The sequence below is a fragment of the Alteromonas gracilis genome (assembly GCF_043642145.1).
Taxonomy (GTDB): domain Bacteria; phylum Pseudomonadota; class Gammaproteobacteria; order Enterobacterales; family Alteromonadaceae; genus Alteromonas; species Alteromonas gracilis_B.
This window is the reverse complement of sequence record NZ_JBHZRZ010000002.1, coordinates 576,714-663,549: the sequence shown is the minus strand read 5'-3', so window position 1 is coordinate 663,549 and position 86,836 is coordinate 576,714. Positions and strand designations below refer to the sequence as shown.

78 protein-coding genes (1 of these 78 running past the window's edge) are annotated in these 86,836 nt (G+C 44.6%); 38 read left to right on the top strand and 40 right to left on the bottom strand.

Annotated features, from left to right (window positions below):
• Positions 1-195: 195 nt before the first annotated feature.
• The gene (locus ACHUFN_RS06975; RefSeq protein WP_394221594.1) at positions 196-1,392 is read right to left on the bottom strand and encodes an Nramp family divalent metal transporter; all 1,197 of its coding nucleotides are present in this window, start codon (positions 1,390-1,392) and stop codon (positions 196-198) included.
• A 251-nt stretch (positions 1,393-1,643) separates the two neighbouring features.
• Here ACHUFN_RS06975 and ACHUFN_RS06970 point away from each other — a divergent pair, with 251 nt between their 5' ends.
• Positions 1,644-2,333, top strand: a complete 690-nt coding sequence (locus ACHUFN_RS06970; RefSeq protein WP_394221593.1) for a UPF0149 family protein — start codon at positions 1,644-1,646, stop codon at positions 2,331-2,333.
• Positions 2,334-2,472: 139 nt separating this feature from the next.
• Here ACHUFN_RS06970 and ACHUFN_RS06965 read toward each other — a convergent pair whose 3' ends face one another.
• From ACHUFN_RS06965 to ACHUFN_RS06955, 3 genes are all read right to left on the bottom strand, one after another.
• Complete coding sequence (locus tag ACHUFN_RS06965; protein WP_394221592.1) at positions 2,473-2,664, bottom strand: hypothetical protein; 192 nt, start codon at positions 2,662-2,664, stop codon at positions 2,473-2,475.
• Between the two features lie 177 nt (positions 2,665-2,841).
• Complete coding sequence (gene hemJ / locus ACHUFN_RS06960; RefSeq protein ID WP_394221590.1) at positions 2,842-3,270, bottom strand: protoporphyrinogen oxidase HemJ; 429 nt, start codon at positions 3,268-3,270, stop codon at positions 2,842-2,844.
• A gap of 1 nt (position 3,271) precedes the next feature.
• Positions 3,272-4,948: a chloride channel protein gene (locus ACHUFN_RS06955; protein WP_394221589.1), complete on the bottom strand. Its 1,677-nt coding sequence runs from the start codon at positions 4,946-4,948 to the stop codon at positions 3,272-3,274.
• A 106-nt stretch (positions 4,949-5,054) separates the two neighbouring features.
• Here ACHUFN_RS06955 and ACHUFN_RS06950 point away from each other — a divergent pair, with 106 nt between their 5' ends.
• A complete protein-coding gene (locus ACHUFN_RS06950; protein WP_394221588.1) occupies positions 5,055-5,762 on the top strand; it encodes a DUF6776 family protein in 708 nt (235 codons plus the stop codon).
• 55 nt (positions 5,763-5,817) lie between these two features.
• On the opposite strand, the gene ACHUFN_RS06945 is transcribed toward ACHUFN_RS06950, so the two are convergent.
• Positions 5,818-7,053 (bottom strand): putative manganese transporter, encoded by a 1,236-nt coding sequence (locus ACHUFN_RS06945; RefSeq protein WP_394221587.1) that lies wholly within the window; start codon positions 7,051-7,053, stop codon positions 5,818-5,820.
• A gap of 79 nt (positions 7,054-7,132) precedes the next feature.
• Positions 7,133-7,582 (bottom strand): azurin, encoded by a 450-nt coding sequence (gene azu / locus ACHUFN_RS06940; RefSeq protein ID WP_394221586.1) that lies wholly within the window; start codon positions 7,580-7,582, stop codon positions 7,133-7,135.
• 50 nt (positions 7,583-7,632) lie between these two features.
• On the opposite strand from azu, the gene ACHUFN_RS06935 reads away from it, so the two are divergent.
• From ACHUFN_RS06935 to ACHUFN_RS06890, 10 genes are all read left to right on the top strand, one after another.
• Positions 7,633-8,115: a hypothetical protein gene (locus ACHUFN_RS06935; RefSeq protein ID WP_394221585.1), complete on the top strand. Its 483-nt coding sequence runs from the start codon at positions 7,633-7,635 to the stop codon at positions 8,113-8,115.
• An 88-nt stretch (positions 8,116-8,203) separates the two neighbouring features.
• On the top strand, positions 8,204-9,577 hold the full coding sequence (locus tag ACHUFN_RS06930) for a class II fumarate hydratase (RefSeq protein WP_394221584.1): 1,374 nt from the start codon (positions 8,204-8,206) through the stop codon (positions 9,575-9,577).
• Between the two features lie 305 nt (positions 9,578-9,882).
• A complete protein-coding gene (gene minC / locus ACHUFN_RS06925) occupies positions 9,883-10,656 on the top strand; it encodes a septum site-determining protein MinC (protein ID WP_394221583.1) in 774 nt (257 codons plus the stop codon).
• 30 nt (positions 10,657-10,686) lie between these two features.
• Positions 10,687-11,496, top strand: a complete 810-nt coding sequence (gene minD, locus ACHUFN_RS06920) for a septum site-determining protein MinD (RefSeq protein ID WP_394221582.1) — start codon at positions 10,687-10,689, stop codon at positions 11,494-11,496.
• Positions 11,496-11,750 carry a cell division topological specificity factor MinE gene (gene minE / locus ACHUFN_RS06915; protein ID WP_390377234.1) on the top strand — a complete coding sequence of 85 codons (255 nt, stop codon included), beginning with the start codon at positions 11,496-11,498 and terminating at the stop codon, positions 11,748-11,750. Before minD ends, minE begins: the two co-directional genes overlap by 1 nt.
• Before the next feature lie 186 nt (positions 11,751-11,936).
• Positions 11,937-13,421: a sensor histidine kinase gene (locus ACHUFN_RS06910; RefSeq protein WP_394221581.1), complete on the top strand. Its 1,485-nt coding sequence runs from the start codon at positions 11,937-11,939 to the stop codon at positions 13,419-13,421.
• Positions 13,406-14,884, top strand: coding sequence for a sigma-54-dependent transcriptional regulator (locus tag ACHUFN_RS06905; protein ID WP_394221580.1), 1,479 nt, complete (start codon positions 13,406-13,408; stop codon positions 14,882-14,884). Before ACHUFN_RS06910 ends, ACHUFN_RS06905 begins: the two co-directional genes overlap by 16 nt.
• 155 nt (positions 14,885-15,039) lie before the next feature.
• Positions 15,040-16,320, top strand: coding sequence for an oligosaccharide flippase family protein (locus ACHUFN_RS06900; protein ID WP_394221579.1), 1,281 nt, complete (start codon positions 15,040-15,042; stop codon positions 16,318-16,320).
• 10 nt (positions 16,321-16,330) lie between these two features.
• Complete coding sequence (locus tag ACHUFN_RS06895; protein ID WP_394221578.1) at positions 16,331-17,350, top strand: glycosyltransferase family 2 protein; 1,020 nt, start codon at positions 16,331-16,333, stop codon at positions 17,348-17,350.
• A complete protein-coding gene (locus tag ACHUFN_RS06890; protein WP_394221577.1) occupies positions 17,347-17,766 on the top strand; it encodes a hypothetical protein in 420 nt (139 codons plus the stop codon). Before ACHUFN_RS06895 ends, ACHUFN_RS06890 begins: the two co-directional genes overlap by 4 nt.
• 111 nt (positions 17,767-17,877) lie before the next feature.
• On the opposite strand, the gene ACHUFN_RS06885 is transcribed toward ACHUFN_RS06890, so the two are convergent.
• The 3 genes from ACHUFN_RS06885 to ACHUFN_RS06875 all read right to left on the bottom strand — a co-directional run bounded on the left by ACHUFN_RS06885 (position 17,878) and on the right by ACHUFN_RS06875 (position 20,886).
• Entirely contained in the window at positions 17,878-18,678 is an 801-nt protein-coding gene (locus ACHUFN_RS06885) for a LysR family transcriptional regulator (protein ID WP_394221575.1), read from the bottom strand.
• Positions 18,679-18,842: 164 nt separating this feature from the next.
• Positions 18,843-19,244, bottom strand: coding sequence for a hypothetical protein (locus ACHUFN_RS06880; RefSeq protein ID WP_394221574.1), 402 nt, complete (start codon positions 19,242-19,244; stop codon positions 18,843-18,845).
• A 10-nt stretch (positions 19,245-19,254) separates the two neighbouring features.
• Complete coding sequence (locus tag ACHUFN_RS06875; protein ID WP_394221572.1) at positions 19,255-20,886, bottom strand: LruC domain-containing protein; 1,632 nt, start codon at positions 20,884-20,886, stop codon at positions 19,255-19,257.
• A gap of 298 nt (positions 20,887-21,184) precedes the next feature.
• On the opposite strand from ACHUFN_RS06875, the gene ACHUFN_RS06870 reads away from it, so the two are divergent.
• From ACHUFN_RS06870 to ACHUFN_RS06825, 10 genes are all read left to right on the top strand, one after another.
• Entirely contained in the window at positions 21,185-21,946 is a 762-nt protein-coding gene (locus ACHUFN_RS06870) for a hypothetical protein (protein ID WP_394221571.1), read from the top strand.
• 142 nt (positions 21,947-22,088) lie between these two features.
• Complete coding sequence (locus ACHUFN_RS06865; RefSeq protein ID WP_394221570.1) at positions 22,089-22,871, top strand: WecB/TagA/CpsF family glycosyltransferase; 783 nt, start codon at positions 22,089-22,091, stop codon at positions 22,869-22,871.
• Positions 22,871-23,512, top strand: a complete 642-nt coding sequence (locus ACHUFN_RS06860; RefSeq protein WP_394221569.1) for a sugar transferase — start codon at positions 22,871-22,873, stop codon at positions 23,510-23,512. The genes ACHUFN_RS06865 and ACHUFN_RS06860 overlap by 1 nt, the downstream gene beginning before the upstream one ends.
• A 358-nt stretch (positions 23,513-23,870) precedes the next feature.
• Positions 23,871-25,133: a polysaccharide biosynthesis/export family protein gene (locus tag ACHUFN_RS06855; RefSeq protein ID WP_394221568.1), complete on the top strand. Its 1,263-nt coding sequence runs from the start codon at positions 23,871-23,873 to the stop codon at positions 25,131-25,133.
• A 9-nt stretch (positions 25,134-25,142) separates the two neighbouring features.
• On the top strand, positions 25,143-26,534 hold the full coding sequence (locus ACHUFN_RS06850; protein WP_394221567.1) for a GumC family protein: 1,392 nt from the start codon (positions 25,143-25,145) through the stop codon (positions 26,532-26,534).
• Positions 26,489-27,751 carry an O-antigen ligase family protein gene (locus ACHUFN_RS06845; RefSeq protein WP_394221566.1) on the top strand — a complete coding sequence of 421 codons (1,263 nt, stop codon included), beginning with the start codon at positions 26,489-26,491 and terminating at the stop codon, positions 27,749-27,751. Before ACHUFN_RS06850 ends, ACHUFN_RS06845 begins: the two co-directional genes overlap by 46 nt.
• A gap of 211 nt (positions 27,752-27,962) precedes the next feature.
• Positions 27,963-29,063 (top strand): polysaccharide pyruvyl transferase family protein, encoded by a 1,101-nt coding sequence (locus ACHUFN_RS06840; RefSeq protein WP_394221565.1) that lies wholly within the window; start codon positions 27,963-27,965, stop codon positions 29,061-29,063.
• Positions 29,060-30,019: a glycosyltransferase family 2 protein gene (locus ACHUFN_RS06835; RefSeq protein WP_394221564.1), complete on the top strand. Its 960-nt coding sequence runs from the start codon at positions 29,060-29,062 to the stop codon at positions 30,017-30,019. Before ACHUFN_RS06840 ends, ACHUFN_RS06835 begins: the two co-directional genes overlap by 4 nt.
• On the top strand, positions 30,016-30,852 hold the full coding sequence (locus ACHUFN_RS06830; RefSeq protein WP_394221563.1) for a glycosyltransferase family 2 protein: 837 nt from the start codon (positions 30,016-30,018) through the stop codon (positions 30,850-30,852). The genes ACHUFN_RS06835 and ACHUFN_RS06830 overlap by 4 nt, the downstream gene beginning before the upstream one ends.
• A gap of 26 nt (positions 30,853-30,878) precedes the next feature.
• Positions 30,879-31,817 carry a GGDEF domain-containing response regulator gene (locus ACHUFN_RS06825; RefSeq protein ID WP_394221562.1) on the top strand — a complete coding sequence of 313 codons (939 nt, stop codon included), beginning with the start codon at positions 30,879-30,881 and terminating at the stop codon, positions 31,815-31,817.
• A 46-nt stretch (positions 31,818-31,863) separates the two neighbouring features.
• Here ACHUFN_RS06825 and ACHUFN_RS06820 read toward each other — a convergent pair whose 3' ends face one another.
• On the bottom strand, positions 31,864-32,691 hold the full coding sequence (locus ACHUFN_RS06820) for a polyphosphate kinase 2 family protein (protein WP_394221561.1): 828 nt from the start codon (positions 32,689-32,691) through the stop codon (positions 31,864-31,866).
• A 125-nt stretch (positions 32,692-32,816) separates the two neighbouring features.
• Between ACHUFN_RS06820 and ACHUFN_RS06815 the strand changes: the two genes are divergently transcribed.
• The 4 genes from ACHUFN_RS06815 to ACHUFN_RS06800 all read left to right on the top strand — a co-directional run bounded on the left by ACHUFN_RS06815 (position 32,817) and on the right by ACHUFN_RS06800 (position 36,781).
• On the top strand, positions 32,817-33,596 hold the full coding sequence (locus ACHUFN_RS06815) for a hypothetical protein (RefSeq protein WP_394221560.1): 780 nt from the start codon (positions 32,817-32,819) through the stop codon (positions 33,594-33,596).
• Between the two features lie 59 nt (positions 33,597-33,655).
• Positions 33,656-35,533 carry a methyl-accepting chemotaxis protein gene (locus tag ACHUFN_RS06810; protein WP_394221559.1) on the top strand — a complete coding sequence of 626 codons (1,878 nt, stop codon included), beginning with the start codon at positions 33,656-33,658 and terminating at the stop codon, positions 35,531-35,533.
• Between the two features lie 128 nt (positions 35,534-35,661).
• Positions 35,662-36,006, top strand: coding sequence for an iron-sulfur cluster insertion protein ErpA (erpA, locus tag ACHUFN_RS06805; protein WP_014950570.1), 345 nt, complete (start codon positions 35,662-35,664; stop codon positions 36,004-36,006).
• Between the two features lie 202 nt (positions 36,007-36,208).
• Positions 36,209-36,781, top strand: a complete 573-nt coding sequence (locus tag ACHUFN_RS06800) for a glutathione S-transferase family protein (RefSeq protein WP_394221558.1) — start codon at positions 36,209-36,211, stop codon at positions 36,779-36,781.
• Between the two features lie 54 nt (positions 36,782-36,835).
• Here the strand turns inward: ACHUFN_RS06800 and ACHUFN_RS06795 are convergent, their stop codons facing one another.
• The gene (locus tag ACHUFN_RS06795) at positions 36,836-37,828 is read right to left on the bottom strand and encodes a D-2-hydroxyacid dehydrogenase (RefSeq protein ID WP_394221557.1); all 993 of its coding nucleotides are present in this window, start codon (positions 37,826-37,828) and stop codon (positions 36,836-36,838) included.
• Positions 37,829-37,983: 155 nt separating this feature from the next.
• On the opposite strand from ACHUFN_RS06795, the gene ACHUFN_RS06790 reads away from it, so the two are divergent.
• The 3 genes from ACHUFN_RS06790 to ACHUFN_RS06780 all read left to right on the top strand — a co-directional run bounded on the left by ACHUFN_RS06790 (position 37,984) and on the right by ACHUFN_RS06780 (position 42,291).
• Positions 37,984-39,801 carry a trans-sulfuration enzyme family protein gene (locus tag ACHUFN_RS06790; RefSeq protein ID WP_394221556.1) on the top strand — a complete coding sequence of 606 codons (1,818 nt, stop codon included), beginning with the start codon at positions 37,984-37,986 and terminating at the stop codon, positions 39,799-39,801.
• Positions 39,802-40,002: 201 nt separating this feature from the next.
• Positions 40,003-40,449, top strand: coding sequence for an SRPBCC family protein (locus ACHUFN_RS06785; RefSeq protein ID WP_394221555.1), 447 nt, complete (start codon positions 40,003-40,005; stop codon positions 40,447-40,449).
• Positions 40,450-40,752: 303 nt separating this feature from the next.
• Positions 40,753-42,291, top strand: a complete 1,539-nt coding sequence (locus ACHUFN_RS06780) for a substrate-binding domain-containing protein (protein WP_394221554.1) — start codon at positions 40,753-40,755, stop codon at positions 42,289-42,291.
• A 106-nt stretch (positions 42,292-42,397) separates the two neighbouring features.
• Here ACHUFN_RS06780 and ACHUFN_RS06775 read toward each other — a convergent pair whose 3' ends face one another.
• The 3 genes from ACHUFN_RS06775 to ACHUFN_RS06765 all read right to left on the bottom strand — a co-directional run bounded on the left by ACHUFN_RS06775 (position 42,398) and on the right by ACHUFN_RS06765 (position 46,235).
• Entirely contained in the window at positions 42,398-43,519 is a 1,122-nt protein-coding gene (locus ACHUFN_RS06775; protein WP_394221553.1) for an alkene reductase, read from the bottom strand.
• 180 nt (positions 43,520-43,699) lie between these two features.
• Positions 43,700-44,902, bottom strand: a complete 1,203-nt coding sequence (locus ACHUFN_RS06770) for an anhydro-N-acetylmuramic acid kinase (RefSeq protein WP_394221552.1) — start codon at positions 44,900-44,902, stop codon at positions 43,700-43,702.
• A 7-nt stretch (positions 44,903-44,909) separates the two neighbouring features.
• Positions 44,910-46,235: an OapA family protein gene (locus ACHUFN_RS06765; protein WP_394221551.1), complete on the bottom strand. Its 1,326-nt coding sequence runs from the start codon at positions 46,233-46,235 to the stop codon at positions 44,910-44,912.
• Positions 46,236-46,536: 301 nt separating this feature from the next.
• Between ACHUFN_RS06765 and tyrS the strand changes: the two genes are divergently transcribed.
• The gene (gene tyrS / locus ACHUFN_RS06760; protein ID WP_394221549.1) at positions 46,537-47,736 is read left to right on the top strand and encodes a tyrosine--tRNA ligase; all 1,200 of its coding nucleotides are present in this window, start codon (positions 46,537-46,539) and stop codon (positions 47,734-47,736) included.
• A 123-nt stretch (positions 47,737-47,859) separates the two neighbouring features.
• Here tyrS and ACHUFN_RS06755 read toward each other — a convergent pair whose 3' ends face one another.
• The 12 genes from ACHUFN_RS06755 to gltB all read right to left on the bottom strand — a co-directional run bounded on the left by ACHUFN_RS06755 (position 47,860) and on the right by gltB (position 61,479).
• Positions 47,860-48,213, bottom strand: coding sequence for a DUF1428 domain-containing protein (locus ACHUFN_RS06755; protein WP_394221548.1), 354 nt, complete (start codon positions 48,211-48,213; stop codon positions 47,860-47,862).
• Positions 48,214-48,318: 105 nt separating this feature from the next.
• Positions 48,319-49,674 (bottom strand): NAD(P)/FAD-dependent oxidoreductase, encoded by a 1,356-nt coding sequence (locus ACHUFN_RS06750; protein ID WP_394221547.1) that lies wholly within the window; start codon positions 49,672-49,674, stop codon positions 48,319-48,321.
• Between the two features lie 30 nt (positions 49,675-49,704).
• Positions 49,705-50,301, bottom strand: coding sequence for a GNAT family N-acetyltransferase (locus ACHUFN_RS06745; RefSeq protein WP_394221546.1), 597 nt, complete (start codon positions 50,299-50,301; stop codon positions 49,705-49,707).
• Complete coding sequence (locus tag ACHUFN_RS06740; protein ID WP_394221544.1) at positions 50,298-50,699, bottom strand: DUF2721 domain-containing protein; 402 nt, start codon at positions 50,697-50,699, stop codon at positions 50,298-50,300. The genes ACHUFN_RS06745 and ACHUFN_RS06740 overlap by 4 nt, the downstream gene beginning before the upstream one ends.
• 115 nt (positions 50,700-50,814) lie before the next feature.
• A complete protein-coding gene (locus ACHUFN_RS06735; protein ID WP_394221543.1) occupies positions 50,815-51,219 on the bottom strand; it encodes a rhodanese-like domain-containing protein in 405 nt (134 codons plus the stop codon).
• A gap of 136 nt (positions 51,220-51,355) precedes the next feature.
• Entirely contained in the window at positions 51,356-52,285 is a 930-nt protein-coding gene (locus ACHUFN_RS06730) for a helical backbone metal receptor (RefSeq protein WP_394221542.1), read from the bottom strand.
• A gap of 65 nt (positions 52,286-52,350) precedes the next feature.
• Positions 52,351-53,295 carry a cobalamin biosynthesis protein CobD/CbiB gene (locus ACHUFN_RS06725; RefSeq protein ID WP_394221540.1) on the bottom strand — a complete coding sequence of 315 codons (945 nt, stop codon included), beginning with the start codon at positions 53,293-53,295 and terminating at the stop codon, positions 52,351-52,353.
• Position 53,296: 1 nt separating this feature from the next.
• The gene (locus ACHUFN_RS06720) at positions 53,297-53,998 is read right to left on the bottom strand and encodes a 5'-methylthioadenosine/adenosylhomocysteine nucleosidase (RefSeq protein WP_394221539.1); all 702 of its coding nucleotides are present in this window, start codon (positions 53,996-53,998) and stop codon (positions 53,297-53,299) included.
• 167 nt (positions 53,999-54,165) lie between these two features.
• Positions 54,166-54,753 (bottom strand): DUF2726 domain-containing protein, encoded by a 588-nt coding sequence (locus ACHUFN_RS06715; protein ID WP_394221538.1) that lies wholly within the window; start codon positions 54,751-54,753, stop codon positions 54,166-54,168.
• Between the two features lie 199 nt (positions 54,754-54,952).
• Entirely contained in the window at positions 54,953-55,390 is a 438-nt protein-coding gene (locus ACHUFN_RS06710; RefSeq protein ID WP_394221537.1) for a hypothetical protein, read from the bottom strand.
• A 193-nt stretch (positions 55,391-55,583) separates the two neighbouring features.
• Positions 55,584-56,999 carry an FAD-dependent oxidoreductase gene (locus ACHUFN_RS06705; protein WP_394221536.1) on the bottom strand — a complete coding sequence of 472 codons (1,416 nt, stop codon included), beginning with the start codon at positions 56,997-56,999 and terminating at the stop codon, positions 55,584-55,586.
• A gap of 13 nt (positions 57,000-57,012) precedes the next feature.
• Positions 57,013-61,479 (bottom strand): glutamate synthase large subunit, encoded by a 4,467-nt coding sequence (gene gltB / locus ACHUFN_RS06700; RefSeq protein WP_394221535.1) that lies wholly within the window; start codon positions 61,477-61,479, stop codon positions 57,013-57,015.
• Between the two features lie 661 nt (positions 61,480-62,140).
• On the opposite strand from gltB, the gene ACHUFN_RS06695 reads away from it, so the two are divergent.
• The 6 genes from ACHUFN_RS06695 to ACHUFN_RS06670 all read left to right on the top strand — a co-directional run bounded on the left by ACHUFN_RS06695 (position 62,141) and on the right by ACHUFN_RS06670 (position 69,146).
• On the top strand, positions 62,141-62,437 hold the full coding sequence (locus tag ACHUFN_RS06695) for a hypothetical protein (protein WP_394221534.1): 297 nt from the start codon (positions 62,141-62,143) through the stop codon (positions 62,435-62,437).
• Positions 62,434-62,649, top strand: coding sequence for an SH3 domain-containing protein (locus ACHUFN_RS06690; protein WP_394221533.1), 216 nt, complete (start codon positions 62,434-62,436; stop codon positions 62,647-62,649). Before ACHUFN_RS06695 ends, ACHUFN_RS06690 begins: the two co-directional genes overlap by 4 nt.
• A 98-nt stretch (positions 62,650-62,747) precedes the next feature.
• A complete protein-coding gene (arcB, locus tag ACHUFN_RS06685; RefSeq protein WP_394221532.1) occupies positions 62,748-65,102 on the top strand; it encodes an aerobic respiration two-component sensor histidine kinase ArcB in 2,355 nt (784 codons plus the stop codon).
• Positions 65,103-65,223: 121 nt separating this feature from the next.
• The gene (locus ACHUFN_RS06680) at positions 65,224-65,775 is read left to right on the top strand and encodes a PH domain-containing protein (protein WP_394221604.1); all 552 of its coding nucleotides are present in this window, start codon (positions 65,224-65,226) and stop codon (positions 65,773-65,775) included.
• A complete protein-coding gene (locus ACHUFN_RS06675) occupies positions 65,775-67,481 on the top strand; it encodes a PH domain-containing protein (protein ID WP_394221531.1) in 1,707 nt (568 codons plus the stop codon). Before ACHUFN_RS06680 ends, ACHUFN_RS06675 begins: the two co-directional genes overlap by 1 nt.
• Positions 67,482-67,568: 87 nt before the next feature.
• Positions 67,569-69,146, top strand: a complete 1,578-nt coding sequence (locus tag ACHUFN_RS06670; protein ID WP_394221530.1) for a sodium:solute symporter family transporter — start codon at positions 67,569-67,571, stop codon at positions 69,144-69,146.
• Positions 69,147-69,156: 10 nt separating this feature from the next.
• Here the strand turns inward: ACHUFN_RS06670 and ACHUFN_RS06665 are convergent, their stop codons facing one another.
• From ACHUFN_RS06665 to ACHUFN_RS06640, 6 genes are all read right to left on the bottom strand, one after another.
• Positions 69,157-70,413, bottom strand: coding sequence for a diguanylate cyclase (locus ACHUFN_RS06665; protein WP_394221529.1), 1,257 nt, complete (start codon positions 70,411-70,413; stop codon positions 69,157-69,159).
• A 133-nt stretch (positions 70,414-70,546) separates the two neighbouring features.
• Positions 70,547-71,728 carry a 2-methylaconitate cis-trans isomerase PrpF gene (gene prpF / locus ACHUFN_RS06660; RefSeq protein WP_394221528.1) on the bottom strand — a complete coding sequence of 394 codons (1,182 nt, stop codon included), beginning with the start codon at positions 71,726-71,728 and terminating at the stop codon, positions 70,547-70,549.
• A gap of 10 nt (positions 71,729-71,738) precedes the next feature.
• On the bottom strand, positions 71,739-74,330 hold the full coding sequence (gene acnD / locus ACHUFN_RS06655) for a Fe/S-dependent 2-methylisocitrate dehydratase AcnD (RefSeq protein ID WP_394221527.1): 2,592 nt from the start codon (positions 74,328-74,330) through the stop codon (positions 71,739-71,741).
• 17 nt (positions 74,331-74,347) lie between these two features.
• On the bottom strand, positions 74,348-75,472 hold the full coding sequence (gene prpC, locus ACHUFN_RS06650; protein ID WP_394221526.1) for a bifunctional 2-methylcitrate synthase/citrate synthase: 1,125 nt from the start codon (positions 75,470-75,472) through the stop codon (positions 74,348-74,350).
• A gap of 283 nt (positions 75,473-75,755) precedes the next feature.
• Complete coding sequence (gene prpB, locus ACHUFN_RS06645) at positions 75,756-76,631, bottom strand: methylisocitrate lyase (protein WP_394221525.1); 876 nt, start codon at positions 76,629-76,631, stop codon at positions 75,756-75,758.
• Between the two features lie 65 nt (positions 76,632-76,696).
• Positions 76,697-77,359, bottom strand: coding sequence for a GntR family transcriptional regulator (locus ACHUFN_RS06640; RefSeq protein ID WP_014950532.1), 663 nt, complete (start codon positions 77,357-77,359; stop codon positions 76,697-76,699).
• Between the two features lie 747 nt (positions 77,360-78,106).
• Here ACHUFN_RS06640 and ACHUFN_RS06635 point away from each other — a divergent pair.
• Positions 78,107-80,371, top strand: coding sequence for a TonB-dependent receptor (locus ACHUFN_RS06635; protein ID WP_394221524.1), 2,265 nt, complete (start codon positions 78,107-78,109; stop codon positions 80,369-80,371).
• 294 nt (positions 80,372-80,665) lie between these two features.
• Positions 80,666-80,998 (top strand): hypothetical protein, encoded by a 333-nt coding sequence (locus tag ACHUFN_RS06630; protein WP_394221523.1) that lies wholly within the window; start codon positions 80,666-80,668, stop codon positions 80,996-80,998.
• Between the two features lie 6 nt (positions 80,999-81,004).
• On the opposite strand, the gene ACHUFN_RS06625 is transcribed toward ACHUFN_RS06630, so the two are convergent.
• From ACHUFN_RS06625 to ACHUFN_RS06590, 8 genes are all read right to left on the bottom strand, one after another.
• Positions 81,005-81,625, bottom strand: coding sequence for a response regulator transcription factor (locus ACHUFN_RS06625; protein ID WP_394221522.1), 621 nt, complete (start codon positions 81,623-81,625; stop codon positions 81,005-81,007).
• The gene (locus ACHUFN_RS06620; protein WP_394221521.1) at positions 81,622-82,800 is read right to left on the bottom strand and encodes a sensor histidine kinase; all 1,179 of its coding nucleotides are present in this window, start codon (positions 82,798-82,800) and stop codon (positions 81,622-81,624) included. The genes ACHUFN_RS06625 and ACHUFN_RS06620 overlap by 4 nt, the downstream gene beginning before the upstream one ends.
• A 16-nt stretch (positions 82,801-82,816) precedes the next feature.
• Positions 82,817-83,146: a DMT family transporter gene (locus tag ACHUFN_RS06615; RefSeq protein WP_394221520.1), complete on the bottom strand. Its 330-nt coding sequence runs from the start codon at positions 83,144-83,146 to the stop codon at positions 82,817-82,819.
• A gap of 18 nt (positions 83,147-83,164) precedes the next feature.
• Positions 83,165-83,761: a DUF7010 family protein gene (locus tag ACHUFN_RS06610; RefSeq protein ID WP_394221518.1), complete on the bottom strand. Its 597-nt coding sequence runs from the start codon at positions 83,759-83,761 to the stop codon at positions 83,165-83,167.
• Positions 83,762-83,954: 193 nt separating this feature from the next.
• Complete coding sequence (locus tag ACHUFN_RS06605; protein WP_394221517.1) at positions 83,955-85,307, bottom strand: MFS transporter; 1,353 nt, start codon at positions 85,305-85,307, stop codon at positions 83,955-83,957.
• Positions 85,308-85,347: 40 nt separating this feature from the next.
• Positions 85,348-85,923 carry a BON domain-containing protein gene (locus ACHUFN_RS06600; protein ID WP_394221516.1) on the bottom strand — a complete coding sequence of 192 codons (576 nt, stop codon included), beginning with the start codon at positions 85,921-85,923 and terminating at the stop codon, positions 85,348-85,350.
• A 23-nt stretch (positions 85,924-85,946) separates the two neighbouring features.
• Complete coding sequence (locus tag ACHUFN_RS06595) at positions 85,947-86,543, bottom strand: phosphoheptose isomerase (RefSeq protein ID WP_394221515.1); 597 nt, start codon at positions 86,541-86,543, stop codon at positions 85,947-85,949.
• Between the two features lie 183 nt (positions 86,544-86,726).
• Positions 86,727-86,836, bottom strand: partial view of a glycosyltransferase family 4 protein gene (locus ACHUFN_RS06590; protein ID WP_394221514.1) — the final stretch only. It continues 970 nt past the right edge of the window; 110 of the gene's 1,080 nt are visible here — the last part of the coding sequence; its start codon lies off the right edge, out of view; it ends in the stop codon at positions 86,727-86,729.

Genomic DNA, 86,836 nt, shown 5'->3' with positions numbered 1-86,836 from the left:
ACTCAAATGGTACAGCTCCATTACCGACAAGGCCTGGGCTGGAATCGTATGAAATTAAATTCGTGGGGATCCCTCAGGGTCAGAGTACTTTTTTACATGCATGTTGCCTGCTATGTAGATGCAATACCACTGCATCAGCAGGTTTACGCAGCTCCAAGTCGACGCCTTTTACACTGACCCCAATTTTTGGGTGTTTTAGCTAAACACGCCGATAAGTTTATACAAACCTAGTGTTATCACTGTACCTACTACTAGAAAGCCAGCTAGGTTACTTTTCCATGTATTTCTAAATTCACCTAGCGCGGTACTTTTATTCATGACTACCAGTAGAAAAACCGCAATGATAGGCAACAGTAAGGCGTTAGTGGCTTGAGCAAATAAGATGGCTGGTAGGGGCTTAAAACCAAGTGCCGCAACACTTACGCCCACAACTATTATGATTAACCAAACAGCTTTAAAGCCTTTACTTTGCAAATCATCAGACAACCCGAGTGCGCCAGTTACCGCGTAAGCTGCTGCCAGTGGAGCTGTAATGGCGCTAGTTAAACCGGCGGCAAACAGTCCAAGCGCAAAGAACCATTGTGCTTTGTCACCTAAAACGGGTTTTAGCTGTTCCCCCATGTTCGTTGCGTCCATGGTGGCTGCTTGATTGAAAAATGCCATCATGGCCGTTGCCATAACAATTAGCGTGATTAGGCCACCCATACTAATAGCCTTAGCTGATTGGTTTCGACAGGCTACAACGGCTTCATGTTTGTTTTGGCCTTGTGTTGATTTTGCTGCCAGACTGGCGTGAAGAAATAAGTTGTAAGGCACTATTGTTGTACCTATTAAGGCAAGCACAGTTGTTATTGCATCAGCGTCTAGTCGCGGTGATACAAACTGGCTTAACATGGCTGCAATATCTGGCTTGGCTACCAATAGCGTAACCAAAAACACTCCGGCCATGATAAAAACAAGGTAAACAAGCACTGTTTCTATCCACTTGTAGCTGCCTGACCAAAGTAAAGCTATCGCAATGGCGCCCAGTATGGCAGCCCAAGGGCCTATACCAATACTGATGAATGCATCTAAACCAATGGCAGCACCCGTTAAGTTTCCTGACTCGTAAGCTGCGTTACCTATACCTATGGCAGAAACGATAAGTACAATAAAAAGGTTTTTGAGCCACGGTTTGTAGGCCATATTCTTCATTGCACTGGCTAAGCCTTGGCCACTTGCTACACCAAGGCGAGCAGCCATGTCTTGCAATACTATGGTGGCTAAAACAGAGAAAAGCAGAGCCCATACTAGGTGAAAGCCAAAGTTTGCTCCCGCCAGGCTTGCTGTGGTTACTGTTCCAGGGCCTATGAAAGCGGCCGCGATGATATATCCTGATTTATCTTTTGCCATTGCAACGACTCTTAGTTAAGTTTTGCTATCATGACAATAGGTAGGCGAGCACGCAACAGTACCGCTAAACCAATACAGTAACAGATTGGTTTTAAACCTATTGTCGCGTACCCAATGCGAAGAGCGCAGTTTTCTGGTCGGCTTAAATTTAGCGATTAAGCCAAATATAAGGTGAAAAATCGCACCCACAGCAAAGAGGCCGCGCAGACTACCGTTTCATGTAAAAGAACGCAAATTAAAATAGGAAAGTTATGGTGCAAGACGGGTTTCCAATAAACAAAATTAGCGACATTATTTCGCATCCCAGTTTTAGCAATGTGCTCCCCAATGCATTTCACGTTGATGGAATGATTTTCGCCGTGGCGTCTGCCCCAGAAATCCCAATGCCAGAGCAATGGATGCCTTGGCTCATTCAGTCTAGCGATAGCCATTTGGTAGACAAAGACGTTGATAACCTCGCTGATACGTTGATGAACGGCTTACGCGCGCATTTGGATTTCATGCGCCAAGAAATCTCACCACTACCTAGCAACTTAACAGAGGCCGTGGAAGAACAGGGTATTGCGAAGCCATCAAAAGAACTGGAAAGTTGGCTAAATGGGCTTTTACAAGTGCATAAACAGTTAGAGCCAGTATGGCAGAATGCATGGCATCACTTAGAGAAAAAAAATGAGCGGCAGCAGAGCGCAACTTCCTTAAACCAGCAGCAAGCAGAGCCCGCGGAAGCAAGATTATCTCGATGTTTAAAACTGTTTTCGACGCTAGCAAATGTCGACCTTGCGCTGGCGTATCGAAATGAATCTCAAGCAGCGCAGCTTAAAAGCAACATGAAAATGTTAGTCAAACAGTTGCCATCGGTGTTGGCAGACTATACCAAATTATCTGGAGAGCTAGCGGGCGCATTACCTAACCAGTTTGAAACCTTTAACAAAGAGATCTAACAAAAAGAGATCTAACAAAAAGCGAGTATGTGCATTGCTTAACTTGATTTTATTCCAGCTTGGAAGCTGAACTTCTTACAACCGGCAAAGCAAGCCTGCCAACATTCAAAACGTGGTTAGAACACTCCTTAGAATGTATTTAGCGCTGCCTTTGCTGCTGGTGGCGTTGACTCAACGTATGTTTTAGCGAGGTTGTATAGCTATCTAGCTCAAGTTTTGCTTTTTCATACTGCTCGTTCAAAAGCCTAGATGCAGGCTCTCGCATAAGCGCTTTAAAGGCGATGTCGGTCTGCTTTAATAAGTGTTTAAGGTGCTGATTACTGTCATCCATGTAAGTATTCCGGTAAAAAACGATTTATCTATTCCGAGAAACAGCCACAACTCGGCGTAAATGCGTAATGTGCGTACTTCGTAAGTACCCTCACACTACGCAACAGTACGAACTCCATGAGTACTGTAAATTGCTAGGTTACTACGTGTGCCCTTATAAATAAGATTAATCTTAATATTACAAGGGTTTCACTACAGCAAGACATACAATAGCAAGAATAACAAACACTGGAGCTTCATTTAATATGCGATAGAAGCGCGAAGAGTGTCTATTTTCATCCCGTGCAAATTGCTTCATTAACTTAAACAAATAGAAGTGGTAGCCGTAAACAGCAAGTAGAAGCAACAGTTTTATGTGTAACCACCCTGACATTTTAAACCACGTTCCACCGTAACTGACAATGAGTGCAACGCCGAATGCTAGAGTTAATAAGGCGAATGGAGTAACGAAGAACCATAGGCGTCGTTCCATAACTTTGAACTCATCTTTTACAACTTGAGAATTAGTCGTGGCGTGATAAACAAAAAGTCGTGGTAAATAAAAAAGTCCTGCCATCCAGGCTAGCATAAAAAAGATGTGCAGTGCTTTAAACCATAAAATGTACATACTAGTAGTGTGCCTTTTGTAAGAAACTTTGCAATATATTCCAAGTTACTACGCCAATAATGTCGTTTAGCTCTTGGTCGTAAATGTATACCGCGCCTGAGCGCGAATTCTTTAAATGTTCATAAACTTCGTGCAGGGTAGACTGCGCGTTAATGCCTTCCATTTCATAGTAATTTAATGCAGAAGCATCGTGTTCCAAACTGACATTGTATTGGACCAGCTTATACTGCACATCTATTTCAAATTTTGATTTCTGTATAACAATTTTTGTCGGATTACTTTCTAAGTAATTTACAAGGGCTTGCTCAGGCGCATCATAGAACAACTTATAGTCTGTATTCATTGCGGCTAGTACGCCTGTTTTTTCTAAGGCTTCGCGTATAGAAGAAATCGCATAAGGAAGGTTTTGATAGTCTAATTGCCGGATAAATATGGAACGGTTTCCAAAAAACTGTGTTGAAGTAACGTATGCGGGCACAATGACCAACATAGCTGGAAGAATAATTTGAGGGCTGTAAGACAGCTCCATCACGGCAGAAAGTGCAGCAAGGGGCGCATGAAGTACCGCAGTTAACATTCCAGCAATACCAAGTAACGCAAAGCTATTGGTAAAATCTGGTACATCAATAAAGTACGACAGGGGAAGCAGTAACACCGCTCCGGCTAGCATGCCAATGACCATCACTGGGCCTATGATTCCCCCAGGTATACCAAGCCCGATAGCAAATACCGCTAGTATCACTTTAAACACCAAGGTCGATACTAAAAGCAAAGCCCCAGGTGAGCTATCGAACAAATGTCCAACGTCAATAAAGCTTGCACCGAGCGCTTCAGGAATAAACATACCAATAGTACCGGTAATCAGCGCAGCAAGAACTAAGCGCCACACCATCGAAACGGGCCTAAACCACGTCATAACACGCATTAGCTGACTGTTAAACAATACGGCCAACATGCCCAGAAGTATTCCAAGTAGCACTAAGTAGAAATACATCCACTGGCTAAACGCATTAAACGATAAAAATGAAAGTTCATTTACTTCGCCAAAAACAATACGAGTAAGGACAGAGCCACACGCGGCAGCCAGCATTATGGGTACAAAGATATGGATTTTGTATTCCCGTAACACAACTTCCATTACAAAAATGACGGCGGCAAAGGGCGTGTTAAAAGACGCTGATATTCCAGCCGCGATACCACAGCCAGCAAGGATACGAATGCTATTGTAAGGCAAGCGAAGCCATTGTCCTAAGAAGCTGCTACCCGATGCACCTAAGTGTACAGATGGGCCTTCCCGGCCCACCACAAAGCCGCCAGCAAGGGCAAGCATGCCGCCAAAAAACTGATTAATGGTGGTTCTAAAGGGAATGTGACCGTAATAGTACTTTACCCGGTGAATAACAAAGGGAATACCAAGACGGTAATGTTTAAAACCCGTAAGAAAAGCAATGAACAATGTTAACCCTACGCTGATAAGTGGCATGACAAGCCAGACTAACCAGTCGTAAGTAAGTAGGGACTGAAGTGACGAAACGCCTGTTTCTTGCAACCATTCAACGCAAAGCCGAAACAGAATAATAATTAGCGCAGCGCAGGTTCCCCCTACAATGCCCAGCATGCACAACTGAATGGATGTGCGTGGGTGAGCTACTTCCTCTCTTAAAGCCTGCAAGCGCATGTTGTGGTACAGTAGGTTAACGTATTTAGAAGCTTACCATAAACACCTAAAATTCATAATGTTTAGAGCGCCTTAGCACTCGGTGTTTTTTGTTGATGTAGAGATTATGACCACAGACCAATTAAAAAAAGTATTAGGTGATTATAAATGGACACTGCTGGTGGCAATTATCATGTTCGTTATGGTTGGGTTTGGCTATAAATTAGCGCGCATGATAGACGAAGGTGACAGTAAAAAAGTTCAGGCCCAACAAGAAACCATCGCCATTTTATCTGAAGAGAACCATGCACTCACTACCAAGGTAAATCAGCTTGAGGTGGCGATGGAGCTTGCCACGCGTGAGAAAGAAAACATCACCAAAGCATTAAGCGAGCAGACAAAAGAGCTTGAAGCGCAGCAAGAGTTGCTAAGCTTTTACGAGCGTGTGGTGGCGCCTGAGAAAACTGATGACGGTTTTGCCATTGAAGGTGTTGAAGTATTTGAACTAAGCGACAACACCTACCAACTCAGGCTTGTGTTACTTCAGTCTAAACAGCAAAAAGCGGTTATTAACGGCAACTTAGATATTGCTGTTGTAGGCAAGCGAAATGGCGAGCCTGTTGTGTTGAAATCTGGGGAGTCGAGCGTGCTAGAGGAAGATGTGAAATTTCGTTTTCGCTTTTTCCAAGCAGTCAATGTTACGCTAACAATCGAAAAGGACATTGAAGTAGAGTCTATTCAATTTTCTACAACGGTTTATCAATACAAAACCCGAAAAGGTAACTATGACGTGAGTGTGCCGTGGAGTGAAGCGCTGTCTACAGAAATGGAGTAAGCGCTGAAAGCATCACTCGAGTACACGATACGTGCATTCAGTTTTACACGCGGAACTATTCAAATAAATACCAGTAGCCGTATCCAATAATAAAGGCTGGAATGGCAGAGTAAACGGTGGCGATAATTGCAGCTTTCGGAGAAAGCGCGATAGCCGGAAAAAGTGCATCGCCATCATTGCTAATAGCATTGCCTAACTGGGCTGAAAAAGGCACCGCGCCGTTTAAATACAACGTGGTTATTAATATTTGCGGGCCGCACCCTGGTAAAAAACCAATAATGATCGCTAGAGCGACTAATCCCGGACCAACTGATTGAAGCGCTGAGGTAATGTCTAGCCCGAACCATACCACCGAAAGTTCAAAGACCAGAAATGCGAGTACAACCCAGGTTAAAACAAATTGTGTGTCTAATGCCGCTTTTTCCTGCCATTTAGGCGGTGGTGGAATGAAATCCTCTTTTGTAATGGATGCGTAGCCATTACCTGAGCCGCACAAAGACCACAAAACAAGACTTGAAATACATAACACGGCACCAATTAGCGTTAGTGTGCTCTCCTCAATAGAAAGATAGGTGTGTACGGGCATCTGAAACGCCATGGCAAGCGCAATAGCCAGAGAGGGCAGGCTAACAATTATCCAGAACGCTTTAGAAAGCGATATAGCACCGCGGCCTACCGCTATAGACTTATCACGGTTTTGCGAATCCGGATTATCAATAACAGATTCAGGTGCTTGATAGTTATGGAATTTATTAACCATTAAACCCGTTGCCGCGCCGGCTGTTACGCTCACTGCCATCACGGTTACTGCATCAAGTGGTGCTTGGGCTAGCAATAAAAACGCTGCATCTCCCATGGTACTGGTTAAAACGGCTACCACAGCGCCGAAGCTTGTTATACCTCTGGTATATTGGGTAACAACGATAATGGCACCACCGCAGCCCGGTAAAGCGCCAAGTAACGCAGATATACCCACTTCGTGTACGGGGTGCGCTTTCATGTAATTGCCTATTGCTTCTGATGAAACTCGCAAAGTAGCAATGTAATAAAGTGCAAGGGAGGCGTACACAAACGCGGCTACTTGAAAATATGCGTCGGCTAAAACCGATAAAGTAACAGCTCGTGTACTGTCATATATTAAAAGCAGGGTGATGAAAAGCGGCATCAGAAGGCGCTTGTTGGTTATGTATGTATAGAGCGCTTGTAAACGCAAGCTGCGCGACACGCCAGGCAGCTTCTTTGATTGAAACATTGCCTTAGCACGTTTTGATGTGTGGGTCGCAGTATCCATTAAAACTACACTCTTCACTAACCAGTCAATCTGTTCATGGCGCACTCATTAGACGGTGCGCCATCTTCTCTGAAAAACGTTAGCTTGAGAGGGTGACAGTACCTTTCATAATGCCAATGTGACCTGGGAAAGAGCAAAAGAACATGTACTCTTCATCTTTGCTTAAGGCTTCTACTGAAAAAGTGGTAGACGTTTGTTCACCGCCGCCAATAATGTCTGTAGCGCCAATTACGCGCTCATCATTGGGTTTAATATAGTTATTGTCTAAACCTGCACTCATACCATCTGTAGCTACTGCTTGCCCATCGGCCTTGGTTGTCATCACCCAGTTGTGACCCATAGCTTGTTTAGGCAGCTGGCCTGTGTGTTTTAGGTTTACAGTAAACTCGCTACAAGTTGCAGGAATTACCACATTCGACGTGTTGAACTGCATAGCGTCGTTCGATTCCACGGTTACCTCACAGTCGCTGGCGAATGCACTAGAGGCTAAAAGTAAAAGGGCTGCGCCACCAAGTAACTTCTTGAACATAGAAAACATCCTTTGAATTTTGATTAACTACACCATTTGGTGAAATTGAAATGTCCAATTTCCAATACGGGAAAGAATATCACTGGATCATTGTAAATGCTAACGATTATCATTTATATTGGTGTGAAGTTCATTTTTACACCAAAGAGGTTCGAGTGTCGTTTAATGAAAACTCACACCAACAGCATGCACAGCTTCAACAGGTGGTCCTCCAGAATGTTAAACATCGCGTTAGACTTGGACAAAACGACGAAGAATTAGATGTTTTGGTGAATTATTTAAAAGGCGTAGCGTGCGTCGCGAAATTACTATCTAGTGATAGAGATAAATTTTCGGTGTACAAAAATGCCATTGACGTGCTTTGTGAAACCATTTGTGACCCTTTGGTTAGCCTGCATTGGCGCTATTATTGTGTAGACCACTTGTACAAGCCATTGCTCAAAGCTGAGCACTACGCCAAAACGCAGAGTGATCGAATAGCGCTTGCGCGAATAAAAATAGATATGCAGAGGCTAGTGCCTTATTTCCTGTAGTCAGCACGCTTTTACTACGCAGTAAGGTTTTTATTTAACACGTGTTCAACACGTCGAAAAAAGTTTTATCAACACAAGGATAAGAGCAATGACAGCAACCCGCGCAGAACGCGACAGCATGGGCGAACTTCAAGTTCCAGAAAGTGCGCTTTATGGCGCGCAGACTCAGCGAGCAATTCAGAACTTTCCTGTAAGTGGGCAGCGAATGCCTGAATCTTTTATACGCGCGTTAGTTACAGTTAAAAAAGCGGCGGCACAGGCAAATATGAAGCTAAACGTGATCGATTCTGACTGTGGGCAAGCTATAGTCAAAGCGTGCGATGAGCTGCTAGCACTTGAAGATATTATGCAGCATTTTCCAGTCGACGTATTTCAGACAGGCTCTGGTACAAGTACAAACATGAACGCTAACGAAGTGATTGCGCGCTTGGCCTCGCGCTATGCGAACGAGGAAGTGCATCCTAACGACCATGTGAACTACGGCCAAAGTTCAAATGACGTTATTCCAACAACCATTCACGTTAGCGCGGCTATTGCGTTATCGTGCGAACTGATCCCCGCAGTTGAAGGTTTAATTGGCATCATTGAAAGAAAAGCCAAATCTGTTGCTAAATACTGTAAAACGGGGCGCACGCATTTAATGGATGCAATGCCTGTGAGTATGGATCAGAGTCTTCTTGCATGGGCTGCTCAGCTTAAACAGCAGGTCAAAACATTAAGTGCTGTTCAGCCTGCTATACAAACGTTAGCGCAAGGTGGCACTGCTGTTGGAACAGGCGTAAATGCGCATGCTAAGTTCGCTACAACGTTTGCTGATACACTGGGCGAGCTTACCAATAAAGGCTTTAAACCAGCAGACAACTTCTTTGCGCTAATAGGCTCTCAAGATACGGCGGTAACGCTTTCTGGCGCGACAAAAAGTTTGGCGGTAACGCTTATGAAAATAGCGAACGATCTGCGCTGGATGAACTCTGGTCCACTAGCAGGGCTTGGCGAAATCGCGTTACCCGCACTACAGCCTGGTTCATCGATAATGCCTGGAAAAGTTAACCCTGTTATACCAGAAGCTGTGGCGATGGCTTGTGCGCAAGTCATAGGTAACGATGCGGCTATTACTGTGGGCGGGCAATCTGGAAATTTCGAGCTTAATGTCATGTTGCCTATGATTGCCAACAACCTTCTTTCAAGTATGTCGCTAATGACTAACAGTGCCGCGCTTATAGGTGAGCAGGCAATAGAAGGTTTCACAGTTATTCAAGACAACATAGAAGCCGCGCTATACAGAAATCCAGTACTTGTAACCGCGCTTAACCCTGTAATTGGATACGCAAAAGCAGCTGAAATTGCTAAGACGGCTTACAAAGAAAATAAACCTGTTATTGATGTGGCTGAAGCCATGACAGATATCCCTAGAGACGAGCTACAATCATTGCTTGACCCTAAAAAGCTCACTACACCTTAACCTTCATTGAACGAAGAGGTAATGAAAAAAGTGCGATCTCAGATCGCACTTTTTTTATATCGCCAAACGGGCAAGGTGCTAAGTAAACTGCGTGAAAATCAGACTTGGTTGAAATTTGTTCGTTTGTTGGCATGTTCTTGGCTTAATCGGTGTTTAAACAGGTATAACAGTTGCTGTAAAAGCGATTTTTGATACAGTGACGCATTCAGAATAATTGTATTGCTGCGTAAGACAGCAACAAACACTAGCGCTTATAGGTTTTGCTTTTAAACAACGTTGAAGCAATACCTTTTCGGGAAGAAAAAATGACAGAAACTTGCTTTCGCATGAAGGGCACCACGCTCACCAGTATTGTGTTAGAAGTAATAGATTTTGAGCCAGATAGTTTTGAAGCTCATTTATCTCAGAAAATTGCGAGCGCGCCGCAGTTTTTCACCCGTTCTTCGCTTATATTGCATTTAATTAAACCCTTATCTGCTACCGAATTTGAATTATTAGTTGCTCTTTGTCGCAGGCTACAATTACAGCCAATGGCGGTGAAAGGTGAAGTGGCAGAACTCAAGCCAACCATTAACGATTTGGGCTTAGCCGATGTAAGTCAAAGTAAGTTCACAGATAGTGCACTTCGCTCACAAAAGACGAGTTCTACCACTAATACTGGTGTTGACTCGCCGCAAACGAAACAAAGTGAGCAAACGGGCAACGCGCCCGCGCAAAGCGAACCCGCTCCCACCGTCGCGCCTGTGCTCAAACCAGCCAAAGTTATTAACCGCCCCGTGCGTTCTGGTCAGCAAGTTTACGCTGAAGGCAGTGACCTGGTTGTTACGGCATCGGTAAGCGAAGGAGCAGAGCTATTAGCCGATGGCAATATTCATGTTTACGGCACACTGCGCGGCCGTGCGCTAGCGGGTGTTAAAGGCAACACCGGTGCTCGTGTATTTTGCCAGTCGTTAGACGCAGAACTTATTTCAATAGCTGGGCAATTCATTATGCATGAAACCGTTAAGGGCGAGTGCTGGAAGAAGCCAGCGCAAATATATTTAGAAGAAGAAACATTACGTATAGAGCCCTTAGCTTAATGCTCTGTACGCACCAATAGGAAAGAATAGATGGCAAAGATTATCGTAGTTACCTCAGGAAAAGGTGGTGTAGGCAAAACTACATCAAGTGCAGCAATAAGTACGGGGCTTGCATTAGCAGGCCACAAAACCGTCGTGATAGATTTCGATGTTGGCCTTCGAAACCTTGACCTGATTATGGGTTGTGAGCGCCGTGTTGTGTACGACTTTGTAAACGTTATCAATAAAGAAGCGTCGCTTAAACAAGCGTTAATCAAAGACAAGCGCACTGAGAATTTGTTTATTCTTCCTGCATCGCAAACCCGTGATAAAGATGCCCTAACGGTTGAAGGCGTCCAGTCGGTACTAGACGAGCTTAAGAAAGACTTCGAATACATTATTTGCGACTCACCTGCGGGTATAGAACAAGGCGCACAAATGGCGCTTTATTTTGCTGATGAAGCTATTGTTGTAACTAACCCAGAAGTATCATCGGTACGCGATTCAGATCGCATTTTAGGTATTCTTCAAAGTAAGTCGATGCGCGCAGAAAAGGGCGAGCCTGTTAAAGAGCACCTGCTTTTAACTCGCTACAACCCAACCCGTGTTGAAAGTGCTGAAATGTTAAGTGTTGCCGATGTTGAAGAAATTTTGGCTATTCCGCTTTTAGGTGTAATTCCAGAATCTGAAGCGGTACTTAAAGCATCAAACCAAGGCCAGCCGGTTATTCTTGACGAAGAAGCTAATGCAGGACAAGCTTATGCTGACGCTGTTAAACGTCTGCTAGGTGAAACTGTTCCACATCGTTTCCTTGAGGCAGAGAAGAAAGGGTTCTTTAAGCGTCTGCTAGGAGGGAAGTAATGGGAATTTTCGACCTGCTCAAAAAGAAGCAAAAGCCGAGCACTGCGGCAGTAGCCAAAGAGCGTTTACAAATTATTGTAGCGCACGAGCGGAAAAAGCGGACCGAGCCTGACTACCTGCCGATGATGCAGCAGGAAATTATTCAGGTTATTCGCAAGTACGTCACTATTGCTGATGATCAGGTTTCGGTGCAATTGGATAACAACGATGACTGCAGCGTGCTTGAGCTCAATGTGACATTGCCAGAGCAATAATCAAGCGTTAAGTCGTTAAAAAAGCTCATGATATAAGGTTACTCTTATTTATTAGTCTTTTGTCTAATTACGCGCAACAAAAGTAGGTTGCGGATGTTTTTTGCACTAGACTGATAAAAAAAGTTGCACTCAATTTGGCCTAAGCAGTGACTTAAGCTTATCGAGTGTTCTTTTGTGGAGGGAGCTGTGAGCTTAACTGATGAAGTTGCAAGATTAAAAAGGCGACTGGAGCGAGAAAGAAAGGCGCGCCAGTCGGCTGAGAGCTTGCTCGATGACTACGCAAAGAAAACCTACTTGGCTAACGAGAAGCTCCGTGACGCCATAGTTTACAGCACTGAGAAACAGGCTGAAATTGAGTTCTTGGTTAAATCGACACAGGAACACAAAAACAGTAGTAGTAGACAAACTTTTGTCGAGTCGCTGCTGGATCTTTGTTTTGAGTTTACGTCTGCAAGTTATGCAACGTGTTTATTTAGTCGTCATGGTGAACTTGAAAGCAACCCGTTGGTAAAGGGGAAGCTTAGTGCGCTAGACGGCGACATTCATATTGCACATCTTATCCCTATCTCTATCGACAGTATCATCAATTCGTGGTGCATTCAGGAAGTTCCCGTCAACGAGTGTGCACATAAAGGCAAGCGTACCGTTTGGTTCGTGTATTCAAATTTTGCTTATGATCAGTCTCGACTTGGTTGGATTGGGTTGTTAATTGAAACGCCTACCATAGAAGAGGGAATGCTATTCATTTTAGACACCCATCTTGCCCAACTTAGAATGGGGCTTGAAAAGCTAAATATGGATAAGTCTGCCGAGCAAAAGTTTAAACTTAGTAGTAAGTTGCAAGAAGAACTTATCGACGTAAAAAAACAGCTGGCCATAGCGGATAGAATGTCCTCGCTAGGTGTACTTGCCAGTGGCGTAGCACATGAAATTAATAATCCTTTGGCGTTTATCTCTGCCAATAATAAGTACCTAAAAAAAACGCTGTCAGACCTGTTCGCGTCGCTTAATGCGTTGTCTGATAGCAGTTCTCAAGATGCAAATATTCAGTCTATGCTGTCGAAGCTGGAAAATATTGAGCAAAACGTTAACGAAGTACTGCAGGATAATTTAGAAGGTATCGAGCGACTGAGTAATATCAGCGATAGCCTGCGTACGTTTGTATATCGTGGTGAAACTGAGTTAACGCCGGTCGATTTAAATGAGCTCGCCTCTCACGCAGCTAAAATTGCATCATATAGCAAACAATACAAACACACGTTACGTCTTGAACTTTTTGAAGGTAAGGCGATGGTTAATGCCAATCGAGGCGAACTTGAGCAAGTTGTGTTGAATATTATTATTAATGCTCTGCACGCTACTTCAAAAAATAATGGCAGCGTTGTGGTGTCGGTAGGTGCGTCTGACGGCTCTTTTTTTGTGTCAATAAAAGACAGTGGGGTGGGAATTAGTGAAGAGAATTTAGAAAAAATATTTTCACCTTTTTTTACAACAAAGCCAGTTGGCGAAGGAACGGGACTAGGTTTAGCAATATCTAAAAATATTATAGATGCCCACAACGGTACACTCGCTGTTGAGTCTACGGAGAATGTGGGGACGTGCTTTACCATCACCATGCCCAAAGTAAACACGAATTCCATGGAGCAGTTAGCTGAATGCCAGATAAACTAGACATTTTATTAGTTGATGATGACGGTGCGGTACAACGCGCATTGAAACGTACCCTTGAATGTTTACTTACCGCAGAAATTGATACGGCAAGCAGCGGCATGGAAGGCTTAGAGAAATGCAAAGATAAAACGTACGACATTGTTATCAGTGACTTATCGATGCCAGGCATGAGTGGTACAGAGTTTTTGAAGCAACTTATGCAGTTTGCACCAGAGACCATTCGCATAATGCTTACCGCGCACAGCGATGCCGACCAAGTACTTGAGGCTGTTAACGAAGCGCGCGTTTGGAGTTACTTGAAAAAACCTTGGAATGACAAGCGTCTTGAGCTTGTTTTAGAACAAGCGGTAACCATGCGCAGAGTGCTGGTTGAAAGAAGTATGTTAAAAACGGCGCTTGTAAAAGCGGAGTCGCGCAGAAAAAGAGCGGTAGAAGGGTTTATAGGTGAGTCAAAGGCGCTAAAAGACGTTTACTCCATCATAGAGAAAGCAGCGCCTAGCAGTGCTTCGGTGTTTATTACTGGTGAAAGTGGCGTTGGTAAAGAAGTAGCAGCCCAAGCAATACATAATTTAAGTAAGCGAAAGCATGATAATTTTATTGCTCTTAATTGCGCGGCAATTCCATCTGAATTGATGGAGTCAGAGATATTTGGGCATGTAAAAGGTGCCTTTTCTGGTGCGGTTTCTAATAGAGATGGCGCAGCAACCCAAGCTGACAACGGCACCTTGTTTCTCGATGAACTCGGTGAGATGGACATGGGCTTGCAAGCGAAAATCTTGCGCTTTATTCAAACTGGCACCTTCCAGCGAGTGGGCTCGGGAAAATTAGAAAAAGTAAACGTAAGGTTTATAGCTGCTACGAATCGAGCGCCATTAAAGGCCATTGAAGACGGCCACTTACGAGAAGATTTATTTTATAGACTGAATGTAATAGCGCTTCATTTACCACCACTACGGGAAAGAGGCGACGATGTACTGTTACTCGCCAATCATTTTATGCGTTGCTATATGTCTGAGGAAAGTAAGATGTTTTCAGGCTTTTCAGACGACGCAAAAACCTTATTACGACAGTTCTCGTGGCCTGGCAATGTTCGCCAGTTGCAAAACCTTATACACAGCTGTGTGGTGATGAACGATGGACCTTTGCTTACAGCGAGCATGCTGTCTTCGCAGCTACCTGTAGAGCAGGCCCAGATTTCTCAGGTAGTCACTTCCTCCCATGCGGGCATATCGCAAGCTGCTAACAGGCAGCAGATTCAGCAAGATGCTGGCGGAGTAGTCATAGCGCCATCGGTTGAAATGCCAATTGCTATAAATTCAGAGTCAGATATTCAGTCATTGGCCGATATTGAACGAAAAGCCATTCAAGATGCCATTGCCTTTTATGAAGAAAATGTGGTGAAAGCGGCAAACGCGCTTGGTGTAAGCCCTTCAACCTTGTATCGAAAAATCCAACAGTGGTAAATGCGCGTTTTCAAAATGCGATGCATTTTAGGAATGCTTTTAAGCTCACTTTTAGATTGGTTTGTAACCTGTTGAATTGCAAGGTCTAAATTTTCGATGAAAATTGGAACAGATGTTGAGAGGAGTATATTCATGTAACGCAGTTGGTGTTAAACATGAATGTTCCTGTAAAGCTCTTCCAGCAATTAAAACGCGCGTTTCCGCAAGGAGGTGTAGCACGTAACAGCTCTTGGCTGCTTAGCGCAGAGCTAATTGCTAAAGTTTCTCGCCTTTTCACTATCATCGCACTGTCTTCGCAGCTGACGTCTGCCATGTTTGGCGTTGTCATGTTGGCACTCGCAAGTCACGAAATTATTCGCACCATCATGCGGTGCGGCGCTGGAACACAATTAGTTCAGTGTGCAGAGAATAAGTTAACGGTGTTTGCAGAAACTGCTAAAGCACTGCAGTGGATGCTGGCACTATTGCTGTTGGCTGTGCAGTGCGGAGTAGCCTGCATCGTAGGCATTTTGTATGAAAACGCTCAGCTAACATCGCTTATTCTATGCATGGGTATTACCTACTTACTATTTCCTGTAGTAAGTGTGAATGTTTTTCTGCTTCAACGAGAAGGTAAGTTTAAGTATTTCAGCGTGCGAAATGCGGTATGTATTATCGCGGAAAATGCTGCAGTTGCCGCGTTGGTTTTCTCTCCTTTAGAGTTATGGTCTGTGGTGGCGGGCAAGTTTGTTTTTGCTGCGCTTTGGGTGTGTTTATTCTACCGCGCGCCAGTTTCTCAGTACGCTTGCAAAGTTAATTTCAATGCATTGAGCTACTTGGTTTCAACCTCTATACAGCTATTTGTTTCAGAACTGCTTAAAGCCAGTCGTCAGCACGCAGACCTATTTATCGCAAGCAAAGTCTTTACGCCTGAAACTGCCGGTTTGTATGCGTTTGCGCGAAGTGCTGGTGTAGGGCTTACGCAGTCGCTAAGCACCGCTTTTTCAAGTGCGCTGTTTCCGTTCTTATGTAAAAAAGTGCGCGAAAATCATAGTTCACTGCTATCGGCAAAGCTAGTGTTAGCCTGCGTTGTGATTGCAAGCGCATTTGTTATTCAGGGGGTACTTGCACCCGTATATATTCCTATGTTTTTCAGTGACAAATGGGCGCTTGCTATCCCTGTGGTATCGGTTTTGTGTTTTGCTGCAGCGCCTTTCCTTTTATTTGAAATACAAAATACGGCGGTAAGGGCACTCGGGCTATATAAACAAGAAAGCGCTGCTCGACTGTTGCTTTTACTCACCACTGCCGCGGTGCTCTTTGGCATAGCTCCGCAATCGCCAATGCAGCTGGCGAGCTGCATGTTGCTTAGCAATGCCGTTACCGTACTACTGATTTTTTTCTATCAATATAAACCTCGTCTGAACACAGGCGATAGCCGCTTTAGTCAGCTTTAAGGAGCGTATTATGAATACCCCACTGGTCTCTGTTGTTATGCCCATTTTCAACATGCAGAAATACGTAGAACTTGCGCTGCTTTCGGTTAAGCAACAAACCTATTCAAACTTAGAAATTATTTGCGTGAACGATGGTAGTACGGATAACTCTGTTGATATTGTCGAGCAATTTGACGACCCTCGGATCAAGCTTGTAAATCAAGCTAATCAGGGTTTGTCTGCCGCGCGTAATACTGGAATGTCACATGCGTCAGGAAAGTACATTGCGCTTCTTGATCCAGACGATCTGTGGCTGCCAGAAAAGATTGCTCAGCATGTGGCGCATTTAGAACGTTCCCCAGAGGTAGGCATTAGTTATTGCCCTTCATTGTTTATCACCGAAGAGGGAAAACGCAACGGATTAGGTCAATTTCCTAAGCTTGAAGATATTTCACTTAAGACGGTAATGTGCAGAAATCCTATAGGTAATGGTTCAGCGCCTGTTATTCGCAAGGCAATGCTAGATGAGTTATCCATTGCTTTACCTCGTCATCATTCTGGACGCACATGCTTTTTCGATGAAGCAATGCGCCAGTCTGAAGACATTGATTTTTGGATCTACTGCGCGCTAAATGCGAATTACAAGATTGAAGGCATTGCTAAGCCTTTAACGCTGTATCGGATTAATGCCAACGGGCTTTCTGCGAACTTAGCTAAACAGTTTCGCGCATGGGAGTACTGTATGCAGAAGCATTTAGCGTCAGCGCCTTTTAAAGTGGCACCTTTGTATAAAAAAGCGCGAGCATATCAATATCGCTATTTAGCGCGCCGTGCTGTACAAAGCAGAAGTACAAGTGATGCTATCTGCTATTTGTACAAAGCGTTTAAATCTGACGCTTCTATCGTTACTGAAGAACCTAAAAAAACCTTCATCACCGTTGCAAGTGCGTTGCTTAGCGCATTGCCAGGGCGTTTGTATAGCGCATGTGAAGGTGCAGTACTACATATGCTTGAGCGACGTAAGCAGCGCCTACTAAAGGCTGTGCTATGAAAAAGAAAGTAAAACAAGCGCACCCATTAAACGATCCGGCGGTAAAAAATTTGCTACAGCGCATGGAGCCTCATATAGCACAAAGTTTTAGCCTAGAGCAGCTGCACGCCCTTAGCCGAGTGGTTGGGTTGCGCAACGGCCGCCTTCATAGCGTGGATGCCCGCACAACAGTAAAACTGCCATTTTTGCCCTGGACGTTTTATCTGGTATTTCTTGCGGGTAAAAACAGACGTTCTTTATCAAATAGCGAAAAGTCTGCCGCTACAGGAATGCTGCTACTGCTTATCACATGCTTTTGTATGCTGTTTACCGTCGCAGTAATGCTCGTGTTGTATCTGCTAAAGTCGTGGCTAGGTATAAACCTATTTGAAAACTTTTCACTGGGGTTAATTGCGTGGGTTGATTCGCTTCGCTGATGGCAAGGTTATAGCTTGCGTGATTGCGCTAAGGCACACGGGTTGGCGCGTCGTTTTAACACAATGGAAAGGCGTGTTGGTAAAAATGCGTTGCACGAAGATACAAGGTAATTAGGAGAGCGTAAGTTGGGCCATTTTCTGTTTGAGCATATTAATAAACGCTGACACTTTTGCAGGTACTAACTGTGTAGAAGGCGAGGCGTAAAGCGCGTGTACAGGAAAAGACGGCTTCTCCCAGTCGGTGAGTACTTCCTCGAGACCTTCTGCATTGTTGCCGTGGTTTAAAAACCATGTTGGCGCGTAATGTAAGCCGCCACCTTGCTTTACTACTTGCATAATGGCTCCCACATTATTTACCGAAAATACGCTTTTCATTTGAACTTGCTGTGCGCGCTTTCCTTGTTTTAATACAAGCGATGTAGGTTTTTGTAACCATTGGTACAGCACAAATTGGTGGTCGCTTAAATCGTCAGGTGTGGTAGGCGTTCCAAATTTTTCAAGATAGTCTTTTGAGCCTACAATTGACACGCCCATGTCACCTAAATGTCGGGCTCGCAATGATGAGTCGGGAAGGGTGCCAACGCGAATGGCTACGTCTATACCTTCTTCGGTCAGGTTTACTTTCTGATCGTTTAACATTAACTCAATACGAAGCGCGCTATGGGCTTGCTGAAACTCATGTAACCACGGAGCAACATAACAAGACCCAAAGTCTACGGGGCAGCTTACTCGAAGAAGCCCTGTTGGCGCACTGCTGCTTTGTGCTATCTCGTTTTCTAGCTTATCCATTTGTGCCGTAATATGGCGCAAACGCTCATAATACGTTTTGCCAATATCGGTGGGGAAAGACTGTACCTTAGACCTTTCTATCAACTTAACGCCTAAACGCTTCTCAAGGGCAAGTATATGCAACCTAGCTCCGCTTAACGGTTAAGGCCGCATTAGGTTTGCATAATGGTACTTTTTGAAAGCGCGTTCTGACAAGATCGCAACGACGGAAACTCAAAAGGCGCCACACAGAAATGTGTGGCGCCAAAACAGGGGCAAAAGGAGTTCAGCTACCCTGTAAGTGAACCTTAAAAATTCACCGACACTCTGGAGTCATGAACCACTTCTACCGTCTGTTCCTTTGGTGTACCGTCACTTTTAGCTTCAACGTATAAAGTTTCTATGTGAGCGGGTACTTCTACGCCTCGAGATAGATAGCCGCTTTTATCTGTTTTACCCGAAAACAAAATACTGCTGGCTAAAACACGTGAGCGTTTGTGCTCTGGCTGCAGGTAAACGGTAATGTCAGTTCTTTCTGTACTATTAGCAACGCTAACGTCTAACACCATTTGTTTGTGACTGCTAAAGTCAAATGTTGGGCTTACGGTTAGCTCTGTCGAACGACCTGCTTTTTGGTTGGCCGCTGCCGACATACTGGTGGCAAGAAGTAGCGATAAACCCATAACCGATACAATTTTTGCGTTTTTCATAACTGGCTCCTTACTTATTAAATACATGGTGTGGTCTAACAACTGTTTTGTACCACTGGTTCTGGTCGACGCCTGATGACTCAACCCATTGCTCGTAGCTTGGATATGCCCACAGAACATCAATATATTCTCTTGGGTATGTCCAGGTGTCGTTAAGCTTCAGCGCCCACGGTAGATTTTGCTCGTTAACGTAGTAGCGGCCAGCAGTTGAGTCGCTATCGTCTTCACCGCGGTTAAAGTAGTGCTTGTTAGCAAGGTTAGTGGGGGGGTAGTTTGCAAAGTGCACCTCGTGACCTCGGTTGTTACTTCTGAAGATAAAGAAGTCCAACTCAGAGTGATAAAGGGTGTCTAGGTCTACCGCAAGACGCACATCAAACGTAAAAGGAACGGCATCAAAGCGATTACACGTTGGCACCGTATTAAAGTGAGAACACTTGCCAGATGCGCCTGTGTTTGTGAAGGCTTTACTGTTTCCCCACACCTGCATAACCAAGTCGTCTTGCCACTTCTCGGCGCTTTTGTTGTAGGTCTTGCCATTGATAGTAAGCGTTGCTGAGTCTAAGTAATTGGGTGAAGAATTAAGTAAACGAAGACCGAAACCATTGGCATGTGAACCGCCTCTGGCATCAATAAAGCCGTTAATAATGAAGCCAGTTATCTTGTTATCGGCATTGTAGATAAGCTGCAGCTGTTCACGAATAACAAGGTCATTCATGTCATAATCGCCTTTGTAAGGCCAGTTGTCTTCGAATGCCAGCGTCACGTATTCTGACGAAGATGGATAGAAGCTAGTGCTTGCACGGCGGTAGTCGTTCGGGTACTCGTCTTGCCCGTCATCGATGCCGTCGGCGTCGCTGTCATTAGCACTTGGCATTGCCACTAAATCAGCTGTTTCAATTGCTGTTTCAGGCGTTGCCTTTACGCTGAATAGTGCATCGTTAAAGTCATTGTCACCCCACGTACGAGGTAGATCCTCAAAACCTAGCACTGCCTCGTCGGTTTCCTCATCGAACAGTAATACCATATGCTGCTTCAGCGACTCATCTTTCTCTGGATTTAAGTGGCTTAGCGAGTAGTAGTAAGGAATAGCGAAGTCTTTTACACCTGTCCAATACCAAAAGCCGTTTGCAGCGATAAAGAAACCTATGCTGGTGTCAGCTGGAAACGTACCTATACTAACGCGGTGACCATTCGTTAGATGTGGATATGAAAGGTTCGGAAAAACAATGGTTTCTTGAATTTCTTCTTTGCTTTGCGGTGGATTATTTCTGTCGAACGTAAAATAACCAAAGCTATTTTTATAGCCAGCGCCTTCATGAATGAAGGTAATAAACACTTCAGCTTCTTCGGTAAGGTGAATAGTTGCGCCGTCGCTGTCTGTCATAAATGCTTCGTTTACTTCAGACTCGGGCAGTGCGTTTTTAATACGCTTAAAAAAGTCCTTGGGATACTCATTGCGCGCATAGGTAAGCCCTTCAGGTTTCCCCGTAGCTTGGTTATAGCCTTCTGGCCACGGTTTCTCAGTAAAGAATTGCCATTGATATTTGCCATTCACTTGTTCAACGGCCGCTGCATTATTTGCGCCTATTGCACCACAGCACGCAATACTCATTAGGATAGGAATTAGCTTATTTCGATTCATAACACGGTCCTCAGTTTTCACTCGTAAACATTGAGTAACCTCACGTAGCGATTAATATGCCATTTTTTATGTTGTTGTTTTTAATTGTTATTTTGTGTTTTGATGCTACTTTTTATAAATTGGTTAGCAAGTTGCAATGGGTTTTTATTAGCAAGTTGCAAAAGTAAAAAAGCATTCAAACATAGGGAAGGGTATGAATAAAAGTGCGCGTGTTGGCTTCAAAAGTGCAGCGAATGTCGTGTTTGATCATTAGGCACGGGCTAGCAATGAATTAGGTATTAGTAATATAGGCAAGTAAATGCAGTCAAAGAGTTCGAGCAGTAACAAGCAAGACAAAAACGCTAAAGCATCAATGCTGATATTCAGCCTTGCGCTAAACGGTTACGAGCTGCTGTATAAATCTTATTTAGAAAGTCATCGTGCTTACGCCTCGCGCTTGCAGTGCGACTATGTATCGGTTGTAAAACCTCATTTTTCTAGCTTAGGCGTAGAATGCTGCTGGCTGAAAATATACCTACTGCAACAGGCATTAAATGCCGGTTATCAGCACGTACTTTTTTTAGATGCAGATGCTTTAGTACAACCCGATGCTCCCGATATACGCACCGCGTTTAATAGTCAAAATAGCGTGTATTTAGCACGTGGATATTCTGGCGACTATAACAGTGGCGTGATACTGGTCAGAAATGACAATAACGCAAAGTTGTTTATTCAAAGTGTTATTCAACATCGCTTTTTGGATAAGAAAGAAAGCGTGGGGTGGGGGGAAAACGACAGCGTAATTACCGTTGCAGAAAATGCTAACTACATCGAAACCTTGTCTAGGCGCTGGAACAATACGGCTGACGAAGGCCTGAACGATTACATAAGGCACATTAACTTTGGCCCGCTTAGAACCAGTAAAAAACGCAATGTAATCCACAAATTTATGAGTAGATTTACGCGAGCCTTATGGTGGGGAGCAAAACTTTTACCTCGTAAGCGCCGTGAAAAAATGCTGAACCGCGCAACACAAAAAACGCTTCAAAAAATTCTAAAATACTACCCTCAATTTCGCTGAATGAATTTTTATTTTGCAAATCATTTTGAAAATTGCAAATTTACAAATTCAATGAGATTTCTATAAGGTTATGATTTTTATGGCTTAAATCAGTTGGTCAGTTAATTGCTGAGTGTCTCTTATCTTCAAAGAGGTACTCAATATGAATGATTTAACGCTACACCTAAATGATAACAAAATTGATGTTCTTGGTTTGCCGATAGAAAATACCACCTTGAATGAGGCGGCAGAAAAGGTGGTTAACGCTACCAATCTATCAGCGTCTTCTCGTCCTCACATTTATTACTTTGTCAATGCGCATTCCGTAAACTCTTGCTGCAAATACGCTGAACTTAGCGACATACTAATGCGCGCCGATAGCCTTTTCGCTGATGGTATAGGAATGCGAATAGCTGCAAAGAAGTGCGGAACCGAGCTTATCGATAATGTAAACGGTACGGATTTACTTCCCGTGCTCTGTCAAAAGTCGGCACAAAAAGGTAAGCGGTTATTTTTGTTTGGCGCAAAGCCTGGGGTGGCAGAGAAAGCTGCCAAAAACCTTAAAAAGCAATTTAAGGGGTTGAAGATTGCGGGAACCCACCATGGATTTGTCAGTGATAAAGACATGCCAGCTTTAATTAACAAAATTAATAAATCGAAGGCCAATATTGTGATGGTAGCTATGGGTACTCCTATACAGGAATGTTGGGTAGACCAATACGCCAGTGCGCTTGACTGTCAGGCTGTAATGGCCGTGGGCGGCCTGTTCGATTTTTTCTCTGGTGCAATTCCACGCGCGCCACTTTTAATGCGAAAACACGGCTTAGAGTGGCTTTTTCGATTAACTCAAGAGCCTGTGACCAAATTTGAACGCTATGTCATGGGCATACCTGAATTTCTTTATCACGTATTTGTGCAAAACAAACGTTTTTCAGGAGCAAGATAATGAATAAATTCATACCATTCATCAACACAACGCCTTCGAATCACAAAGGCTTGCCTATGTGGTTCCAAAAATTAATGGCACTTGGCGTTCTTATTGTATTAGCGCCGCTTGTTTTAGTTGTTTGCATTGCAATAAAAACAGAAAGCCGAGGGCCACTTATATTTTCTCAGCTTCGCGTTGGTGAGCAAGGGCGACAATTCAGGTGCTTTAAATTTCGTTCTATGTATACGCCAGACGCTTATCAATGGGCGATAGCCGCTAAAATGAAAAGCGATAGAGAAGGCATATGCCAAAAGCGCTACAGCGACCCAAGAATTACGCGTGTGGGGCGCATTATTAGAAAGTTCTCTGTCGATGAGCTGCCGCAGTTAATTAATGTGCTTCTTGGCGATATGGCGTTGGTTGGACCTCGACCGCACTTAACAACAGAATATGTTCAGTATGAAAAGAGCACGCTCTCGCGGTTACACCGCAAGCCGGGGCTAACGGGTTTGTGGCAAGTGTCTGGACGTGCAGATACCACCTTTGAAGAACAAATGATGCTAGACAACACCTATATCGAACGTCAAAGCTGGTTATTTGATGTAAAAATACTGTTTGCCACAGTACCTGCGGTTATTTTTGCAAGAGGCGCATATTAATCAAAGGTGCGTTTCATATTTAGGCATTTACTAACTATTGCCAAATGAAGCCTCAAACATTTCTTACTAAACCAAGAGTGAAAATGCGCTGCGTAGCGCATTTTCTTTTGCTCCGCCTTTCTCTTTCTCAACGAATTTACGCTAAATCATGCGGTTTTTAAAATGCGAATATGCATTTTGCAAATCAGCAAAAACATTGTCGTTAAAAAAATAAATATATATAAATCATAAGCTTAAAAGTTGGAATGGTTGCTGCAATATTACTGCAATGAAGCGTTCCAAGAGAAGTTAGTACCTAACGTGGAAGTTGTCACGACAACGCTTTAAACACGAAAGTTGTTGGCTACAGGAGAGGGTAATGATCAAACGTATTGCAGTAAGTTCATTAAGTATATTGATAACAATTGGCTTAACAGCATGCGGCAGCACGCCTGAGCGCAGCAGCCAAGATGATGAACCAAACAACTTTTATGGCCAGCCAGACGACCGAGGCGTTAATGTTGTTCACGCTGCAGCGCCAACACCAACTTTCTCTACTGACATTTCGTGCAGCGATCGCAAAAATTTTGCTGCGCCGCTAAATTATCGCGTAGATCAACCACTGGCGTTAAACAATAGCATTCTGCCTGCGCAGTGGTTAACCACCGATAGCAAGGCGCAGGTAATTCCATTAAGCCCTGGCGATATTATCAATGTAGCCATTGAAGATGGTGAAGGGTTTAACGGGCAGTACGTTCTTGACCTACACGGCTATGTGTCTTTACCGCTAATTGCACCGATTATGGCGGCAGGCAGAGCAACGCATGCTGTAGCTAAAGACATTGAGCTAGCCCTAATTAAAGCGAATATTTTTCAACCAGCTACTGCCACAACCGTGGTGAATGTTGTGCACTTGTCAGGCATCGACGTGCACGTAACAGGCGCGGTTTTCCAACCAGGGCGCGTTGAAATTAACGCAAGAAATAGACACAACACATTAGATAAGCAATTTGAAGCCAGCGGCGATTTTGCTACCAAGCGCTTGTTGTCTGAAGCACTTCGCGCGGCGTCAGGCATACGCCCAGATGCAAAGCTCGACCAAGTTATTCTTATTCGAAATGGTTGGCAGGTTGAAGTAGATATGACCGGTGTACTTACAGGTCGTTCGGTCATCGATTACCCATTAATTTCTGGCGATCGCGTAATTGTACCTAGTACGGGCTGCTTCCAGCCATACCTAGTCAGGCCCAGTCAAATAACACCAAAGGGATTTCGTGTATTTATGTCTAACCTTATCGATTCTGCAAAAAGCAACGCAGCTGCGGCAGTAGGCCGATATTCAACCAATATTCCCTACGGCACACGCTTGTTACAGGCGGCAATATCAGCGAACTGCGTTGGCGGAAAAGTATGGACGAACGCTCCACGTTCTGTACTTCTGGTGAGTAAGCACCCTATCACCGAAGAAACGCAAGTAATCCAACGCTCGATAGAGGACTTAATGCGAAGCTCAGAGCGAGAGGACATTAATCCCTATTTGATGCCTAACGATGCCATTGCGTGCTACGACTCAACCGTTACCAATGTTAAAGATGTAGTGAAGACGGTTGCCGATATTTTCTTGCCCTTCGCGATTTTATAAGGAGGCGTTATGTGTCAATCGCTTGTTGTTCAAAACGCTTACGGACGATTTAGAAGCAAAGTGTATCGCGTAACTAAGAAACCTTATTTGGCCATCATTCTTTGTGCATATGTGTTTATTGCGCTGCTTGTTTCTACTTACATTGCGAGCCCTAGTCGCTATACAAGTAACATGGAACTTGTCTTACCAGGTACGGGGAACTCAAGCAATGTTAGCCTTAACGATGTTGGCCAAGTTGTTTCTCAAACTGCTACTCCCTTTGGCACGCGAGGGTTTAACCCGCGCGTTAACTACAAGGTTATGCTTTCAAGCAGACGTATTATTGCCAATGCAGCCGCCCAGCTTGGGCTAAGCATACAACAGTTCGGTGAGCCAAAAGTAACACTAACCGAGCAAACTTCTATTCTTGAAGTTACTATCTCTGCCGATACGCCTGAAGTGGCTTCTGCAAAACTAGAGGCACTTTATAAAGCGCTGCAAGACGAGTTAAATGCGTTGCGTGCTGACGAAGTGGCCAAAAGAGATGAGAGCATTGAAAGCGTACTTGAAGACTATCGTCAAAAAACCAATAAAAGCAGAGCTAACATTTTAGACTTTCAAGAACGTTCATTTTTGATATCGCCTGAGCAAATGACGCAGTTAACGTTAACGCTAGCCACGGTGCGTGAAAAGCACATTTACGTTCAATCTGAGTTGCAAGAAATGAATGACTTTATACGTCAAATGGGGACTGACTTGGGCATTACTTCTTCAATGGCCGCTCGTGCACTTACGCTTCAATCAGACCCTGAGTTTTTGGGCTTTTATGAAGAGTTACGCTTAAGCGCCGCCGCTTTTTCAGATTACTCATCAAAGTGGGGCTCGCAGCATCCTAAGGTAATTGCAGCACAAAAACGGAATGTTTCAGCCAGAGAAAAGCTATATGCACGTGGCACTGAGCTTACAGGTATGCAAACCGTTGAACAGTTTATGGCAATTAACCTTGAGAATAACCCACGCCGTGCACAGTTGTTTTCTGACTTTGTGGAGGCGCAAGCGCAACGAGAAGGGCTTAAAGCCAAAAGTAACGAGCTGCGTTTGTCCATTGAAGAAATGGAAGGCCGATTAAAAATATACGCCCGTGAAGTGGCAGAGTTGTCGCGTCTTCAGCGAGAGTTCGATATGGCTGACGCAGTATTTACCTCGGCAGCGGCAAGATTAGAAGCTAATAAATCTGACGTATTTGCCTCTTACCCTGTTATACAAATGCTGACACAGCCCGATGTTCCGGTTGACCCTTCAAGTCCTAAAGCGCTTTTAGCCATTGTTGGCGGTGTTATGGGCGCAATTTTTCTTACTATAGGTTTGGTGATTGTATGGAAGCGCGAAGCACTTCTATCAGCCTTGCTGAAGAGAAAATAGTTTGGTGGGCGCTGGTATTCACCTATCCAATCTATTTACTAGGAACAACTTATGTTGTCGGCTCGCTTCTTGGCTGGGTTATATTTGCAACCTTTGTACTGCGCTGGTTTGTTGAAGGGCAAAGAGAAAATAAGAGCACGCCAATAGTTAGCTACATCTGGACTATTGCCATGCTCGGCATGCTGGTGGTGCTTTGGATAGGTCATGCCGATTGGCATTTGGGTATCCCAAAAACCATTAAATCGAGCATTGGTTGGATGAAAGGTTGGGCGCTTATTCCACTTTTCATTTGGCTAGGCGCGGTTACCGAAGTGAAAAAAGCCGTATTAATACGCGGTGCTTGTATTGTGGGTTACCACTCTGCCATTTTTGGCGCGCTAACCTTTATTGTTTATCTTACTGGCTTTTCAGGCGAGCTGTTTCTTTCACCCTTTAAAGCCGTAGGGGGCCCGGGCGATAGCTTTTTCACTGTTGCGCTATACGGTATGAATCCGGAAACCGGTGGTGGACGCTGGGCGTTTTTCACGCCATGGGCACCGGCAGCTGGGTTATTCTCATGCCTCTTATTGTTAGTCTGTGTGCAAGAGGATGACCCCTCTTGGCGATTAAAAGGCATAATCGGATGCGCTGTTATGTGCCTTTTGTGTCAGTCTCGTGCGGGCTGGGCAGTTTTTTTGTTCCTTATTCCCTTCATTATGGCGAAGCGTTTTGTACAGCAGCCTTGGTTTTTTATTGTATTAGGTGTTGTTATTCCAATGGTGCTGACACTTGGTTTACCGCTTATTGAGTTAGTTTTAAATACTTATGAAGAAGTTAAAGCGTCACGGCCTGCCTCTACTCAGGTTCGCCAAACGCTAGCCAACATTGCGCTTCAGCGCTGGCAGGCGGAAGCGTGGTTCTTTGGGCATGGCATTGTTGAACCTGGCCCGATAACAGTAGAAGGTATGCCTATTGGTTCGCATCACACCTGGTATGGCCTACTTTTTGTGAAAGGGTTTATCGGACTATTGTGTTTAGCCATTCCTCTTATTACTACCGTTATCGCCCTTGCAATTAATAGCTTAACAGACAAGAGCGCCTACCTTGCCCTTGGCATGATTGTGGTGATTATAGGCTACAGCTTCTTTGAAAATCTTGAAATTCTCGCCAATCTTATTTGGCCTGCGCTATTTATGATTGGCGCAGCATTGAATCCTCGACGTCGTGAGGCTGTATAGCCTCATTTGCAATCTGCATATTTCTAAATATGCAAAATGAAAATCCCTACTCTTAAACTGCATTAAACCTCCCTTGGAATATCTTTGAATTGGGTTAACTTTCTGATTTTTATGGTTAATGTTGGTTTGGTACAGGCTTTGCTGTTGTATGAGTACGAAAGCGAGTTGCTGTTTCGCACTAAGTTAACTTACGCAAGTAATGGTGAAAGAAATGAGTAAGTACGAATCATATATTGTTGGTTATTACGGTATGCAGAATACCGGGGATGACGCACTGTTAGCTGCGACCATCCAAGGTGTTAAATCGTATTTTGGTCACAAGCGTGTGTTGGTATCGTCAAATGCTAAAGCCGTTACTTTCGACAGCAGTATCGACGTTGCGCGTTTACATTCAACGCCGCGCTTTCCCGGTCAAAATAGACTTATTCATTACGCAAATGCCGTGCGCAGTAAGCGGGTAGTATTTGGTGGTGGCTCTGTGCTTCACAGCGCGCGAGATCTTGATTTAAAACGTCATCTTATTGCGCTAAGTTCAGAGAAAAAAGGCTATGCATTAGGTGTAGGTATTGAAGCGTTCAGAACCCTTCAAGATGAAAAAGCCTGCACACGCTTTTTAAATGCCTGTGAATTGGTAGCAACACGAGACAAAGCAAGCTATGACCTTGCAACCTCAATTGCGCCAAGCGCAAACATTATAGAAGCGTTCGACCTTGCACCAATGATTGCTGCAAATAGTTCGCTTACTACTTCAGTACCGCGCAAAGGCTTAGCAATTAACTTATGCCCACTCGTTATCGATGCTATGGGAAGTCGCGACGTTGCTTGTGAACAAAAGCTAATTGATTCACTAGCGCGAGCGGTTCAGCTTTTATGGTACCAAACCAAAGAAGACGTAACGTTAATTAGCTTCAATGGGCACAATGTTCACGGCGATGATGGTTTATTAGTGCGTCTTCAACAAGCCATTGGCCATCGTATACCCGTTCGCTTCGTAGGGTACAACCCCAATCCGTTTAATGCGCTATCTCTGATGCGTGAATTTAAAGTGGTGGTGGGAATGAGACTACACTGCAATGTGTTTGCCTATCTTGCAAACACGCCATCCGTGTCTTTGCATTATCACCCAAAAAGCGAAGCGTGGAGTAACCAAATTGGCGTGCCGGAAAAGTATCAACTTAATGCTTTTTCCTGTAGCGCGCAGTCAATTCTTGACGCCATCTTATCTATAGTCGATTTAGACGAGAAAACAGCGTCTATGCCGGTTGAATCAGCGGTTCAAAAAGCACAGCTAAATTGGGAGTTTGCATTATGAAAACACCAACATTGTCAGTGGTAATTCCACTTTATAACAAGGCTCAGCATATAGAGCGCACGCTTCAAAGCGTTCTAAATCAGTACACCAAGGTTGATGAAATAATCGTTGTTGATGATGGTTCAAACGATGGTGGTGCTAACGTAGTACGCGGGCTTGGTATAGAGAACCTTGTAATTATAGAGCAGGCCAATCAGGGGGTTTCAGTAGCCAGAAATAATGGCGTAGCGGCAGCAACAACAGACTATGTTGCGTTTTTAGACGCCGATGATGAATGGCTTCCCTTTTTTACCACAGAAATTTATACGCTAATTCAGCAGTTTGGAAATTGTGGCTTGTTCGCAACACGCTACCAATGCGTTGAAGAAGGCGGGCGCGTAGTTGACGCAAAAATAGTCCTAGACAGTGTTGCGCCTGAAGGCTATCAGCTTACTAACTATTTTGATATTGCTTCGCGGGGTGACCTGCCTTTCATGGTGTCTTCAACGGTAGTTAAGAAAGCGTTCTTCAATCAGTTAAACGGTTTTCCGGCTAATGAGCCGATGGGCGAAGATCAGGACTTCTTTGCACGCGCTGCACTACATAACGCTATTGCGTACAGCCCCAATATTCATGTTCATTACCATCGCGATGCGTGTAACCGTGCAATGGACCGCCTAATCCCAGTGCAGGTATGTCCATTTGCTATGCGCTTACACGATGCATTAGGTAATGCCTCGGTATCGCCTACGCTAAAAGCCAGTATTCAGAAATATTGTGCAACCCATGGGCTATTTATTGCGAAGCAAAATATTTTGCGCGGCAAATATGCAACGGCACTGTCTATATTACGTATGCCGGCATGCAAGCATCGATTCTCACGCTACGCAGTGCTTAAAGCGCTTGCGCATGTGCTTAATACCAAAAGCACACTGACCAATATGTTTTCAGTATTTAAGAAGGAATATCAGTCATGAAAATCAATGCAATTATGCTGGTAAAAAATGAAGTCGATATTGTTGAAGAAACGCTGCTTAACGCCATGAAGTTCTGCCATAGAATTTATGTGTTTGATAATAATTCTACCGACGGTACTTGGGAATTAGTGAACGAAATGGCATCGCGCTTTCATGAGCTGGTTATTTTCGGACAAACGGCTGAGCCTTACAAAAATCAGCTGCGTAACCGCGTGTACAACGCACACCATGCAGAATACGGTGACGACGATTGGTGGTACATTCTAGATTCAGACGAGCTGTTAACTGAATCACCGAAAAAAGCGCTTACCAAAGCTGCATCAAAAGGAAACAGCGCAATGTGTGTGTGGCAGGCGCAGTTCTATTTTACTGATGAAGATATGGCGCAGTACAAAGACGAAGACACATCGCTTTCTATTACCCAAAGACGCAAACACTATTTAGTAAACTGGAAAGAGCAGCGTTTCTTCAAGAACAGCAGCGCACGGGCATGGCCTGAATCAATGTCGGGCCGTATTCCTGCTTGGTGTAATTCTATGGCGAAATATACGCCTATCTGTCGCCATTACGCGCTGCGTACACCAGAGCAAATTGAGGCTCGCGTGGCATTGCGGCTGAAAACTCAGCACGGCTTTGCCCACATAAAAAGCGCGCCAGCCATCAGCTATCCGAAAGCCAAGTCGTTAGATAAAGTCACCAGTGATGGACGGTTTACTATTCGTTTAACGCAAAAGATACGCTATGCCTACAAACAGCTTTATTTCGCATGCCATTGGAAATTAAAAGGGCTGCAAAAGAAATTGTCGTATTTCACTTTTAACGTTTCTGTTTAGGTCGTGTTTACAAGCGAGATCACATTATGAAGAATCAAATTATTAAGCAAAAAAGCCGCCTGTTAATTGTGGACGACGATAAATTATCTCGCTCAACGGTTGAAGGAATGCTATGCCAAGACTTTGACTGCGCCTCAGTTGATAGTGGCTTGAGAGCAATAAGCTATATTAAAAAATTCAGTCCGCCAGATGCTGTTGTTATGGACTATCACATGCCAGGTTGTAATGGTATTGAAACCATGCAGATGTTAAAAAAATACGCAGATTTCAGGCATGTTCCGGTTGTCTTTCTAACTGGAATAGAAAATGAGGAGATTCAGCGCCAATGTTGGAAAGTTGGGGCTGCTGACTTCATATCGAAGCCCGTCAGAGCACAAGATATTCGAATGAGGCTTGAGCATCAAATTCAGGTGAAAAGAAGAGAGTGTCATTTAGAAGAACTCGCATGCAAAGACGCACTTACCTCTCTTTATAACAGGCAGTTCTTCGTACAAAGTGTCCCAAGACTTATTCGCCAAATGAACCGAGAGAGAGCAGCGCTATCTGTGTTAATGATAGATATTGATGACTTTAAAAAGTACAACGATACCTATGGGCATTTGAAAGGAGACGAGGTGATAAAGCGGGTTGCAGGGGCTATTGCCAAGGGGGCGCAAAGGCCGTTAGATTTGCTCTTTAGGTTCGGTGGAGAGGAGTTTGTTGTGATACTTCCTAAAGTGTCATTACCAAACGCAAAAGTAGTGGCGAATCGCATATCTTCAACTGTAAGAGGGCTTTTTATAAAGAATGCTAAATCATCGTATGGCAGAGTTACTGTAAGTATTGGCGCTGCTGCTTCATATCAAGGAGAGAAAATTAACTTTATTGATTTGTTGAAGAAGGCTGACAAGGCCATGTACAAAGCAAAGTGTGCAGGTAAAAATATGCTCGTTGCCAGTATTCCAAAAAGCATAGCAAGCTCTTAATTGCGTACAGCCTGTGTTCTACCCGCATTGCACTGAACGCGAAAACCTATTGGTCATCCAGTAGGTTTTCGTCAACATCGAGTTGCTTAGAGGCTAGCGCAATTAATCGCTCATCAAGTGGTGGAGGAGAAATATCAACACCTTCACTTAATTTTTCAATGATGATATCTAACACATTAACGCGCGCCTGCCACTTGTATTCCCCGTTTATAACATGCCATGGCGCGTAGCTGGTGTGGGTATGTTTAAACATATCATTAGTCGCTGCAATGTAAGCTTCTCGCATTTTACGATTGTGCAAGTCTTCTTCGGTAAGTTTCCAGCGTTTAAATGGGTTGTGCAGTCGCTCTTCAAATCGCTCGCGCTGCTCTTGAGACGAGATATGCATAAAAAGTTTTACAATGCGAACACCGTCGTCGTGAAGTGTTTTTTCAAAGGCGTTGATTTCATCAAAGCCACGCTGCCAAACTTCTTCATCTACAAGCTTGTCTACGCGTTCTACCAGCACTCTTCCATAGTGAGAACGGTCAAATATTTTAAGTGTGCCAGGGGAAGGTATTTGTTTCCAAAATCGGTAGAGAAAATGTTTGTCTTGTTCCTCTTTAGACGGTTTTGAGACAGGAAATACGCTGACTCCTCGCGGATCTAGCTTCTCAGTTATGCGCCTAATCGCTCCGCCTTTGCCAGAAGCATCCCACCCCTCAAATATAATTAACGCTCGCTTTTTTTGATGAAAATAAGACTGCTGAACATGAAAAAGTTGTTCTTGTTGCTGGGTTAACGCACTTTTGTACTCATCTTTACAAGAAAAGCGAGACTGCCCAAAGCTGTCAAAGAGGGTTGGCGCTGAATGTTTACATGTCGCGTTAGTCATAGTACTCGTTATTAGGTTCCTACAAATCAGATGATAGCGCACAAATATATTTTTTTTGCATCTCCGTGCACAATCAAAAAGAACGTCTACACTTATTTGTCAAAATATGCTTTTAGGTTAAAGACATGCAGTTTTACGTTTATACGTCTTTTTTAACAGCACTACTGTTAGTTTCACCCTCTTTATTCGCGTCGGTGTGGAGTGAAAATGAGCTTCACATCCAGTACGGTGATTTGAATCAGCCTTTTGCTGATATACCCGGAACCGAGTCGGATACAACAATATTTACTTTCCAGCATGCCAGTGGTTGGGAGCATGGTGAAAATTTCTTCTTCGTCGATTATGCAAGCGCAGATGATGAAGATTCGCTATACGCAGAATGGTATCCCTCTTTTAGCACAGCCTCTTTACTGAATGCTTCTTATGGTGGCGTATTAAAAAATGTGAGTTTCGTCATGGGGATCAACATGGCACCAGAGTCTGATGTTCTCAAATATTTGCCAGGGGTTCAGCTACATTTAGATGTTGAAGGCTTTCAATTTTTGAATGTACTTTTAACTGCGTATTTAGACGATAGTGAAGGCATTGATGCGGGGGGCGCACCGAAGGAAGACGATAGTTGGATGATTGATGTCGCATGGCGATACCCATTGGCCGTGGGCTCCCAACAGTTTTATATAGAAGGGCACGCAGAGTACATTGACGAGCGTGGCTCTGAGATAGCGGGGTTAAATGTAAGATCTTGGGTGCTAGCGCAAGTTCAAGTAAGATGGGATGCAGGTAACGTTCTATTTAACGCAAAAGATCGACTGTTTGTTGGCATCGAATATCAGTATTGGAAGAACAAGTTAGGGACGCGAGAAGACGATAACGCAGTACAAGCCTTGGCAGTGTGGCGTTTTTAATTTGAGATAGCCATTTAGGTTAAACGCCTAGTGCTGTTGAGTACATGTCGGAGTTAAATATGCAGTTAAAGCGTTTGCTTTTTGTAGCCCTCATTACCGCATTAATCATCCCAGTGGCAGTGACTACCACGGTGTTTGCGGTTTCAATACTAAACTTTCTAACTGAAAAAGTAGAGTCGTCCGACCTTCCTACAGCACTGGGCGAGGTAAAGAACGCTGTAGAGTTAGACTTGCAGCGCACTATTTTGCCTAGTCAGTCTTTGGCCAATAATGCCTACATAAAACGTTGGATGGCAGAGGGTGAGCCTGCATCCGGTGTTGCATTGCTAACCGAGCACCTTGGTGCGATAAAAAGAGAAAGTAACGCAATCACGTCTTATGTCGTTTCCAGTAATACACAAAACTACTACACCCATAATGGTATTGAGCGCAAAGTCACTAAAGATGGCGATGCGTGGTTCGATATTTTTATCGATAGTAATGTGCCTTTTGAAGTAGCCATCGATGTCAACAAATCTACCGGTGTTGCCTCTGCGTTTATCAATTACGCAATGAGAGTTGATGGTCAAAGAGTGGCGTTAGCCGGGGTTGGCTTATCGCTTCAAGCAGTGTCTGAGCTGATTTCCTCTTATAAAGTTGCCAATACGGGCATTGTTTTTTTAGTAAACGGTAATAATGAAGTTGCATTGCATCCTGATATGTCAAAACGCGGCATGAAATTGGATACGTCCGCGTTTTTAAATAACGCGCAAAGTATTACGGTGGATGGGGTCGATACAACTCGCTTGGCGTTAAAATTAGATTCCATAGATTGGTATCTTGTAACCGACGTGCCTACTGAAGAGCTTTACGGTGCAATCAATTCAGCAGTCATGATAAACATCGCAATAGCTATTATCATCATATTGGTAGGGCTTATTGGGTTGAAGCTTCTTTCAAACAAAATATTCGAGCCAATTGATACCATTACCTTAGCTGTAACGTCTTTAAACGAGCGAGATGGCGACCTAACAGCGCGACTTCATATTGAAGAAAAGAATGAAATTGGCGAGTTAGCCGCTCAAATAAATCTTTTCCTTGAAACGCTGCATGCAATGTTCATCCAAGTATCTGAAAGCGCTGACCACGTAAAAACGATTGCTGCACAAGTCTATGAGCAAATTGAGTTGTCTCAAAGCTACTCATCAAGACAAAGTGATAGCACAAACTCAGTGGCAGCTGCCATTGAACAGATGGATTTGACGGTACGCGAAATTTCAAATAGTGCACAAGGCGCGTCCGATGTAGCGAATGCCACAGAAGAGAACGTGAGTGAAAGTGCAGTAACTATCAATAAAGCCATGCAAAACATGAGTGAATTGAGCAATATCATGACCAAGTCGGTCAAATCAGTAGATGAGCTTTCAAATAGCATTCACTCAATTACTTCAATTCTTGACGAAATTAGGGGAATTTCTGAGCAAACAAATTTGTTAGCTTTAAATGCTGCTATTGAAGCTGCAAGAGCTGGTGAGCAAGGCAGAGGGTTTGCAGTTGTTGCAGATGAAGTGAGGAACTTAGCGAGTCGTACAAATGAGTCAACCTCTGAGATAAGTCAGCTAATGGACGAACTTAACAAGCGTACCTCGGGCACTGTGGAAGACATAATGAGAGGGAACGACAGCACGCGTGCAACGTCAGAGTTTCTATCGTCATGCGTAAAGGCACTCTCGAACATATCGGCAGAGGTGAGTAAACTTACTGAAGTTAATACGCACGTAGCATCCGCTACCCGTGAGCAATCGGCTGCAACGGGTGAAATTAGTGAAAACATTTCTGTAATTTCACAAACCGCACAGGAAACGTCTCGTAGCATGAAAAAGAGCTTCACGTTGGTCAACAAATTGGATGACGAAGCGAAAGCTCTTAATGACACGATTGGGAAGTTTACGTTGTAGTTTCTGTGAAATGTGTAATTGCCTTGAATCGTTAAGTTTTGCCCCAATAATTGCCAACTATGCGCAAGTATTAGATAATTGCGCGCAAGTGCAAAGTGCGTAAGCACGAGGTTAACGTAGAGGTGGGTATGTCTGTAGAAACGGCGTTGCCAATTGAGTTTTCAGACGCTGCAGCAGCGAAAGTGAAAGCCCTTGTTTCAGAAGAAGAAAATCCTGATTTGAAATTACGTGTGTACGTAACAGGTGGTGGTTGTTCTGGCTTTCAGTACGGATTCACGTTCGATGAAAAAGTGAATGAAGGCGATATGACCATTGAAAAAGACAGCGTCACAATGGTGGTTGATCCAATGAGCCTGCAATATCTTGTAGGTGGCATAGTCGATTACGTTGATGGCTTGGAAGGCTCAAGGTTTTTAGTTCAAAATCCAAATGCCACAACAACTTGTGGTTGCGGTGCAAGCTTTAGCGTGTAACTGCCAAGAGGCTTAGGCGCTTTAAGGTATTGCGAATTAAGCGTAGCTGAAATTAAGCGTTTGGGCTCATTGCGCATTAGATGATAGGCATACATCGCAAGGTTGTGTATGCTTGTCTGCTGTATTGTTTTTATTCCTTTCTTTTATTTTAAATTTCCAGCTACACTAATTTCATAAATGACCTCGATTCAGGACAGTATTTATGAAATTGTATGGCTCATCGACTTCCCCTTACGTCCGTCGTGTTCGTATTGTATTAGCTTCTACAGAGCATGAGTTTTTAAATCTCCAAATTTTTTCAGGAGAGGACAGAGCATTACTAGCTTCTCGCAATCCAACGCTTAAAGTGCCTTGCCTTGAAGATGCCGGGCAAATGATTTTTGACTCTCGTATTATTTACAGCTATCTCGCCGATAAGCTAGACCATGATGGTCTGAGTTGGGAAGAGGAAAATCAGTTAACCCTTATTGATGCAGCGAATGACTCATTCGTTCAGCTGTTGCTGCTTAAGCGCTCCGATTTTGATATCAACCAAGACAAGATGTATTTCAGGCTGCAAAATGAGCGAATTGAAGCGGTACTTAGCACGTTGGCGAGCCAGCTTGATGCGGGTGGTTTTAGCGGCTGGACGTATCCAGAAATTTGTTTGTTTACCCTGATAGATTGGGTGCTGTTTCGCGAACTCCACAACATGAAGGACTACCCGCAGTTGCTAGCGTTTCACGAAAAGCATCATGATCGTATCGAAATAACGGCTACCGACCCACGCATCTGAGCAACTACATCGTAATAAGGCCTCGATTGAAATTGGGCGAGCTCCATTAAAAAACTAATAGCCTTTCTTAAAATCGAACTGGTAAATAAGCGATTCGCCATTGATGTAGCGTAGGGCGTTTTCTAAAAACACGTCTGCTACGTCACTTGGCTGAGACTCAGCCGCCGTATGGGCTGTCACTGAAATATTCGGGTGGTGCCAAAACGGGTGGGCCTTATCTAGCGGTTCCTGTCGAAATACGTCCAATACTGCATGAGCAAATACACCGCCATTTAAAGCTTGCAACAGCGCGTCGTCGTTAACGGCGCTGCCACGGCCAGCGTTTAAAAATAGGCTGTGGGGTTTAAGTGCATTGAAAAAATCGTAAGACAGCATGTTTTGAGTAGAAGGCGTGTCAGGCATCAAATTCACCACATGATCACTTGCATCAGCAAATGTACTTATGTTGTCGGGTGTGAACACGGCTTTTGCACCCTCAACCTCTTTTCCACTTCTTGTTAAACCCACTACGTTCATACCAAAGGCATGTGCAACGGGAATAAGGGCTTGTCCTATACTACCAAGCCCTACAATGCCCAATGTTTGACCATGTAACGGCAGTCGCTTAGCGGCTTCCCACTTTGGCTGAGAGCCCCGCTGGTTTCGTTCAAAAGCTTTAACGTTTCTGGCATGACTAAGTAAATAGGCGAAAACATACTCACGCATAAGTTTGCCGAAAATTCCTTTTAATCCGGTAAGGATATAGTCAGTTTTGTTTGAATTTAATAGTGGGGCATTACCTGCCCAAGTTGATTGGCACCATGTTAGTGAGGAACAACGACTTATGATAACCGAAGCAAGGTCGGGGTCAGCCAACATCACGGTAACGCTTTCTGCGTTTATATCTTCTGGACGGCTAGCCACTTGAACGAGTTCTATCGTGGGCTGCCCTTCAAAGCCTGTGAATGCACTATGGTTTGCTATTTTCTGGCGCAGCGCGTCGGCAATTTCATTGGCTTCATCGCTTAATATAGTTAGTTCAATTGTCGTCGAACCCCTTGCTATCATTCGTCTAACGCTCCTTAAGTAAACTTTTCTTTCCTATGCATGCGGGCAAAATCGTCATGCTGGTTGTTCTAAAAGTGTGATTTAAGTTTTACATTTTTGTAAACAGTGTTGGTGTGATTTACATACACCTGAAGTTAAATTGCAATGGAATCGCTATGCAGTCAGAAAATAAATACCAAAACCCAGTATCAACAGATGTTGATGTAACGCACGCTAAAGTACTTTCGCCTAAGCGTAACACGACCCAAGCTGAAACCACGCAGGCTTTGGTAGACGAACAGTTGTCCCATTTTGGCATTGATGCCTCGAGTGACTACGGTAAAGCACTTGCCAACACTGCGCATCATCTTTACGGCGCTCAAGCAAGCGTAATGCAGTTGTGGGACATTACCAGCAATACGCTGCAAGGGCTTGATAAAGAAGATAGGGTGGCTTATTTCAACGCTAAAAAGTTTCTGTCTTTTCAAATTGCTAAAATTTTGGATACGCTGCAAAACCCCTTTCGTGCAACGTATCAAAGCTTATCAAGCGGCAATGGCTCGCAAGGTCATTACCCACTTTTTGACAATGTGACTGCGCTTTTTTCAGCTACCCCAGTTGTTGTGCGAACAGCAACGTACGTGTATGCGTGCACAGAATGGGTAGATGATGCATTTCAGGGCAAAGAATTTACTCATCAAATTTATTCGCGTTTGCTGAACCCCACCAATATCTCGCTTGCTAATGCCATTGTTGATATGGAAGCAGGCCCCTATGCCGCAGAATACTTGGCGTGGAACTTTAACTCAGGTATGGCAGCAATTGACGCTTGCTTATCAAATGTGCTTAGTCACGGTGACGTACTTATCGTTTCTAGGAACGTTTACGGCGGCGTTTATCAACTGCTTCACGACTATTTTGCCCGCAGTAATAGAATGGATATTCAAATTGCATGGTTCGACGGGTACGATAAGCAAAGCTTTGCAGAATTTATGCAACAAACCAAGGCAGAGCATGCTTCCCGTTTAGAAAATGGCGCAAAAATGCATGTGTATTTAGAGTCGCCTTGTAACCCTCACGGTTACGTTTTGGATGTGCCAGGAATATGTGAACTAGCGCATGCGCAAAACGCGTTGGTAATGCTTGATTCCACTCTTGCAACGCCTGTGTTGCATCAGCCATTACAGCACAAAAGCAAGGCTGCAAGACCTGACTATGTAATTCACAGCTACACCAAAGATTTATGTGGTAGTGGCGCAACGACAGCAGGCGTTGTAATAGGCGAGGGGCATCGCATGTTCCAGCCAAAAGGCAGTTCAGCAAATGGTGTAGATTGGTCAGAAACCATGTTCTGGGATGTGTACTACATCAAAGGCGCGTTCTTGGATTCTGAAAAGGCGTTTGACGTACTAAACGGCATGAAAACGCTAGAACAGCGCATGATGACGAAAGTTATAAATACGCAGGTGTTTACCGCTTTCCTCAACGCACACAACCAAATTCGTGTTAACTGTCATGCGTTACCTGAACACGAAAACGCGGGATTACGCGAAAAGCAGCATGCTCATGGCTGGCCTTGCACCTTGTTCACTGTTGATATGGCGCCAGCAAACTTACCTCGCGACGTGTTTGTAAGATTTTTCGATGCGCTTGAACCTGCGTTCAGCCATCAGGTAAGCATTGGTCAAAACAACACAATAGTTCTATGTCCGGCACTAACATCTCACTCAGAGCTAAGTACTGACGAGCAGAAAAAGGCAGGTATTGAGCTTACTACAATGCGTATTGCCATGGGCACTGACAACGTTAAACAATTGATTGCCCACTTTATGCTAGCAGCTAAGCATTTTATCGAGCCGCACGTTCCGGGGTTTTGCGATAAGTTTATGGCGAACGCTGATATTGACGAGCTGTATTTAACGGTTAGCGAAAGAGTGAGTTCACAACATTTTGGCAGCAAAGCCAGTATGGATTCGTTGATGAAAGGTGCATAGGTTTACTTTATAGCTCAAGAAGTTGCGCTGAGTGGTCGATAAGAAAATTGAGGATGTTCTCCTTCTCCTGAGCCTTTCCTTACGCGGGCTCGGGATTTTTTTATTATGGACAAAGGTAAATTTGCGCTAGTGCTTTTAGGCCTTTGGTGTACAGTTAATATTACCTGTTCTAAAACATTTCAGACTAACTGAGGCGGCTTTATGCACGAGTTTAAAATTGATGTCACGCTAGATGCATCATTGCCCTTTATATTTGCGGCATTTCATGAACCTGAATACCTTTCACAATGGTTTGCTCCTGGAGATTGCTCAGTAACGCAAGTTATGAGTGATTTCAAAGAAGGCGGGCGATATCGTGTGAAAATGATGGACCCCAGCGGTGTTGAGATGTCGTTGACAGGGCAATACATCACTATTTTGGCAAATGAGCAGCTGTCTTTCTCTTGGGCGTGGGAAGACAACATGGAAGAGTCGGTGATGACATCCGTCGACATTCACTTTGAAGAGACTGAAGATAAACACGTTAGATTGGTATTAATCCAGCAGGGTTTCTTGAATAAACAAGAGTGCGATCAGCATCACTTTGCATGGATGTCATGTTTAGAAAAGCTGGCAATATTCGCCAGTCAGAAAAAGGCATTCAGCTAACTTCTAATTAGGCGTTGTTTCATTGGCATTTATTGAACAGTCTTACTACTTTTATTAGCAAGTGAACTTTTCGATGAGCACTGTCATATCAAAACTTCCAACTACATTTTTCTGATTGTACTGGCTATTTTTTGCCTGTGTTATTCTGCCTTTGCTTCAGCGGAACAGGCTTCAAATCAGGTAACTATTGTCACGGTTGAACGTCCTCCTTACACCAGCGATGAAAAAAATCGCAAAGGATTTCTTAGTGAAATTGTCGAAGCATCGTTTGAACATGCAGGCTACGAAGTAAAGCGTCATAATTTGCCATGGGCACGGGCAAAGCTGCAGATAATCTCGGGCGAAGCTGACGTCATTTTTCCAGCTAGCTATGAAGATGTTATTGATATCAACGGCGAGCGCGTGCTGCTGCACAATACCTTACCTATTGTGTTGGTTAAGCATGCACAAATGGACGACCGTTGGAACGGTAGCCTTAAAAGTTTAGAGGGTAAAAGTATTGCCTCGCACAGAGGCATGTTGATCTCTCGAGAATTCAATGAATTCTCAGCTGCAGAAAAATTCGAGGTTGCCTCTACAGAACAATTATTTAAGTTAGTTCAATTGCGACGAGTTGACTTTGCGATCACCGACTGGCTCACAGCAAAGTATATGCTTGAAAGAAAAGCATTCAAAGACCTTGTGGTAGTTTCTCCACCCCATATTGCTTCATCTGAATTGTATCTAGGAATTAGCTCAATAACCAAGAATCGAGAAGATATCCGTCTGGGTTTTGAAGATGGTTTGGCCTATTTAAAACAATCTGGTAAGTACCAAGAAATATTGGCGCAATACAAAATTAATGACAATGTGCAGTTATTAAAAGATCAGCGGCAGTCAAAAGTATTCTTAGAGCCTAGCCGCTTACGGTTGTTAAAGGGAAGCGGACTGTTACCCCTTGTAAAGAAGTCTAGTGCCGCAGAGGTAAAAATGGCCATAGTTGGCTTTGACTGGGGCACAGACACTTATCAAAGAACCTACAAACAGCATTTTGAAAAAATAGGTGCCAAATTAGGTATCAATATTACGTTTCATGATGCAAGAGGAAGTATTGAACAACAAAATGTCCTTATGAAAACGGCCGTTGATAGTAAACCAGATGTCATTGCTTTGTGGCCTGTTCACGGTGAGAAAGTACGTCCAGGGCTAGAGTATGCTGAAGCTGCAAGCGTGCCCGTTTTTATAATTAATACACCGGTAGCGGAAGAGTTGTGGGTGTATGTGCGAGGCTATATCGGGCCAGATAACTACAAAGAAGGACAGTTAGCGGCACAGATGATGGAAGCCGCTCTAGACGGGAAAGGACGCGTTGTCGAGATTCAAGGCTTTCCAGGTTATAAAACCGCAGTGCTAAGAAGCTTAGGCTTTCATCATTATCTACAGCAAAGGCGGCTGCAAGACAGTAATTTTGATATCGAGGTCATTGACGTGGTGTCTGGCTATTGGTCTCGAGAAAGGGCATATACAGCGATGCAAAGATTAATGAGGCGTCACAGCCAGTTTGATGGTTTATATGCCGCAGACGACAATATGGCGATAGGTGCTATGCAGGCGCTTTGGGACGCAAAAAGACCGCTAGATTTTAAGGTAACCTCTGCTACGCTCTTTGGCGACGGTTATGACGCTATAAAACAAGGAAAAATATGGGGTTCTGTATGGCAATCGCCCTTGGAAGAAGCTGAGTTAGCCGTCAATACGCTTGCAGATTTTGCGTTAGGCGAAGATGTGCCGTTACTGACGTTCTTGCCTGTGAGGCCTATTACAAAGCTTGAGATTGAACAAACTGAACGGCCAAAGTTCTAAAAAGGTTTTCAAATGAATACTGTATTCTATGAATGTAGCTATTCACCGCATGTAGGCGGAAAAGAGATAGAGAAAAGGCTCTCTATCTCGACCATTAATTGAAGGCCTAACTAAACGCTTCTAACGCATCTTTTCCGCTTTTTTCTTTGTAGGTTTCATAATCGCTATATCCCTCTTCTCCACCTCCATACCAAGAAGAAGGATCGTCAAAGGAAGTCAACGGATAATCGTGTTTGTACCGCGTAGGAAGGTCGGGGTTTGTGATCCAAGGACGGCCAAAGGCAATCATATCTCCGTCGCCATCAGCCAAGCGTTTCTCGGCTTCTTCCTTTGTATAGCCGCAGTTTCCAATTAGCATGCCGTCAAATAATGCTCTAAATTCGGCTAGGGTCATGGCTTCGCCGCGTTCATGGAAGCCAAACGCTAAACCGTCCATAACGTGAAGATAGCCAACTTTTAGTTTATTTAACTGCTGAGCCACAAAAGTAAACGTTTCGCGGAAATCATCGGCACCCATATCGTTAAAGGCACCATTTGGCGATAATCTAACGCCTACTTGCTCACTTGGCCAAACGCTTAACACGGCGTCCATCACCTGAGCCAGAAAACGATAGCGATTCTCTAAACTGCCCCCGTAGTTATCATCTCGCTGATTGCTGCGGCTATCTAAAAATTGGTTAATAAGATAACCATTGGCGGCATGCACTTCCACACCGTCAAAACCCGCCGCTTTAGCATTAACGGCGGCTTTTTTGTAATCTTCTACCGTGCGCGTAATATCATCTAACGTCATTGGCCTGGGCACTTCATAAGGCTTTTTGCCTTTTGGAGTGTGAATTTCATCGCCTTCTATTTTTACTGCAGAAGCTGAAAGCGGTAAGTTACCATTGTGGAAGTCACTGTGAGATGCACGACCAGTGTGCCAAAGCTGAAGAAGGATTTTTCCGCCCGCTTCGTGGACACGGTTGACTATAGAACGCCAGCCTTCCACCATTTCATCTGTGTAAATGCCAGGAGAGTCCACCCAGCCATTTCCTTCTTGTGAAATGGTGGTTGCCTCAGTGATAAGTAGTCCTGCGTCAGAGCGCTGAACATAGTGATCGCCCATAATTTTGTTAGGGATACGACCTGTTCCCGCACGACCTCTTGTCATAGGCGCTAACACCATTCGATTTTGCAGTGTGTTGCCAGCCCAATCGAAAGTGCTAAAAAGTACCGAATCTGTCATTCCTAATCCTTATTCACATTTTAACTTGGTAAAGGCACGTGCGTTACATGTAGGAAGCGCGCTTGCTCTTTACTGCCCTTTAGATAGTAGTGAATACAGAAATAGCACGTGGTTGGATTGATTAAGCACGCATTTTCTGCGCGTATAAATGTGAATAAGAAAGTGAGTATTACGGTGTTTTTAGCCTTTCTTGTAGAGCGCGCCCAAGACGGTCGCTTTAGATGCACCTGTTACTTCGGGTACATTCCCCGGAATATTATTGATGAAAGCGTGCGCAAACCATGCAAAAGCGGCACCTTCCACATGCTGTGGATGTATACCAATTGTGTAGCTATCACACACTGTATAATCACTTAAATTACTGGCGAGGTAACGCATCAGCGCTTTATTAAATGCCCCACCGCCACACACAATGACCTCGCTTTGCAGGCCTACTTCATTTGTTTTCGGTAAATTCGCGGCCACATTTTCAGCAATGGTGCTACCTGTTAATGCCAAAAGCGTTGCTTGTACGTCTTTAGGCGACAGGTTATTGCTGGTTTCTTCACTTTCTAAATGTGCGCTTGAAGGAAAATAATCAGCAAGTGTATTACTTAACCAGTCAATGTTGAAATGTTCTCTTCCTGTGCTTTTGGGTGCGGGTAAAGCGAAATAATCGTCCAGCAAAAGCTGCCTAAGCAAGCCGGAATGGGGCTGCCCAGTAGCTGCCCACGCCCCGTCTTTATCAAAGCTTTCATTAAGATGGAGACTGATCCACTGATCCATTAACGTGTTGCCTGGCCCAGTGTCGAAGCCGCGAGGTGGCTGGTTATCTAATGTGGGTGCAAGTAACGAAACATTCGCGATACCACCCACGTTGACTAAGGCGCGGTGTTTTTCATTGCTTGCAAATACCGCGTTGTGGAAAGCTGGAACCAGTGGGGCTCCTTGGCCTCCTAAAGCAATATCTTTACGCCTAAAATCAGCAACAACGTCAATACCCGTGAGTACGGCAATTGTGTTGGGGTCGCCTATTTGACAGGTGAAGCTACGCACAGAAGACGCCGAAAAATGCACAGAAAACACATCGGAATTAGGGTGGTGGCGCACAGTTTGGCCGTGTGAGCCAATGGCGGTAATGTCAGAAGGACAAAGACCCTCTTGCTCAAGTAACTCTAACGCGACTTTGGCAAAGGTTTCTGCGACCAGCCTGTCGGCTATTGCCAAGCTATTGAGCTCATCTGGACCTTCACTGCAAAGCGCATTAAGAGCAGATAATAATTCGGTAGGATAGGGAATAGCGTGGGAGGCAAGGGTGGTGCAACAGGTTTGCGTGATGTCGCACAGAACGGCGTCAACGCCGTCCATGCTCGTACCAGACATCAGGCCAATATACTTTGCCATAAGCCTACTATTTCATCGCAAGCATAATACGCTTGTTGTTATCTAGCTGCTCTTGACGTGTTGCCGCAATTTCCATAAACCTTTCTTTCTCCTCTTTAGCGATAGGAAGGGCTTTGGGTAATTCTACTGTGCGCGGGTTTCGATGAACGCCATCAACTAAAAACTCATAATGCAAATGTGCGCCAGTAACCATACCTGAACTACCTAAGTAACCCACAGTTTGGCCCTGTTTAACGGTATCTCCCACTTTTACCGCACGTTTTTTAAAGTGTAGATACTTAGTTGTGTACTTCTCACCATGTTGAATAAATACATGATGACCATTGTACTTGTCGTACGCGGCTTTAATAACCTTGCCATCACCTGCCGCCATAATAGGCGTGCCAACGGCGGCAACATAGTCTGTCCCGCGGTGCGCTTTCCAGCGCTTCTGTACTGGGTGAAAGCGCGCCTTTGTAAAGTTACTGCTTACGTATCTGAAGTTAACCGGTGCACGCAAGAAGCTTTTGCGCATGCTGCGGCCTTCAGGCGTGTAATAGGTGCCATCTTCGTGAAGAATGGCGCTAAAATGTTCGCCTTGGTTAGTGAATTCTGCAGCAACAATATCACCATAACCAACAAATTCACCGTCAATATACTGTTCTTCAAATACCACGTTAAACGTGTCACCAGAGCGTATTTCAATAGCAAAGTCGATATCCCAGCCAAAAATTCCTGCCAAATTCATAATTTGGTTGCTGGTTAACCCTGCATCGCTGGCTGCATTCCAAAAGCTTGAGTGAATTTCACCTTGTGCGAAGTTGTAGCGAATATCTACATCTCGCTTTTCAAGCTGTGCCGTTAGTGTGCTGCTCTCATCTGACGTCTCAGGGCGCACAAACAAGGTTTCAGTTGAAGACAGTTTATATTTCAACTCGCCGAAGCTGCCATCTTTGTTCGCTTTAAATGACAACTCGTCACCTGGAAGCAAGGTGACTAATGTTTTGCTTAACTCACCAGCTTGGGTTACGTTGTAAACGTCGCGTGCGGTGAAGCCTGCGCGCTTAAACAATTTCGCAAGTGTATCGCCGCTACGCACTTTATACGTTTGCCACGTCGACTCTTCTTCACCTGAAAACACATCGGTTGAAGGCGTAATGTGAAGCTCAACTGGGTAACGTACACCTGTATCCAGAATATGTGCTTCATGATGACGACTGGCTTCTACCTTTTCGCTTGGAAAAAGAATAAGTCCACCCAGAAATAAGCTAGCTACCGCTAACCCAGTTCTGTGTTGTTTTGGTAATTTTCTATAAAAATTGAGCGCTTTTGACGCGTCTAATTTCTTTCTCATACTACTGCCCACCTGAGAAATGTTATGTGCACAACACTATTTCACATACGTTGCTCAAAAATGCAACTTTTCTCATTATATTGTTAGCGCAAATTGTTACACCCAATAGCTCTTATCATCGAGATTAACTCTTGCGTTTACTGAATACAGTACTCTAACGCTACGTTAAAAGCTGTTGGGTTTAACAACATGACTGTTTGTAATGCGTTTTTTGACGTCCAAACCTTTTAATGGTTCCGTTGTACGCGTAAAATGCCCGCCAATATTGAATATACAGTTTTTTTAAGAGTGTGACGTACAAATGAAAGATTGGCAAACAGCGCTAGCTGAGATTAAACGGGGTGTTGATGAAATACTCCCCGAAGAGGATTTAATTGAAAAACTAAAATCCGGCAAAACCCTAACCATTAAAGCGGGTTTTGATCCAACTGCGCCTGACTTGCATCTTGGTCACACTGTACTAATCAACAAGTTGCGTACATTTCAGCAACTGGGCCACAAAGTTGTTTTTCTTATTGGCGATTTTACTGGCCTTATCGGCGATCCTACAGGTAAAAACGTAACACGCAAGCCTTTAAGCAAAGAACAAGTATTAGAGAACGCAAAAACGTATCAAGAACAGGTGTTCAAAATTCTAGATGAAGAGAAGACGGAAATACGTTTTAACTCTGAATGGATGGATGGACTTGGTGCGGCTGGCATGATCAAGCTTGCGGCAAGCCAAACGGTTGCTCGTATGCTAGAACGCGACGATTTTAAAAAGCGCTATAACAACGGCCAACCTATTGCTATACATGAGTTCCTTTACCCATTGGTACAAGGTTGGGATTCTGTAGCGCTAGAGTCAGACGTTGAATTAGGTGGTACTGATCAGCGCTTTAACTTGCTAATGGGTCGTGAGCTTCAAAAAGAGCAAGGCCAAAAGCAGCAATCTATTGTGATGGTTCCGCTACTTGAAGGTTTAGACGGCGTTCAGAAAATGTCTAAGTCGTTGAACAATTATATAGGCATAACAGACGCGCCAAACGACATGTTCGGTAAAGTGATGTCTATCTCTGATGATTTGATGTGGCGTTATTACGACCTATTAAGCTTCCGTCCGTTAGAAGAGATTGCTGAGCTTAAAACGCGCGTTGCTAATGGCGAAAACCCACGTGATATTAAAATTATGTTGGCGAAAGAAATCATTGCACGTTTCCATGACGACGCAGCGGCTGAAGGGGCGCACCAAGACTTTATTCAGCGCTTCCAAAAAAATGCTATTCCAGATGATATGCCAGAGCTTGAAATTGCCTTAAGCGACGAAGGTATTGCCATTGGTAACCTGTTAAAAGAAGCAAGTCTTGTGGGTTCAACGTCAGACGCCATGCGCATGATTAAGCAAGGTGCGGTTAAAATTAACGGCGACAAAGTCGAAGATACTCGTTTAGTTATTACCGAAAAAGGTGAAAACGTATATCAGGTAGGTAAACGTAAGTTTGCTCGTATTACGCTAGCGTAATCGAGTCACTGTATTTTACTTAGAAAGCCCACTGAAATTTCAGTGGGCTTTTTTTTGCCCTTAACTTCATAAGTGCAGGTATGGAGGAAGAGGCGCAGAATAATTTGCGTGAGCGATAAAGGCTTATAGTTCAAGTATAGGAGCAAAGCCCCCGTAAATAAGGCGCTTACCATCGAAAGGCATGGGGTTTTCACTCTCTTGCATTCGAGGGTCTTCCATCACTTTTTGCCACGCAGTGTCGCGTACTTCTTTTGATGGCCAAAACGCAATTGAAAAAACAACGGTTTCGTTTTTTTCTGCCTTAACGGCGAGTGGAAAAGAAGTGAGTTCCCCATCGGGTACGTCGTCACCCCACGCTTCAAGCACCTTTATGGCGCCATATTCTTTAAAAATTTCGCCAGCAAGTTTGGCGTGTTCAATGTATAAGTCTTTATTTTCATTGGGGACTGCAACAGTAAACGCATCGATATAGGACATGAGATAGTTCCGTTGGTGAAGAAAAAACCACCATAGCTTAATTTGTATACAGTGCGCAATAGTTTGGCTGTGCGCATAGTCAACATTAGATGAGAATTACGGTAATTATCGTTCAGCTACTTTGGCCCACTGGTATAGCCCGTGTAACGCCAGTCTTCTGGCTTTAGCAAATGGATAGGCTTTCAGTGGCGATTGATATAGCGGTAGCGACCAATCTGCACTGTTAATGTTCATCATTCGTTGAGCTAAGCGTTGCCCCGCAAACGCAGCAAATGAAACACCGGAGCCACAATATCCCATAGCATAGCCGCATTGGTAGGAACGGCTAGTTGGGCCAATGTCGTTGTCGCCATCAATAAAAATACGAGGCATGCTGTCTAGCGACACGCTTACCCAACCGCTCCAGAAGTAGTCCATTGCAATTCCGGCAAGGGCAGGAAAACTCTTAGTCATAGCACGGTAAAGACGTTGTTTCTCTGAGTCATTATTCGCATCTCTGCCTTTAACTGCACCGCGACCGCCGAACAATAAACGGCCATCTGGCAATACACGATAATAGTATTTCATCATTCGTGTATCCATAAAGCTCATAGACTCAGTGAGCCCTGTTTGCGTTCTTTGCTGTTCATTTAACGGTGCTGTTACAAAAATACTCGACTGCACTGGAAACTGCTTATTGTCCACACTGCTGTGAAAGCGTTTTGGGGTGTAGGCATTGGTTGCAATAAGTAAATGCTTAGCAGTAATGGTTCCATTTGGCGTTGTAACCACAAAGCCATTTCTATGTTTTTCAATTCGTAATGCCGGAGAGTCAAAATACAAGCTTGCGCCTAGCTCTTTCGCAACCCTTGCATATTCGCTTACGAGTTTTAACGGGTGTAAACAAGCGCCATCGACCTTAACACCTCCATGCACGCCTTCAATACCAAAACGAGAGGTAATTGCGTCCTGACTAAGAGGCGTGCTTGGTACATTAAACGCGGTTTTAAGGTGTTTGGCGCTATCGTGTAATAGTGTGGCTTGCTTTTCATTGTGCGCAAGCTTGAAATAAGGGCCTTCAACAAAATCAACCTGCATGTTGAAGTCAGAAATACGCTTTTTAAGTAGATTTACCGCGCCATCGAATTCGGCCTGCATGCCTTGGGCAATATTGTTACCCCATTTGCTTTCTATCGCGCTTAACGACAACCTTCCGCTTCCAGAAAGAACAAATCCACCGTTGCGTCCGGCACATCCAAACCCCAATGAATTAGCATCAACAAGGGTGACCTGCTGTTTCGCTTGCGCAAGGGTAATCGCGGCAGATAGCCCTGTGTAACCGCCACCAATCACTAAGTAATCAGTGCTCAGTTTTTTGTTAAGTGGAGAAAGCGTAGCGGGGGCGTATGTTGCATGCCAATAGCTGTTAGCAACCGGAAGTGATGATGAAACACCACGGGAGATAAGAGGGTCGTAAGTCATAAAATTAACGCGCTGAACAAAAAAGAGTGTTTAAAATTGGAGAAGCATTTCCGCGCCTTCGCATTCGCAGTAACCTTCACAAACAGGGCAGTCGTAGCCTTCATGCACAGAAGCATAGCGCCATTTGTTAGGGTGTTTCTTTATTAATTGGCCACCATTTTTTGAAAAGTACTTAAACGCACTGTTACCCGGGCTGGCTAACCAAATGTGCGCTAATCCAGCTTCTGCACCCTGCGCTTTCGCGCAGGCAATAGATTTATTTAATAGCTTGCTTCCAATACCGCAGCCCTGCATGGTGGGGTCGACAGTATTGCATTTGAAATAACAAACCTTATCGGGGTTAACAGGCCAAAGAGAAGGAGTGCACCACTGATCGGGTTGCCATTGCGTATGGGCAAAGGTCAGGCGAAAACCTACTACTTTGTTTTTATAAAGTGCCACCCAGCTTGCATTGATATTATCGACAAAGCTTTTGGTGTAGTAGTCATTTAGCAAGTCATCGGTAAGGTAGTTGTCACCGTGCACGTCATTGCCAAGCGTAATCACCCCAGAAAAATACTGAGGAGCAAGTAGCTCATAAATAATATTGCGTTGAGTTGAGTCGGTGTTGTGAGCGGGTGGTGTCATGGCTTATCACTGTATTGGGTGTTTTTCATTCCATCAAGGTGCACATCTAGCGCCTCAACTGATATCAATATCTCTCTTACCGACATCCATAGCGAATAAAGTAAAGAGACCAAGCTTGCCGCGAAAACCCAGTTCCCCACTTTTTGGTAGGTAAGGTAAATTGCCAACATAGATACAACACACAGAAAAAAGCTGCCAACCCCCGCTATTTGCATACGTTTAATTAGCTGAATTCGCAGGCGAAGGTTCTTTATCTGCGCTTGAGTATTTTCATCTCGTTCTTCTTTTGAGAAATTTCTGATAATAGTCGCAAGCGTTAAAAAACGATTTGTATAAGCTAATAGCAATAAGGAAATTGCTGGAAACAACATGGCTGGCGTAGCGATATCTATTTTCATAAGTAGTTCATACAATCGTTGATTAAAAAGAGTGTATCACAGGGGGTAGGTTACACAGAAAGCGCCATGTGGAATAAATTGAACCTAGGGCTTTATGGTTAAGTAAAAAAGGCGATTACATACTATCAACAGTAATGCCGGCTGCACTCCAACCCAACATATCACCTTCCAAGTGCATAACCTCAGAGAAGTCGAGGTCTTCAAGCGCCTTCATTGCGAGTTTGGCTCTTCTGCCTGAGCGGCAATAAATAATAATGGGTTTGTTTTTGTGGTCTTCCAACTCGTTCAAATAGTCGTTTATGTTTTCGTGAGGCATATTCACTGCACCAGGGATATGACCTTCTGCAAACTCTTTTGGAGAGCGAACATCAATTAGAAGCCAGTCGTTATTAGCTACACGTTCAATAAGGTAAGGAGAAGCCGCCACAGAGTCATGCGCGGTCGCTTTTGCCGTACACTGAAGCGACACGAAAAGTGCAACACTGACAAGAACAAGAAAACCCGCAACAACAAATCGCATGAGCAGAAACACTTACCTTTTAACGAAGAAAAATAGGTAGATCAGACTTTTAGATATTTACCTTGTTTGACCAATAAATAAATCACAACAAAATTTTCCAGCAAAAGTCACCAAGTTTTAGACTTAAGTATAGCGCTTATGCGTTTTTTTTAATACCTTTACACAGCAATTTTAGTTCATTTATTAATCGCAGTGAGAAGCGGCTAGTGACGTCAGGGTTCACTATAATCAAAGGTGCTTTTAAGAAAGAGCGGTGCTCACGCCAAAAAACCTCAAGCTCTGCACGCGTGCTTTTTGAGGCGGCGACTAGTGCTCTAGGCTGACGTGTAAGTACGTCTTTTAACGCTACTTGAGGGTAGTCTACTGGGCTATCGGGAAAAAGCGTTTGTGCGCCACAAATATTAAGCAGCTGATTGGCCCATGCATCAGGGCCAATGGTCATCAACGGCGAAGTCCACGAATAGTAAAAAACCGGTGACGGCTTTGGATTGGCATGCTCGCGTCTTAATACACTTAGTTCGTTAAGAAAATGATTGGAGAGCTGAGTTGCTTGTTTTTCGGTGTCAGTAAGTGCGCCCAATCGTTTAATCTCGCTGGCAATGTCCGTTATGTTTTCGACCTTGCTACTAAAAACATTAAGGCCCATTGAAGTCAGTTTATGTATATCTTGGGGTTTGTTTCCGCCGTCCCAAGCAAGAATTAAATCGGGCTCAAGGGTAATGATTGTGGCAATGTCAGCGCCCTGAAAATCAGCAACTCTTCTGATGTCTTTAGCTTTTTCTGGAAAGTCGCTGTAGTCGCTTACGCCCACCAAATTATCGCCTAACCCTAAACTAAAGGCCCATTCAGTTAAATGAGGGGCTAAACTTACTATTTTCAAAGTAGATGTTGAACGAGAAGTACCTGAAGAATTCAAGGAAGATAAGGTTGTTGGGTGAAGCGTGGCAGTGACCTCGTTTTTTGTTTCTTCTTGAGCGTGTGAGTAAGCCGAAATCATCATGAGTAATAAGCATAAAAAAGCGAAGGCCAGTGCTATGTTTAATTGCAGTATTAAGTGACGTGGCATAAGTGTTTTACTCTTTTGAAGACAAGCGTTTTTCAGCCTTGGGTTGCAGGTGCGGTTAAAGCGCGCTAGACACGCGCCACAATAATCATTAATAACGACGCAATGGCGGCAATGGCTATCATTGCATGCGTGACAATGCTTTTCGCCGCCAACATATGCGAATACCTAACATCGTTTGCGCCTCCTACCCGTGGAAATCGATACTTTTTGTTTGCGTAAATTGCTGGGCCACCAAGTTTGATGTCGAGTGCGCCACCTAACAGTGCAAGCAACATTGACGTTTTATCTTTTACAGGCGAACGCTTCATAGCGCGAACGCCTTTTACAGGACTACTCACCATCAACGTAACGAAGCCGCCGATGATTGCAGGTGGTAAAACAAGTAAAGCAACGATTTTTCGTACTGGAAGTGCAAAATACACCATGCTCGGAGTGCGATAATGCCACTGCCACGAAGTGAGTAAAAGCAATCGATAGACTAGCGCGCCTATGGGACCTGCGACAATAAAGTAAAAGATTACGCCACAGTAAAGATAAAGAAACTTCAGCCACAACGACTCGATGGCTGCTTTAGCAATGCCAATATCGGTTAGCGAGTCACACTGTCTAGCAGTAATGGTTTGTACCATTTCTCGAGCAAGTGATTTTTTATTTCTGCCAACACTCGCCAATACTTTTTTATACTGTTTACGCTGGTAACCGAAATCCAGTAAGGCAACAAGAATAATGGCTTCAAAAAATATCGGGTACTGCGCCATATAAACTAAAATGGCGATGCAGATGACAAGTGGAGTGAGAAGCACCAACGCGGCAAGAGAGCCTGAAATATAATGCTGAGAGGGACCGTATTCGCGAGAAGGGACAACTTTGCGCCCCATTTGCTGTACGAGGTAGCGCATAAGTGTTAACGGATGCGTACTTTGGGGCCAGCGCCACAGTGCATCAACGGCGATAGCCAGCCAAAGTACCAATAGCGACTGGTTTTGCGGGTCGCTAATTACCTCTGTCATGTTAGTTTGCGAGATCCTTGATCATTGCCATCACAAGTTGTGCCGAGTTTTTGGCAGCGGTATCTAAATACTCTTTAAAGCTAACAGATGATGTTTTGCCAGCAATATCTGACAATGAACGGATGACAAGAAATGGTGTGTCGAGCATGTGACAAGTTTGCCCAATGGCAGCACCTTCCATCTCAACCGCTTTCATATCAGGGAAGTTTTCACGTAGCTCAGCCACTGCTTCATCGCTACCGATAAATGCGTCGCCAGTACAAATTAAGCCTGTCGTTGATTGCAACGAACTAATGCTTGATGCGGCACTGCGAGCAGCTTCCATTAATGTAGTATCACAGCGGAAGTCTTCAGGCATGCCAGCACACTGACCTAACTTATAACCAAAATGGGTAAGGTTAGCGTCATGGTGAATAACGTGACTGGCAATCACCAGATCACCAATATTTAGCGCTTTATCGAAACCGCCTGCCGAACCCGTATTCACTACGGCATCTGGCGCGTACTGCTCAATAAGCACAGTGGTGGCAATAGCGGCGGCAACTTTACCTATGCCGCACTTCACTAACACTACTTCCATGTCATTAAGTGTGCCTTCATAAAATGTAAGGTGCTTCCACTTGGTTTCTTTTACGTTCCAAAGCGAGGCTTTAAGTAGCGCAACTTCTTCGTCCATTGCACCTAAAATACCAATTTTTTTCATAACTATACCGACGGTGTTAAGGGAGTGTAATGCGTGAACACGCAGTTGAATGCACTAATTGTATAAGGAAAAAAGATAAACTGACAGAAAAATGCCTTTGTTACCGCTATTTGAGAGTAAGAAAATAGCAAAGCAACAAAGGCTAGGGGAAGCGTTACTTTAGTAGATTAAGCCGCTGCAGGTCGACTAGAGCGTATAGGGCGAGTAGGGCGCTTTGGCGGCTCTGGGTTATGCGTTGGCAGCTGTGCCATCTTTTGCTGTAAACGACGGTATGGAATAAGCTTGTTTTCCAAACATTCGCGAATATCGTCTACAGAATAGCCCGACTTTACTTTAATTCTTGCATGGGGAAGGCCAGCGGCATCTAGGGCTCCGGTAACAAACCAATCTTTTTGCGTTTTGTAGCCGTCTTTTCCCTGACTGTGAACTAAGTCAATGGCAAGTACTGGGCTCATATCCTGCTTGTCGACCAAGACAAAGTCGAGCTGTCGGCTTGATGCTCGGCTAATGGCTTGGCTGGCAGTTTTCTTTTTCGCTGATTGACGAATTGACACCAAATCGTTAAGGCGTACGCGGCACACAATTCGAAACTCTCTTCCCATCGCTTGTTCTATCAAGTTCAAAAATGTGTGTTCGACTGGCGTAAACAATTGTGGTTTTCGCCTAAATGGAAATGCGACACCACCGTCTGACAACTTTATGGCACCTAGTGCAACGACAATAAGTAACATCATTAGAATAATTGCCAATTCCATTGTAACCCTCGCAAAAATCAATAGTGAAAGCCCACAAACGGCGAAGGCGAGAAGTGAGCACCTAGTATTAGGTGAGTAGCTAGCGAACTTCTACGCTTTATACTTTGCGTCAGAAAAATGACGCTTAGTGCCGTTTATGGTGTAGTTACTTTCGAAATTGCAAAGCAAGTGCCAACATGGGCAACTAGGCAGGCAACGTTTAGTTTTGTGCCGAGGTTATAAGAATATCGACCTGTGACCCTGTATTGTCAGGGCTAATAATCACACGAATATTTCTGTCTTCAGACGATAGCAGCGTGCGGCCGCTTATTGGCTCGTGGGCTTTAAGAGCAGGGTGAGCCGACAGGTAGACGTTAAGCATTTCATTGGGTGTTTTGGGAGAATGATAAACCATGACGGCCGTCAAGCTTTCGTCAAATGCTTGGCATTGGCTAGCATCATCAGAAATTTTGACTTTTTGAAACTCGGTAGGGCAAGACGTAATACTTGGCTTATTTACTAACTGAGTTGCGCTTTTTTCATTAGTATTTGTACTATCTGAAGTGCCTACCGTAATGGCATCGGCAAAACAATTACCACTGGCTAGCGAGCCTAAAGCTAAGCAAAGTACGAGTTTCTTGATGTCTAAGTTCTTCATGGGTAGGCTCTTGATTAATTCAACAATATTTTTCATCGTCTACGATAGTAGAGCGGTTAAACCAGCGCTTCAACTAAACCTTGGTCTATTAACGTATGTCATTATATTTTTTCGTATCTTCCTAGCGTACATGAACAAAAAAGCTCGATAGCAAGACTATCGAGCTTTTGATTAAATTACTTACCTGGGCAGCTTAAACGCCTATGTAATCCATAATTCCTTCTGCTGCTTTACGGCCTTCGTCGATAGCAGTAACAACCAGATCACTACCACGCACCATATCGCCACCAGCGAAAACTTGCGGGTGAGAGGTCTGATAAGCAAATTTGCCAGCAGATGGCGCGCGTACGCGACCTTTTTCGTCAAGCATAATGCCGAAATCGCCAAACCATGAGGCAGGACTAGGCTGAAAACCGAAGGCAATAATAACCGCGTCAGCTTCTAGCACATGCTCTGAACCTTCCACCTCAACAGGGCGACGGCGGCCGTTGGCATCGGGTGGCCCCATTTCAGTTTTCACCAGCTTAACGCCACAGGCTTTGCCATTTTCGTCAACGGCAATGTCTAAAGGTTGAAGGTTGAATTTAAACTCTACCCCTTCCTCTCTAGCGTTAACCACTTCGCGGCGTGAACCAGGCATGCTCTGTTCGTCACGACGGTACGCGCAGGTCACTTGCGCCGCGCCTTGGCGGATTGACGTACGAACGCAGTCCATGGTGGTGTCACCGCCACCTAGCACTACTACGCGCTTGCCTTTCATATCAATGTAATCGGCAGGGTCTTTCTCAAGGCCCATCACGCGATTGGTGTTGGCAATTAGGAAAGGTAGTGCTTCGTGAACGCCCTCTACTTGTTCGTTGTCAAAACCACCTTGCATCGACTTGTATGTGCCCATGCCTAGGAAAACCGCATCGTATTGGTCAAGCAGCTCTTGGAACTGAATGTCTTTACCAATTTCAGTGTTAAGCACAAACTCAACGCCCATTTCGGTAAAGATTTGGCGGCGTAGTTTGATTACGTCTTTTTCCAACTTGAAAGATGGGATACCAAACGTAAGTAGGCCGCCAATTTCTTCGTATTTGTCGTAAACAACAGGTCTAACGCCGTTACGAACCAGAATATCAGCACATGCAAGACCAGCAGGGCCAGCACCTACAATTGCTACTTTTTTGTCGGTCCATACTACGTCAGACATATCTGGGCGCCAGCCCATTTTGAATGCCGTATCGGTGATGTACTTTTCAATACTACCGATAGTTACTGCACCAAAATCGTCATTTAGTGTACATGCACCTTCGCACAGTCTGTCTTGTGGACAAACGCGACCACAGACTTCCGGCAAGCTGTTGGTTTTATGAGAAAGTTCCGCAGCTTCTAGAATACGGCCTTCGTTTGCCAAGCTTAACCATTGGGGAATGTAGTTGTGCACTGGGCACTTCCATTCGCAGTATGGGTTACCGCAGTCCAAGCAGCGGTCTGCTTGGCCTTCGGTTTGAGATTGGCTCAGCGGTTGATAAATTTCCGCGAACTCTTGTTTACGCACCATGATCGGCTTTTTAGGCGGATCGATACGTTCAACATCGACAAATTGATATACGTTCTTTGCCATAAACTAAATCCTCCTACTGAGCCTGAATGCGTAATTCAGCACTTGAACGACTGATGTGACCAAGCAAGTTTTTCACATCACTGGTTTTTGGCTTAATAAGCTTGAAGCGTTTCAGCGTTGCGGCGAAATCAGTAAGCAACGACAACGAGTGTTCACTTCCTGTTTCTTCGTAATGCTGATTAATTAAGCCACGTAAGTGCTCAGCAAGAATCGCTTTATCTTCAATTGGCATTACGTCGACCAGTTCGGCGTTTACACGGTTATCAAGGTCGTCGCCATCATCCATAAGATAAGCAAAACCACCTGTCATACCGGCACCGAAGTTAACACCCACTGGACCAAGCACAGCCACGATACCGCCTGTCATATATTCGCAGCCGTTATCGCCAATGCCTTCAACTACCGCAATAGCACCAGAATTACGTACGCCAAAGCGCTCACCAGCACGGCCAGCTGCAAACAGCTTCCCGCCTGTTGCACCGTAAAGGCAGGTGTTACCCATAATGGCACTGTCGTGTGCGTCATAAGAGATATTGCGTGGAGGATAGATAACAAGCTTACCGCCAGTCATTCCTTTACCTACATAATCGTTGGCATCGCCTTCAAGGTGCATGTGTAGACCGCCAGCGTTCCACACGCCGAAGCTCTGACCTGCGGTACCGGTAAGCTCAACTTTAATTGGTGTATCTTCAAAGTCGTGATTACCGTGATGCTTAGCAATTTCACCTGATAGCAACGCACCGACAGAGCGGTCTGTATTGCGAATAGGGTACTTAACAGTAATCGAATTACCGTCAACAACCGCTTGTTGCCCGTCTTTAAGCATCTGCGCGTTCAACTCGCCTTTATCGATAGGCGCGTTTGTTGTTTGCGAGCAGAACAAGCGCGTATGGTCGCCCGCTTTAGGCTGCGCTAGCAACGGAGACAAATCTAAACGGTTTTGCTTAGCGGTAATGCCATCTAACACTTTCAAAAGCTCTGTGCGACCTACAAGGTCGTCGAACTTAGCAACACCCATAGACGCCATAATTTCACGCACTTCCTGAGCAATAAACTTGAAGTAGTTCATTACCATGTCAGGTAAGCCAATGAAGTGGTCGTCACGCAGTTTTTGATCCTGCGTTGCAACGCCGGTCGCACAGTTGTTTAAGTGGCAAATACGCAAGTATTTACAGCCTAACGCAACCATTGGGCCTGTACCAAAACCAAAGCTCTCAGCACCTAAGATACCGGCTTTCACCACGTCTAAGCCCGTTTTCAAACCACCGTCGGTTTGAACGCGTACTTTATGGCGCAAGCCGTTCTCAATAAGGGCTTGTTGCGTTTCAGACAAACCAAGCTCAAACGGGCTACCCGCATATTTAACTGACGTTAACGGGCTTGCACCTGTACCACCGTCGTAACCTGAAACGGTGATAAGGTCGGCATAGGCTTTTGCTACACCCGTGGCAATGGTGCCAACACCCGGTTCAGATACCAGTTTTACTGATATAAGCGCCGTTGGATTAACCTGTTTTAAATCGAAAATTAGCTGTGCTAAATCTTCAATTGAGTAAATATCGTGGTGCGGAGGTGGTGAAATAAGGGTTACACCCGGCACAGAGAAACGTAGCTGTGCAATGTACTTATTCACTTTGTCGCCTGGAAGCTGACCACCTTCACCTGGTTTTGCACCTTGCGCCACTTTAATTTGAATAACGTTGGCGTTAACCAAATAGTGCGGTGTTACACCAAAGCGACCTGAGGCAACCTGCTTAATTTTAGAGTTCTTTTCAGTACCAAAGCGAGAAGGGTGTTCGCCACCTTCGCCCGAGTTAGACTGACCGCCCAAACGGTTCATCGCAATGGCAAGCGCTTCGTGCGCTTCAGGGCTAAGTGCACCAATAGACATGGCTGCAGTATCAAAGCGAGGGAACAAGTTTTCCGGCGCTTCAACTTCGCTTATATCAATAGGATCGCAGTCAGGATTAATGGCGAGTAAGTCGCGGATGTGCGCAGGCGCACGCTCGTTAACAAGCTTGGCATACTGCTGGTAGTCGTCGTAGTTACCAGACACCACAGCCTTTTGAAGTGTGCTTACTACATCTGGGTTGTAAGCGTGGTATTCGCCACCGTGAACGTATTTAAGCAAGCCACCGTGATCGACAGACTTACGCTTAAGCCAAGCAATACGGTTTAGGTTAATCAGATCTTGATGGAAATCATCGAAGCCCGCACCTTGAATACGTGAAGTCACACCATTAAAGCATAGCTTCATGATTTCGTTGTTAATTCCAACCGCTTCGAAAAGCTTAGAACTTCGGTAGCTGGCAACGGTACTAATTCCCATTTTAGACATGATCTTATACAAGCCTTTATTGATACCTTTACGGTAATTCAACGTGGCCTGCATTGGAGAAATATCCAGTTCGCCTTTTTCACAAAGCTGTTCGATAGTTTCGTAAGCAAGGAATGGGTAAACCGCAGTGGCACCTAAGCCAATCAACACAGCAAAATGGTGCGGATCGCGGGCACTTGCTGTTTCAACAACAACGTTAGCGTCGCAGCGCAGTGATTTTTCAACTAATCGACGCTGTACCGCACCAACGGCCATCGCAGCAGGAATAACCAAACGGTTTTGTTTAATATTTCTGTCTGACAGAATTACAAACGCAGCACGCTTGTTTTTAACCAGCATTTCTACTTCGTTGCACACGCGCTCAATGGCTTTCTTTAGCCCTTCTTGCGGTGCGTATTGCAATTCAACCACCTCAGAGTAATAGTTCTCTGGGTTGAATTCGCGAAGCTGTTTCAGGTCGGTATACATTAAAATTGGCGAATCGAACAATACGCGGTCAGCGTAACCTGAGGTTTCGCTAAATACGTTTTGCTCGCGGCCTATACAAGTTGCCAACGACATAACGTGGTTTTCACGTAGCGGGTCGATAGGCGGGTTAGTAACCTGGGCAAACTGCTGACGGAAATAGTCGTAAACCGTACGTTGACGTGATGACATGACCGCCATTGGCGTGTCGTCACCCATTGAACCAACGGCTTCTTGACCGTCTTTCGCCAGTACTTTTACAACTTGTTGAATTTCTTCATAGCTGTAGGCGTGTAGCTTGTGGTACACCGCCATGGCATCGTCGTCAAACACACGCTTACCAATTAATGAAGCATCAAGCTTTTCGATTGGGGTTAGGCGACGAATATGCTTGTCTAGCCACTCTTTGTAAGGGTGACGTTCTTTTAAGTCGTCATCAATTTCATTTGAGCGCCAAATTTTGCCGGTGTAGGTATCTACCGCAAGCATTTCACCCGGGCCTACACGACCTTTTTCGATAACGTCGGCTTGCTCGTAATCCCAAATACCTACTTCCGAAGCAAGCGTGATGAAGCCATTTTTAGTAATAACGTAACGTGCAGGACGTAAGCCATTTCTATCTAGGTTACATGCAACGTGACGACCGTTTGTTAAAACGATACCTGCAGGGCCGTCCCATGGTTCCATATGCATTGAGTTAAACTCGTAGAATGCACGTAGGTCATCGTCCATGGTTTTGTTATTTTGATAGGCTGGTGGAACGAGCAAACGCATGGCGCGGAATAAATCCATACCGCCAGCTAAGAATAGCTCTAGCATGTTATCCAGCGATGATGAGTCGGAACCTTCAGTATTAACAAAAGGTGCTGCATCTTTTAGATCTGGAATGAGCGGCGTTGCAAATTTAGCAGCACGTGCCATGGCCCAGTCGCGGTTTCCTTTAATGGTGTTAATTTCACCATTGTGAGCAAGGAAGCGGAAAGGCTGAGCAAGAGGCCAGCGTGGTAGTGTGTTTGTTGAGAAGCGCTGGTGGAAAACGCAGATTGCGCTTTGCATACGCTCATCGGCAAGATCGTGATAAAAGGCGGGTAAGTCTTTTGGCATTACCAAGCCTTTATAGATTGTTACTAAGCCTGACAAACATGCTACGTAAAAATCGGGATCGTTTTCTAGACGCTTTTCAGCACGGCGGCGGATCATATACAAACGACGCTCTAAGTCGCGTTTTCTCCATCCTGCGGGTGCGTTCACAAATACTTGTTCAATTTGCGGAACGCCTGTAAGCGCTAATTCACCCAGTACTGAGCGGTCGACAGGCACTTCGCGCCAACCCACTACTGAAAGCGTTTCTTTCTCTAGTTCTTCATTAAGTACTTCACGCGCAGTTTGCGCAAGTACAGGGTCCTGACTTAAAAAAATCATGCCCACGCCGTATTTTTTGCTGAGTTTCCAGCCATTTTCTTCGGCGATTGCATGGAAGAACGCATCCGGTTTCTGTAGTAATAAACCACAGCCGTCACCGGTTTTCCCGTCGGCAGCGATGCCGCCACGATGCTGCATACGGTCAAGGCCGTGTATTGCAGTCGTTACCAATTCATGACTGGCTTCCCCATGAGTGTGAGCGATTAAGCCAAACCCACAGTTGTCCCGGGAATCATTGGGATTATATAAACTCATCTCTTAACTCCTTCAACCTTTTGACTGGGCAAGGTATGCGTTGCGTGTAGATGCGCCTAGGTTTGCGTATCACAACATTATTAGACGTCTTTTATGCCTGCGAGCGGTATTGCTTGCAGCGTGCGCCTTTCTTGTCGTTATTTATTATTAGAGGATTCCAGTCGTTTCCGCATTTTTATGCATTATTGCGATGCGGGCCGTACAAAATACCCACATTAAAAACTAAAATCAAACGCTAAAAATATAAGCGTTATAGAGATTTAGCATATGTGCATTTAATTTCTTTTTATTCAGTGGGTTAAGTGTGGGTGCTTGCGTTTGTAACGAAAATGTTATCAAATTGAAATTATAAAACACTCACCTCTTTTAAATGACATTGGTTCTCATTTATATTTTTCTTGTGAATAAATATGCTTGTATATTGTGGTTTTATGTTGTCAATAGAGGTTTGAGGTGTATTTTTATTAAATTGTAAAGCTACAGTTCCACTGATATTAGCAGTTTGCTATATTGATTGCAAAATAACCAGATGTAAGGTTCGCGTGCTTCTGCGAAAGTGTTATTGGAATACTTATACGTGAATAGAGAGTACGCTTTAGTGAAAAGAGAAGAATAAAAATTCACGGCCTTTGCGTGCATTTAAAACAATAAGGATTATTGTATGCCCCCCCTACACGCAGCGCCCAACCAAGGCTTTTTAATAAACGAGCATATACTAAGCGGCGAAAACATTAGCATTGTGCCTTCCCCTAATATATCGGGATGTTTTCAAGTTGGCTCTCCCGACACCATGGTAATCCATTTTACAGCAGGCAATAACTTTGATTTATCGTTGAATATATTAACTAACACCAAAAGTCACGTCTCTGCGCATGTCGCGGTTGAGTGGAACGGTACACCTCATACAGGAGTCTTCTATCAACTAAATAACTTGCGATGCAGGAGAGAGTCATTGTGAAGCGCGTAGCTAATGTACGTGCTAACTCGCTGAATGTGCGAAAAGGGCCTGATGTTTGTTCCCCGGTTGTCGAAAATAATTTGCAAAAAGGTGAAGTATTAAACGTGCTAGAAAAGCGAGGCGATTGGGCAAAAGTCTCGTACACCAAGGTAGGGTGGGTGAATGCCAAACATATCAATGAAATCACCGAAAAGTCGCGTTTTAAATCTTGATTCTGTTAAGTCATTTAGAAAACGCCGTGACAAACCGCATTCCCGAAGAAGTGAAAGCCTGATAGGATTAGGAAAAATAAGCTAAAAACTAGACGTACATGCATTCAGATTCACCAAACGATTCTTGGGCAATTCGCTTTGCTCAATTTGTTCAGCGTTTTGGCACTCTAAAGCTCAGCATATTATTTGTTGTTCTTTCGCTTGTGTTTACGCTTGGCGGTTCTTACGTAATACGCGTAAGCATGGGAAGCCAAGTTCAGCCTGACGATTTCATAAGTGCTGTGGTACTAACCATGTTGTCCGCGCCTTGGGTTCTTTATTTCTTTAGTGAATTAATTAAGCAGCTAGAGAACTCTCGCACCAACTTAAAAGAGGTGGTAAGCCAATTAGAAAGCCTTCGTGAAGAAGATGTGTTTTTAAACCGTGAGCTACAAAGCAACATCAGACAGCTTAATCACGAGATAGAGCAGCGTAAGCAGGCCCAAGAAGAGCGTGAAGCGTTATTCAAAGACTTAGAAAAAGAAATTCAAGATAAGTCAGAGCAAGAAGCACAGGCCCGTCGATTATCTACATTGTTGCGCTCAATAATTGATGCTTCACCAGACTTAATTTATTACCGCAATGAAGAAGGTCGCTTTGCAGGCTGTAATCGTATTGCGGAGCTTATGACGGGTAAAACTGAGCAAGAGTTATTAGGCTTAACGCCTAAAGATGTGTATGAAGAAGATCTTGCCCGACAAATTGTAGCAAGCGACCACGAAGTCTTAGAAACTAACGCCAGTATTACAGAAGAATTGTGGCTTCGCTTTGCAGACGGACGTCGTCGTTACTTTGAAATGAAGCGCGTTCCATTTTTCGATAAAGACGGAAATCGCCTAGGGTTGTTGTCGTTCGGTCGAGACATGACAGAGCGTAAACAAGCTGAAAACGCAGCAGCAAAAGCAAGCACGGATAAAACGCGCTTTATTGCCACTATTAGCCACGAGCTTCGCACGCCTTTAAACGGTATTGTGGGCTTAAGCCGTATGTTGCGCGACACCGACCTTAGCGAAGAACAGTTTAATTGGGTGAGTACGATATACGCCAGTGCCATTACGTTAGGTAATATTTTTAACGATATTATCGACCTTGATAAGCTCGACAGAGACAAGCTTGAATTAAGCCTTAAAACCATATCTCTGAAAGACTTCACGGAAGAGCTAAGCAGTATTATTCGCTTACTTGCTGCCGACAAACAGCTAGAGCTAAAAACCACAATAAACGAGCCGCTACCGCGTCTTGTTGAAATAGACGGCACGCGCCTTCGTCAAATACTGTGGAATATTCTGTTTAATGCAGTGAAATTCACGCAAAAAGGGCACGTAAGCTTAACGGTGTCGTCTACCAAACCAGACGGCGATAAGGCCTACGTGACTTTTGTAATTGAAGACACGGGTGTGGGTATTCCTGAAAGTGAAATCGACAAGATTTTTGCTATGTATTACCAGGTAGACCATCCCGATCATCAATCGGCTACTGGCACTGGTATAGGCCTTGCTATTTGTAAGCAAATGGTCGACTTGATGAAAGGTGAAATTCACGTTTCAAGTAAAGTGGGTAAGGGCACCCGTTTTGAAATTGTGTTGCCGGTTCAAATTTCTAACAGCCCAATGAAAGTCGCGCAGCTTCAAGTGACGGGGCTAAATATCTTGTTGGTTGAAGATATTGAGCTGAACGTCATGGTAGCAAAAGCCTTGCTTGAAAAGCTTGGCCAGAAAGTTGACGTGGCTATGACAGGGCAAGAAGCGATTGATAAGGCGCGAGCAAACCAATACGACCTTATCTTGTTAGATATTCAGCTGCCAGACATGACAGGGTTTGACGTAGCCAGTACCTTAATTGAAGAAGACTTGGTGATGCAAACGCCAATAGTGGCGTTGACTGCGAACGTCATTAAAAAGCGTGATGAGTATCTTGAAAACGGCATGGACGATGTTATCGCTAAGCCAATTAAAAAGTCTCGGGTTATCGAGGTCTTCAATGAATTGTTCCATGCGCCGCCAGCTCCATTAGAAGTGGACGGTGAAATAGAACGTCCTGAACCCAACAAAACATTAAGTAACATTTTAGATATGGACTTATTGCAGATGTTGGTTGATACCATAGGCGACGAAATGGTGCGCACTAGCGTAAAAGTATTCCAAGAAAAAATGCCCGAATATATGGAGATACTTCAGCTTAGCTTAAGTGCGGATGAAAAATCAGAAGTATGCTCTCAGGCGCATAAAATTAAGGGGGCTGCAGGCTCTGTGGGGCTGGCTCGTGTTCAGCGTATTGCTAATCAAATTCAACAAGGTGACCACCCAACATGGTGGGAGAACGTGCATGATTGGGTGGAAGAGCTGCAAATGGCGGTTCAACACGATATGAAAGCACTACACGACTGGTTGAATGAGCAGCAGGTTGATGATTAAGTTGCCATAAGCGTACGTTCAACGTAATTATAGAAAGAGGGCTTGCCCTCTTTTTTTTCGAACCTGTTTGGGGTTAATACACAGCGAACTTGGCTTAAAAGTGACAAAAGGAATAATTGTGATGACAAGTAGCGCGCAAGACACGGTATTTACAAACGATCAGCTTAACATAGACGATATTCCCACGCTTCAATCGTTAACACTGCAGCCTATATCGAGAAAGTACCGTGCTCTTAACATGCTTGCTATAGCGATGATCGCTTTGGTGTTAATAGGTATAGCAACCGCGTTAAAGTATCAAACATTCTTTTCATTCCCTGAAGGTTTGCTAAAAGCTTATCCCTATGTAGTATCCGGTATCATGGGGCTTGGTAGCGTATGGGCGTTGTATCACTTTTTTGCTGACGTGCGAATATTCTATGCTGTTCGCGAGCAAGATATTAGCAAACAGTCGGGGCTTATTTTTAGAAAACTCTCATGCCAACCAATATTGCGCGTGCAGCATGTTGAAGTAAATCGAGGCCCCTTGGAAAGAGCGGCGGGTTTGGCATCGCTTCAAGTTTTTTCTGCCGGAGGGGAAATGCATACTTTTGATATACCAGGGTTAGGCATTGAGCGTGCGGAGCAATTAAGAGAGTTCATTCTTGCTCACAAAGATATTGGGGCTCGCTAATGACCGTGTCTGAAACGCCTTCAAGTCAAGGGGGGCAAATCACACAGTCAAAAGAGCTAAAAGAAGAAGCTGCGCTTTCGTCGCACAGTTCAGATAGAGATTTGAGTGAGCCAAAGTTAAAAGTAGAAACGGGCGGTGAGTGGCAGCGCCTTTCTCTTATATCTATTTTGTATTTTACTATTCGCAATTTTGCCAACATGGCCCAGGGGCTTATCTACGCTATCCCTGCTTTAGCAATTTCGTTCAATGTTTGGGATAACTTGCTATCGCCAGAAGTGTTAATAGGAGCAGGCGTTCTTTTTCTAACGACTAGTGGAAGCGGCGTTATAAGCTATTTAATGTATAAATTTCGCGTGCACAATCAACACGTTGAAATTCATCATGGCGTCTTTCAACGTAGATATACCAACCTGCCTTTGTGGCGAATTCAAAACGTTAAGATAGAGCGACCTTTCTATTATCGTCCGTTTGGTTACGCGCTTGTGGTGCTCGATACGGCAGGGAGCGGCAAAGAAGAAGCTAAAATAGTTGCTGTGCCCGAAGATTATGCCGAAGCCTTAAAGAAACAAGTGCTGTATGAAAGGGCTCAGCACGATGAGAACGATCTTGATGATGCGACTTGTGCCGATTCTACTGGTGAGCATAGTTCGTCTTTGCTTGCGCAGACAGTGAGTACAAAGGCAACAAGTGATGCTTACACGAACGAAGAAGTATTAAACCGTCGTTCCGTGAAAGACATTATTATACACGGCATAACTAATAACCGAGTTTGGATAATACTGGGTGCCGCCGCACCGTTTTATGACGACGTGTTTGGCGTAGTGTCAGAATGGCTAGCAGATAAAGGTTTACAGCTAAATCAGCTAGTTGGAGAACAAACCGTAGCATGGTGGCAATTAGGGCTGTACGCCTTTGTCATTGTGATGGTGGTTATGGCGTTGGTAGCTTTGCTTAGCGTGGGTGGCGCGCTTTTCACGTTTTATGGCTACACCCTCTCAAGAGCGGGAGACCGATACATTCGCCGCAGTGGTTTGCTCAATAAGCTGGAAGTTAGTATGAGAGCGTCACGTATACAAATGATTACCGCGAAACAAGATTGGCTAGATAAAATACTTAAGCGAGTGAATTTGTATTTTGAGCAAAACTCCACGGCAGGTCAGCAAATGCAAGAACTGATGTCGCCAAACAAGCTTATTGTGCCATCGGTAACTGAAGACGAAGCCTTTGCGCTTAGTCAAGAGGTGATGCCTGCATGCGACTTGCGAGGTCAGCATTACCAAACCATCAGCAAGCGTTTCATTACGTTTTGGTTGCTTGCTGGTTGGACGTTGCCATTTACCGTGTTTTTCACTATTGGCGTGATATCGTCTCACCTAGATATCATGCTTGGTGCTCTTGCTTTATTTAGTGCCATCGCGCTTTTACTTACGCTTAGATGGTGGCGCTGGGGCATAGCCTACGACAGCCGTTATATTTACATTAGGCAAGGTCGAATTGGTTTCGATTACCAGTGTTTCGAGCCCTATAAAGCACAGCAAGTGATTGTTAAACAAAGCGTCTTTATGAAGAAAAAGAAGCTTGCGACTATTAAATTTGTGCTGGCTTCAGGCGCTGTTACCGTGCCGTTTTTACCTGAAGATTACGCACAGCGGCTAGCAGATAAAGCGTTGTTCGACGTAGAGTCAACGCGAAAGTCTTGGATGTAACATACGCTTTTTTGTACGCTGTTTTTTTGTGCAAATGAGCTGAGTTTATGTAAAGGTAGGTGTTTAATTGCTCAGCCTTGCGTTTATATGGATATTCTTGATTACAGTGTTATTGCGATTTACCTTGCCACCTTACTTATCTTAGGTTTTTGTTTAAGGGGGCAGCATTCCAAGAAAGATTATTTCTTAGCTGGCAGAAGTTTAGGTTGGAAGCCGCTTTTGCTCTCCATCATGGCTACGCAGCTCTCGGCTGTAAGTTTTATATCTGCCCCTGCGTTTGTCGGGTTTCGCGAGGGTGGAGGACTAATTTGGCTCTCTTACGAACTTGCCATCCCTCTTGCCATGCTTTTACTCATTACCATTGTGCTACCCACACTGTATCGAAGCGGTGTGGTAAGTATTTATGACTACCTTGAGCGTCGTTTTTCCACCTCAACGCGAATATGTATAAGCATTGTCTTTCAGTTTAGCCGGGCGTTCGCCACCGGAATAATGGTGTATGCGTTGTCTATTATTTTACAAGGCACCATGCAAATATCATCAACGCAGGCAATATTACTTATAGGCGTTATAACCGTCTTATATTCGTTGCAAGGTGGCATGAAGGCGGTGGTATATGGTGATGCCGTACAAATGATTGTTATTGTGATGGGAACCGTTATTTGTATCGGCTTTGGGCTGCATGCGCTCGGCGGTTGGGAAACTTTCACACAGCTGCTGCCTAGCGAGCGTGTGTCTACCATCAACTTTTCGTCACTGGGTTTTAATGGTGACGGGTTTGGCTTTTTTCCTATGGTACTGGGCGGCGTTATCCTTTATGCCTCGTACTATGGGTGCGATCAGTCTGAGGCGCAAAGGGCGTTATCAGCGCAGTCTGAAAGCGACTTAAAAAAGATGATGCTGGCAAATGGTGTTTTCAGGTTCCCAATTACGTTGCTTTACTGTTTAGCTGGGTTAGTTGTAGGAACGCTAGCGTTCAACGAACTACAATTTTCAACTCAAATCCCCAAAGATAACCCAGATTGGCTCATGCCTATCTTTATTCTTAATTACTTGCCCCATGGGCTGATAGGGTTACTGGTTGTCGCCATTCTTGCAGCCGCCATGTCTTCATTGAGTTCGGCAATTAATTCGTTGGCTGCGGTATCAACTGAAGACTATTTCAAACTAATGCGTAAAGGTAAAAAACCTGATAATTACCTTAACTCAGCTAAATTTGCAGGGCTGATATGGGGCGTCATTATTCTTTTGCTTTCGCTTAATGCTGATGACATCGCGCCAACTGTAATTGAAGCGGTTAATAAGGTGGGATCTGTCTTCTTTGGTCCCGTATTGGCTGTCTTTCTACTAGGAATATTAACGAAGAAGGTAAGTGCAACGCAGGTTAATATTGCACTAGTATGCGGTGTTTCAACAAATATGATCTTCGCATTCTTTATCGATCAGGTATTTTGGTTTTGGTGGAATGTGACGGGCTTCGTAAGCACCGTAGCGCCGGCAATAGCGCTCTCTTTGCTCAAACCTGCCGATACAGTAGAAACGTCAGACATTGCCAGCTTAAAACAGGGCAACCTGCTTGTTGATAAGCAAGTTGCCGCCGTGTTAATTAGCTATTTCTGCTTACTGATAGTGTTTTGCTACCTACTACCAACATGGTTAACGTAGGTAAGAAAATTTATGCCTGTAAGCTCTGTACTGCTGAGTCTCTTAAAATAATTTGATCTTTGCCCGCGTGTTTAGCTTCATACAAGCGCGCGTCTGCGACTTCCAACTGAGATTCTAAGCATTTGTGCTCTTCGGCACATACGCCAATACTGCACGTAATCTTGAATTTGTGGGTGGTGAATACGGTAGAGCGCACGGCATCCATAAACGCAGAAAGGGCCGATAAATATACCTTGGGCGGCCGCACAGATACGACAGTAAATTCTTCTCCACCATAGCGAACAATTAAATCGTCTGGGAAGTAGTCTTTTAATAGCGCGGCGAACTCTTGCAGCAGCATGTCACCGGTTTTATGTCCGTAGGTATCGTTAACACTTTTAAAGTTATCTGCGTCAATCATAGACACAATGACATTCTTTCTTGACGCTTTGTTCGCGAAAAGCTCTTCAGCTTTTTCATAAAGAAAGCGACGATTATATACCTTGGTAAGCGGATCGAGGTTTGCCGAATTGCGTATAGTTTGAATCATTTCCTGTGATTCAAGGTTTTGCATTATACGACAGTAAAACTCTTCATGATAAAAGGGCTTAGAAAGAAAATCGTTGGCGCCGCTTTTGATAAACTTAGACGTTAAAACACTGTCGCCAGTTGCAGAGAGCCCAATAAATACTAAGTCTTGCATGCGCTTTTCGTGACGAACGGCTTTTACCAGCTCATAGCCATCCATATTTGGCATGCGGTGGTCAGCGATAACCATTTTTATATCACGATGCTTATCTAATTCCTCTAGCGCCTCTAGGCCATCGCTTGCTTCGTGCACCTGAAATTGGAACTTGCGAAGCAATGAGCAAATGTGATTACGACTTGTTTTAGAGTCTTCTACCACAAGTACTTTTGTTGTTAAGTTCTTTCTTAAACGGTCAACAAGCTTAGATACTTGAAGATAGGAGTAGCGCGACTCTTTAGTGATGTAGTCTAAAACGCCCTGATCAAGTAACTGAGCGCGAGTGAATTCATCGAAATTGCCCGTAAGTACAATGGTTGGCAGGTTATAAGATAACGCCAGTTCAACGCTTTCGCCGTTGGGGGCGTCTGGAAGATTCAAATCGACGATGGCGGCCAAGTATTCGTTGTCGCTTGCAAGCGCGCTTTTGGCTTCCGCAAGATCTTCACAAAGATCACACGTAAAGTGAGGATTATCCTCAATAAGTTTATTTACAATCTTTCGGACAGTTAGGCTGTCTTCAACAACAAGAACTTTGTACATGTGAACTACTCTTTATACTTAAGCGTCGATGATACCTAACTTTCGACAAAAAAGCCCTCAAATTGAGGGCTTTTTAGACCTTTGTCTAAATAGTATAACTCTTATATTTTGTGCGTCAGCAACTAACCTAATATCAACTTTGCTCAACGGGAACCCTAACTAAACCTTCCATTAGAACACGGGCACTTCTACTCATAACCGCTTGTTGAATAAACCACTTTTCGTGTTCAAACGTTGCTTTTGCACCTACTCTCAGCGTGCCTGATGGGTGTCCAAAGGTCACCGACTCTCTGTCTTTTCCACCAGCAGCTATATTTACCAGCGTTCCAGGAATAGCGGCAGCGGCTGCAATAGCTACCGCAGCTGTGCCCATCATTGCGTGATGCAGTTTGCCCATTGATAAAGCCCGAACAAGTACATCAATGTCAGAGCCTAAAACATCTTTACCGCTCGATGCTTTGTATCCTTGCGGAGGAGCAACAAAAGCGACCTTTGGTGTGTGCTGCCTATTCGCGGCTTCCCCCACATCTTTAATCAAACCCATTTGCACTGCACCATGGGCGCGAATGGCTTCGAACTTAGAGAGCGCCTCTGCATCACTGTTAATATCGTCTTGTAGCTCAGTGCCGGTGTAGCCAACATCTTCTGCGTTGATGAAAATAGTAGGGATACCTGCGTTTATCATCGTCGCCTGAAGAGAGCCAACCCCCGGTACTTCAAGTGTGTCGACCAAGCGCCCTGTAGGGAAAATAGCGCCTTCGCCATCAGCTGGGTCGACAAATGCCACTTCCACTTCTGCAGCCGGGAAGGTGACACCGTCAAGCTCGAAGTCTCCGGTCTCCTGCACTTCGCCGTTAGTGATTGGCACCTTGGCAATAATGGCTTTATTGATATTGGCTTGCCAAATATTAACGGTAGCCATGCCGTTGTCAGGAACCTTGCTTTTATCTACTAGCCCATTGCTAATGGCAAACGCGCCAACCGCTGCGGTTAAGTTGCCGCAGTTACCACTCCAATCTACAAAGGGTTTGTCGATAGCAACCTGACCAAATAAATAGTCTACGTCGTAGCCATCACGCTCGCTCGTGCTCAAGATCACGGTTTTGCTAGTGCTTGAAGTGGCACCGCCCATCCCGTCGGTTTGCTTACCGTAAGGGTCGGGGCTGCCAATAACGCGCAGAAGCAGGGCATCACGCGCAGGCCCCGGCTTTTGCGCGGCTTCTGGTAAGTCGGTTAAATTAAAAAAAACACCCTTACTAGTACCGCCTCGCATATAGGTAGCCGGTACTCGAAGTTGTGGCGCATACTTTGTCATGTTTTTCCCCTCAGCTAGCTTCAGCTTCCAAGAAGTCTTTGGCGAAGCGTTGTAGTACACCGCCTGCGCTGTAAATAGAGACTTCTTCGCCAGTATCTAAGCGGCAGGTTACGGGCACTTCTAGCTGCTCACCGTTTTTGCGGTTTACTACTAGCGTTAGCGTTGCGCCCGGTGACGGTTCGCCGTTAACGTCGTAGGTTTCCGTACCGTCTAGCTCTAGGGTTTTACGTGTTGTACCAGGTTTAAACTCTAGCGGTAGAACACCCATACCAATAAGGTTAGTTCGGTGAATACGCTCGAAGCCCTCGGCTACAATCACTTCAACGCCTGCAAGACGAACGCCCTTAGCCGCCCAGTCTCGCGATGAGCCCTGACCATAGTCAGCGCCAGCAACAATAATTAGCGCTTGTCTGCGGTTCATGTAGGTTTCAATGGCCTCCCACATGCGCATAACTTGGCCTTCTGGCTCAACGCGCGCCAAAGAGCCTTGCTTCACTTCACCGTTTTCAAGCACCATCTCGTTGAACACTTTCGGGTTCGCAAGGGTCGCGCGCTGCGCGGTTAAGTGGTCACCGCGGTGTGTAGCATACGAGTTAAAGTCTTCTTCTGGTAAGCCCATTTTATGAAGGTACTCACCCGCTGCACTGCTGGCTAAAATAGCGTTTGATGGCGACAAGTGATCGGTAGTGATGTTGTCACCCAAAATAGCAAGCGGACGCATACCTTTCATGGTGCGCTCGGCATCCATTGCACCTTCCCAATAGGGCGGTCGACGAATGTAGGTGCTCATTTCACGCCAGTTGTATAGCGGGTTAATGTCTTTGCCGTAGTCAACGCTTAAATCGAACATAGGCTCATATACTTTTCTGAAATGCTCCGGCTTCACTGACTTCGCGACAATGGCATCAATTTCTTCGTCGCTTGGCCAAATGTCTTTAAGCGTTACCGGGTTGCCGTCTTTGTCAGTGCCTAAAACGTCTTTTTCAATATCAAAGCGAATGGTACCGGCAATAGCGTATGCTACAACTAGTGGCGGCGATGCCAAGAATGCTTGTTTAGCATAAGGGTGAATACGGCCGTCGAAGTTACGGTTACCCGACAACACTGCTGTTGAGTAAAGGTCGCGGTCGATAATTTCTTGCTGAATTTTAGGGTCTAGCGCGCCGCTCATGCCGTTACAGGTAGTACAAGCAAATGCTACTACGCCAAAGCCTAAATCTTCCAACTCGCTCATTAAGTTAGCTTCTTCAAGGTACAATTTAACGGCTTTAGAACCTGGTGCTAGTGAGCTTTTAACCCACGGCTTGCGGGTTAAACCGCGCTCGTTGGCATTTCGGGCAAGCAAACCTGCTGCAATTACATTGCGTGGGTTTGATGTATTAGTACAGCTGGTGATAGCCGCGATAATAACCGCGCCATCAGGCATTTTGCCTTCTTCTTCTGTCCATTTTCCTGCGATACCTCGACTTTCCAAGTCGCAGGTAGGCAAACGCGCGTGAGGGTTAGAGGGGCCAGCCATGTTACGACCTACAGAAGACAGGTCGAACGTAAGTACGCGCTCGTATTCGGCGGTTTCTAAATCATCTGCCCATAAACCTGTGTGCTTAGCATATTGCTCGACTAGCGCAATTTGCTTTTCTTCACGCCCTGTTAAGCGCAAGTAATCTATAGTTTGCTGGTCGATATAGAACATGGCCGCAGTGGCGCCGTATTCCGGTGTCATGTTCGAAATGGTGGCTCGGTCACCTAGCGTTAGGTGCGATGCACCCTCACCGTAGAACTCAAGGTAAGCTGATACAACACGCTCTTTACGCAAGAATTCGGTTAACGCTAATACGATATCGGTTGCGGTAATGCCTGGCTGTGGTTTGCCGGTAAGCTCTACACCTACAATGTCAGGCAAGCGCATGTAAGACGCACGGCCTAGCATCACGCTTTCGGCCTCAAGACCGCCAACGCCTACGGCAATTACACCAAGCGCATCAACATGTGGCGTGTGGCTGTCGGTACCTACCAGAGTGTCTGGGAAGGCTACACCATCTCGGGCTTGAATAACGGGTGACATACGTTCCAAGTTGATTTGGTGCATAATGCCGTTACCCGGCGGGATAACATCCACGTTTTTAAACGCGGTTTTTGTCCAGTTGATAAAATGAAAACGGTCGTCGTTACGTCTGTCTTCAATAGCGCGGTTTTTCTCAAATGCGTCTTTTTCAAAACCTGCGTGTTCAACGGCTAGCGAGTGGTCAACAATGAGCTGGGTTGGCACAACCGGGTTTACTTTAGCTGGGTCGCCGCCTTTTGCTGCAATGGCATCGCGAAGACCTGCTAAGTCTACAAGTGCCGTTTGGCCTAAGATATCGTGGCACACCACGCGAGCAGGGAACCATGGAAAGTCTAAGTCGCGCTTGCGATAAATAAGCTGTTTAAGCGAATCGGTTAGCATCTCAGGCGCGCATTTGCGCACTAAGTTTTCAGCCAATACACGCGACGTGTAAGGCAGTTTGGCATAGGCACCTGGTTCAATAGCATCCACTGCTTCACGGGTATCGAAAAAATCGATACCCGCGTTAGGAAGCGGTTTACGGTAATCAATATTCATAAACGTTAACCTTGGCCTTAAGCACGTTCGCTAATAGCAGGTACTGGGCGAAGCTCTTCGCCTGTGTATTCTGCTGATGGACGAATAATACGGTTGTCAGCGCGCTGTTCCATAACGTGTGCTGCCCAACCAGTTAGACGAGACATTACGAAGATTGGCGTAAATAATGGCGTTGGAATGCCCATAAAGTTGTACGCAGAGGCATGGAAGAAATCGGCGTTACAGAAAAGCTTCTTCTCGCGCCACATCACTTCTTCACAGCGAACTGACACAGGATAAAGCACATCGTCGCCCACATCGGCAGCCAGTTTTTCAGACCATTGCTTGATGATTTCATTACGCGGATCAGACTCTGAGTAAATCGCGTGACCAAAGCCCATGATTTTCTCTTTACGCTCAAGCATGCCCATCATTTTTTCTTCAGCATCATCGGCAGAGGCAAAGCCTTCAATCATTTCCATTGCTGCTTCGTTCGCACCACCGTGAAGTGGGCCGCGAAGTGAGCCGATGGCACCAGTTACGCAAGAATGCATATCAGATAGGGTTGATGCACAAACACGCGCAGTAAAAGTAGAGGCATTAAATTCGTGCTCTGCATACAGAATTAGCGAAACGTGCATTACTTGCTCGTGCAGTTCACGTGGCTTTTCGCCGTGAAGCATATGTAGGAAGTGACCACCAATTGAATCGTCATCGGTTTCAACATCTACGCGCACGCCATCGTGCGAGAAGCGGTACCAGTAACAAATAATACTTGGGAAACACGCTAACATACGGTCGGTAACGTCTTGTTGTTGGTCGAAGCTGGTTTCCATTTCAAGGTTACCCAGCATTGAGCAGCCTGTGCGAAGTACGTCCATTGGGTGGGCATTTTTTGGAATGCGCTCTAGCACTTCTTTGAGTGCTGTTGGAAGGCCGCGCATGCCGCGAAGTTTTGTTTTATAAACGTCTAGCTCAGACTGATTAGGTAGCTTGCCCTTAAGAATAAGATACGCCACTTCTTCAAATTGGCAGTTTTGCGCTAAGTCTTTTACGTCGTAACCACGATACGTTAAACCAGAACCTGATTTACCTACGGTTGATAGTGCTGTTTTACCTGCAACTTGGCCGCGTAAACCCGCGCCACTTAACTGTTTAGCCATCTTGTTGTCTCCGGTCTTGTAAAATTTGTAAGGTACTTAAAAGTCTGTTTAATAATAATTGGTGAAAATCACAGCTTAGAGTTAGCTCGAGGCTCCGATAAAGTGGGGCGGTGCACAGTGCGTTACCCCTTTGAGGCATGGATGCCGAGGCGGAGCCCCCATGGATGGGTTCACGGCGTGGTAACGCCCTGTGTATCGTTCCCGCTCGCAAGGAGGGGCAGGGAACTGTACTTCACCCCTGCACCTTCGTGCCCGCCAACTTCAAGCTAAATTCGTGTTTTAATTAGTTCTTACCTTCGGCGAATAGAGCATCTAACTTCTGCTCGTATTCGTGGTAGCCAAGATAATCGTAAAGCTCCATGCGTGTTTGCATGCTGTCGACAACAGCTTTTTGATCACCATTTTCAAGTATAGATTTGTACACCATTTCTGCTGCTTTATTCATGGCACGGAATGCACTTAGTGGGTAAAGCACCATGTCTGCACCCCATTCACCAAGTTCTTCTTTATTCCACAGTTCGGTTTTGCCGAACTCTGTGATATTGGCAAGAATAGGTACGTCTAATGCCTCTGAAAATGCACGGTAGTGCTCTTCAGTTTGTACGGCTTCTGCAAATATGCCGTCAGCACCCGCTGCAACATAGGCTTTTGCACGTTCAATGGCTTTCTCTAAACCTTCTTGTGCGAATGCGTCAGTGCGGGCCATGATGAAAAAGTCGGGGTCGGTTCTAGCATCTACCGCAGCTTTGATGCGGTCAACCATTTCTTCTGTGCTAACAATTTCCTTGTTAGGGCGGTGACCGCATCGCTTTTGCGCAACCTGGTCTTCCATATGAACCGCTGCTGCACCCGCTTTTTCCATATCGCGAATGGTTTTGGCAATATTAAACGCACCGCCCCAACCGGTGTCGATGTCAACCATCAGCGGTAGGTCACATGCGCTGGTAATACGCTGAACGTCTGCAATTACGTCGTTAAGTGACGTCATGCCTAAATCGGGTAGTCCATAAGATGCATTCGCTACGCCGCCACCTGATAGATAAATAGCTTGGTGCCCAATAGCCTTTGCCATCATGGCGGTATAGGCGTTAATGGTACCGACAATTTGTAGCGGTTTGTTGTTCTCTAATGCGGTTCTGAATTTCTTTCCTGCACTCATGATAGTCACTCGCTTATTTGAAAGTAGGGTAGAGGTGAATTTGGTATGAAGAAGGCCAGGTGGTATTAACCATGATTAAGCTTCTTCTCTATATTATTTTTTGAATAAAGAATATGGCGGCGCATTAGCATTTCTGCCAGTTCTTCGTCGCGATTGGCAATGGCATTTACAATGTGTCTATGCTCGTCAAATGCGGTACTAACGCGTGGGCCAGCCATGCCCAGCTGTACGCGGTACATACGCACCAGGTGATACAGCCCATCAACAAGTACACTGATAAGATGATCATTTTTACTGCCAGTTACAATTCTGTAGTGAAAGTCTACATCGCCGGCTTCTTGGTAATAGCTTTGGCCATCTTTCACTTTATCAAAGTGGCTATCGAGCAACGCCTGCATATCCGCAATCTCTTCATCGCTCATGTAGCGTGCGGCTAAGCGGGCGGCCATGCCTTCTAATGCTTCGCGCACTTGATATAGCTGAATAAGGCCCTCAGGTGACAGCGCCACCACGCGCGCGCCCACATTGGCTTTACGTTCAACAAGATGGCAAGTAGCTAATCGATTAATGGCTTCACGAATAACTGCACGGCTGACTTCGTACTTTGTCGACAATTCCATTTCGCTAAGCTTGCTGCCAGCGGGAATAATGCCTTCAACAATATCCTTTCGTAATTGAAAGAATGTACGGTCGGCATTCGTTATGGCTTGTTCGCTTTTTGCTAGCACTATATTTGGTCTTTTTAAAACTAATGTCGACAATATATGCCTCTTTAGCTTTGTTTTCAACCTTTCATGGGTTGGATTGTCGACAACATGGCTAAGATATTAGTCGTATGAATGTGCTCAAAGTGGCGTGAAATGCAGAAGGTTTTTGATATCCGTGGAGACTGGAATTTATTACTGCTTTAATTAGACAGAAAATTTTTCAGCTAATGTATGCTCATATTGAAAATTGGTATGTGGTGTTGGGAGGAAAAATGCGCTGGTTAATATTTGTCCGTTTGGTCAAGGGCGAAAAGATATTGCCTAAAACATCCATTATGCGCGTTTTGTTTTTATAGTGGTCTGATAATAAAGGGATTATTTGATGGCTTATCATCGATTGATGCTAATATGCCACTTAACCAATTAGTCTAATTTTGCATACTTATTTTAGTAAAAGTGTAATATTTTACTTTGCAAGATCACAAAGTAACGGTAACATATCGTTCCAGTCTTCAAGCCTAAATTCTTATCTTGAATTTTAGAGGGCTGGGAAAGTAGTTTCTACTTTTAGAGCAGAGTTATATTGAAAGTAAGTTTGTAATGTTTAATTACGACTTACTTTTTTATTGCCTATAATCCAGTATGAGCACAAGGTTAAGTGCCCCTCTTGAATCCGTGAGTTTAGCCTTTAAAAGTTCCAAAGAAGAACTTGAAGCGATACATAAAAAACATTTTTTACACCTAACACTCACGCAAAGGGGTTATACCATGAAAACCAATACTGACGTGTCTAAGGCACTCGCCAGTAAGCTTTCACCTGTCGCACTTGCAGTCGCGATGACCGTTCCAGCTCTTTCTAACATTGCCGTTGCTCAAGAAGCCGAAGCAACTGAAGAGCAAAAATTTGAAGCCATTACGGTTACTGCAACAAAACGCCCTCAAGTAATTTATGAAGTTCCAATTGCCATCAGTGCTTTCGACGGCGACAAACTGGCAGACCAAGGTATTACTGACCTAACAGACGTAGGTAAATTTGTACCAAACCTAAACGTAACGGGTTTCTCTGCTGGCCACACTTCATCTGTTAACCCTTTCATTCGTGGTATCGGCCTTCAAGATCACCTTATTACTACTGATCCAGGTGTGAGCGTTTACGTTGACGGCGTATACCTAGGCCGCCAGGTTGGTCAAAACTGGAGCTTGAACAATATCGAGCGTATTGAGGTACTTCGTGGTCCACAAGGTACGCTTTATGGTCGTAACTCAATTGGTGGTGCAATTAACATCATCACTAAAGAGCCTGATCAAGGCGATGTAACAAAGGTAAATACCGAGTTTGGTACACGTGGTCGTGTTAAAGCTGATCTTTTTGTAAACCACGGTTTATCAGATGAACTTGCGTTTAACATGAACCTGTCATTCAACAAGCGTGATGGTCTTGGTGAATTCTTTAACGTACCAAATGCAGAGTACGATGTGGGTGAAACAGAAGACATCTCAGGCCGTATCTCGGTTAAATGGGAGCCTTCAAACGATTTCCGTATGGTACTAACAGCAGACGCTAACAACGGTGACGGTGGCCTACGCCCTTACACTGTACTAATTGATGAAGTAGGCTCAGATCGCTACTTTGGTGGCGGCAATGGTTTAGGTGTTGAGCTTCGTAACTCTGACGTTATCCCCGATGGTTTCGATCGTTACGACAACGCAACGGGTACAGAAGCCGTAACCAGCGTGTCAAACGAAGCGCGTGGTCTTTCACTAACTACAGAGTGGGATATCAACGAAGACTACACGGCAAAAGTTGTGGCAAGCCAACGTACCTCTAAGTACAAAGCAGGCCTAGATGATGACGGTACGGTTTTCTCTCTTGACCAATTCCCAGAGCGTGGAGAAGCAGACCAAACCTCTGTTGAACTTCAGCTTAATGGCTACATCAACGAGTACACTGACTTTGTAGCTGGTCTTTACTACTTCAACGAAGAAGGTAGCAACCGACAAGGTGCAGACTCTAACTTCGACGGTGGTCCAAATCTACTTCAACTTGACCAAGAAACTACGTCGAAAGCGGCCTACGTAAACGTCCGTCATGATTTAACTGACGAGCTAAGCGTGTCAGGTGGTCTTCGTTATACGGAAGATGAGAAAGATGCATCTGCTAATGTGTTTGGCCCGCTTGGTACTATTTTCGATTCGAATGACTGGGACGAAGTAACCTGGGAACTTGCGACAAACTATACGTTTGAAAATGGCATGACAGGTTATGCTACTATTCAGTCTGGTTATCAGTCAGGCCAATACCCTGCGCGCCCTTACTGCCTAATTGGCCAGTTCTTCGGTGCTGGCGGTTTCGATGATATCGAAGGCGCGCAAGCAGCAGTTCGAGCGAACAATTGCTTCACCGCATCAGATAACATCACAGCGACTAACTACGAAGTGGGTATCAAAGGTCGTGTGAATGACTACTTTGATATGAGCATCGCGGTATTTAATACAGAGTTTGAAGACCTGCCATATCAGGTTAGTCGTGTAAGTGAAGGCGGTTTTGACACAGCAAACTTGGTTGTTGAACAAACCTCACGCGGTGTTGAATTAGACGCCACTTTTACATACGAAAACTTCAGTGTAATGACCAGTGTAGGTTACATGGACGTTGACGTGGAAGAGCAAGCTGGCTTTAGCCCAGTAGCGCCATTAACGCCTGACCTTACTTTGGCTATTGGTCCACAGTACACGTTCGACCTTGAAGGCGGCGCATCAATTCGAGTGCGTGCAGACTACTCTTACCGCTCAGAAATGTATGGTGAGCCTACTTCTGCACCAGAGCGCATGACCGAGCTTGACAGTCGTGAACTAGTTAACTTTGACATTGCTTACACGCCTGCTGACGATGCGTACACTGTGGCACTTTACGGCCGTAACATTTTTGACGAGCGTTATGACAACGCACGCTTAAATACAGGTGACTACATCCTGCAAATTCTAAGCAATGACGCGAGTGAATTCGGCGTGAGATTCTCTACCGAATTCTAATAGCGACAAACAGTTACATTGTAAAAGCCAGTCTACAGACTGGCTTTTTTTTGCCTATTTTTTCTTGTGTTATCTTCATTATTAGCATAGTTTTAAAGCTGTTCTAAAAATACGCATATAAAGAATAATGAAAGTGAGCGCGCGCTCTGGCATCTGTGTAGCGAAACCTGCTACCTTCCTTCTAGGTTGACGCCAAGTGCTCATGCCCTACGCCTTCTAGACACATCATCGAATTGTGTCGAAATAGCTAAAAGATGCTTGTTGTCGGGCCTTTCAATCATACGGAGATGGAGCGTGGGATTGTTTACCAGTTTTAAGAAATCACGTTTAGAAAATAAGTTTAAGAAAAATGAATGGGTTATCATTCAGTCCATTCCTTTTGCCAAGTTTGAGCAGCTTATCGTTGATTACGTTGATGGTGGTTGGGAAATTGAAGATGACTATGAGCGGCTAGCTGAAGTCACTAAAAAATGGCAGTGTGAGTTGCGTAAGGGTACAAGCATTCTGACTTGTGTTTGGACTGCTAAGCAGGAAGGCATTGTATATGGCCCTGAACGCGTTCTTTCCAGTTTGTCTGAAAAACTCAACCTTCCTACTTCAACTGCTATAGCGACAACTTGGTTTTAGTGGCTGTTACAGCCAACCCTTTTGTTTTGCAATACGAGCAGCATCTACGCGATTGGTCGCGTCTAATTTTGAAATAGCCTCAGAAAGGTAATTCCTTACTGTACCTTCAGATAAGAATAGTGAATGGGCAATATCTTGTGTCTTTAGCCCATCTGAGGCGAGTTTTAGTGCTGACATCTCTTTTTGCGACAGTGGGTTGTTATCGTCTAATGCCATGATCGCAAGTTCAGCAGATATCACCTTTTCGCCAGCAGAGACTTTTTGAATAGCGTCTATTAAGTAGTCACTGTCCGACTCTTTTAAAATAAAGCCTTTTACGCCCAACCCTAATGCGCGTTTTATATAACCAGGTTTTGAAAAAGTGGTCATAAGTACAAGGCTAGTATCAAGGTTCTGCTTGGCAACATGGGCCGCTAAATCTAACCCAGACACCAAAGGCATTTCTATATCGCTTAAAATAATATTGGGGGCCTCTGCACTGTTTAAGTATTCAATGGCCTCTTGTCCGTTGCTGCATTTGGCAACAATGTTCAGGTCGTCTTCAAGTGATAGAAGCATTGCAATTGCATCGCGAACTAATGACTGATCTTCAACAACTAGTACGCTAGTTACTGCGCTAGAATTCATTTTACCGCCTCATTTAAATGCGCGTTGTTAACCGGAAGTCGAACCTTAATCAAAGGGGTGGGAGTGAAAGTAATACTCACATCAGCATTTATTAATGCGGCTCGCTCTCTAATGCCGGTTAACCCGTTACCTTCTTTTATTAACGTAAGGTTTTCAACAATACCATGGTCTTTGTAGGCTATTTTCAATGATTGTTCGTTTAACTCAAAGGTAAGAGAAACAGCGTGGCCTTTCGAATAGCGCAACGTATTTGTGGTTAGCTCTTTTAGAATAAGCGCTAGCTGACCTTCTTGTTTGGCAGTAAGTAGCTTTTCAATGTTCTTCATCATTGTGACTGAAACTGAAAATCCATTATCTTCCAGCAGCGCTTTATCTTTTGCAATTTCGTCGCTTAATGAAAGTTGCTTAATGTTAGATACCGCTTGGCGAATATCTCCCAATAAAAACTGAGAAAGCTGAGCAAGGGCTTTAATTTCGCGATGGGCTTCGTCAATTTTGTTTTTGGTAATAAGTTTGTCGGCTAGTTGTGCTTTTAATGAAATGGAGCTTAGCGCGTGACCAGCCACGTCGTGTAAGTCGCGGCCTATGCGTTCACGTTCAGCAATAGCAGACAACACCCTTAGCGCTTCAGCTTGTTTGCTCTCTTTCAAGCTATGCAGGGTTTCTCTTCTCTCCATCACACCAAACCCGAATAAAACGATGCTATTTATTAGCGAAGCGCTCAGCAGGAAACTGGTATTGTCAAACATGGCTAAATGCAGTGAGACAAGTATCAGCATCATTGCGCCAACGCTAGTTAAGCCCGTTTTTATGGGGTTGTAATAACCTATAATAAAAGCAATGAAGCCAATAATTGTGGCACTACCAGGGTTTTGAAAGCTAAATGCCACAGAGAGTAAAAACATGAGTAGCAAATAAGAAGGGAGTGCTTTAGCCGGTTGGTTGATTGCTTTTATATAAAGGGTGACAAAGCATAGATAACCGGCGCTTTGTAGCAGCCATGTTTCAATTGGAAGTGGGCGAGATACAATAAGTGGCACAAAGAAAAATAAAGAAAAAAACAAGCTCCCGTAAGACCAGCGCTTTTTGCGCCCGCTGGCCAAAAGAGGCATGACAGGCGCAGTGTGCTCGTTTTCTGGGCTAGTGTGCGACACCACACTGTTATTACTTTGCATTGTAAGTACTTCTTCCCTATTGAAATACAACGGCAGACTTGCTGGTAATTAGCAGCGTGCCCGAAATAATTAACATAATACCCAGCACCGCATAAATGTCGAAATTTTGTTTCCAAAAAACAACTGAAGCGGCGGTGATAAGTGCGATTCCCATTCCAGACCAGATTGCGTAAGCAACGCCTATTCCCATGTTTTTTAGTACCATGGCAAACAACATTCCAGACACAGCGTAGAAAAATATAGCGCCGTATCCAAAGGCCCATTTTTCCCAACCATTCGACATTTTAAGTAGCAGCGTGGCGGTGACTTCTGTAACGATGGCAATGGCTAAAAGTAGATAAGTCATGCTGTTTCCCTTATTAAATTATTGAGCGTTAATTGCTTGAAAACGACGTTCTAGGGTTATTAAGGACACGATGTAAACTGCCACTATAACTGCAGAGATGGCTTCAACACGTGCTTCGGGGAACAAGTACCATGCCATTACAATACCTAATGTTCTTGTAACAGTGTGGAAGTAGCCAACCCAGTGCTGAACTATCCATGACCATGGCATCCACATTAAGCCTGTAAGAATACCAATACTTAGCGGCACCGTGGTGTGGTCAATTGCGGCAACGGGAAGGGCAATTGCGAAAACGAGTAGACTCATAAGCAACCCAATGTAGAAAAGGCCATCAAAACTATTCTTCTGTGCCTTCTTATCAAAGAAGCGTTCACCCGTTACGTAGGAGAGACCCGCGCCTAAATAAAAGATGGCCCCGGTACCTAAATAGAGCATCCAAGTGATAGCTTGCTCAGATAAAAATGCAGCGCTTATGCCTATGAGTGACCATACAATTGTGCCTGCCATGGGCATGGCGATAAATCTTTTTTGTTTAAAGCTTTCGCGTTGCTGATCAAGAGAAACTTCACTGCTTTCTTTGCTGAAACGTAAATTATTTAGTGATACCTGTGCCATTTGCTTTACCTGATGTTGTTTTGTCTATAGGTAAAGTATGCAAGAGCGCACTGCATTGCGTTAGTCACAAACGTCATCAATACAATATGACATTTGTCATAAGTTCTTGTGAGCAGTGTGATTAATGAAAGTTAAAAGCGGTGTAAGTGTAAATGACGCGATAATGTTTAATAATGAATAGAGGGCGAATAGACTATGCTTTTTTTGCTTTTCGCTTATTTAATACCGCATGGCCATCTTCTTTTGAGAGCATGAGGCTGTCGTAAATACTGACAAGGGCTACCGCGCCCATGAAAAGCATAGCAAGGGTAAATGTTTGCAAGTTTGGTGTGCTAGCACTTTGGTCAAGTATGAGCGCCGCAGTAGCGATAGCAAGCGCAGATAGCGTAATGCCAAGCCCTCGATTCATTTGCATTAGAATAGCGCCAAGGGTGTTGGCGTCTCGCATTTTATTAGGCGGTACGTCAGCGAAAGCAATAGTGTTAAGTAGCGTTAAGTGCATAGAGCGAGTTACGCCATTGATAAACAGAATTGTTGCAATGGTAAACGACGAAGTTGTGTGATTTACAAGTGCAAGAGCAGCAAACCCCAGTGCGACAAGTACGCCATTGCACACCAATACGCGCTTAAACCCGAACGTATTCATAATCCATGTGGTTAAGGGCTTTATCGCTAAATTGCCGGCAAAAAGCCACAACAACAACGTGCCTGCTTCAACGGGCGAATAGCCTAGTCCAAGCTGCAACATTAGCGGTAGTAAAAAAGGCGCACTGCCAAGTGCAATCCGTACTACAGAACCGCCATATACAGAAAGCCTGAAGGTTTTGTACTGCATGGCATCAAAAGAAAACAGCGGGTTTTTGGCCTTTTTTACGTGCCGTATTGCGAACATCATAAGCACCATGCCAAGTGCGATAACGCCAAGAGACTGAAATAGTTTGTCGCTGGTACTGGCTAGAAATTCTATCCCCGCCATAAAAAGCGCAAAGCCAATACCTGTCAGTAAAAAGCCTTTAATGTCGAACTTTCCTACGTCGCCTTTGGTATTTTTAAGCAGATAGAGCGACGCAATAATAGCGATAACGCCTAGCGGAATATTCATATAGAAAATCCACTGCCAGCTGAAGTGAGTGGCAATATAGCCACCTAGCACAGGGCCCAGCAATGGAGCGCTCAAGGCAGGCCATGTGATGATAGCCACCGTTTTCACTAGCTTCTCTTTGGGCAAATCACGTAGTACGACAAGTCGTCCAACAGGAACCATCATTGCTCCGCCTAAGCCTTGCAGAATGCGTGAGAGGGTGAATTCTAACAAGGTGGTACTTAACCCACAAAGTACAGACGTTATAGTGAAAATGGTAATGGCCGCAATAAAAATGGTTTGAGCACCAAACTTATCAGCAACAAATCCACTTAAGGGGATAAACAGGGTGACAGCGACCAGATACGCTGATACGCCAATAGATAAGTGGGCTGCCGGTACATTGAAGTCGGCAGCAATGACAGGTAACGCCGTGGTTATTACCGTGGCGTCTAAAATTTCCATAAAGAGTGCCCCTGCTACCAAAAGGGCAGTGGCAAGCTCTTTATTGAGCAATTTCGAACGCCCTTACCACGCGGGCTACTCCCGTGATATTGCGAGCGATATCAACCGCCGCTGTGGCCTCTAAATTTGTTAAGCGGCCCATAAGAAACACTTCAGAATCTTGCACTACCACTTTTACTTGTAAAGCTGGAACGCGCTCATCGGCAACAATCTTGGTACGCACTTTAGATGCTAGCCATATGTCGTTTGCTTGGGTTCCTGCCCCAATAGATTCACCAATACGAATTTGGTTATGTATTTTTTTGATGTAGCTGACTTCTTGCGTACGGCGAACGGCCTCGTCAATTAGCGCCTGATCAGGCGCTTGGCCCGTTAATAGGGCAACGCCATTGTAAACATCAACCTGTAGGTTGGCTCGCTCTTTAAGCGCATCACTTTTCGACCACTGATACGACACCGCAGCATCCGCATTTTGATCGTCAAGCTGCGTGCCTACTGTTCTGCGGTCGTTGGCCACTTTTGCGGCCATAGCTCCCGCAGCGCCTACCGCAACAACGCAGCCTTGTAAGGTAAATATAAGGGCAAAAATAGCACCCAAAACTCCAAGATTTTTCACTTTTTTACTCATAAATTAATTTATCACTCGTCGCCGTGGTCAGCGGGGAATAAGCTATCGTCAATGCATTCACATAAATTGTGAACCACCAATAAATGCACTTCTTGAATGCGTGCCGTGCGGTTAGATGGAATGCGAATTTCTACATCGTGTTCACTTAAAAAACCGGCCATTTCACCGCCATCTTTTCCCGTAAGTGCAACAATCGTCATGTCGCGAGAAAGTGCGGCTTCCATTGCTGCAATCACATTTCGAGAGTTGCCGCTGGTTGAAGTGGCTAAAAGTATGTCGCCTGGCTGCCCTAGGGCGCGCACTTGTTTGGCAAATACTTCATCAAAGCTATAGTCGTTAGCAATAGATGTTAGCGTTGAGGTATCTGTACTTAACGCTATGGCAGGAAGGCTTGGGCGATCACGCTCGTAACGGTTAAGCATATTTGATGCAAGGTGTTGTGCAACGCTAGCAGAGCCACCATTCCCACAGCTTAGTACTTTGTTCCCTCTGATTAGCGCTTCAACTATCATGTAAGCCGCTTTTTCTATGTATTCAGGCAGAATCTCTGACGCTGCTATTTTGGTTTGAATACTCTCGGTAAAATTCGCTTTAATTTGTTCTATCATGTGTTATCTCTTGGTTTTCACTTGAAAGCTGGTCAAGTCATAAGCGTTGCAGCGCGAAACTACAGTCCATTTTATCATTTCGAAGACCAGCATTTAGGCGAAACTGCGATAGTGCCTACTTATGGTATACATAGCAGGCTATGCTTTTTTTCTTAAATAACTTGCGCTAGGTCGAGCCGCTTTCTATTGAAGTGTGCGAAAGAACTCTACAAGGTTTCGTGCTTCGTCTTCTGCTTTAAAATTCTTCACAACATGCTCTCTGCCAGCTTTCCCCATTTCGGCCAATTTATCCA

Coding starts and splice junctions, on each gene's coding strand:
- minD (WP_394221582.1), top strand. CDS start 10,687: ATGGCAAAGATTATCGTAGTTACCTCAGGAAAAGGTGGTGTAGGCAAA.
- ACHUFN_RS06705 (WP_394221536.1), bottom strand. CDS start 56,999: ATGGCAAAGAACGTATATCAATTTGTCGATGTTGAACGTATCGATCCG.
- acnD (WP_394221527.1), bottom strand. CDS start 74,330: ATGAATATTGATTACCGTAAACCGCTTCCTAACGCGGGTATCGATTTT.
- ACHUFN_RS06830 (WP_394221563.1), top strand. CDS start 30,016: ATGAAAATCAATGCAATTATGCTGGTAAAAAATGAAGTCGATATTGTT.
- ACHUFN_RS06790 (WP_394221556.1), top strand. CDS start 37,984: ATGCAGTCAGAAAATAAATACCAAAACCCAGTATCAACAGATGTTGAT.
- ACHUFN_RS06745 (WP_394221546.1), bottom strand. CDS start 50,301: ATGACACCACCCGCTCACAACACCGACTCAACTCAACGCAATATTATT.
- ACHUFN_RS06895 (WP_394221578.1), top strand. CDS start 16,331: ATGAATACCCCACTGGTCTCTGTTGTTATGCCCATTTTCAACATGCAG.
- ACHUFN_RS06935 (WP_394221585.1), top strand. CDS start 7,633: ATGTCCAATTTCCAATACGGGAAAGAATATCACTGGATCATTGTAAAT.
- ACHUFN_RS06675 (WP_394221531.1), top strand. CDS start 65,775: ATGACCGTGTCTGAAACGCCTTCAAGTCAAGGGGGGCAAATCACACAG.
- ACHUFN_RS06625 (WP_394221522.1), bottom strand. CDS start 81,625: ATGAATTCTAGCGCAGTAACTAGCGTACTAGTTGTTGAAGATCAGTCA.
- ACHUFN_RS06670 (WP_394221530.1), top strand. CDS start 67,569: ATGGATATTCTTGATTACAGTGTTATTGCGATTTACCTTGCCACCTTA.
- ACHUFN_RS06865 (WP_394221570.1), top strand. CDS start 22,089: ATGAATGATTTAACGCTACACCTAAATGATAACAAAATTGATGTTCTT.
- ACHUFN_RS06860 (WP_394221569.1), top strand. CDS start 22,871: ATGAATAAATTCATACCATTCATCAACACAACGCCTTCGAATCACAAA.
- minE (WP_390377234.1), top strand. CDS start 11,496: ATGGGAATTTTCGACCTGCTCAAAAAGAAGCAAAAGCCGAGCACTGCG.
- gltB (WP_394221535.1), bottom strand. CDS start 61,479: ATGAGTTTATATAATCCCAATGATTCCCGGGACAACTGTGGGTTTGGC.
- ACHUFN_RS06595 (WP_394221515.1), bottom strand. CDS start 86,543: ATGATAGAACAAATTAAAGCGAATTTTACCGAGAGTATTCAAACCAAA.
- prpB (WP_394221525.1), bottom strand. CDS start 76,631: ATGAGTGCAGGAAAGAAATTCAGAACCGCATTAGAGAACAACAAACCG.
- ACHUFN_RS06890 (WP_394221577.1), top strand. CDS start 17,347: ATGAAAAAGAAAGTAAAACAAGCGCACCCATTAAACGATCCGGCGGTA.
- ACHUFN_RS06665 (WP_394221529.1), bottom strand. CDS start 70,413: ATGTACAAAGTTCTTGTTGTTGAAGACAGCCTAACTGTCCGAAAGATT.
- ACHUFN_RS06680 (WP_394221604.1), top strand. CDS start 65,224: ATGACAAGTAGCGCGCAAGACACGGTATTTACAAACGATCAGCTTAAC.
- ACHUFN_RS06965 (WP_394221592.1), bottom strand. CDS start 2,664: ATGGATGACAGTAATCAGCACCTTAAACACTTATTAAAGCAGACCGAC.
- ACHUFN_RS06720 (WP_394221539.1), bottom strand. CDS start 53,998: ATGAAAAAAATTGGTATTTTAGGTGCAATGGACGAAGAAGTTGCGCTA.
- ACHUFN_RS06810 (WP_394221559.1), top strand. CDS start 33,656: ATGCAGTTAAAGCGTTTGCTTTTTGTAGCCCTCATTACCGCATTAATC.
- ACHUFN_RS06970 (WP_394221593.1), top strand. CDS start 1,644: ATGGTGCAAGACGGGTTTCCAATAAACAAAATTAGCGACATTATTTCG.
- ACHUFN_RS06715 (WP_394221538.1), bottom strand. CDS start 54,753: ATGGAATTGGCAATTATTCTAATGATGTTACTTATTGTCGTTGCACTA.
- ACHUFN_RS06695 (WP_394221534.1), top strand. CDS start 62,141: ATGCCCCCCCTACACGCAGCGCCCAACCAAGGCTTTTTAATAAACGAG.
- azu (WP_394221586.1), bottom strand. CDS start 7,582: ATGTTCAAGAAGTTACTTGGTGGCGCAGCCCTTTTACTTTTAGCCTCT.
- ACHUFN_RS06875 (WP_394221572.1), bottom strand. CDS start 20,886: ATGAATCGAAATAAGCTAATTCCTATCCTAATGAGTATTGCGTGCTGT.
- ACHUFN_RS06605 (WP_394221517.1), bottom strand. CDS start 85,307: ATGGAAATTTTAGACGCCACGGTAATAACCACGGCGTTACCTGTCATT.
- ACHUFN_RS06635 (WP_394221524.1), top strand. CDS start 78,107: ATGAAAACCAATACTGACGTGTCTAAGGCACTCGCCAGTAAGCTTTCA.
- erpA (WP_014950570.1), top strand. CDS start 35,662: ATGTCTGTAGAAACGGCGTTGCCAATTGAGTTTTCAGACGCTGCAGCA.
- ACHUFN_RS06775 (WP_394221553.1), bottom strand. CDS start 43,519: ATGACAGATTCGGTACTTTTTAGCACTTTCGATTGGGCTGGCAACACA.
- ACHUFN_RS06725 (WP_394221540.1), bottom strand. CDS start 53,295: ATGACAGAGGTAATTAGCGACCCGCAAAACCAGTCGCTATTGGTACTT.
- ACHUFN_RS06815 (WP_394221560.1), top strand. CDS start 32,817: ATGCAGTTTTACGTTTATACGTCTTTTTTAACAGCACTACTGTTAGTT.
- ACHUFN_RS06800 (WP_394221558.1), top strand. CDS start 36,209: ATGAAATTGTATGGCTCATCGACTTCCCCTTACGTCCGTCGTGTTCGT.
- ACHUFN_RS06615 (WP_394221520.1), bottom strand. CDS start 83,146: ATGACTTATCTACTTTTAGCCATTGCCATCGTTACAGAAGTCACCGCC.
- ACHUFN_RS06930 (WP_394221584.1), top strand. CDS start 8,204: ATGACAGCAACCCGCGCAGAACGCGACAGCATGGGCGAACTTCAAGTT.
- ACHUFN_RS06770 (WP_394221552.1), bottom strand. CDS start 44,902: ATGGCAAAGTATATTGGCCTGATGTCTGGTACGAGCATGGACGGCGTT.
- ACHUFN_RS06835 (WP_394221564.1), top strand. CDS start 29,060: ATGAAAACACCAACATTGTCAGTGGTAATTCCACTTTATAACAAGGCT.
- prpF (WP_394221528.1), bottom strand. CDS start 71,728: ATGACAAAGTATGCGCCACAACTTCGAGTACCGGCTACCTATATGCGA.
- ACHUFN_RS06785 (WP_394221555.1), top strand. CDS start 40,003: ATGCACGAGTTTAAAATTGATGTCACGCTAGATGCATCATTGCCCTTT.
- ACHUFN_RS06820 (WP_394221561.1), bottom strand. CDS start 32,691: ATGACTAACGCGACATGTAAACATTCAGCGCCAACCCTCTTTGACAGC.
- ACHUFN_RS06795 (WP_394221557.1), bottom strand. CDS start 37,828: ATGATAGCAAGGGGTTCGACGACAATTGAACTAACTATATTAAGCGAT.
- ACHUFN_RS06975 (WP_394221594.1), bottom strand. CDS start 1,392: ATGGCAAAAGATAAATCAGGATATATCATCGCGGCCGCTTTCATAGGC.
- prpC (WP_394221526.1), bottom strand. CDS start 75,472: ATGGCTAAACAGTTAAGTGGCGCGGGTTTACGCGGCCAAGTTGCAGGT.
- ACHUFN_RS06825 (WP_394221562.1), top strand. CDS start 30,879: ATGAAGAATCAAATTATTAAGCAAAAAAGCCGCCTGTTAATTGTGGAC.
- tyrS (WP_394221549.1), top strand. CDS start 46,537: ATGAAAGATTGGCAAACAGCGCTAGCTGAGATTAAACGGGGTGTTGAT.
- ACHUFN_RS06880 (WP_394221574.1), bottom strand. CDS start 19,244: ATGAAAAACGCAAAAATTGTATCGGTTATGGGTTTATCGCTACTTCTT.
- ACHUFN_RS06735 (WP_394221543.1), bottom strand. CDS start 51,219: ATGCGATTTGTTGTTGCGGGTTTTCTTGTTCTTGTCAGTGTTGCACTT.
- ACHUFN_RS06850 (WP_394221567.1), top strand. CDS start 25,143: ATGTGTCAATCGCTTGTTGTTCAAAACGCTTACGGACGATTTAGAAGC.
- ACHUFN_RS06610 (WP_394221518.1), bottom strand. CDS start 83,761: ATGGCACAGGTATCACTAAATAATTTACGTTTCAGCAAAGAAAGCAGT.
- ACHUFN_RS06905 (WP_394221580.1), top strand. CDS start 13,406: ATGCCAGATAAACTAGACATTTTATTAGTTGATGATGACGGTGCGGTA.
- ACHUFN_RS06950 (WP_394221588.1), top strand. CDS start 5,055: ATGACCACAGACCAATTAAAAAAAGTATTAGGTGATTATAAATGGACA.
- ACHUFN_RS06750 (WP_394221547.1), bottom strand. CDS start 49,674: ATGACTTACGACCCTCTTATCTCCCGTGGTGTTTCATCATCACTTCCG.
- ACHUFN_RS06845 (WP_394221566.1), top strand. CDS start 26,489: ATGGAAGCGCGAAGCACTTCTATCAGCCTTGCTGAAGAGAAAATAGTT.
- ACHUFN_RS06870 (WP_394221571.1), top strand. CDS start 21,185: ATGCAGTCAAAGAGTTCGAGCAGTAACAAGCAAGACAAAAACGCTAAA.
- hemJ (WP_394221590.1), bottom strand. CDS start 3,270: ATGTACATTTTATGGTTTAAAGCACTGCACATCTTTTTTATGCTAGCC.
- ACHUFN_RS06730 (WP_394221542.1), bottom strand. CDS start 52,285: ATGCCACGTCACTTAATACTGCAATTAAACATAGCACTGGCCTTCGCT.
- ACHUFN_RS06840 (WP_394221565.1), top strand. CDS start 27,963: ATGAGTAAGTACGAATCATATATTGTTGGTTATTACGGTATGCAGAAT.
- ACHUFN_RS06710 (WP_394221537.1), bottom strand. CDS start 55,390: ATGAAGAACTTAGACATCAAGAAACTCGTACTTTGCTTAGCTTTAGGC.
- ACHUFN_RS06945 (WP_394221587.1), bottom strand. CDS start 7,053: ATGGATACTGCGACCCACACATCAAAACGTGCTAAGGCAATGTTTCAA.
- ACHUFN_RS06900 (WP_394221579.1), top strand. CDS start 15,040: ATGAATGTTCCTGTAAAGCTCTTCCAGCAATTAAAACGCGCGTTTCCG.
- ACHUFN_RS06620 (WP_394221521.1), bottom strand. CDS start 82,800: ATGCAAAGTAATAACAGTGTGGTGTCGCACACTAGCCCAGAAAACGAG.
- minC (WP_394221583.1), top strand. CDS start 9,883: ATGACAGAAACTTGCTTTCGCATGAAGGGCACCACGCTCACCAGTATT.
- arcB (WP_394221532.1), top strand. CDS start 62,748: ATGCATTCAGATTCACCAAACGATTCTTGGGCAATTCGCTTTGCTCAA.
- ACHUFN_RS06765 (WP_394221551.1), bottom strand. CDS start 46,235: ATGAGAAAGAAATTAGACGCGTCAAAAGCGCTCAATTTTTATAGAAAA.
- ACHUFN_RS06740 (WP_394221544.1), bottom strand. CDS start 50,699: ATGAAAATAGATATCGCTACGCCAGCCATGTTGTTTCCAGCAATTTCC.
- ACHUFN_RS06955 (WP_394221589.1), bottom strand. CDS start 4,948: ATGCGCTTGCAGGCTTTAAGAGAGGAAGTAGCTCACCCACGCACATCC.
- ACHUFN_RS06855 (WP_394221568.1), top strand. CDS start 23,871: ATGATCAAACGTATTGCAGTAAGTTCATTAAGTATATTGATAACAATT.
- ACHUFN_RS06755 (WP_394221548.1), bottom strand. CDS start 48,213: ATGTCCTATATCGATGCGTTTACTGTTGCAGTCCCCAATGAAAATAAA.